Raw genomic sequence first — 115343 nt, forward strand, 5'->3', positions numbered from 1 at the left:
ACCCTATTGCGCCAAACAAAAAGGCATAAAATAATGGAGCTGTTACCCCATCACTCGTATTTTCTGAGACCGTTTCCACAACTCCACGAACTATCTCATCCTCGTCAAGCTTCTCCGTATCACGTCCGACAATCCAAGAAAGCTTCACACGAGCTTCAGCAAAATCCCCTTTGACGAGCGGTTCGAAGACAGCCATCGCCGCTTCCTTCAAGCTACGCTGAGCTAGTCCAATCCCAATTAGTAAGCCCTCCACCAATATGCCAAATAGTAGACTAACCTGATAACTTAGTAGCATAATGGCCGTCACAACAAACATCGTTGTGCCAACTACAGCGAGTGACATCACCATGCCTCGGAATTTTCTCATTCTTCCTTTATTCCATAATTCAGTTTGAGATTGAATGAGCTTCCCAATCCAGCGTACTGGATGAGGCATTTTAGGAGGATCACCAACTATTAAATCAAAAACAAGCCCAATGATACAGGCAATCACCAGTGCCATCATAAAGGATTCTCCTCTTTGTCTTTTTTATATTTTTGAATGGCCTCACGCATCGTTTCATAAACACCATGGCCAATGACTTTTCCTAGCATCGTAATCGGTCCAGCATATTGATGGTAGTCACCTTCCTCTGTTGAAGCAATTAACAAACTATCCGTTGAGGTACCCGTAGCTTGTGTACCCGTTGTTGGATCTGTTATACCCTCATCAATAAGTGCCTTGACCTTAGCCTCTGTCGTAGAAATCATTGCCTGAAATAATGCTTCATCCGACAATCTTCCATTTATCAGTACCCACGTATTAATAGTCCCAGCATGATACTTCTCCTGACGATGAAAGGCACGCGTAATATCGACGGCATTACCAAGACCAGCCGTAATCATTATGACAAGATGAATTCCTTCATATGTAAACTCACGAATTGTTGCATATCGGGCATAAACAGCCGTCATCATCGCAACTGTATTGTCAATCGGAAAGCCCTCAGACTGTAAAAACCGTTGTAATTCTAACTGTGGTTTGCGTTCATCATATGTATAAGGTACTGAACGATTCATCAAATGTGTATAAAAGCCAAAGCCTGGATTATGTACTGCCGAGGAAACGACCTTCATTGGTGAATCTGTTTGGACGGCAACATAATGGTCGGAAATATGAATATCGTCCTTGCGTAGTACTGGCATTATCTCGCCTCCTATTCAGAAAATAAAAAAACAAATTCTTACAAAGAAGAATTTGTACTGTTCATTCTTAAATTAATAATCTACCTCAAATATAAACCTTTTGAATTATCGTACAGCATCACAACTTCATAATACTCAAATTATTTATTTTTTTGAAATTGTATCACAAATTCGCATCTTATCACAATTCAATTTTGAGATATTCCGTTATTGCCTTTGTTTTAAAGTTTTAAAACGAATAATAGACCCCGCAATGATAAACACCCAGCCAATACCGATATAGACAATTTTCATCGTTTTCGTCGATGACGGTAAAATATCCATGATCGTTAAACAAACAAATAGTATGCCAATCATTGATAGAAACATACCAATCGATAATTTTTTCAACAGAAAGACCTCCAATCAATGTACGCCCTTGATTTTACCGTATTCCCGTCAAAAAGAAAACACTAATCCAGTTCAAGGATTAGCGTTTACACCACATTAATGGGCAGTAATTGATCTGTACCTAAAACAAAGCGTCAGGAAAAAGACTCCCACCTCGAAATTTAGCAGAAACAAAGAAGTTAGGTAGAACATTATCTGCCCGTTTAGTGGGGATTAGGTATCCCACTAACTGAATCAATTATGCCTCGGCATAATTGCGTCCGGAATCGGCTTTGTGCAAGCACAAAGAACTCCTTTCCGATTTCCGTGACATCCGCCGGAGGCTGCTTTAACTTCTTTCAGCGGATGTTTAGGCACCCGCTAAAAACGCATTCATCTCACCACTTATAGTGGTAGGAGACTTCTGTAACTGCCGTTCCACTTACGTTACAAAAGAAATTTGCTGAAAGAAGTTAAAAGCTCACTATAATTACTTACACTCTTGCATGTGCAAAAAATTCCTCATACAATGCTTGTAAAATTTGGTTTTCATATTCTTGTAGTACACCGAATACTAAACTAACTTCGGATGAACCTTGATTAATCATCTCTATATTTGCACCAGTTTTTGAAATTGCAGTTGCAGCACGTGCCGCTAGTCCTGTGTTATTACGCATACCTTCGCCTACTATAACAATCATAGAAAACCCATGACGCATTTGTACATCATCTGCATTTAGCTCATTTTTCACTCGAGAAAGAATTCGTTCTTCATTTTCAAGTGTTATTTGATTTGATCGCATAATGACAGAAATATCGTCTAATCCAGACGGTGTGTGTTCATATGAAATATTTTCATCTTCCAAAATTTGTAGAAGCTTACGGCCGAAGCCTACTTCTCTATTCATCAAATATTTTGACACATACAAAGTTGAAAAGCCGCTGTCTGCCGAGATACCTGTAACCGGACGTCCTGTTACAGAGCGTCTTGGTACAATACGAGTACCCGGGGCTGATGGATTATTTGTATTTTTTATGTTAACTGGCACCCCAATCTTATAGACAGGCATTAACGCTTCATCATGGAAAACTGAAAAGCCTGCATAGGATAATTCGCGCATTTCGCGATACGTAATTTCTTTAATTTCCACTGGATCATTCACAACTTTCGGATTTGCAGAGAACACACAGTCCACATCCGTAAAGTTTTCATAAAGCTCTGCTTCAACAGCAGCTGCTAAAATAGAGCCTGTAATATCAGAGCCACCACGGTCGAATGTACGCAGTATGCCCGCTTTAGTGTAACCGAAGAAACCTGGGAAAACAATGATTTCTTTGGTGCTTTTTAGAGGTGCTAAATTCGCATAAGCCTCTGGTAATGCATATGTGCGTTCAGGTAAATCATTGACGACCAAACCATCTTTTGGACTTACGTAGCGTGCCGGCATACCGATTGAATTGAAATAAGCAGCGATTAGCTTCGCGTTATTGTCTTCCCCTGCCGCTTTGATGCTATCGATAAATAATTCCTCATTCGATTTATCACCTTGTACACGTTCATGTAAATCTTCAGCGATCACGTCACAAATTGTATGATCTAACTCCAAACCATCCGCAATCGCCATAAAGCGATTGACAACGATTTGCAATTCTTCTTCAATTTCTTCATTTTTTAATGCTGCCATTGCCAAGTTAATTAATAAGTCAGTTACCTTTATATCGTCACCAGAGCGCTTCCCAGGTGCAGAAACGGCTACGATTTTACGTGCCGGATTAGATTTTACAATGTTTGCTACTTTTTGAATTTGTTCTGCACTTGCTACAGATGTTCCACCAAATTTACATACGATCATAACCATCAAATCCTAACTTTTTAAATTAAATGTATTCCTCCAAAAAACAATTGAATGTACACAGTGTACAAATTATAGTTCCCCACGTCAATACAATTTAAAAAATTCACGCAATTAATCGACGGAAAATGGACAATTTTCACACTGTTTGATTTATTATACGGATTTCGAATGAAATAGTTAAGGTTTTTGCAAATTTTTTTCATAGAATTCCTATAATCGTACAAATATTTGTCTGAACTAGCTGAAATCATCTAATTTACAGAATTTTTTAATGCTAGATCTGACATGATAAACAAAATCACGTCTTTATGAATATAAATGTGGATATCAATATAAACAATTTTGCTTGTATAAAGGTAAGATGTATCACTTCAACAGCAGAATGTGGGTTTTTTATTACAACATCTACAAGCTGAAACCCTTAGGACATGACTATCCCAAGAAAATTAGCCATCAAGGTTTCATGCCCTTCCCTCTTAGTGTCGTAATAAAACCAAGTAACGAAAAGTACACCATGCAAGGACCTTTTGTACATACTTAAATTAGCAAGTGTTTTTCAGCAACCTTGAATCAATTATGCCTCGGCATAATTTGCGTCCGGAATCTGCTTTGTGCTCAGGACTGTAGATGTTTTTTGTGCGAAAGCGTAGTGCTAACGTAGCGACAGCAACACGAGGGCCGACACGATGTCGGTCATTTCGGTAATGCCACAGGACGTGGCGTTTTTACCGTCGCAGGTCAGTTAGCTGTTATCCCATGGATGCGATGATTTTAGGCTAACATCCTTTGTGGAGTCCTTTCCGATTCCATGACATCCACCGGAGGCTTTAACTTCTTTCTGCGACACCCGATGAAAAGTGACTTAAACCACATTCATCTCACAGCTATAGAAGTGGGAGATGAATGCTGAAAGAAGTTAAATTGTAGTGCCTTTCTTCTATATTAATTGAAGAAAACGCTTTCTCCATTATGATATGCAGAAAAACTTGTGATGTTTGTGCTATTTCGAGCAATGTCAAGCTATTCTTTTTTTGATTTTTTATCTGTTTTAGGCGAGTATTACTTTGATTTGCGTATGTTTCCGCTTTTATTCTGTGGAGGGTTGTATTTGTAGGGACTGAGGGGTATTTTGGGGGACCGGATCAGTTATTCGGGGTAGCCTGAGCGATTTCCTCTTGGACCTGAGCAGTTCTTTGGGGCACCTGATCACTTTCCTTTTGGACCGGATCAGTTCTTTGAAGGACCCGATCACTTTCCTCATGGACCTGAGCAGTTCATTGGGGGACCCGATCACTTTCCTCTTAGACCTGAGCAGTTCTTTGGGGCACCCGATCTCTTTCCTCTTAGACCTGAGCAGTTCTTTGGAGGACCCGATCACTTTCCTCTTAGACCTGAGCAGTTCTTTGGAGGACCCGATCACTTTCCTCTTGGACCTGAGCAGTTCTTTGGAGGACCCGATCACTTTCCTCTTAGACCTGAGCAGTTCTTTGGGGGACCCGATCACTTTTTATTATAGTACGATTTGCAAAACAGTTAATTTTATAGCGAAATGGCCCAAATATATTGTTAACGGGTTGGTTGAAGGATGAAAATTATAAATAACAATTTAATTGGGAGTTCCATTCGCATACGAATTGGACTCATCTCATTTGTTACTATATAATGATTTTCGTATTTTTAACAAGCTGATTAGCATTGAAACTAACAAATCAATTAGCAACAATCTCTTGGTCAACAGACAACCTTCTCAAAATAAATGACATTATCTATATGCAGTAGCTGAAGAGTCTACTCTTAACAGTTACTTTGGCTAAAACTTGTTAAACGGGATGAACAATTATTTGAAAAAGTTTCGAGGAAAAAAGCGTTATTTCCATAACTTATGGCGGGAGACAAAAGCCGAGCAGTATGATTTAAACTTCGGCAAAGAGGGTTGGTTTGATTTATGGCACACCCATCTTGATTTTTACGGGTTTGGGAATAATCGTTTAAAAATAAGAAGAGAACATATAAAAGCATATATAGCTTTGTTTTACGGTTTATTAGAAGAGCTTCAAACACTCGGAAAACCATATCAATCGTGGATTGAAATAGTTGACGAAGATGCTGGTTTAGATGCCATCTATATTCATACTACTAATCCAAATGAGGACAATTTTCCACTTAGGTTAGAAAATTTAAACTGGAATTGCACTATCCCAAAATATTTGAAGGATATAGTTGACCTAAATAATTTTAATGTAGGACACTATAAGTGGGAATCATATAACAGCTACATAATTCAGTCCAAAAATAAAGGACTTGAATTGTAAATTAACAGTATTTTAATACACGAATAAGATAAAACAGCAGCCGATTTCTCGGCTGCTGTTTCAGTTCCCGTTAACATATTGTATTTAAATCACGCCAATTACATTTAAAAATACGATAATAATTGCAATTGGTGCTATATAGCGAAGTAAGAATAACCATAACACAAATAATTTATAGCCTTTATTTTTACTTACACCCAGTTCACTCATTAATACATCTTTCTTCATTCTAAATGGTACGAAGATCGCTACTAATAATACACCGAGTGGCATAAGAATATTACTTACTGTATAGTCTGCTAAATCAAAGATTGTTTTCCCGAATAATGTAAAATCACTTAATACGCCATATGATAAAGCCGATGGAATCCCTACAACAAAGATTAGTAGTCCGACAATCAATGCCATTTTTTCGCGTTTCCCTTTACCTTTTGTCGTTAAAGAGGCGACGCTAATTTCCAACATGGAAATTGCTGATGTTATTGTTGCAAAGAAAAATAGTAACAAGAAAATAATGAAGAACAATTTACCGAATGCCATTTTACTGAATATCGCTGGCAAGACAATAAATAATAGACCTGGCCCTTGAGATGGTTCCATTCCAAATGCGAATACTACTGGGAAAATAGCAAGCCCTGCAAGTAATGTAATTACAAGCGTTAAACCAACAATAGAAAATGCAGAACGTGGTAAGCTTTCTTCTTTCGGTAAGTATGAGCTATACGTTACCATAACCCCTACTCCGACAGATAATGAGAAGAACGATTGCCCCATCGCATATAAAATAATTTCAGATGTCACATTTGAGAAATCAGGCTGTAAGAAGAAACGAACCCCTTCTCCAGCTCCATCTAATGTAAGAGCACGAATAATTAAGACAAAGAATAAAACAAATAGTGCTGGCATGAAATATTTATTTACTTTTTCAACACCGTTTTGTACACCTTTACTTACGATAAAAATAGTCATAAGAATAAATAATAGTTGTGATCCAACAGCTAAAAATGGATTGGAAATGATTTCACCAAAAGTGGCTTCGTACGAACCATTTCCTTCCCATAGTCTACCTGTAATTGCATTCCATAAATATAATAAAATCCATCCTCCAACAACACTGTAGAATGAAAGCAATATGAAACAAGTGGCAATCCCTAATTTTCCGACCCACGGCCATAGCGTCTTAGGAGCAATAGTTCTATATGCTTCAACAGCCTCTTTTTGTGTACTTCTCCCAATGACAAATTCCGCCAATAATAACGGTAAACCAATTAATAACGTAAAACCGATGAAAATAAGGAAGAAAGCACCGCCACCTCCTATACCGGCCATATACGGGAACTTCCAAATTGCTCCAAGACCTATTGCTGAACCTGCTGCGGCTAAAATGAAGCCTAATTTCGATGTCCATTGCTGTGAATTCATCTCTTTATCTCCTCTCTTTTTCTATTTCTTTGTTTATTACAATTCGGTCTTTATTCATATTGGTCTATCGTACTCCTTTCTTATACAACCACTGCTTTTCAAATAAAAATCGTCCCTACGAAAACGTAGGGACGATTATATATCGCGGTACCACCCTAGTTATGAAGATATAACAAGAATAAAACCTTAATAAAAAAACGTCCCTACGAAATACGTAGGGACGATTATATATCGCGGTACCACCCTAGTTATGAAGATATAACAAGAATAAAACCTTAATAAAAAAACGTCCCTACGAAATACGTAGGGACGATTATATATCGCGGTACCACCCTAGTTATGAAAATACAACAAGAGTAAAACCTTAATAAAAAACGTCCCTACGTAAATAACGTAGGGACGATATATATCGCGGTACCACCCTAGTTGTGAAAAAATTCTTCACCACTTTATTTGATAACGGTATTCACTACCGTCTTCCACTTCCTCACAACGTGTGATTTATGAAAGAAGCTCCAGGTCGAAATTCATGATAATCTATATACTGATTCGCACCAACCATCAGTTCTCTGAAATAGGGAGATTTTCACTACTTAATCCTATCATTGCCCAAATATTAATTTTCCGAATTGATATTATCATTTTTATCACACATTAAATACTAGCGTCAACATTTTTTTTGATTTTTCATGTATTATCTTCTTTTTTTCGTTCGTGATTGTTTTTATATTTCCGTATGCATTCTAATAATTAACAAAAAAACTAGGCTCACATTCTATGTGAAACCTAGTTTTTAAGCTTAATTGCTCTTTATTAAATAGCTGTCCAACCGCCATCAATAACTAATTCTGCTCCTGTCATAAAGCGTGATTCGTCAGATGCTAAAAATACAACGCCATAGGCAACATCCTCTGGTTCACCAAAGTATGGAAGCTGCGTATATGTTTTATAGAAAGGAAGTGCTCCTCCTTCTTCCATCGTTGGTGCTGTCATTGGTGTCACGACGATACCTGGATGTACGGAATTTACACGAATTTTATCTTTTCCGTATTCAACTGCAGCTGATTTTGATAGTACTCGAAGTGCTCCTTTAGCTGCTGTGTACGGACTTGTACCTGCCATACCAACAATACCGCCAATTGAAGAAATATTGATAATAGAGCCCCCGCCTGCTTTTTGCATTTCAGGAATCACATATTTCATACCAATAATGCAGCCATTTAAGTTAATGTCCATTATTTTATTCCATTCGTCCATTTCCATGTTGGCAATCGTTTTTGGTGAAGAAACGCCCGCATTATTAACGAGTACATCGACTTTACCATATGCCTTCACTGCTTCGGCAATGACGGACTTCCAAGCATCTTCAGATGTCACATCATGCTGAATCCCTATAGCATCCCCACCACTTTCTTTAATTTCTTTTACCAATTGGTTCAATGCTTCGATTTGAACGTCTGTTGCAATAACTTTTGCTCCTTCTTGGGCAAATAATTTTGCTTCAGAAGCACCCATCCCCATTGCTGCTCCTGTAATAATAGCTACTTTTCCATTTAAACGACCCATATTAAAACTTCCTTTCTAAGTTAGATATCTATTCCAATCAAAATGACTAATTCATGAACATATTAACAACTAGTTGTATTATCGACACCGTGTCGTTAATATAAGTATATCAATACTCTTAAAAAGGGCAAACAACACATTTCATGAATTCGATGCTTTATCAACGAACTAATCGCCAGTGTTGTAAAAATAGAAAAAATAAAACAAGGAGCTTAAAAATGTCGAATAAAAAACAGAAAATGGACCCTCGGGTTATGAGGACGCGCCAACTACTAAGAGACGCACTTGTGGAATTAATTGAGGAAAGAGGCTATGAAAAGATTACGGTACAAGATATTACAGAGCGAGCGACTTTAAATCGCGCTACCTTTTATTTACATTATAGCGATAAGCTTGATCTTCTCTATCAAAGCACAAAGGAAATATTGAATGATTTAGTGAGCAGTCTTAATGTTCATTTTGATGACAAGATAGAAATTGATTTTTTGAAAGATGAAGATGAGCCACAGGATACATTTATGCATTTATTCGAGCAAATTTCTTTAAATAGCAAATTATATAAAGTATTTTTAACTGAAAAAGACATTCCTTATTTCTCTTCAGGTTTGAAGGAAATCATCATCGATTTTGTCTCAAATGGGATAAACTCTATGCAGCCCGATGATAAAAAGCTTACAGTTCCACGTGAAATGGCTATCAGATATTTTGCCGCCGCCTTTCTTGAGGTGATTGTTTGGTGGTTAGAAAACGATATGCTTTATTCACCAAAATTTATGGCAACTCAGCTATTGAGAATTACAGTGAAGGGTCCTTATATTGACCTTCCTTTTGGAAAATAAAATTATTTTTCAGCCTAACAACTTCTTAAGAATAAACATCCATTAGTATCACAAAGCTAAGTAACTATATAAATAAAAAAAGAGAGAATTTCAAATAAAATTGAAATTCTCTCTTAAACAAGATTTGATATATTGTTCGTGATGTGCGGCAATTGTTTAACATCTTACATATTTACGTTTGAAACCAATTCTCCCTTTATCTACGTCCTTTTGAATACTTTCGTAAGCGTTCAGGACACTGCTTTTTTTCTTATCTCGTTTAACTTCTACTGGACCTATTTCCTTTGCAATTTCGACAGCCTTTTCATGGAGTGGTAAATATGAAAGCCCAACAGTGTATAGAAAATTATTCATAGCAGATTTCGTTCGTTCTGGCGAATCGTGAATCGTATTTTTCACTGTTTCAATCATGTTGGCAATTTTGCTCTCGGAAAATTCATTGTCTAAGCGATTCCCTAAAAGCCAACAGTAGCAACTCCAGCCCGCTGACATTCTCAGCTCTTCACCGCTTGCGATCCATTTATCTGCAACTTCTTGAGCAATATCTGCTTCAGCTAAAGTTACAGCTACTACAAAATCCGACAGCATATAAAAATATGCCGAATCCATCCAACGATCAAAATCTGACACAGTCATCGCTTTTGGATCTGCAATAATGCCTGCAAAGTACATTGCGTCGTAATTCCCTGTAGCATAAAGCTCTTCAGCTAACGGTTGATTTACTTTTATTTTCTTAGCGATTGGCTTCATTGCACCTGTTGCCACGCCAAAAAGTGGTTCATGCGCACCATTGGATATATAGATTTTTTTAGTTCGTTCCTTGCCTAGAGACTCAAGCTCCTTCATCACCATTTCTAAATTCAATTTTCGCACTTCCTTTTTGGAGTATTTACTCAAATATTTTGCCATTAATATAACCATTATCCTATAGACAATTAAATATTGAAAACTAAAATGATTTATTTCTTTTTTACAATTTGTGTTAATCTTTCAATAAGAAGGGGTGATACTTTGTTATACTTTTTTAACAAATATTCAAAGTATGTAGTGTTACTCATTTTTATATTTGAAATAATTTATTTTGGTATTCCGGATTATGTACAGCCTGTTTTTGTTTATGAGTATCTTCTATTTTTCGGTTCGGCTTATTTATTTGCTGTTATTCAAGATTTTTTTAATCCAAGTAAAAAAACAGATATATTATTACGTGTTGTTATTATCATTAGTACTCTTGTCATATTGATAACATCAATCTACTATAAATCCACGTTCTCACTTATTTTTTCTGTGATAATGTTTATGGCGATTAGTTTCTCATTATATTTAGCAATCAAGCAAAATAAAACGAACAGGCAACAGGATTAATACCTATCGCTTGTTTGGCTTGATGATTGTTGTAATGTACAATTTAAGGAATAATACACTTCTTTGCCATTCGTCTTCAAAGGCAGCAAGCAACTTTCAAAAACGTGATAGTAATTTTTCAAAAGCCAACTAACTTTTCACAATTGTTCTTTGAGCTTTTTTAATGATTCTCTCAGTTGCCTTAGTCGGAGATTCTTTTTGCCATTCATCACATAGGTTTACTACCCACTCTGATTGAGTTTTACTAGCATCATTTAACCAGTTGCCGACAGAATCTTGAACATACTTTGACGGATCTGATTTTAGTAAATTTAAAATAGGAAGTACGATTTGCGGTTCTTCCTTTAAAACCTCAATATGCTTTGTCCATACTCCGCGAGGACGAATTGATTCTAAACTGAACCTACGAATGTTTTCATCTTCACTTTTCGCCCACTCCGTTAACAAATCTACACTTATTTCAATATTCGCTGCAAGGTCCTCCCTTATTGACATCCAAGCAATTTCCCGAACACCAAAATGTTGATCTGCTGCGAAAGGTCGGATATACAACAGCTTCTCTTCTAAAGAATAATCATTGTTGTTATTCATAAATGCTGCCCAACATCGGACACTATCAGATACGTGATGAGCGCATATATTGATTAACTCCTCTTTTTTTATATCACTCTCATCCATCAAGACTTTATCTAATAAAGATCCTATTAAACGTATAGCCTTCATTCCCGTTTCAACTTTTTGCTTCTCAACCTCTGTCAGTATAAATTCTAACTTTTCTTCTAGTCCAATCAATGGGAGAACATTTTTTAATAAAGTACTATGATGAACTGCTTGCCACTCTGTTAAATTAACACTCTCTATTTTTCCTTGATTCAGCAATGTTAAAACTTCGGTTGGGATATCGCTAGCCTTTCTAGCTCCCTTTCTATGTAAAATATCTTCTTTTACAACCATTTAACACCCTCCTGTTATTGTGGGACATAAAATCCGACCTGTTGAAATGAATAGACGTCTATCTTTATATTATTTCTCTTTACAGATTTTTTCCACTATTCCCTCAACTCGATTAAAATCAACATAATTGTGAATCGATATTGATATCGAGTGGCTTGATAGAGACGCCTATGATACGATTACACAATAAGTAACTTCATTTGTTTTTTATGAACGTTAGTAAAATCAAGTGAACAACAATATAAAAGGACGGTAATCAATTGAGCAACGAACAAAATAAAAGTAAATTTATATACACATATGTACATCATGTTGACGAGTACGATCTTTGTAGAATGGAGATGCGTTCATTTTTTAGTCTTGATTCCCAATCAAACTATATAATAAGCAATATTAAAATTGATCCAAGCCGTAGCCCTTTTATACAAGAGAGACTTGAAGTGCTATATGAAGAAAATAGCGTAGAGAACATCAAGACATTGGTGAAGGATTTAAACATAAATGAAGTAACTTTCAAAGTTGTTTGTTTAAATAGTATGGATATAGGTGAAACGAAGAAAGTCCCTCATTCAGAGCGTCGTTTGATCGAACGTGAGATAGGATTATGTATTGATGGAGAACCAGACCTAAATCATCCTGAAATTGTATTTGGTCTTATTTTAATAGATGGAATATGGTATTTTGGAAAGTATATGAAGAGTGAATCCATTTGGCTTAAACATTTACACAAACCAAACAGTTATTCAACGGCACTTAGTACTAGAGTTGCTCGCGCTGTTGCGAATATCGCAGTTCCCCATCCTCAAAATATTCGCGCGATCGACCCTTGTTGTGGTATAGGGACTGTAGTAATTGAAGCCCTTTCGATGGGAATTAATATTGAAGGGCGAGATCTATATTACAATGTTTGCAAAGGTGCCCGAGAAAACATCACTTATTTTGGATTAACAGGAAAAATTACTGTAGGTCCAATCGCAGAAGTAACAGAACACTATGATGTTGCAATAATTGATTTACCCTATAACTTATTTACCCATTCATCACCAGAAGATCAATTTGATATTATAAAACATGCTCGTCGGATTGCTGATAAGGTTATTGTCGTTACAATTGAAACAATTGATGACATGATAGAAGATGCAGGTTTTATAATAAAAGATCGATGCGTTACTAAAAAGCAATCGTTTTTACGTCAAATTCTATTATGTGAATAACTTTATCAATCACTAGCTGATTATCATTTCTAAAAGGGCTACATAAAACAGAGACCTTGACAACTATCAAGGTCTCTTTCTTTTGGTCTGAAATAAAGTTTGAATAAAAATACTTCGCTACATTGAAACCCGAAAGATCCTAAGCTTCTTTGGATCCATTTCTAGCTTTGTTCAGCAGTTTATGGCCTGTAACCCAAACCGCAACCCCAGTCCCCCACAATATCAAGGCTGAGCTAAAACCAACAGATGTCCACCATAGCATAATTTGATGATTCCCCCAGGTAATTTTTATAGGTAAAGTAACCAGTGTGATTGCAGAAATCAAACAAAGAAGAGAACCCGAAATATAATAGATCTTGACCTGGAAAAGGTGGGCTAGGGGAAAGAAATGAGCACCGACAATAAGAGCCATAACAGGGACAAACAAATCCAAATGATTGGTAGATACACAAATTTCGGCAGCGATGGCTATCAACACGCCTTCTAAACCGAAAATAATACCGAACCACATATTCTTTCGTTTCCAACGCTGGGAATCCCCTTGCATCATCTTGTTTGATAAGCTGTTTGAGTTCATTATCAATACGATGCCTCCAATAAGCAATATTGCACCTATTAATAGGGATAAGATCAACAGCCAGAGAAATCCCCAGCCCTGCAGTCCTCTAATTCCAATTCCCGCCCACAGAGTACCGAAAAATGCCATGAAGATAACACCAGAAGCTGTCCCGCGTACAGCAGCTCTAGGAATGGTGCTTTGTGACATAACATGAACCCTCCTCTTTCAATTTCATTCTAAAAGGCTAAAGGATGCTGACTCACTATTCCTGAGAATTTTGCAAAGTAAAGATAATAATAATATTCCTTATTTCTGAAATTAATTCTCTGCACATTCCATACGTTTGTAGTTATACGAGATACCATTTTCTGTTGAAAAATCAAAAACTCTCTGTCAGCATGGTCTATCGCGACTCTAATAGAAATTCCTCTTCAAAAAACCCTTGGTGTTGCTTTGTAATAAAGATGATCAAAAACCCTTTACAAGCCAGCATTTTTCAATAAAAAAGAATCCACTTTGAAAAAAGATAGTTCAAAATGGATTCTTCTTCAGCAGATTTAAGTTTGATTTTTGTAATAAAAATGACGCTCGACAGTTCATGAATCAAGAAAATTTTTTAAGACAACTAAGAAGTCCGATAAAATTAGTATCATGCACAAAGTGTCCCGCATCCTCTATCGTCACGAATTCGCAATTTGGAATAAGCTCAGCATCTTCCTGTAGTTTGTTTTGTAGAATATGACTGAACCTACCTCCTATAATAAAAGTCGGCATGATTATGTCAGTAAGTCGCGCCCACCATTCTGGATTAGGTTTATTGAGTTGCGGTAGAATCGAACTTAAATACATGTTATATATATACAATCGTTCTCCCCAAAAAATGTTTAATTTTTTATACAGCGATAATGGTATACTATATAAACTCTATCCCCTTACTAAAAGACTCATTGTCTGCGTTCAAATATAAGATTTGCAGCAAGACAAGTCAAAACAGTTGCCATTAACCAACGTTGGACTTTTAACCTTCACAACCTACATTACAAGTAAGCTCTCCCACTCGGCAGCTGAACTCCTTTGAACTCATCTCTTAAGAGGAAACATCTTTAGTATGCAATGATTGTTCTCCGTTAAATATGTCACTGCTTTTATAAATAAGTAAAGAAACGATATAAAGTATAGCAGTAAAGAGAGAAACCCCTTTAAACCCTGATATATGACTAAAAAGAACACCACCAATGACTCCACCAAGTGTTGTACCACCATACATAGTAGCGTTGGCCAAGGCGGAAACCGTACCACGAGCTGTTGTTGTTAAGCTCTGCAAGGTACTCATAAAAACAGGAAATATAAACCCACCGATCAAAAATATAAAAAAGAAACTTATTTCAGCTACATATAGATTTGGAGAGAAAGGAAGGCCTATGTAAAAAAGGATTAAGATTACTAATGATAATAATAAGGACTTAGGTTCTCCTAACCTTTGTACAATTCTACTTCCAAAAAAGGAGCCAATAACATTTCCGAGCCCTAAACTTATCATTGCTATTCCAATTGCAGAAACACTTAATGAAAAACTCTCCGAAAACCAAGAACCAATAAAAGAAAATGCGGCAAAATTACCTATTTGAAAAATAAAATAAGCTAAGAAATATTTAATTGCTCTTGGTGTTTTAAATATGTGCTGGTATTTTCCCAATATTGATTGCTTCTCAATATTTTTTGTTGCTTCAATAGAGGGAAAAAACATTGTAATAACAAATACCAAGAAAATCGATAATATTGAAATTATATAAAAGGGTGTATGCCAAGTGAAAGCCGCTAATAAACTTCCAATGGGTATTCCTATCAATTGAGAAACAGCCAAACCACCCGTTGCATATCCCATTATTTTTATTATATCATCGGGCTTTACTAATATTGGAATAGAGGCCCAAACTTGTGGTGTTACAAAAGCAGCACTTACACCAGCTAGTAGTCTAAATACAATCATTTCCCAAAAGTTTGAAGCAATTCCACATAAAAAAGTTGAGATCGCAAATCCCACTAAACCTAAAATCATTATCCTCTTACGATTCATTCCATCAGAAATAGGTCCTGCAATTAAAGCAAATAAAGCATATCCCAAAGCATAAGTGCTAACCATCCACCCAGACCATTCTGTTGGTATATCATAAGCCGCCTGTAAAGTTGGTAGTAATGGTGATATTAAAAAGGTATCTGTCCCAATAACAAACATTATTAAGAAAAAAATAATTGAAACTTTTCTATTCAATGCTAACACTCCAAACGTTTCATAGTTTAAAAACTATCGAACTAAAAATTAAAATTTTTCCTAGATTTACAAAGAATCTAGGAAACCGGGCAAATATTTCTCAAATGTATCCAGTCTTAATTTAACGTATTTGTTGCGAGTTTCTTTACGAGTTGAAGTTAATCCTGCCTCCCTCAAAGTTTTAAAATGGTAAGAAGCTGTTGATTTTGAAATATTAATACGTTCACCTACCTCCCCACAGCTTAATTCTCCCTTTTGATCTCTAAGAATCCGAATAATTTCTAACCGGGATTCATCAGCTAATGCCTTAAAAATTTGTACTTTAATTTGGTCTTCATTTCGTTGTTCGATAATCATAAAACTATAATACATCATTCTTTTAAAAATAACAATTGTATTAATGCTTCTTTCATTAATCGGCTTTGTTAGTTAAAGAAGAAAAAGATGGGATCTCTGTGGAATACCATCTTTAAGTAAAGCACCCGTTAGCCATCCATGTAGCGCAAAACCAGAGCTACACCACAGAATATGAAAGATGATTAAGTTAAATTTCTGTTCCATTTGAGAGTCTCTTTTTAATAACAAAATAAGTTACTACTCCTAAGCTAATATAGATTATTAACATACTACTACCCAATATCGCAGAGTATTTATATACATCATAAAGACTGTATATACTTAGTAAAATATAGATTGTTAAAAACACAAACCCTTTCTTTCTGCTTTTCACAAAGACTGAGGAAAAAATAGCCAAAACTATACTAACGACTACCAACTGAAATAAAATGAGTATTGTGAACATCAAAATATTATTATCCATTACACCAATCCCCCTACATGACTTCTACAAATGAAAGCAATTTCCTTGTTCCGCTAAACTTGCTCCGTTAGTTCAATAAAGAAAAAAGAGCTGCCTATGCAATTCAATGATCTTCAAGTAAAGCATCCCGTTAGCCATCCATGTAGCGCAAAAACCAGCGCCACACCACAGAAAATGAAAGATGATTAAGTTCTTTCATGGGAGTTGAAATGCGATTCTTCACAAATTCCTAGATATTCGCAATTAAAAGCGGATCACACCATATTTATTAATTTTTTCAAATTGTTCAGTTAAAGATTTCAATTTCGCTTGCATCTACATAAAATGAAACTTTAATAACTCTCTTTCGTAAATACCTACATAACCAATTCAATGGAGGTGCCTAAATGAAAGATATTTTTAAAGGGATTCTAGCAGTAATCTTAGCCTTAGCTATATGGGATGGAATTAAATACATATGGAATCTTTTTATTTAAACACCAGAAAACAGCCAATCTTTGGTTGTTTTTTCTGTTTGAACAAATGTTTTCAATCTTCTGCTGAACAATTTCTTTCAGATATTCATTCAATATAGTGATGGAGTTTAAAATTACGCATTGGTATATCTGTTTAAAGTAACCTTCTTCTTCAACTAAACTTCCCCGTTAGCCATCCATGTCGCTTAAAATCAACACTACACCACAGAAAATGAAAGATAATTACGTTCTTTCATGGGAGTTGAACAACGTATATAGTTTTATTAAATTAACGGTTTAAAAGTGATGAAAAATCATAAAAAGCATTTAATACATCATCACCTAATGGATGAGCAAATTCTTGAGTTTTTAAAGGTAATATTCCTTCCTTTTCAAGTTGTTGCAGATATTTTTGGAATTCTGTATCAATAGCTTCGATATACTCTTTCAGCTTAAATTGATATTTAAATTTACCATCTGGATAATGGCTTATATGTTCAATAACAAGGTTTGTACCATCAATGGAAAATATATAGTAATCAAAGTTTCCGTGACAATCCAATTTCGCCTCACTGATTTCTCCCTTATATAAAGAGGAAAGAGTTGAGAAAAAATGTGGAATTGCTACAAAACCTATACCTGATTTAAAACTAAATAACTGTGTGTCACTCGAAACGTCAAATTGAATATCTCCACCACTGAAACGGATATCAATAAAACATTTATAATTAGAATTCATAAAATTCACCCCCCATTAATACTTTTTCCCAAACGCCTTCTCCGTTAGTAAAAAAGCGACTGCTCTATTGAACAATCGCCCACCGTTAGTTGAGTAAGAAGTTTAGTTTCTAAATAAAGCGATATTTACGTGAAAATTGCGTGATAATCAAAATACTCGTTAACCCAACAACGAGATACCATATTATATTAAAAGGAACTATGTACATTAATACACCAAATAAAATAGCTGTTAAAAAGCTAACTGTAATTGATTGTACATTCGTAATTTTATCTTGAATTAAATAATATAAAGAGAATGGTAGTGCTAAAGTAAATAACGGAATATAAATTGTTACAATAGATATTTCAATGAGGGATATTGAAAGTACGGCCATTATGAAACCTATTGACGTAGTAAGCGTTCTTCCTACAAACACTTTACCAGTAAAATAGCCGTATAGCAGAATAAACATAATCGTTAAACTGGAACAAATTCCCGTTATTAAAACAAATGAATGGCCTATGAAGAAAGCTGCTATTGAGAAACAAACTAAAGAAACGAATGGCAACAACAATATTGAAGGATTTTGCACTTTTTCTATATTCATTACATTTGTAAAACCTACAAGAAATAATAAAGTAAATGGAATCGCCAAATATCCTAATTCGAGATGATCATTTATAAAAATATGACTAACCTCGAGTTTGCCGACCATTATTATTACAAGTGACGCACTGATTTGACCAAGCAGCCCCAAAATGCTTGATAATTTAAAAGCTTGAGTAAGCTTATCCGTAATTACAATTGAAACGACACCAATAAATAAAGCTAAATATAACAAATTTCCCCCTCCTAAAATAATTCTTTAGAAATACTCAAAATTAAATATTCTAATTCCAAATTATACAGTATTTGTGAAAAAACCGCACAAATACTATGGTAATGCTTTTTGAACTAAACTCCTCCGTTAGTTCAATAAGAAAAAAAGAGCTGCATATGCAACTCAATGTTCTTCAAGAAAAGCACCCGTTAATTTAATAAGATTTTCTTACTTACATTAAAAATCGTGTTAGCTAAATAGTCCATTCTATAAGTAATCCTGCCTGTGCTAAGCCACCATCGAAACCATATAATAAAATCGTATTTCCATTTTTTATTTTACCTTCCCGTACTGCTATATCAAAAGATAAAGCCATTGAAGCTGCTGATGTATTTCCGTAATTAACTAAGCTATATAAAGTTCGCTCTATTGGAAAACCACTTTTTTCGCATATCGACTTAATCATCCTTAAATTTGCACTGTGAGGAACAAACCAATCGACACTTTTCAACTCAATTGAAGTGTTTTTCATAACGGATTGTATTCCTTTTGGCACAGTTGTAACCGCCAACTTATAAACCTCCCGCCCATTTTGAACAATGCAACCATTTTCGACCAAATCTTTTCCATTCATTGTGTTAGATAAATTGGTACTATATAAACTATTTCCTTTCTCCTTTCTCGCCTTCTGAATCTATATGTGATGAAATAAAACTCGGTTGTTTTTCATCATATTCAACAAGAACTACCCTCCACCACCTCCAAAAAGGATGCAGGTTGTTAATCTTTGTTACTGAAAGAAATCCACATCGTATGAGTATTACGCAAATGAGGTATATCATTAAACGAATCTCCAGTCGTGCTAGAATTAATAAAGATATATACCCCCATCAATTAAGACATAGTTACGCTACACACCTATTAGAAATAAATTGATTCAGTTAATTTTAAATATGTTAGAAGACAAAAATGAGAATGATCTTATGCTGTTGTTGTATGTTTCGAATGAGATTTTTAGTACTTATAAATAAAAATGAACTTAATAACATTAAAAAAATACCTCAACGAAAAAAGCTTGAAAGAACCCTTTTAATAGGCTCTTCAAGCTTTTCTAGTTGATTTTTTTATTCCCAATCCAAATTTACAGGTGATGTTAAAACGCTGTTATATCAAGAGATTCAAACCAAGTTCAGCCCGATCCTACTTTATCCAGTTATATTTCCCAATATAGATTTGGATTTGGATTTATATTTATAGCATGGGAGCAAAAAATTAGACGCTGATCTGTTAATTACAAACTGCCTCCATCAAATTGGGTTGCACTGCACTGTACATATTTGCCAAACCTGATCGTATCGGAAGTTCACCTTCATTCATCTCTACATCATGGAAATATATTTTTTCAAATGTAGACTTAAATTCATTCAAATCATAAGTTACTTGTTATGCTTTGGATGGAATACTGCAGCACAGTTTGGACAATTTAAAAGCTTTAACTATCGCTTCATCGCTCCTATTGCTAAATTAGTCTGGTAATAATTACTCTTTTTCCAATTCTCCTCATAATTCTTTTAGTTAGTTGCTTAAAAGAGCATCTTCATTGTTTAAGAAACTTAATACATGGCCTGGTGGGAAATTAATATCTTCGAATCTAAGAAAATATCCACTCCAATAACGCTCTAAACCATGTGTATACATTTCCAGTGACCAATCTTCGAACACAGAAATATTTAGTTTTAAGCCTGCCCAATTTTTTTGCTTTTAATTAAATATTCACATACATAATAGCTTCTACATGAACCTTTACAACAGAAACGTACTTCCTATTTAATCGAAAGACATTGCGCCTTCTTATCATGCACCAACATAACTGCATGAATCATCCCAGGAATATAAAAAAAGAGTGTTAGAAAAAAGTTTATTATCGCTTGAAATGGTTTCCCACAAAACAATACGGCAAGTGGTGGGCATATGACTGCCAATAAATACATTATGTAAATCACCTACTTTCAAAATATTTTATTATAAATACATGTATATACAAAAAAATAATATTTATTATGTTCATTAGATTCCATAGATTTTTCAAATTCTGCTGCAAAGTTTTTTAAATCCGTAAGAGCATAGTTGAAAAACTTTGCAACAGCCCCCCCAGATTAGCTTTGAATTTCTGTTTATATAGAACACTTATATAAAAAAGTAAGATATCTATTCAACAATGCCGCCTGTCGCCCTATCAAGCGTTGAAATTACATTTAATAATGTTGTTTTACCAGAACCAGAAGGTCCCATAATTCCAACAAATTCACCTTCTTGAATTGAGAATGAAACACCTTTTAATGCGTGTGATTGATTCTCACCTTTTTTACCGTACACTTTTTGAACGTTTTTCACATCTACAACTGCTTTCATCATATATATCCTCCTACGCTTGTTTTTCCATTACCTATTTTGCGCCTTTTAGGGGTAGAAGGAGCATCTGTGCCATGAAGTGCAAAGCAGATTCCAAATAAAGGATAAAACATTATAATTGTTAGTACGGGATCATCCGGTATCGGTAAATATACATTTATTACAATGATTACTGGTTTTTACTTTGCATCTATGACAGCAACCCTGGCACTACCCAGATTAAGTGACAATATAGGTTATTGCCGTTTCTGTTCTGTTACTACACAAACCCCGTCTACAGCAAGAACCTTGTGACTAAGGCTTATTAGGAAATTTGTCTATTATGGGTTAAACCCTGTAAAAAAAACAGTGTTCTTAGCAATGGTTTTTTCTTCTTTCCATCAAGATAGTAGTACTAATTATAAAGAATAATTATTAATAAAAACTTAGTTATTTTCTTAAGATTTAATGAAATTAAAGGGAGGTAATTTATGACAGTAATAATGAGGAGGAATTGATATGAAAGACCACACATTGAAAATACAAAAACATCTACCGAAGTAAGTGTTTTTGATAATTTTTATCTTTTCTAAACTCAACCCATGTAATCTTAATTCTTAATTTGAATAGATACCACTCTTACGCTGCGGTTCATCGAAACTAATATTAAATTGTATTACTTCTTTTCTTTGATCATCTATCTTTATTGTTTAATGATAAAACAAACACCTTATTCAACTAACCTCCCCCGTTAGCTCAATAAGAAAAACATACTAAGATTAGTAGTGCAGACCAAGGCATTGGTTCGTACTACTATTTTTTTATATAGTAGAGGTGAAGAATAGGTCGGGCAGCTCTTTGGATCTTGAATCCGTAAAAAAAACTGACCTACTTCACAACCTTATTTGAATCAGGTTTAAGTATGTTGGATCCTTTGAGATCGTGTATAAGAAATGGGAATCAATAAGGCTAATGTGAAGACTTCAAAACACATAGGGAGGGAGAACATGAAACATGTCATCGCCTTTGATATTAGTATGGGAAAGAGTTATATGGTTGTCTATAACGCGCGCTGAAAAAATGTCAGTTGGAAAAGGAAATTGCGCACAATCGTCCGGGATTTATGGACCTTAAAAAGTTAATTGATGACTTAATTGAAGGATATGATGAGCAACCTCATATCGTATTTGAATCTACAGGAGTCTATTCAAGAACATTGGAACGTTTCATGCAAGAGAACAACTATAGTTATTGCCTATTAAATCCCTTGGAAGCAAAACTCCAATGTGATTCCTTACGGATTCACAAAACGGACCGAAGTGATGCACATCAATTGGCACTCACACACTTTACGCACGAAAGACGGATTGAAACAGATTCCAATGATGTTTACCGTCAGTTAAAACGATTATCGAGACACTACAGCGAATTGGATGATGAATTGAGCGTCACCCGCAGTCGATTGCATAAGGTCGTCCAGGAAACATTTCCTGAACTCGAGAATATTTTCACGACCAAGTCTGAACTGTTCCTAAACGTAGTACAATTATACCCTCATCCAGATCTAGTCTTGAATCATTCAAAAACAATCATTAAAAATCGAATACTCGCAAACACAAATAAACGAATGGCAGTAAACAAAGCAGAAGAAAAAGCTGTTGAATTAATAGAGGCCGCAAAGCAATCTTACCCCGCCGCGTCTTCAACAGATGTGGTTTGTGATCAAGTTCGTGTATATGCTAAACGGTTTCAAGAGCTTCTCCTTCAGAAAGAACAATGTATCAGTAAAATGGAGTCGATAGCCGAAAGGCTTGAAGAGTATAGCATAATACGTAGTATTCCGGCTATTGGAGCTAACTCAGCTGTCAGAATCATAGCAGAAATTGGGAACATTCAGAGGTTTGACAACAACAGACAGTTGAATGCCTATACAGGTATTGATATTAGGCGGTATCAATCCGGGAAGTTTATAGCTAAAGACAAGATTAATAAACGCGGCAATAAACACCTACGTAAAATAATGTATCTAACCGTTCAGAACATGATTAGACAGCGACGATTTGGTGGAAATCACATCGTTGAGTACTACGATAAATTAAAAACGCAACCCTATAACAAATGTCATAAGGTTGCCTCCATCGCATGTGTAAACAAGTTATTGAAAACGATCTTCTTTCTTGTCACACATAATCAAAACTACGACTACAGGTTGGCTCCCTAGTACAGTCGTAGCATCAGTTTAACATACTAAAGCCTTATGAAAAATCGAAAAATCACTAGGCTTATTCGGCATGGCCCAATTTATCAAAATAATATCAGAGAGTTAAGAAAGTTATTATAGATACTTGACTAATCGTAAGAAAAGAGCTGCCTATGCAACTCAACGATCTACAAGTATAGCCCCCGTTTGTTTAAGTACTATTCTTCACAAACTAACTATTAGATGGTTTAGTTGGGTTGTATTATTTATAAATGGGGACTGATAAAAATTCAACATTCTCGTTAAGATTCTCATTGCATTCGTTAAGAATATATTTATTGATTCCTTCTTCAGTCTCAACTATTATTTTTTTGCAGCTATATTCTTCAATAAAATCCCCATCAACACTATGAGAAATATTAATTTGTTCTCCATCAAATGCTAAAGTACTAACCCCTCTTTGTCCCTCTATCCCATACTGTACATAGTTAATTTCAGCTTTTTTTTGATTTTTTATATTCTCAACAAATTTATCTAAACTCTCTAAATTTTGAATATCACCGTGCTCATTTATCACTTCTTCAATATTATTTGATTGACATCCTACCATTAATAGCAAAAGCAATCCAACAATAACAAACCTCATTTTCTCCCTCCTTCTACGTGTAAATATTACACTAAAAAGTTCTATAACCTTCTTCCACTATCCTGCCCCGTTAGCCATCCATGTAGCGCAAAACCAGAGCTACACCACAGAATATGAAAGATGATTTAGTTCTTTCATGGGAGTTGAATAAAGAAAAAGGCTATGTTAAAAGAAAAGGTTGATTTATAACGTTAAGAAATCCGCTGTATATGCAAGTTTTTATTCAAAATATGATTCAGTGCAATTTCTTTTGAACAGCATCGAAAGCTTTGGTGTATCTAAGTTCAAACGATAGTGCATAAAAAGGTATATATGAATGAAATAAAGAAAAACACTTAATACATTGGTATGACGACGTTTTAAGTGTTTTATTTCGTCCCAAAACTTTCATTTGGGAACTTTATTTAATCGTAATTTGTATATTTCATAACCTTTGTCGCAATATTTTAATTTGAAAATTTTTCTATGTATTTGAGAATATCAATGTTTGTTGCTCTATAAACACCAGATGGGATTACATCATTCGCTAATAATGATACAAGTTGTTCCCCAGTGTTCTCTTCTATAAAAATAGTTACTACGTCCTTATCTCCTTGAACAACGATTTGGTGATAATTCTTCGGAAAAGGGTGATCTTCAGGTAACGGTTCTTTAATTAAAGTCGTTTCTTTCAAAACCTTTAAAAATTGCTCAAAAGAATCTCCGTAAAGGACTTGTTCAATAATTTCTTCATTATCTTTGAGTTCAGTGATATAAATCGAATGGTACGAACCATCTATAGCATTTGCGAGATGAATATTTTCATCTTTTATATTTGTATTTTGTTCTTCATTCGGCGATACATTTTCTTGTTTAGATGAACAGGCAGTTATTAAACATAACATTAACCCTAACCCTAACCCTAAAATGTATATTTTCTTCACAATTTCTCCCCCTGAAAATATATTTAATAATGCTTTACTATTTATGACTGATTTCCCTCATAGTTAAGCTGTCCTGATTAGTTAATACGTTCATATATAATCAAAAGTTTCAAAAAATATTCCAAAAGCGTCGTTTGGTATTCTTTCATAAAAAGTTGTTATTGCACAATCTGGCCCGATTGTTGAACAACAAGTTAAAAAACACTCTTCAACTAAACTGCTCCGTTAGTTGAATAGCAACAATTTTTTCGAAAACAGCCTTACTATTTTATGTACTCGCTATTTAAAACAATAATTATAAGAGTAATTATCAGAATTATATATCCCAAAGTACCTAATTTATTATCATTATGTTTATTTTTCTTTTCAATAATTTTTTCAATAATTACAAAGAAAATAGATAGAAAAACAAAAGCTCCAATATACAAATAATCAGAGAATAATAGGATTAATAATAATGCGCAAAATACTAAATATCTAAAAAGTATACTTTTAAGCATAAATTCTCCTTCAAATAGTTTATAGTTTTAATTTACATTTAGCTGTTTTAGCATATATTTTTTAATTCCTTTGTGAACTAAACTGACCCGTTAGCCATCCATGTAGCGCAAAACCAGAGCTACACCACAGAATATGAAAGATGATTAAGTTCTTTCATGGGAGTTCAATAAAGAAAGAAGAGCTGCCTATACAACTCAATGATCTTCAAGTAAAGCACCTGTTAGCTTAAGAAGTATTTTTTCCTTCTTTCTTCTGTTTCCTCCTGTAAAAAAAACGCCATATATAAAAGATAGTCCAAAACACAAATAAAGGAATAAACTGATAGTTTTGTTCACCATAATATATAATGATGATTCCTATAATAAGAGTTGGTACAGCCAAATAAAACCACACTCTTACTTCCTTGTTTTTAAAACTTAATTCAAATCGTTCACTCATATACTCCACCCCGTTTATAACTTTCTTTTACTAACCTTCCCTTTACTACGTTTGAAACAAATCGAGATTCCAGTTTTTTGTAATTTTTATTAAGCGAAATCCTTTTCTTGTTCAACTAAACTGCCTCATTAGTTTAAGTATAATTGTTCACAATCTCATATCGATTTTAACATGAATATCCAGCTTTGTTTGGAAGTCTTATTCCACAATCTGGTCAGAATGTCGAACATTAGTTAGATAACACTATTCAACTAACCTGCCTCGTTAGCCATTCATGTCGCTTAAAATCAACACTACACCAAAGAAAATGAAAGATAATTACGTTCTTTCATGGGAGTTTAATAAGAACAGCGACGCTTCTTCCACAATCGCGCCCGATCGTATTATAAGGTCAGCCAGAAAATATTTCTGGTTGACCATTTTTTATATCGATATATGATAACGGTAGCCGGGGTAGAACGTTCGCGCCCGTGGGGCTAAGACCCCGTCCGCAAAACAGTTCGCCCCCTACTTGTAGAAACATGTTTGAGGCTGGTTGGGACAATGATCTCGTATAACAAGCGAAGCTATGACACTACAAAGAAGATTTAGGGGTTACCGGCAATTATCATTTTGAAGGACGAATTATAATGAATCCAGTCATCGGTCTGGATGTAGCAAAAGGTGAAAGTCAGGTTCAAGCTTACTTGGAAAGAAAGAAGCCCTACAAGAAAAGTTTGAAAGTAAAACATGATCTTGATGGGTTAGCTAGTTTATTAGATTTTATTAAAGAATTAGAAGATATTTCAGGAGAGCTTCCCCCTCTTGTTATGGAATCAACAGGCCATTATCACACACCAATTGTTCAATATTTTGAGGACAAAGGCTATTTAATAATTATCGTAAACCCACTCATCTCTTATAAAGCAAAAAGTTCTAGTTTACGAAAGGTAAAAACAGATATCATTGATGCTAATCATCTCTGCAAGCTGTATTATAAGGAGGATTTAGAGCCTTATAAAAAGCGTGGTATCCAACTTGCGAACTTACGTCATCTTACGAGACAGCACGATAATATTACAGGCATGTTTGTACAAACTAAACTACAATTCCAGGCAGTTTTAGATCAAATTTCCCCTGAATATAGTAATGTTTTTGGAGACTTATATTCGGATGTTTCTTTGAAAATTCTACATGCATTTCCTACTTCAGAGGATATATTGAAAGCCAATAATGAAGTTTTAGCAACTAAAATAAAAGAATTCTGTAATTCCCGTTCTTTACAATGGGCAAACAAACAAGCGGAAAAGCTAATGACTGCAGCAGCTCAAAATCCTTTTCAGAAGGCTTTATATTCTGGTCTTGCCCTAAGCTTAGATATGTATATTAATATGCTCTTTGAATATAAAAAAACATCTATCCATGCTTGAAAATGAGATAGATGCTTTATCAAAAAGTATTGAAGAGTCTAAGATTATCCGATCAATTCCCGGTATCGGAGAAAAAATCGCTGCCAAGATTGTATCTGAAATTGGGGAAATTGAAAGGTTTAATCATCCTAAGAAATTAGTCGCATTTGCCGGTCTTGATCCAAGTGTCTTTGAATCTGGTACATTCAAAGGTACTTACAACCGAATAACCAAAAGAGGCTCTAGCAGACTACGGCAAGCTTTGTATATGGCTGTTAAATGTGCTATTCGTGACTGTCGAAAACAGAAAACAACGGATGAAATCCTTCCTCGTAATAAGAAATTACGGGCGTTTTATGATAAAAAACGGGAAGAAGGAAAACCATTTAGAGTAGCTGTAATAGCTTGTGCAAACAAACTCTTACATTGGATTTATGCACTTTTAAAAAGCAAAACTTCTTTCCAAGACTTAGCTTGATATAACAATTTAACTAAGTAGACCTGAACTTTCCAAATCAAGTATTTGGACGGTTATTTGGTATAACATGATATTTTTATTATTTTTAATGGAAATTATTGACAACCATTAGCTGGTTTTGTTGAATAACATAAAATGGTTCAAACAATTAATCTTTAGTTTTGTGATAAAGCCCGCTTGTCTTTTGCTTAATTACTCACACAGAAACAAGCATGAGCTATCGAATCTTTCAAGATCATCTGATACGAAGTACCAATGATTATCAATTTTCTTATAATCCATATAATAATCAAATTCTTTGGCAGTCGGAAATTCGCCTGTAGACGAATAAATAAATCCCTCAGTTAAACCACGCATTTCCAGAAACGGTTGTTCAGCTGATTGAAAAAAGACAAAGAATTTATTTTTCGAATGCATACCTGTTCTGATTGTCGTGGATTTAACAGCATTCATATATTGTGGAGGTGTGTAGTAAAAGGAAAACCCTTTATTGGGGCTTGCTTCTTTTTTAATTTCCCCATCGACCAGCATTCGAATGATTTCTTCCCGATCCTCTTTATAATGGTAAAAATTCACCTCTGTTCTAATCAATGGCGGCAATATAAATACTATCAATAGTGTTATTAGTTGAATGGTGATTGGAACCCATTTATTTTGAAATAAATAAATGATGGAGTAAAGAAAGATGAACAAAAATAACCCATATGATAATAACGCGAATTTAAAAGAACCATTATCGAAAAGCTTAAATCCAGTATAAAACAATAGCAAAATGCTACTACCTATTGCAAAGAAGATTATATATTTCTTCATAATTGTTACCCTCCTAAGATGTTATGAAATATAAATACTATGTAAAAACACCAATAATTTATAATCATTGATTAGATTCCATTTTTATTTTAGCATTCCTCTTTGATATTCCCATACCTCGTTATTATACAGAACTATCTCCAAGAAAATCTTCCTCCATAAATTTACCGATTCACCAGCAGCCAGAGATTTTAAATAATTTCATGCCTTGGTCGAAAAAAATCGAAGCCACATGTACAAACTAGCCATCTATCCGAAAAAAATTAGGATAGATGGCCATTCGTCGTGTGTAACGAAAAGGTGCGCTTTTTTTTATATTTTGGGCTTACTCTATATCGGAGAAATTGTAGCGCAAACAATTGATTCTACACAAGATACGTCATTCGTTTTGGATACTTTATATCAATTCTACCGCAAGGCTGCATTTTGAAGTGATCAAGGTTCTGTGTACACATCATATGCGTATCAAAAATCAGTCAAAGAAAAAGGAATTACCCTAAGCATGTCCCGCAAAGGCACGCCCACTGATAATTCCCCAATTGAAACGTTCTATCTCGACGGAATCTACCGCACGACAAATGCGCATATGATTCAAATCGTCGAAGACTAAATTACCTATAATAACAATATCCGTATTCAAACAAAATTTAACAGCCAGTCCCCCATACCTGAATGAAAACACTGCTATCATTCAAAAAATAACGTTACATCTGCCAGTTTACTTAAGCTAAAATGCTCTCTGACTGTATAATAGTTGGTTTATAGGAATTTCGCAACTTCATGTACATACAATAATTTAGATTACAATTATGTTTATATAGTAACTAATTCAGCTTTCTTTTTCTTAAGTGGTGCAAGCTCTGGTAGACGTACCCAACTTAAACCAAGCGTTCCTTCACCTGCATGAACCGCTACACAAGCACTTAGTGGTAATACGGAGAAGTTTATGAGCGGATATTCGTTCTCTAAAGCTTTTTTCCAAGCGGTTGCGCCTTCATCATCATTACAGTGAATAATTGCAACTTCAGGGATAATACTTTTTTCTAGATCTGTATTTAAAACATTTTGTACATATGTTTTAGCTCTAGTCGTAGCGCGTACTTTTTCTTTCATAACGGGCTTCCCATCTTCAAATGATATGACAACTTTAATATTCAACAAGTTACTTAAAAATGCTTGAGTCCCTGAAACTCGACCACTTTTATGTAATTGTGATAAGTTAGCCGGAATAAATGAAAGCTCACTGTTATCTGCCATCTCATTGATTCTTTCAACAATATAGCCAGGTTCAAAACCTTCACGCTCTAACTGCTGACCGAGTTCAATCATTTTCATCATCGGAAATGACCCAATTTTTGAATCCACTGGATATACTTCAAATTCAGCTTGACCAGCTGCTGTGAAAGTGCTTTGATAAGTGCCCGAAAGATGTTGAGAGGTATGAATTGCAATTGCACATGTATACCCTTGTTCTTTTAATGATTTATATAAGTCTACAACTTCACCAATAGCAGGTTGTGATGTCTTTGGATTTTTTTTAGCATTTCGTAGCTTTTCGTAAAACTGATCATGTGTCATATCAACAGTTTCGCGTAAAGCCCCTTCTTCGAACACTATATTAAGTGGTAATACGTGAATTTGATTGTCCTGTATGAACTTTTCATCTAACAATGCTGCTGTATCTGTAACCCATGCAATTTTCTTTCCCATTTAAAAGTAATCCCCTTCATCTATCGTAGAATATTATTCATTTTATCTTATGCAACTATACACAGATAAGATCATCATGAGTAGTGATATTTATAATACTGTATTTATTTTTTACAATCTTCGACATTATTTCGACAATAATTGCGATAAAAATAGCATTTTATAAGCATACGGTAAGCTATCTAATATTTCATTCGCTAATTGTTGGGCGCATATACGACGTTATTGGCTGAAAGCCGATAGCAAAAATGGGAAAATCGGCTTGGATTACTTTGATCAACTGTATCGCTTAGAACGGCAATATAAGCATCTCTCACCAGGAAAGCGTCGTAAAGCGCAGCAAAAGCAATCAAAACCGATTGTCGAAAAGTTTCAGGAATGGGTAGATAAATCGCCATTCTTCGAAAAAAACACCTTGGATAAAGTTTCCAAAAACACATTAAATCGTGTACATGGGTTAAAAGTTTCTCTGTTCGATGGTCGGATTGGAATTGATAATAATCCAGCTGAAAATCCGATTCGTCCTAATGTGATTGACCGAAAGAACTGGCGTTTTTCTGTGAGTGAAGCTGGTGCTAAGCGAATGCACTGCTTGAGTCTGGCTGAAACAGCAAAAGCGAATGGTATCGATTTCTATCAATATTTAGTTAAGCTAAGGATGGAGCTGCCGAATTTACCGATCCATCAGCAACCCCAAATTTTAAATAAATACATGCCTTGGTCGAAAAATATCCAAGCCACATGTGCAAAATAGCCATCTATTCGAAAAAAATTTCAGATAGATGGACATTCGTAGTGCGGTCCGGAAAGGTGCGCATATTTTTTATATTTCGGGCTTACACTGTAGCTAACAAATTTCTTATTACATCAATAACAACTTGTGGTTGATCAATATGTATCGCATGTCCAGCATCTTCAACGGTAATATGTTGTTTATTCGATGACAAGTTAGCAAGCTCTCTCTGAAATCTAATCCAAGCAGCCATAGATTCCTCTGTATGGAAAGGCTGCAGTCCGCCTGTAACGACTACCAATGGAATACTTCCAAAGGAATTAGAATTACGAACTTGTTCTAGACTTTCTTCAACCTCATTAAGAGAGCCTTCTAAAGTAAATTGATTATAAAACGATTCCTGAACTTCTTTTGAAAATAAAGGAGGTAATATTTTATTTTGATCCTCGTGAGTTGAATCCAAAAGAACTACTCCCGCAACTTCCTCTGGATATGTACTAGCAAATAATCTTATATTTAATCCTCCGAATGAGTGACCCACCAATACATATGGAGGTTTTATACCTGCTTTTTTTAGTAATATATGTAAATTTTCAACACTTTGTTTACTGTGTCGGGGTCTATCATCTATATCGCTTTTTCCAATACCAGCTCTATCATAAATGAACATTTTTGAAAAATTTGATATTTCATCTTTAATCGGATTCCAATTATCTAAAGTTACTCCATATCCTGAATCGAAAACTAAAGTAGGACCTTCATGCTGCCTCCCTAACAATTCATAATATAATTCAATTCCACCTATATCTAGTTTTTGTTCAACTTTGTTCTCAATAAATTCACTCATATTCAATCCCCCATCTTCTTCCTCTGTTTAATCTAACCCATAAGTTCAATTTAATTGAACTTATCGTAGCATGTAATAATTGTCTTTTCAAGGCAAAGTTTAATATAATTGAACTTATATTTTAAAATTACAAAGGATGTTGAAAATGAATGAGTTAGGGAAACGAATAAAAAAATTAAGATTAGAAAAAGGAATGACAATTCTGCAACTAGCCGATAATAAAATGTCAAAAGGAATGTTAAGTATGATTGAAAATGGGCGTGCAAACCCTTCTATGGAGAGCTTAAAATTTATTGCACGTCAGTTAGGCTGTGATCCTCAGTATTTGTTAGGGAACCCTACTCCTAATGAGCTAAAGTATTTACTTAAGAGATTAGAGGAAGCTTTTGATAAAAACAACGATGAGCAGATAATTAATCTAACCCAAAATATATTTGAACAACAGTTTCCTATTTCGTTGGAATCCGCCAGAATATTAGACATTTCTGGAAGGATAATAATAAAGACAGATCAAAATCGAGGAAAAAATTTGATAGATCAGGCAATAACAATCTATGAACGATTATCACTTTATAGCCATTGCTTGGCTGCTAAAGTATATGAAGTGGAATACCTTGCAAAAAACGGCAAGTATCACGCAGCTCTAAAAATGTTACGAAGTGTAAAAAAAGAATATGAGGAAAAAGCAATAGTAATTGAATTGTTTGTTGATATACAAGCGAATTTTGTTGAAATGGTCTTACTCTTCGGAATTGGTGAATATAAATTTGGCAAGGATAAACTTAATCAATTAATAGAAATATCAAAAAGAAAAATGGTCTTTTATAAAATGGATAATATTTTCCGGATTGCAGCATTCCAAGCACTTCTTCATAACAATGAAAATGATTTTTCCTATTTTATAAAGAAATCCGAGCAGTTTGCTGTGTGTAGTGAGAATGATAGGTCCTTAGCATTTACACTATTACTTCAAGCTCATTATTATAATCAAATACCAAAAGATTATGAACAAGCTCTTTTTTATTTAAATAAGTACGCTACCTTAATGAAGGGTAATCTTGACAATGATTTTTATTATCTTGAAAAAGGTAAAGCTTTGTTAGGTAAAAAACAGATAAAAGAAGCGCTGAAAGATTTCGAAAAATTTGAGATGCCAAATACAAATAGTTACCCGCTTGAATTATGTATTCTCTACACAGCAGATGCATATAGGGCTTTTTGTCTTTTCCAGCTAGGAAAAGTAGAAGAAGCATTTATTTATGCAAAGAGAGCATCTAATAATATAGATTCGCTACCCGAAACACCTTATCATGATTATATTAAAGATACCTTAGAGTTAATAAGTAAAAATTTATAATTTTATTGCCAAAAAAGGCTTAGGAATATCTCCTAAGTCTTTCAATTTTCTATTGTTGTGTAACGCTTATTTTGAAATAGTCTAAAGATGGTAAAGTAGTTATCAATCCTTATTCCAATTTATCAAAGTTTTAGAATAATGATTGGTAAATGATTGATCAGATATCTTTTTAACATAGTATGAGATTTTTATAATAAATTTTGATTATTTTTGTACTCCTTACTTCACTAAAGCCCACGTTAGTTTAAGTGCGATTCATCACAAATTCTTACTTAGCTTTTTACGTTTTTTAACTCATTTGTTAAATTAACAATTGCTATTTCAATATTTTTCATACTTTTGTCCAACTTTACTAACAAAATGCAGCAACCACCACCGGAAAGCCTAATTCTATTATCGATTTGTAAAAATCAACATATTTCATTCTTCCGACCTTCATCGAGAACGTATGTTCTTATTTTATTGATCTTATTATACTATATACTTATACCTTAATACAATAATTAACAAAGGGATGATATTGTGGAAGGACTCTTTGCGCTTTCAGTAATCTACTCTTTTTTTCTGACAATGCCAATATTAGTAAGATTAGTTTTGTTTAATTTTTTCTACAAAGATAAAAAACGCCCTTTATCTATGTTGATGGATGCCATAGTTTTTATATCAACAGCACTTTGGCTAATAGGTATTAGAGATGTAGCTTTTCCATTGCCGTCATTAACTTCTAAGTTCGCATTTTTTATATTTATCCTTACTGCCGCTGACTTTTACTACAACTTTATTAGATTTAAAAAAGGCGCTTAATAAATAAGCGCCCAAATAACCTTCCGTGTAACAAATCTTATTAAACTAAACTGCCCGTTAGCCATCCATGTAGCGAAAAATCAACACTACACCACAGAAAATGAAAGATTTTTACGTTCTTTCATGGGAGTTCAATAAGAAAAAAAGAGCTGCCTATGCAACTCAATGATCTTCAAATAAAGTACCCAGTTAGTTTAATAAGAATATATTTAATCAATCAAATAGAACTTTGCGGTTTTCTTTTCTTAATTGAATCTGTAATTAATATTAACGCTAAGATTATAAGGCATATTCCCAGTAAAATTGCACCTAGCATACTTACTCCCATTCCTTCAAATCCCCTAATTAACTTCAAGCCAACAAAATGCGTTATGATACTTAGATTTACAAGAATCAACAGAGGAACATATACCTTTCTCTTGTTCTTGATTGCCCAAAACAACCCCAAAATACTTAGTAATGAAATGGAAATAGGCAGATAGATAAATAGAACTGAAGCAAACAAAGCTAACCACCCCGATATTTATGATTTATCTTATTATACGTACCTTAACATAAATTCCCTTAATTTAACTATCCTGTACCGTTAGTTCAATAAGAAAAAAAGAGCTACCTATGCAACTCAATGTTCTCTAATTAACGCACTCCGTTAGTTTAACAAGAAAATAACTTAATTCTTTATCTTTCTTCCCAATATTCTTATATGAATTCAAACGCAAACATTAAACCTAAAGGGATAGTTAACCAAAGCAGAGAATTACTTAATATTATTTTAAAATGAGAAGCATTTTCTAATTTGTCTTTGGAAACGAATCTCCACATCAGTAGTACTCCAAAAGCCCATATCGGTATGACTAAAAAGAATTCTGGTGTCAAAGTATCAGATTCACCTAATGCCCCTTCTGCAAAAAACCAAGAAATAAATAATGCAACAAAACCAGTAAATATAACATTACCTATAACTAAAACTTTTTTATCATTCAACAAAATCCCTCCGATTACTCGAATAACGAAACATCATTTCACTTTTTTACGAAATTTAAAATCCACCTTATAACTCCAATCACCAGAATGAGAATACCATTAGCTATTGTTATAAATCCTAAAAATGCCCCACCATAGCCTGCACCTTCTCCTGTTCCCCCAGAACTCCAATCGTAAAAATGAAGAAGTAAAGCGCCACTTGAAAAACCAATCACTGGAGCAAGTACCATCATAATGATGCCCGATACCATAAGATTTAATATTCCTTTTCTAAACAACGTAAAGAAAACAACGTTAAGTGATACTAAGATCAAGACATATAATATCAAAATTTAATTTTCCACAATCCCCCCCTCGCTTCACTTTACCACAATTAACCATAATATTCATTTAACTATTCTGACTATTAATTGAATAACAACAATTCTTTCGAAATCAGCCTAAGAAAAAATGGGATCTCTGTGGAATCCCATCTTGAAGTAAAGCACCCCGTTAGCCATCCATGTCGCTTAAAATCAACACTACACCACAGAAAATGAAAGATAATTACGTTCTTTCATGGGAGTTCAATAAAAAAAGAGCTGCACATGCAACTCAATGTTCTTCGAGTAAAGCACCCCGTTAGCCATCCATGTAGCGCAAAATCAACACTACACCACAGAAAATGAAAGATTTTTACGTTCTTTCATGGGAGTAAAGCACCCCGTTAGTGGAAAAGACTTACTTAACTTCAATTACAAAGTCATAACTCGAACTTCCTTTTTCCCAATGTGCAGAAACACTATAAATATAAACCCCTTTTTCTTTTGGCACTAATAGAACATTGTCATTTAATCGGATATTCTCCATTTCGTTTTTATTAAACCACATAGATGCGCTCAACGTATTTTCTAGTGGTTTACGATTAAATTCTATTTTTAATTCAGCTCCAGGTGATACAACAACAGGTTTAAGTTTTTGATGTTTAATAATATCCGGCGGGGAAATCTTATCAACACATTGAACGTTAATAAGCCCACCCCAACAATAAGAACCTTGTGCCACTTCTACAGTATTATTTTCAATAGTTATAGTTGGTTTAGGTGGTTTAAGGTTAAATACAAAATAAATCACACCTACTAATACAACTACAGCTAACAAAGAAATTAATACCTTTTTCATACGCTTCCCCCCTATTGTTTCAAACGACACCTTATTCCACTAAAACGCACCGTTAGTTCAATAAGAAATAAGAGCTGTCTAAGCAGCTCAATGGTCTTCAAGTTAAGCACCCCGTTGCATAAGTACAATATTTCACATGATTTCTACTGTTCTTTATTCCGAAACTCGAAAGTTAAAAGAATTGCCAACTTCCGAAGAACACTCACTTAAATAATATTCAACTCCATTCTCTGTATTTCTTGATTCTATATTAGAACAAGACGTACTTTCTATTCCTTTTCCAGTACCTGCATATCCATCCTGTGAATTATCATAAGTATATTGAATTTTGTTACCATTATAATTTAAATTATAGAAAATAGGGTCTCCTTCAATAGTGTACATTGTGATACGAATTTCATCTTTAGCACCCTTCTCAACATTTTCTATAAAACTCTCAAATCTATCTAAGTTACTAATTTCTCCATGAAGATTGACTACATCTCCATTCTCTATTGCCTCCTCAGAAGAATAAGATTTCTTTGGATTGTTAATTTCACTTTCTTGTTGGCAACCAAGTAACACTATTGATAAAAGTATTAAAGACAAAATTAAACTAATTTTTTTCAAATTAATCACACCCCTATATAAAGTTAGTCGTTTTTCTTTTACTTTCGTTTCAAAATTCAAAAAATTATGCATCACTTCAATTAACCTGTCAGTTAGCAGAATAAGAAAAAAACTGTCAATCTATTTTGACATTCAACTCTTGTACCAAATTGTTGAATTACTTCTTAAATAAACGAATTAGTTCAATACAAAAACTATAATCGAAATCGGTAAAGTATATAAAAAACTGATTGGTGTAGCAAGTACTAATATAAAATAATAATACCTGTAATTACTAAACTCATAGCCATAAAACCTCACCTCTTTTATTGTTGGTTTTACCATAAAAATACAATCATCCTTGTTAAACATTACTGCTCCGTTAATACAATCAGAAGCGTTTACAGCTACTGGCACTACAGGGAATGTAATTCAAAAATTTGAAGCAGATAATGGAGGTTTAAAAGAGATTCTAAAACAAGAGATGGCTAAAGCTTTAGTTACAGCAATATTAGAACGCCCTGCATTACCAATCGCCTATTAAACCTCAACCTAGTTACTCTCTCGTTATACCATATTTTAAGAAAAACTCCTTTTTCAAAAAGCCCCCCTCATTGGACAATAATTTTGAATCACGGTGCACTATATCAGCAAACATACCTGATGGGTTAATAGACGCAAAAACGTCAACAAAAAAAGCGTCAATCCTTGTTGGATCAACGCCCCGATTTATTTTAAATCCTTTTATTCCTGATCAAACCATAGTAGCTCTTTGTCATCAACATCGCCGTTATAATTGATTAAAATTTCATCTCCTGCTTTTATATCCGTATAAGCAAAGAAGTCAAATGTGCGATTTTTAAAATTAATCTCATATATTGCATTAGGTTCATAAGAATGGTTAAACAACATTCCATAACCAAGAAGGATAGCTGTTTGACCTATCCCATACTCAAAAGCATAATCAGCGAGTAAAGTTTGCTCAATGTATTGATGCTGTTCGTTTGGATAAGAAATGACAGGTGCTTCGTGTAAAAGCTCTCCTTTTTTGATATCACATGTTGCAAATACCCCTCTATTGAATTCTCCATCACTTAATGGAGATGTTTTTATCTCAATCATATTTGGTCTCCTACTCACTTTTAAAATATTCTTTCTAGCTTTAACATAATTTTAACATTGAGGTCTTTTTAAATCTGCGTCGTTTGCCTAAGTATGTTACTTCAAAATCTTTTCAGAGTAAGAGGTAATTTTATTCAAACTAGCATAAATTGTCTGATCAAAAACGTCAATATAAAAATAACGCCATCTACTCTTTAAAAACTTCGTTGATCATTTATACGTTTAGCGTGACTCTTTTGGTGGTTGGCAGACGTCACATTTACGTTGATGTTTATTTTTAAATTTAGTAAATGTTTTTTCAAATTTGCTTCCACATGCACATTTAAATAGTAACTTTTGAGAAAAACCGTGATATTCTGTCGTTAGTAACTTACTTTCCGAATTATTCTCAACAAATTCTTTAATTTTATCAATCGTCCATTTTTTATTCAATCTCTTACACCTCTATATTTTATCTCAATGCGAAGTCTTTCTAAGCATCCGTTCAATTATAAGGAACGTCTTAATACCTTAAGCTACTTATTATAACATGAACTGGTACATAATTAAACAGATTCAAGATATCGTTATCTAACATCTCACTACAAATATTGATGCGTCAACGATTTCCATTCCCCAAAAGTCGGCATTTCTAATGTTAAAAGTTCCACCTTCCCGAAATTCGGAAAGACTTTAGAAAGATCTATTATGCGGGTCCTCCAACCATAATTGCATACATCAAATTCCAATCATTTGTTTTAGTTGTTCAAAAGGTACATATCCAACAATGGGTTCATATGATTTATTGTGAATAATCAAACGGGAATGAGGAATTCCCATTACCTTAAATTCTGCTGCAATATCTGGGCTTTTTTCAACATTCACTTTGATAATTTTTATCTTACCATTGAATTCTTCACTGAGTTGATTAAGAACTCCTGCAAGCATTTTACATGGGCCACACCACTCGGCCCAGAAATTTAATAACACCATTTTTTTAGTTTTCAAGTGCTCACTTAACTCTTTCTTTGTTGTTACATGAACTATCGACATAATTCTTTTCCCCCTTTGTGGAAATACAAATCTTGAAGTTATAATATGCTAATAATTATTATTAGACCCTACTCTCTCTCTTTATCCCACATTAAAGATCTTTAATATCCATAATTAAGCGAAAGATTTTTTAAATAATACTGTCGAAAACAACTGCCATCGCGGCTTTATATCCCTCAGCCGCCGCAACAATTAATGAAGACTGGCCTAAATTTGCTGTTTCCCCCGCTGCATAAACATTTTCCTGTGACGTACGCCCTGCTGCATCCACAACAATGCTACCATTTTCATTTAAATGACAACCAAGCTGCTCTGCAAAACGGTTTGGACGCACAAAGTTTGGCACTATAAAACCTCCAACTCTTTCTATTTCAAAACCTGAACTAAACACTATTTTGTTTAAGTAACCGTCTACACCATGAAGATTCTGAATAGGTTCAGTAATGACCGTTATGTCTTTTCTTTCAAGTGCATTCAATGCCGGAGCAGAAAGTTCATGACCATTTGTGGCTATCACTAAATCCTCTGACCAGTTATAAACAAGCTTCCCTTTAAAAAGGGTCTGTTCTTCATTTTCAGAAATAATAATGAGAGGTTGATCTCTTAATTCCCACCCATCACAAGTTGGACAGCTGAATAAACTTTTCCCATAATACTTTCGAATATCCGGAATTGACGGGAATTCCTCTTGAATACCTGTCGCCAATATAATTCTCTCAGCAACATACTCAACTTCTTCTAAAGTCTCAATTTTAAACAAGCCATTTGGTTGTTTCGTAATATTTATAACTGTGTTTTGAAAATAATGAACTGACGGGTATTTTTCCACATCATTCAAAGCTACTTCTTTAAACTTAGCTGGTTTAATACCATCCCGTGTAAGAAATCCATGTGATTCCTGAGTCACACGATTCCGATTTGTTCCATTATCAAATAACGCGACTTTTTTCCGAGATCTTCCTAAAATCAAACTAGCGTTTAGCCCAGCGCCACCTGCACCTATAATTGCACAATCAAATAATTCCATCATATAACTCTCCTTCATAAGTTGTTTAGAGTACCTGTTGTTTCGGCTCTAATTGAAGTTTTAAAATAGAATGATTCTAAGCATAACCACCTGAAAGTTGGTAGAAGTAAGACATTAGATAGATGTCGTTAGCTTTAATCAAAGACTTAAAAGACTCTTCATATCCACAATTATTAAAAAAAATAATGGTGGACTATTCATCCACTACTATTTTTTCACAAGATCCGATATTTTTCTATTTCTTAACTCATTCTCCAGTGTTTCCTCTGCAGATAGCATTACTTCTTTTATTACACACTTAGGATCGTTATATAAACAACAATCAAACAATGACGATTTGCCTTCAATTGCATGTATTATATCTAGAAATGAAATATCTTCCCAATTCCGACTAAGTGTATAACCACCATTGGCACCCGATACAGAATTAATCATTCCCTCTTTTACTAACTTAGTTAAGATCTTAGACAAATACGTAGGAGAAACATCTTGCATCTCAGCTAATTGTTGGACACCTACTGGTTTATTTGTTGCTTCCTTGGCAAGAAAAAGCATTGTATGTAGTGCATAATTTGTAGCTTTAGAATATTTCATAATCTTTATCCACCTCAATTAGAGACTTTACATATCTATAATAGCATTGAATTTTAGTTACTTCAATATTCATGTCTTTTGAGGTGAAAATCAACCATCTTTGAAAGATAGCGGCTAACTTTGTCTTTTTAAAATGGCAAGCATCTGAAAAATCGGTCCTCTATGATGTGACTCATGTTCAAGGAGATGATAAATAACCCACTCAGGTGTGACATCGTAATGTGGAAGACTTCTAGATGTACGCCAATCCTCTATGTCCATTGAGCGAAAATGGAAAAGCAGTTCATCACGGACACATTGTAGACGATATAAATGTTCATCTAAAGTTTGACCCTCTATATGGCTCAATGTGTCATCCTCATTACGGTCTTCATGAGAAAATAAGGAACGAATCTTTGTATCCCATTTACCGCCTAGAACCTCTTCATAGAGCCAGTCGGCTTCAATTAGAGCTATATGATATAACAACGATCCAATGGAGTGATCGTTTAGTTTGGCATCGAGCTGTTGCTGACTTATTCCTGAAATTTTTTCTAAAAGCGTACGCCGAACATCTTCTAAACACCATATCCAGCGACCTATCTCTGTTTCAAAATCTGACACGGGAACGACAACCAAATTTTTTCTCTCCATCTTATTTCTCCTCCGTATTCCTCAAATTTGCCCATTTGCTCTGTGATCAAAAACCCCACTTAAAATAGCCGTTCGTTGATCAACTGCCGCTCCTCTCGCTCAACTAACACTAAACCATATATTGTTTTGCATGAATAACGTTTGTATCTTCCTTTCCATACAATACGTTCTTTGGATTAATAATGATGATTAAAACGGCTACAATGAAGTAAAAAATGGCGTTATACATGAGTAAATCAATTAATTTACCGTTTATTAAGCCCAGAAAAAAATTAAAGAATTGGTGGATAATGATTGGGACGATTAAATTTTGATTTAAATTATGAAATGCTGTCATGACGATTTTAGTAGACATGATTGCAATCATAAAGAGTAGAATATATTTGATTAAATCAATGCCCACATACCCTGTAGTAAACCATAAGGGTAGATGCCACATCCCCCACCAAAACCCTATTATTATCGAAGCTTTTAATGGCGAATGCTTTTTTTTGAGCTCCATTTGAGCGAAACCTCTCCACCCTAATTCTTCTCCTAGTGGCCCAGAAAGAAGGTGATTAAAAAAGTAATAGATTAACATTCCCCATGAAGAAACAGTAAAAATAGAGTCTACTTCACTAGTATTAGATACAATATACAAAATCATCAAAAATATGAAAGCTTGAATCATAATTGCAATGAAAATCACAGAAAACTTAAGTTTATTCTTGAATTTATCTTTTACAAATTGCATAAAACTTTGCCCAGGATAAATTTTTTTAAATAATATTGCAAAAGCAAAGGTTGAGGACCAAGCTGATATACAGAGCATTACATTAAAAATCCATTTAGGAAATCCTAACACGCTTGTGGCACCTACAAGACAAAAAAGTGGCAAAAAAATGATATTGGTCAGTAAAATAAAGCTTGCTACTGGTTTTTTTAGTTTCTTTTCTCTATTCATGTATTTTCCCCGCTTCAAACTAAGTATTTCATAAAAATAATATGACTTATATTTATGAATACCTTTACCTTAAACCTAGGAGTTACTCACAGGTCAATACTTTTACTACCTCAAAATTCACGAATGAAAAAATAAAAAATACCCTTCAAAAACTTAAAGGGTAATTAAATATATTCTTTCTATTCATCGAAATATGTAGTTTTAATATTTTTCTCATCTAAAAATTTTTCGATTTTTTGTTGCTGCCTTCCGTTTGCTTTAGTAAAATGCTCGGAAGCAAAATTTGATATATCTGTAAAATTACCACTTTCGACCATTCCAACAATTTCATCTTCAATTTGTATGAAAGTTGCTCTGATGGATGAAACAAATTCATAGATTGTCTTTGAAGGTTCTTTATAATCATCAGGGATATTATTATTACTAATAAAATCATTGAAATTCGTATCATTCTTTTCCCCTTCGGCTATTAATGTATTTAATTTTTCCTGATCGGATTTAGTAGCATCCTCATAAAGATAAATAATATTTTCCATTTCTTTATCTATTACATGACTATAATCCATATACTTTTTTATACTTGCTTTCATTTCATCTTCACTAATAGTTTCATTCTTTTTATTAGAAACAAATATATCGTCAGGAATTTTAACAAGTACATTGTTAACAGATTTCCCATTACTTTCTTTATTACTTTCTTCGTTAGGTGTTGTATCGTGTGAACAAGCACACATCAATACAATTGTGAAAACCATTAGTAGATATAAAATAATTTTTTTCATACTAATCTCCTTTTCAATCCATTTTGTCATTAATTTCACGCTTTCTTCTCGAATCCTCTCTACTTCCTCATGTGCAGTGAACGAACCATTTTGCAATAAATAATTTAATCTAAAATAGGCTCTCCCTCATACCCCTCGAGTCATAGTGTACTAGTCAAATAGTACACTATGACTCCTAAGTTCGCAAGCATTATATCCAAATAAAAGGAAGAACACCTAAATAAAGGGCTCTTCCTTGGTGAAATTAAGTTGAATAAAGTATGCCTCCTAAGCAAGGCGATGATAAAATAAATTCACTTTATAGGTGCATAAATCTCTAAAAATACACGTTCAAGTCCATCTTCATAAGTGGTCAGTAATAGATTTATATAAACTTGCCCCGAAAGATCATATCCTTTTTCTATTGCTACGTTTCTTATACTCGCTTCCACTTTATGATCAATATTTTTTCCACCAGTTGACCATCTCCCATCTTCCATAATTGTATATATACATTTTGGATGGGATAGAATTTCACCTTCTATTTCTTCATCAGGGTCTTTCACTTTTCTTACAATTATAAATTTATCTTCTATCATACCTTCTTCATTGAAGCTGACGACTCTTCTTAAAGATGTAAGAGTAACTGCTTTTTTTAAGCTGTCTGCATTCTTTTTTAGAGTGTCATATTCATCATAGGCCGTAAAATGTTCTATTTCCCCCTTTATTTCTAAAGGTTTCATTTCCTTAACTATGTATTGTCCTAAAAATTGTTTAATTTTCTCACAATCTTCTTTTACTATTTGAAGCTTCTTTAAAAGAAGCTTTTTATACTCTATTTCCTGTAAAACCTCTTGTTCTTTCTCTTCTAATATTGAATGTATTCCCTCAATACTCTTACTTTTTCTTAATTCCTGGATTTTTTTAATTTCAATATCAATCTCTCTATAGAAATTTACAGTTGTTATATCATAAATATCAAAATGACTATATTTTCTATACCCATTCTCCATATTTTGCTTTGGTTTTACTAATTCCTTTTCCTCGTAAAATTTCAAGGTGTCTCTAGATACACCTAAAAAATTAGCTACCTGCCCAATTGTGTACATATTACTCTCCTTATCGCTGTTGCAAATTCTTTATATTATCTTATTTTATCTATTCCACCATATAACACCATATTTTTTCATTAAATAAAAATTCGGAAAATACTTTTCTCTTGTAAAGTGGACATTTTAATCATGTTCTGAGAAACAAAAAAGAGGTTGTCTAATTAGTCTTTTCTGACTTTTAGAACCTCTTTTAATTATGTCTGTTATTTTAAATTAGTATCGCCAATGTGGAGAGTTTTTGGTGGATTGTAAGTTTTAATTTGAGTCTAGTTTAAACAAGTATTATCTTAAAAAAACTGAACTCCCAAAATACTTTATTCTTCAAATGAGAGATTTGTCGGTTCCTCTAAAAGATGGTTTTCAAAACTAATGTGGGTTGTAGGGATATCTTTATCAACTACTTCAAAACTAAGCCCATCCAGCCAAACTTCCCCTTTTCCTGTAAGTAAAATACCGAACGATATTATTGCACTGTTTTCTGGAACATCAAGAACTATAGAATATCGATTCCAGTTATTTGTACCAATTATTGGCCTATCACTCATATTATCGAACTGCAGGATATCCTCCGATGCACTATCTACTCGCATCCAAAGTCCTGAGAATTGTTTTACATTATTAGTTTTAATAAACCCAGAGAGTTTAATTCTCTTACCTCTAAATTCATCAGCCTTGAATTGTTGCATCATTGTTGCAAATTCATCTGGAGCGTGAACAGTTTTTGATTTTAAATATCCCGATGCTTTTCCTTGATGTACATTTTTCTCATCTATTCCTATTTCATAATTATAAGGATGACTCCCACTAATAAACCAGCCTTTAATTTTCTCTTCCACTATGGATTCCTCCCTATTTCTTCTCATAGTTCTCATTACTTTTCTGTATTGCCCTGGTGGCAAATAGTACAATTTTTTGAATGCACGTGTAAAGGTTTCTTGTGACTCAAATTGATAATAGAATGCGATATCTATAATTCTTTCATCAGTATTAAGAAGTATACTTGCAGCATTTGCAAGCCGCCTCATTCGGATATATTCTGTGACAGACACTCCAACAGAGGTTTGAAAAACTCTGTGAAAATGATATCTTGAAAATCCTGTCACTGCATCAATATCATTGGCGGAAATTTGCTCATGTAAATGAGATTCAATCCAGTTTATTGTTTTTTGAATTGTCCATTCATATTTCAACGGTATTTCACCTCCCCTTCACTTATAATCATAACAAATTCAAATTTATGATTTTTGACTTTTTTTGCGATGTTTTCATAATAAGATATATTTTAACAAAACACCTCTATTCAATTGATTTTTTTCTATACTAATGTAAAAGTCTATTACTGGTATCTAAGTGGATATTTGCCCCTTTTACTATTCCACCTTTCAGCATAGCCTGTTCACCTAAAAAAGTTACATGCTTATACTTGCTTAAAGATCTCATATTGCCTTACCATAGTTAAGCAATGATATGTGACAGTATCCATTACTCTTACACAATCTTGAAAATATCTTTACTTAAGGAGTGGTAGAATTGGCACGTGTTTTATTTATTAACGGTGGATCAGAAGGACATATCAATCCAACTATTGGCGTTGTGCAGGAGCTAATTTTGCGAGGAGAAGAGGTCGTATTCTTTACAATAGAAGCTTTTCGAGAGCGTATTGAGAAGACGGGAGCGACTGTGCGCACATTTGACGGTCAAAAATTTATAAAAGCCTTTATCTCAGGTGGAAGAAATCATTTACTTGAAAGAGTCAACGGACTTTTACTTACTGCAGATATCGTCATACCTAGCGTTCTTGAACAGATTAAAGGAGAGCATTTTGATTACATCATCCACGATTCAATGTTTGGATGTGGCCATTTACTTGCCAAAATCCTTAAGCTTCCTGCAATCAATTCATGTACATCTTTTGCTGAGACTAAACAATCATTTGATAGAACATTAGAACATCTTTCAAAAAATGTCCCAACCGAAGTTTTAAAAAAGATAAATGATGAATTTCAACACCTAACAGCAAAAATTATAGAAACATATGGTGTTGAAATCAATTCTCCTTATGAAGTTTTTTGTAATCCCGCACCGCTTACAATCGTTTATACAACTAGGGAATTTCAACCTTTTGGAGAAGCATTTGACCAATCATATAAATTTGTAGGTCCATCCATCTCTTCACGATTAACGCAAGAAGACTTCGACCTTACTACAATCAAAGGAAAAAGCCCCATTTACATTTCACTCGGTACAGTCTTAAATCAAGCCATTGATTTCTATAAGCTTTGTTTTAAAGCATTCGGGAATACTGAGCATACCGTCGTCATGTCTATCGGAGGACAAACTCAACTTGATGAATTGGGAGAGATTCCCGAAAACTTCATTGTAAAAACTTATGTTCCACAAACTGAATTACTTAAATACACAAAATTATTTATCACACATGGTGGCATGAACAGTACTAATGAAGCTCTCTTTAACGGGGTTCCGCTAATCGTAATTCCACTAAGTGCAGATCAACCGATAATTGCTGAGCAAGTTACCAATATCGGAGCAGGTATTCAATTACAAATGCAAACCTTGACGGCAAATCAATTAAATGAAGCTGCCGATCAAGTGTTAAACAACCCTTCCATCCATAAGGCTGTTGCAAATATTAAAGTCAAAAAATCAGGTGGATATCAAAAAGCTGTTGATGAGATTTTTAAATTTAAAAGTCAATACGGTATTTAAAAGCTACCATTATTGGTGGCTTTTTTGGTAGGAAAAATTACCACCTTAACTAAATTTTAATACTATAAAAAGTTGGGTAAAGATTTCTCTCATACCCAGCTTTTTTACACCAAACATTAATGTAATCGATCATCAAACATTAATTGTATTTGAATACCAAACGGATCTTCAATAATACCGTATGCTTTACTAAAAACATTATTTGATAACGGAACAATAATTCTCACTCTCTTATCTGTCGTTAAGCTCTTGTAAAAATGTTCGATTTCTTCTAAGTCAGAACTTTGAATACACAGTGAGGTATTGTTCCCTACTATATATTTTTCAGTGACATCCATTGTATCTTCTGCCAGCATGATCTTTGTTTTACCTATTGCTAAGACGGAGTGAGTTATAAAATGTTTATTCTCTTCAGTAAGCTGCAGCGAGCTGTCACGTCTTGCCATATCTTCATAAGTAACGAGTAACAATTCCTCTGCGTTAAAGTGTTTTTTGTAAAAATCGATGGCCTCCTTTGCTTTTCCTTTCATAGATAAGAATATAGCGACTTCTAGTGTTGAACTCATGGTATCAATCTCCTTTAATAAAATGACTAAGGTAAATATCTTTTCAATTGATATTGCCTTGACCTTATTTTAAGATGTAATGGTATCAAAACATGACACCTTTATCTTCATTTAGCAGAAGCCCTCTACCTCTGAAGGTGTTGAGATGAATGAGGGTGTGGTTCCTTTGCAAACACCTACTGAAATAGAAAAACTCAGTCTAAGAACGCCAAGCCCTGTGGCAATGACTGAGTGACCAACGTCATACAACAATTACGCCAAGGCGAAATTGATAAGGAGATTTCTATGAAAAAATCAGAAAGATTAAATGACATGATTAGATACTTAAACAGTCGAGAGTACTTTAATTTAAATGACCTAATGGCTAAATACAATATTTCCAAAAGTACCGCTCTGCGTGATATAAGTTCATTAGAACAATTAGGAATGCCTATTTTTTCGGAGCACGGCAGACACGGGCGTTATGGTATCTTAAAAAACAGATTATTATCCCCTATTATTTTTACAATTGATGAAGTGTATGCTCTGTATTTTGCAATGCTGACGCTAGAATCTTATCAATCCACCCCATTCCATTTAAGTGTTCATAAACTAAATGAGAAGTTTGAAAACTGTCTGTCTAACAATCAAATGCTGCAGATTCACAAAATGAAAAAAGTCTTGCAGTTTGAAGTAAATCAACATAATAATGTTAGTCGTTTTTTAGATAAAATTTTAAAAAGCATTCTTAATGAAAGCACCTGTAAAATTCATTATTTTAAAAATGATGAGCAAAAAAGCTACCATGTTCAATTTTTCAAAATTTCCGCTAGATTTGGTCAATGGTATGCGACTGGAATAGAGTTCAATACGCATAAATATAAAGTTTTTAGATGTGATAGAATAACCTTTATCGAAGAGGAAGAACATACTCCTCACTTTTCTATAGATGAACTTATTAGTCGTTCATTAGAAATTTACCAATCCGAGAAGAGGATTAACTTTGAGGTAGAGATATTAGCTCAAGCAAAAGATTTATTTTATAAAGAACAATATCCCTCAATGAAATTAGACATTGGTAATAAAACAGTCATAAATGGATTTTATAATCCTGGAGAAGAAGAATTTATCGCTAACTATTTTATGAGGTTTGGACATAGTGTTATATCCGTTCAACCTGAATCATTAATACAAATTATTCAGGATAAAGTAGAGAGCCTATTCAATCACTATCAAGAATTATAATTAAACATGTAGTTCAACAATATAATTTGAGGGGTTATCCAGCTGAGTAACTGCTGTGCATAAGCCATCAATTTTCAGACAAAGAAAAGGAGAAAAACGAAGTCGCTTTTCTCCTCTTTTTTATATAAAACTCGGCTAAGTCTTACTATCGTCAGTCATTAACCAATTGACAATTGCTACTACTGTAAATGTAGTGATTGCCGTTAAAATGGCTATTACAGGTGCAATACTAATTGTTTTTGCAACAAATATCAGATACATAATTGGCGCAAGTAATAGAATACTTGGGATTGTCCAACCTGCAACTGTAATATTTCGATACCCACCCTTCAAGTTCTAACCATCTGAATCAAAAAAGGTAGCGATGATGTCTACCTGCTCGTTGAATTCTGTTCGATTCATTCAAAAAACACAACAAATATCAAAACACTTTTTAATTCTTCACTATCATTAAAAACAGGAGTGATACATGATGAACAACATGATTCAAGATATGATTGATTGGATTGAAGAGCATCTATTTGAAGGGTTTTCGCTGACGAAACTAAGTGAAGCAATGGGCTATTCTTCTTACTATTGTTCCTTTAAATTTCATCAAATAACGGGCATAAGCCTCAAACGATATATGACCCTTAGAAAAACCTATCTTTCTTCAATCAGTCTTAGTGAAACTGACGAAAGGATCATTGAAATAGCGATCAAACATGGCTACTCGTCCCAAGAAGCATTTTCCCGAGCTTTCAAGGAGATCTTTGGAGTTAGTCCCAATGCCTTTCGTTCATGTCCTGAGCCATTGCAATCATATGTAAAACTCACTATGAATGAAGCGAGGGGTTATTATATGGACATTTCAAAAAAATTTAGAATTGAAGATTTACAAAAGCATGTGGATGAACATTTTGATCACGAAGTATTGAATATTTTAAATGGACAAATGATGTTTGAAGAATTCAGTTCTCAACAATTAATGGGAAAAAGTGATTACGCACCTTTTAATGAAGCGATGTGTGTACACGACACCGTTGAAACCATTTTTAGCGAATCATTCAAACAGGTTCGAGCGACAGGACATCAAGTCTCACTAGCTGAATATGAATCAATTACAGTTGCACCACTTGAAAAGACCTTATTTTCAAAAAAATATCAATGTATCGTTCTCTGGTTTGGTGAAGATATGTTCTGTCAGATGAATTTAATAACGATATTAGCTTATTTAGAACAAATATCATTTAAAGGAACTATTTATTATCATGCTGTGAGAGAGCAAACATATGATGTGAAAGAAACTGAAATAACATTAGGCAGCTATTATGATATATATGAAGCAGTGTTATTAGACCACCGTATGCCAGATGTAGAATTGATGCCTGTTATGTATCAAGGAATCAAATTGTATTTAGAACTTCTTCAAAATGACAATGAAATTACTAAATATATTCAAGCACATCAACATCTATCTCAAAATGAAATCGTAGGAAACCTACTACATCTCTTCCCTCAATACGGTTTAGGGGATTCTCAATATTTTGCATTAATTCAGGCAACAATTAAATGAGTGAAAAAGTGTGGTAAAAAGTTGCAACATAACTTTTTACCACTTCTTATTATCCTTCTAGAAATAAAGCGTTCCTGCAAATTCTGTAGACCTGAAATAGCAATTCCACTACAATATTAATTTGTAATTTTTCTCATAACCCATTCAATGGGTCCCCTTTTATATTTTTTGCACCACAAAACAGAAAATAAAATACTCGCTACGAAAAACAATGTTGTAAATAATAATGAAAATGCTAACGTTTGGTTTTCTAACCTATTTAATAAAGCCAATATGCCAACACCTATGAATACATGGCTTACATAGTGCGTTAATGTTAATTGTCCTGTTTTAATAAGTGATTTTGTCAACCAATGACTAGGAAAATTTTCTATAATATAAATAGAAGCAACGATGACAATTATCGCTGAGGCGGAATTTGATAACATATAAAATATGTTTGGTGGAATTGGTCCAGTTTGAAACAAGAATTCGGCACTGTTACCATCTAATACCGACAGAGATAGTCGCATCAATACTTTTGAAAGTACCTCTATCGTTATGAGTAAAAATAAAGAAAAATACAACATTTTGTTTCTTACAGCTTTCTTCGATAAGTCAAGTCTGCCAAGGATCATTCCAAGTAAAAAGAAACATATCCAAGGGAAAACTGGGTGATACCCATTAAACAAAAGATTTCTGATAAAACCTTCTATTGTCCAAAAATCAAGATATTCCATAAATGGTTGTTTAGGGTGCCACCCTTTCAAATAATTCATTGTCACTTGTAAGATTTGCGATGTTATTAAAAAAAGACTAGATATGATGATCATGAACTTTGTAGAAACTATGATAAGAAATGATGCAATCAGCATATAAACTCCATAATAATGGAGAATATCCCCAGTCCAATCTGCCACATATAAACATAATCCTAGTACAAAAAGAAAAGCGGAACGTTTCCATAATTTCACCTTATTTTCTTTAATAGTAGAAAGGTCACCGCCATTTCTAGCTTTTCTTGTCATCAAAGCAACTCCGATACCTGCAAGCGTAACAAAAGTGGCAGACGCTCTTCCTTCAAAAATGCCAGTAAACCATATAAGCCACTCTGGCCCATTTCCTACCGCTCCCATAATAATTTTAAAGTTTACTATCAGCATTCCAAACATAGCCAAGGCTCTGGCAAAATCTAACCCTTCAATACGTTTAGATTGTAACTGTTTGATCATAAATGTTCCTCCTTAAGTACACGATTAATGACCTTCTTTCAATATTCTTATTTCCGCATTCATCTCACCACCTTTAGAGGTGGGAGGCTTCTGTAACTGACGTTTCACTTACGTTACAAAAAACATTTTGCTAAAGAAGTTAAAATAATAGTTGTTAACGGTCGGTTATTCTTTTGATCAATAGTCATATTGGGACATTCTTTTATAGATATTGCAGACTTTTTATATCTACTAAAATATTGATGAAACCATTATTTATCAGAAACCTATGCATTTTGGGGGCGCCCTGCTTAATACATCCTAACTATAAACTATAGGGTTGACCTAATGTCAAACCAACTTTTTTTGTGTACTCCTCTCAATTCATTTGCCCAATTATTCATTGGTAGAATGATGCTAAAACCCACACGCCGAAAATCCGTTATCTTTATCACATTGAATTTATACTTACAACTTCTTATAACCATTCTTTCATTATCAGTGATACCTGTTTAAAGATTTTATCTTATGTTTATTGTTTGACATTAGGCTAGCCCTAGAGTTTATATTTATGCTAGAGAAGAGGGATATTATGGATGAAACAATTACAATAAATCAATTAGCTAAAATATTTGATATTAGTCATCATCAAATACGATATTACGAAGAAAAAGGGCTCTTATTTCCATCCTACACGGATAATAATAGATATCGAAAATATTCTCTTAAGGAAATTTATCAACTTGCTCAAATTTTAATGTTGAGAGACCTAAATCTTTCAATCGCACAAATTAAAGATGTTGTAACGACATATAAAGAAAATGATTATTTGAGTTTATTAGGCGAAAAATCAAAAGAACTTTCAGACGAAATAAACAAACTACAAAAAATTAAAAAGGCAATTGATAACCATTATGTAAATATTACAAACAAAAAAGTAAGTTCAACAAAATACTTTAAAAAAAATCATTTAGAAAAAATTATTACTTTAAAAACTAATGAAACCTTATCCGCCAAGGATTTTTTAAAATTACAATTATCAACGCAATTTTTTTATAATGATATTATTTATGTTTTTGAAGAAGATGAATATCATATGTGTATAAAAACAGAACATAAAGCTGATTTCATCATGAATGAAGGTAAATATAGTTCTATATTTATTATTAGTGAAAATGATGATGAATTTGAGGAACAAATATTATCCATTATCGACAAGGAAAAAGCCCCTATCTATATAATGGAGCTCTCAAGCGGCATTTTTACTAATAGTAATATTCTTGAGTTAGAAATTCTAATTCCCGAAAAAAGCAATAAAAATTAAAGCTAATCGGGATCAATTATGCTGAAAGAAGTTAAATTTATTAGAGTATAAATCACATGCTAGAGAATGCTAAATTACAGACATTTCTGTTAGTCCGGAACATAGAAGCAAAGGAGTTGGAAAGCTGTTATTGCAGTGGGCAAAGAATTTTGCTCGAACTCATTTACAATCAAATGAGTTGAGTTTGCACGTCGCAAGTAGTAATCCTCGTCAATTTTACGAGCTCATATCATTCCGTGCTGCAGCTTTTATTCAATGAATCGAAATTTTATTATTAATTATAATGATAGAAATAATTGTGAAATAAGCACCATTTTAAACGGCTCACATTTTGAACAGACTTGTTCATAATGCGAGCCGTTTTTTATACTGAATTATACATTCATGTCTGTAATGGCAGGAATATTTATTTCCTTTACACATGAAACTGGTGATAGATTAATAATACATTGGACAAGGGCTACAATATCTTGTACAGGAATACGTGTACCTTCATACAGCTTAATTGCCTTTTCAGCCCCTTCTTCAAAAGGTACTTCAGCAGCAAGTTCTCCTGGATTAATACACGTTACCGAGATCTTATCTTTTCTCACATGCTCACGCAAAGCATTTGTAATGCCTCGTAAGCCAAATTTAGATGTAACAAACGAAACTTGCGCATTATTCGAATGATCTAAACCAGCAGTTGAACCAATTAAAACAATTTTTCCGCTTTTCGCCTGTCTTAAGTTAGGTAACAGCGCCTGGATATATGTAATTGTCGAAGTTAAATTAATATTAATTAAATTTGCAATATCCCCAACTTCATCGTTATCAAACGTATAGTCATCTTCAAAACCACGTTTTTCCCATACTCCAACATTGTAAATTAATACATCAATAACAACGTCTTTTAAAGCTTCTTTTAGAGCAGGAATATGTTGTTGACTAGATAAATCAATTGTCAGCCATTTCCGAATGACGCCATCATGTAAATCTAAACTACTTGGTCGTGTGCGCGATACCACCCATACTGTGTCCCCTTCTGTTGGTAATCCCTTTACAAATGCATCACCTAATCCTTGGCTTGCTCCAAATATAATAAAGTTCTTACTCATCCAATCACCCTTTCTATATAACTACAACATAAGTATAGTTAATAGAAAAATTAGTAACAACTAAAGTGATTTCTGGGAACACTTGGGTAATAAAATTTGTCTATACTCGTACATTTTAAACCTCTTTTACCCAATAAGTTGTACAATCGTCACTTCGATCTAGGAAACCATATTCTATTAGATATCTTCTAATTGATACATAATCGCTATAAATAGGCTTCAAAATCTCATTTATTTCTTTTTCATTATATTTACGCCCTACCTCAAACTTCGTTACAATGTGTTGCAGTAAAATAATTTTTCGTTTTTCCTTACTTGGAAAACTTTCAATAGGACCATCTAGGCCATTTTTAAAATACGTCGCTAGTACTTTTTCTTTCTCGTCTACTGTAATCGCATAACGCTCATCCACCTGTGTTGCCCCCTTATGAATTGGTTCGTATACTTTTGTTGTTTCTAAAGCCTGCATAATTGCCAGAAAAACTTTTGCTTGTTTTTCTTTCTCTTTCAATTTAAATCGATGTTGTCGAATTGTTGATATGCTATTTGCAGAAGTGTTATTAATAATTTCCTTATCTGGCGCACCTGTTGCAAACAGCATCAGCAATTCGGTTTGGATATCTGATAGCCCTGTATACTTCTTATCTAATTGAAGTAACCCTTCAAACACAGAGTTATGTTCATTCTCGATATGGAGTTGTATAGCTTTTTTAGCCGTAATAAATCGATTATCTATTTTGAACACTTCTTCGGTATCAAATATTTCTTTACAAAAAATACATTCATATGTATCACCTGTGTTTACGTATCCCCTCGATATTTCCTCTATTGTCAAATCACCCATATTCATAAACAAAACCCCACTTCGTTCATCATTTAATAAACAATATATAATAAATCCATTCATTTGTAAACAAAAACTCATTTTGTTTATCCTACAAAGCAAAAAGAAGAATCCATTTTGACAATAATTAATCAAAATAGATTCCTCTCAGTAAAGAGTATCAGCTTCTTCAAATTTAGCACCTATTTATTGAATAAAGCATTTATTTAACCCCTCTCACAATTAGGTCTGCTCTCTCAAATGGTTTATGCTCCTCAACATACATATCTTCCGAAACCATCCAATTACTTTCCCACATTTCACGTGCTTCTTCTCCGTCTCTTTCTAAGCCTCTTGAAAGACGAATGTCTCTTGGGCAATCAACCCATATTTTCAAATCATATTTGTCAGCCAGTTCTTTTCGAATGGTATACACACCTTCGATTATTACAATGCCACCTATTGGAACAGTATGCCATTCAGCTAAGCTATCCGTTTCCCAATCATATCTTTGGTAATATCCCACTTTTTCTTGGCTTAGAGGTTCTAACACCTGATTCAATAATCGTATCCAATCAAAATCAGCACCTATAGGCTTATTAGTAGGTTCTATTTTCATAATCAAAGAGGAGGGAAGATAAAAATCATCCATATGAACAACTGTTACATCTAAAAAATCCTCTTTTATTTTATCGGCAAATGTACTTTTTCCAGAGCCTCCGCAACCATCTATTCCAATCAAGAAAGTGGATTGCTTTTTAGAATTACCTTTAATCATCTCGCCAAACAGTTGTCTTAAAGAACTATATTCTTCGTTTCTCATTTTGCTATCCTCTCCTTGCATTCCACTTAAAAGTGTTCTCTCCCAGTTACTTCTTAAACAAAACAAATACATTAGATGAAGAAGTAAATTGTTTATTAATCGAACTTAGATAACCTAACACCATTATAGATTTCCATATTTTTCATTAAATCCCTTTTAGTTATCAAGTTTTCTCTTAAAACGATCCATCTAATAAAATTTCTTTCGTCTCATTGACAGAAAATTCAGGCTTAATATATAATTTTGGTATTACCACTGTCTTTGATTTGTATTACCACAAAATAAAGGGGACGAGGATTTGAAAGAAAAAGAACGCTCCTCAGATAAAATTGAGAATGAATTAATTAGATCCATATTGGCTGGTGTTTATTCTGTAGGAAATACTTTACCGCCGGAAAGAGAGCTTGCAAAGGAATTTGGTGTTGGCCGTCCAACTATTCGAGAGGCGCTTCAACGTTTAGGAAGGGGTGGATGGATTACAGGAAGAAAAGGAATGCCTGCGATTGTTAATGATTATTGGCGCAGTGGGAATCTAACAACACTTGTTAATATTGTTGAGAATCATCATATCATAACAGATGAATTTATCATGTACTTATTAGAATTAAGAAGTTCTTTGACGCCGGCTTATATTCGTGATGCTGTTACGTTTAATCAACCTAAAGTAGTTGCTCTCCTTGCCAATCTAGAGCAGCTTGAAGATAGTGCAGAAAGCTATGCAGAATTTGATTGGGATTTGCAAAAAAGGTGTGCCGGCCTTGCCATCAATCCAATCTTTCTACTCATTTTAAATAGCTTCGATTCTATTTATTTAGATATGGCGAAAAGATATTTTTCTATAAAAGATCATCGTGAGTTGTCCTTCAACTATTACCACGACTTATTAAAAGCTGCATTAAAGGGAGATGCAAAGGAAGCGGAAAGGTTGTCTACGGAAACAATGGCGAAAAGCTTGGCTCTCTGGAAAGATAGAAAAAAATAAAAAATACTGGAGGCGTGATAAATGAGATTGAAATATTTTAAAGAATATTTTTCCTACCCTGATATATTAATCATGACCTGTCTATTCCTCATTAGCTTTGGATATATGATTCTACATTTAACCTCTATCGGAGTTTTGGGTGCTTTTATTCTGGGAATGATTATGTATTCCTTAGCTGAGTATGTTACACATAGGTTTCTTTTTCATCTGAAACCACCAAAGAATGCATTCTTGTTAAAAATGCTTAAACGCTTACATTATGACCACCATGCAAATCCGAATGAATTACATTTATTATTTTTACCCTTATGGTACAGTGTGCCAAACATTGCAATTGTAGCAGCTATTTTCTATATTCTTTCATCTAGCTTTGTAATTACAAACGCGTTTATTGCAGGTATCATGGTCTTTTTATTATTTTATGAGTGGAAGCATTATATCGCCCATCGCCCCCTTCAGCCAATATCTCCATGGGGGCGTTGGATGAAAAAGGTTCATTTATGGCATCATTTCAAAAATGAAAATTACTGGTATGGTGTTACGAACCCAGCCTATGATTTTCTCATGGGTACCTTTAAAAATCAAAAGGATGTTGGCCAAAGTAAAACTGCTAAAAATCTAGAGAAACGTGGCGAGTAGAAAATAGAATTATAAAAGATATGCCTTCTGCAATATTCGGTCCTATTTTGTCTTTATGATAAAAATCCAATCATCTTTATTTGATGATTGGATTTTGGTCCTTTTTAAAACTACACTTACTTATGATACGTTCTTCGTAAAATCTACTAGTCTACTAACATTTCAATCATTTTTGTATAGCCCATCTCCTTGGCATAATCAAGTGCTGTCTTACCTGAATTGTCACGAAGTTCTTTATTCGCATTGTATGCTAATAATTCTTGTACAATTTGCTGATACACCACTGAACCGTCAGTTAATGCTACCGCTTCAATTAATGCTGTATAGCCAAAATTATTTTGATGATCGATATCCGCTTTCCCATCGAGTAAAAGTAGCTTCACATTGTTTAAATGTCCTTTTTCTGCTGCAGGTATTAAGGCATTGCCCCCATAGCGATTAACAATATTTTGATTTGGCTCCGCATGCTCAATCATATACTTTAAAATCTCTGTTTTTCCTTGGGCACCTGCATACAGATAGGCGCTATCCTGAATATTATCTTGTTGATTAATATCGGCTCCCGCTTCAATTAAAAGTTTTGCCACCTCAATATAGTTTTCATGAGTAGCAATTAATAAAGGTGTTTCCCCTTTATCATTTGTTTCATTAATTGGATATGATGGATCCTGCAAAATTTCTTGTACTTTTTCTAAATCATTGTTTTCAACTGCTTGAATAAGATTATCTGATTGTGGCTTCATATTCTCTTCCTCCCCCTTATCATTACACCCGGTCAATATGAATAATGTGCTTACTACAATGCTAATAAAATATTTCATATAATACCCTCCTTTCACAAGGAGATTTTTCAGCTATTAAAGCGATATCCACTGCCCCAAATTGTCTCAATTGGCAGTTCTGATAGTTTTCCCTTTTTTAATTTATCTCGAATGCGACCTACATGAACAACAACTGTAAAAACATCTCCATCTAAATCATCCAAATACCATAATTGACGGAAAAGCTGCTCCTTTGTCCAAACACGATTCGGATGCTCCATAAAGAACACGAGTAAATCAAATTCCTTCGTTGTAAAAATAACTTCCTGACCTAAAACGAATACTTTTCGTGCAGCCTTATCAACTATAATATTTTTCATCTCTAAATAATCCTGTGTTTGTCCAGTACCTGTTAGTTGCCTATAACGCTTACTATGAGCTTGTACACGTGCGACGAACTCACTCGGACTAAATGGTTTCGTTATATAATCATCCGCACCTAAGCCAAGCCCTCTTATCTTATCAATATCTTCTTTTTTTGCAGATACAATTATAAGGGGAATATTTTTCTTTTCACGAATGCGTCGGCAAATTTCAAAACCGTTCATTGAAGGGAGCATTAAATCAACAACAATTAAATCAAAAGGCTCATTTAATGCTCGATTCAACCCTTCAAAACCGTCCGTTACAATTTCCGCCTCTATTTCATGAATTTCTAAATAATCTCTCTGTAATTCTGCAATGCTAATATCATCTTCAATGATTAATATTCGTGTTGGCACCAGTCATTGACACTTCCTTTAAGCCTTACCCAAGATTATTGTCACCGTTGTACCATAATGTAGCTTACTTTGAATTTTCACGTGACCATTATGCTTTTCAACGATTTGTTTCACAATTGCAAGTCCCAAGCCACTACCGCCTGTCGTCGAGGTACGCGCTTCTTCCCCACGATAAAAATGATCGAATACATATGGGAGTTGGAGCTCCGAAATTCCTTGCCCGTTATCCTTTATGACGATTTCAACTAAATCATCGACTACTACTACTTCTAATATCATACATAAAGGTTCAGTTGGCTTTTTAAACTTCATACTATTTTCAATTAAATTAGTGATTGCCCGATTCATCTGCATACGATCAATATGAACATACACATCCTCCACTACATTCAACTCTAATTGAACTTCTCGATTGTATAACTGAAACTCCTCCACTATATGTGTAAGAAATTTTGCAAGCTGTATTCGTTCAAAATGAAAATGAACTGCCTCAGCATCAAACTTAGAGTAAAGGAAGAGTTCTTCAATTAATCTGTTTAATGCAAGTGATTTAGAATGAATGGTCTTTAAATACTTTTCTCGCTTTTCAGGTGTTTCGGCAACTCCCTCCTGTAATCCTTCAACATACCCAATAATAGTTGTAATCGGAGTTTTTAAATCATGAGAAATACTTGCTATTAGATCTTTACGATTTTTTTCAAGATTTCGCTGCTCCTGGATTGAAACCAAAAGCGCTGATCGCATACTCTCAAAATTAGCTGTCAGTTCATGTACTTCCCTTGCTGTATTAGCAGGCATAGTGGGTGCCTTGATCATTAAATCTCCCTCTCGTATTTCAGACATGATCTGTCCTAAATTTTCTAAAGGATTAATAATCGTCTTGTGTAAAAGTTGATTTAAAAAGAGCATAGCTGCAATGGATACAAGAAGGATGAAGAAAATAATAATAATTCCCCATTTTGTAAGGAACTCTAAAAAGCTGTTTTCTTTTTTCAGCACTAAGACGCTACCCTTCGACTTGTCGCTATAATAGAAATCAAACTTAATATAACGATAGAGTCCCCCTGCATTATCTATTGTGCCCTTCGTTTCAATATTATTCGTGTCAAACATTGGGAAATGAACGACTAGTGACTTTTCTACTAGCCCCTCCGAATAATATACAATTTCCTCTTCATGGCGAATGACAACCTCAAGTGACTTCTCCTCAATCTGTTGCATTTTTTTTTGCATGTCTTGCACTAAAAGCTTGTCTGGATCATGCTTGGCAATATTACGTAGCTCTACATAAGCAAGCTCCTCTTCCGGGCTCAAGGAACGTTGCTTCGTAAAAGTTTTATACAATATTTTTGGTGTCGGAACGGACCCTGTTGTCACATAAAAAACAATGCATAAGATTGAGAGAATAGAGACACTCGCAATAATAATACCGCCAATATAAGAAGTTAAAAATCTATTCTTGATTGTCATATTAATCTCCTTTCCTCAATTTATAAAGGAGATTCCTTACTTTTTCAAGTAATGGACTTTACTGTAATTTAAAAACTAAATGTTGGCTTCAAATCTCCCTTATATGGCTCATGCTCTACAATGATTGTGATATCATTGCCATCTGCATCCTTACCTACACGCTTATAAGTAAACTTGTCATCGTTTAATTCAGTAAGTTCCAACGCTGCATCGTATTTATTATCACCTATCGATACATGTGCGCGAATTTTATTGTCATGAATGACATCAAAGTAACCGTAATCTCCACGACTTTCTCCTGTTTCGGTATTAAAGAATTCGTATTTATTCGTGTCCTCTTCAAATTTTGCGACACTCAAAAAATTCGCATTATACTGCGTGACATCATTACCTTTTTCATCCAGTACTTTTGTTCCGTGCCATAATGTTTTACCAAGAATTTCATCTCCATCTACACGCGTATTAATATCTCCTGTAGAAGTAGTTAACTTTTGAGTTTGTGTAGTGAAGGCTAAATCATTTTCATATGGTATATGCTCCACAAACACTTCTATGTCATTACCATTCCTATCTTTCCCCATACGCTTGTAAGTGAAAATTTCTTCATCTAAAGCAATAATATCGACAACGGCTTGATATTTCATCGTATCGGAAATTAAAATGCGCTTCTTACCATCATTCGTCATAAAGAATGTACCCTCATCGCCACGTGTCTTACCTGTTTTCGCATCAAAAAATTCATATCGACCTGTCTCAAAATCGTATTTTGCTAAACCGATAAATCCAGCATTCTCCTTAGTTAAATCATTGTTATCTTTGTCGTAAACACGTGTACCTTGCCAATTTGTACTGCTTAATATTTTCGCCATTGTTTGGCCATTTGTAAGTTGTTGCTCAGCTTTATTGGTTTCCGCCTGTTCATTTTGCACGACTGAATTGTCGGTCTCATTTTTCACTATATCAGTGCATGCCGTTAATATTGTGACTGAACTAAAAATAGCGAGTGTTGCGAATTTAAATTTGTTATTCATAAAATATTCTCTCCCTTATCATTTGCTTATACTTAATTATGAGGCCCAGTTCTAAACTGCATATATCGCAAATATAAACAAAATATAAATTCGAGAAAAAACGCATAATGCGCTAAACATTATGCGTTCGTATAGGTGAAATTTAACGATAAATAAGAAGGCGTATTTTAGGGTGCTTCTCAAAAATCAGCTTATAGAAAGGCAAAACTCGCCACTATAATTGGCGAGTTTTTTTGTTATTTATCCAGTTTTTCATAACGAAGCATAGCGAGTTGACCTAACTTTTCAACTTTGGTTAACCTATATTTTTGAGTAATATCATCCCCATTATAAAGGGAGATTCCAGTCCCCAAAATAATAGGTGCAATGGCTAGTTGGAATTCATCAATTAAATTTTCCTTAAAAAACTCGCGGGCTAAGTTTCCTCCACCAATTAACCATATATCTTTACCAGGCTGTTGTTTTAAATTGTTAATGAAAGTTTCGACATCTTCATTAATAAATGAAGCATATTCATCTGAACCACTGACAGATTTAGAAAACACATAGTTTGTATAATCACTATAAGGATAATCCATTTCAAATCCACGAATGATATCATATGTTCCTTTTCCCATAACAACAGTATCAATTCTTTTTAGAAGGGAATTGTAACCGGAATCGCCTTCAACTTCCGTAGACTCTAACCACTCTAATGTTCCATCATCTTTTGCAATATAGCCATCTATCGAAGTACCTATATATAAAATAACGTTACGTCTTTTTTCCATATAAATCCCTATTCCTTTGTTTCAGTAGATAAAATTAAGTATACCTGTTATTCATTAAGACTACACTACTCTTTTAAAAAAACGCACTTACTTTTGATACAGTTCTCCATATTGAATCTAAGTGCGGTTTTCATTACCTTTTATCTTCTTATAAACATTCGTTACAATTAACTAAAATACTTAAAGTGATAGGTGCAATGTACATGAACTTAGAAATTGGTTACTTACCTAAAAAATACTTCAATAGGCTTCCATCAGATGGTGGCTATCCATTTTATGTTTCGAAAAATGTTAAATATGCTTTAAATATTGGACCTATGTACTATCCTGATATACCTGACGAACAACTGGTATTATTTAAAGAAAGTCTTTCAAGCTATCCATTCTATTATTTTTTTGAGCTAGGTCATGAAGATGAAATCTATCCAGAAATACATCAAAACTTGATTGCAACTGAAATTGTTTTAGAAAAGGTTCGTCAATGTCCAACAAATGATTTTTTTCTAGTGACAATTAATAATCGAGAACAATTACTTCAATTCTTGCCTTGTATGTTTTGGCAACATAATTTTAATATGAGTACGCTCTGGTCAAATAATAAACATGCGTTCATATTTGAAGAAAAAACATGGGAATATAATGAGATTAGAGATACGGTCTGCTTAAAATTTGATCAACCGACCTCTATCTTTTGGTTAGGTCATGATTTTATGGGGACAGATATTTTTTCGAATGAAGAAAAGTTTTCGAGCATTGAGCAAACAATCCATCTTTTCCCGGATTTTATTACCATAGAAATCGTCGAATTTGAATGATTACTATCCCTCCTAAACTGTTGAAACTACAACAATTTAGGGTGTCAAATTATTCTTTAATCTTTATTCTAAAAATTTAATAGGCGAAATATCATATAGCAAGACAATAGTAAAGGGGGGGACACGTTTGAAAAATTTTTTTCGCGCGGTACCATTATCTTTACAGCATTTGTTAGCAATGTTTGGTGCAACAGTTTTGGTTCCAGCACTAACCGGTCTTGATCCAGGAAGTGCACTTATTGCCAGCGGTTTAGGAACCTTGATTTTCCATCTTATTACACGTGGAAAGGTTCCTACGTATCTAGGTTCATCCTTCGCTTTTATTGCTCCGCTAGCATTATATGTGGGGGAGTTAAAGTCACCAGGTCAAGCAGTTGCAGGTCTTATCAGCGTTTCCATTGTTTATGCCATTGTATCTATTATCATTTCAGCTGTCGGTTTTGAAAAAGTCCGAAAAGTAATTCCTGCAGTTGTCGTAGGACCGGTTGTAAGTATAATCGGTCTTTCGCTGGCAACCACTGCGGTGACCAACATGGCTTCTACCCAATGGGATGTCGCTATCGTCAGCCTTCTTGCGGCGATCATTGCTACGCTTGCAGGAACTAGGATGATCCGCCTCTTCCCGCTCTTAATTGGTCTTGCAATAGGGTATGCTTATGCTGCGATGCGTGGATTTGTTGATTTTGATACCATCGCCAGCGCACCTGCCTTTGCTCTTCCACATTTCGTCATGCCGGAATTCACATGGGTTGTGATCCTCGGAATGGCGCCGATTGCCTTAGTTACCATCATCGAAGACCTTGGACATATGTTTGTACTAAATGAGATTACTGGAAAAGACGTGACTAAGGATCCTGGATTTTCAAGAATCCTATGGGGGAATGGCCTTGCAACATTAATCTCCGGCTTCATCGGTGGACCTGCACAAACTACTTACGCGGAAAATCTCGGGGTTCTAGCCATCACACGCCAGTTTTCAAGTAGGATTATTCAGGGTGCTGCTGTTCTTGCGATTCTTCTTGGTTTGTTCGGTAAAGTTGGAGCTGTTATCCAATCCATTCCAGTTGCAGTGATGGGCGGCATATGTATCTTGTTGTTTGGTATGATCGCAGGAATGGGGATCCGTCACATCATTGAAGAAAATGTTAGTCTGGCTAATATGAAAAATTTAGTCATCGTCGCAATTATCTTTATCATCGGAGTTGGTTATGCCCACGGTATCGCCTACGCCACAATTGCCGGATTGCTCATCCATTGGTTCGTACCTAATTTTACGACAAAGAACGAAAATTAGAATAAAAAGGCCATTCCAGAGCACTTTTAGCGGAATGGCTTTTTATAAGGCAACAACTCGGTAACCGCACTTACTTACGATACGGTTCACCGTAACATGTGTAAGTGCGGTTTTTAATCTCTAATTCTATGCTAATTTTAAATTATATCTTTTCGCTCTTATAATTAAAAATGAAGGTCGACGAAATTCTCTATTAAGACTTGATAAATTACACACTGCTTCTTTAGTTGGTATTGGCTCAATTAAGTCGCCGCTGCTGAGGAAGCAGCAGCGTGGTCAGCCTTTACACAATCAATTGCGACAACGAGCGCAATGATGATAGCTTCCATCTCTTCATTCAATATTTGTACCTTGTAGCTATCGCCCCAAGTGAACCACTCCTTGTTCACTTTACCGACGACTTCACCATGCTGTAAGATTTGAAAATCCATATCCCACCAGTTACCTTCTACCTCAATGCCTGCCGCATCAATTGTATAGCGTGCTTTAAAGAAAGAAAACTCCTTCTTAATCGTTAACACCTCTTGACCGTTTACATCAACAAAAAAAATCGGTAAAAAGCTGAACACCTTTTTCGTAATAAGCGCGACCTCATCTCTTGCTGCATTCATAATGGAGAACGTTTTTGGAATTTGCATAAAACTGCCCTCCACGTAATAAACATCCTTCTCCTGCTGATCCTTTACCGTAAATTTTCCACTTAAACTGAATACCTTCTGCTTTATATAAAATTGCTTCATACTACGCCTCCTTTTTAATAGCATATTACTAAAACCGTTTTTATCATAGACAATAATTACAGAAGTGGGTTTTATATGTATAATTTTCAATGAAATTTGCCTAGGAGAAAATATATATATTCACCATATAAATAACTCTTTTACTTGTAACATGGAAATAAAGCCTATTCAAGACTGCTATATCTTAAATAGGCTGGCTTATTGTTTTTTTACAGAGAAAACGTACTTACTTATGATACGGTTCCCCGTAATGTATCTAAATAAGGTTCGGTACATTTTCTTTTAAAACCAATTCGCTGATTAACTCGCTGGGATGTAAAAACTATAGGCTCTGTTAAACACAATGGTTGATTTTATTAGAATCCATTGAAAAGCTAGTTTCGTCTCTTCTTTTAAAATCAACACAAGCTCCAAGATAATGATAAACAATCAAATACACAGAGTATTATAATATTAAAAAAGTATAAGTTAAATAGTAAGTAAAGAATTTATTGAATTTAATCCATCAAGTACTTGTTTAACTTCAATATTTTTCGACCAATCTTCATCTTCGATTTCTACACCATTATTAACTACAAGCCATAAGTTAAGCTATGGCTGTGCAGCCGCTCTACTAAAACCTATTAACTCTTACTCCTCAAGGTGAATCATATTTACCATTCCTACAAATTGAACCTTCTTTGGCTTTCTAATATGGGCTTCCTTTACTGCTGGTTAAACAAAGTACTATCCCGGCTGGCGGTGTTTGGGGAGATGCTGGACAGCTTGTTTCTTTCACTCCACTTATCTGGTTTTCAAATACTACAACAGTAGATGACTTTTTTGATAGCGTACAATGGTACGAATCCTTACAAAACTGGACAGGACAAGTTCGAAGTGGTTTCTTCATTCAGATACAACCTGAATACAAATATACTTGTGATAAATAAGCAACGAAAAAAAGGAAACTTTGAGAAATGAAGTTCAAAGTCTCCTTAGAATATCAGCATGCTATCTAGTTCTTATTGAAAAGTAGCCAAAGGTTTGTCCTCTATGCTTATTTCAATTTAACCCCTTAACCCCTGTAGAAATCTCTTACTTTACTAGACCGTGTGGGTCGATGACGAATTTTCTGGCAGCCCCTTTATCAAAATCTTGATATGCCTTTGGAGCTTCTTCTAATGATATTACTGTAGCATTAACAGCTTTCGCAATTTGAGCTCTTCCACTCAAAATTGCCGCCATTAAATCGCGATGATATTTCATAACAGGTGTTTGACCAGTTACAAAAGTATGTGCTTTAGCCCATCCTAAGCCAAGACGAATTTTTAACGTACCAAATTTTGCATCCTCATCAATTCCACCTGGGTCCCCGGTTACGTAAAGACCCGGTATACCTAAACGTCCTCCAGCACGTGTTATTTGCATAATAGAATTTAAAACAGTAGCAGGTGCTTCAACTGCATTAGCACCATGTGCAGATGCTTCAAATCCTACACAATCTACAGCACAATCTACTTCAGGTGCTCCAAGTATTTGGTCGATTTGCTCTCCTAGGTTTGAATGATTTCGTAAATTGACTGTTTCGCAACCAAAGCTTCTAGCTTGAGCTAACCTTTCTTCATTTAAATCTCCTACAATTACTACAGCGGCTCCTAGTAACTGAGCTGAATGAGCAGCAGCGAGACCAACTGGACCTGCACCTGCGATATACACAGTTGATCCCGGTTTCACACCTGCACTTACGGCACCATGATATCCAGTTGGAAATATATCTGAAAGCATTGTTAAATCTCTAATTTTCTCCATTGCTTGGTCTTTATCAGGAAATTTTAATAATTGGAAGTCGGCATATGGCACCATTACATACTCAGATTGTCCTCCAACCCATCCTCCCATATCGACATAACCATATGCTGAACCAGGACGATCTGGATTTACATTCTCACAAATATGAGTATCCCGCTCCTTACAGCTACGGCACCGACCGCAAGCTATATTAAATGGAACAGAAACTAAATCACCTTTTTTAATAAATTCAACATCTCGGCCTACTTCAATCACTTCTCCTGTAATCTCGTGGCCTAGAACTAATCCTGTCGGAGCTGTAGTTCTCCCCCTCACCATATGCTGATCGCTTCCACAAATATTAGTTGTTACTACCTTTAAAATAACACCATGATCACATTTGCGTCCTACATTAAGTGGATTTACCCCTGGTCCATCTCGTAAAACCAAATCAGGAAAACCAATATCTTGCACTTCTACTTTTCCGGAGCCCATATAGGCCACAGCTCTATTTCCAAACACTTGCAATTCCTCCCCTATATCATAAATTCATTCAATCTATATATATGGCCACTTTGTCCTAATCATTACTATGAAAAATAATATTCGTTCGTTCAAATTATTCATTTCTTGTTTAACGAAATGGCTCTATCTCTCACGTCTATTTCTCTACTTTACAATTGAATTCACCCATTTCAATTAAGTAGAGATTTTTTTCCTTGCAAACTGCATATGAACTAAAAGAAGAGAGTTAGTCCATAAAGAACTGACTCTCTTCTTTTAGTTCATACTATTAGGTCTATTTTTTCTATTTAATCAACGCTCCATTAAATGAATAGAATCTCACTTACTTTTATCATAAAATCCACAATTAGTTTAAAATCTTCAAATCAGTATTAATATCGAACCCAAGCCTGAACCGCTGCCTAATGAAACAACTATGTCTAACAATAAAATGTGTATCTTTTTATGTCTCTTTTATATTTTCCACTTGTACTTTAAAGGAATCTGCATAAAGCCCATTGTTTTTTTATAGTTTAAGTCGATAAGTATTACTTACATTTAGCAATATCAATTTATATTTCCTTAGTTTCTTCTTTAAGCCATACTCTCTCTTCTTCATTTAAATAAGGACCTAGTTTTGTGTATACCTCTTGATGATAATTGTTTAACCATTGCTTTTCACTTTCTGTTAACATCTCTTTATTTATACCGGCTAAATCAATAGGGCAATACGTGATTGCTTCAAACTTCATAAATTGACCAAACTCTGTTTTCTCGTCTTCAACTACTAACATCATATTTTCAATTCTAATTCCATATTTACCCTCGAGGTATATTCCTGGTTCATTTGTAATAATCATGCCTTTTTCTAAAATAACATTATTATTATCATTCCTTATGCTTTGTGGTCCTTCATGAACATTTAAGAAAAAACCTACCCCATGTCCAGTCCCGCATTTATAGTCCAAACCATACTGCCAAATTGGTTGTCTTGCTAAAACATCTAGGTTTGAGCCTGTTGCTCCGTATAAATATTTTACTGAGCTTAAAGCAATAAACCCTTTTAACACTAAAGTAAAATCTCTTTTTTGTTCATCGCTAAGTCTTCCTAAAACAATCGTTCTTGTAATATCTGTTGTTCCATCATAATACTGTCCACCTGAATCAATTAAAAAAAGACCTTCATTCTTGAGCGTATATTGGGTTTCTTTATTAGCTTTATAATGCATCATCGCAGCATGTTCTTTATAACCTGCTATCGTATCAAAGCTAGGTCCAACAAATCCTTCCTGCTCCCTTCTGAAATCTTCTAATCTTTCTTCTGCAATAATCTCTGAAATTTCTGTTTTATCTACAGAGTTTTTTAGCCATTTAATAAATTTCACCATGGCTAAACCATCTTTTATTTCACACCATTTTAAATTTTTTATCTCAACTTCATTTTTAATAGCTTTCAAATTAGTTGTGATGTTAGGGCTTTCAATTTTCTTTGTACTGCTGTTAATGGCATTATATAATCTGATATTTGTTTTATTTGTATCTAGAATAACAGCATCTCCGTTTGAAAGATTTCCTAATAATGTTTGTATTTCAGCGCTCGCTTTTAACTCAATTCCCTCAGCTTCCAGTTCTAATTTAATCATAGGGGAAACCTTGCAAGAATCAATAAATAAGTAACATTTATGTTCTGCTATGATTACATTAGCTGTTGCAATTGGATTGTTAGGCACATCCGCCCCTCTTATATTCAAAAGCCATGCAATGTCATCAAGAGAAGTTAAAATATAATAATTTGCTCCTTTATTTTTCATTTCTTCTCTTACTTCATTTAATTTTTCTACTCGTGATTTGCCTGCATATTTTACGTCATGCGTAAAAATTGGTCCTTTAGGAATCTCCGGTCTATCTTCCCACAGATCACCTATTAAATCTTTATTCATTTTTAATTCGATTCCCTTTGCTTTTAAATCCTTTTCCATCTTTTTAACCATATCAATCGAAAAAACGTTTCCATCAAAGCCCACATTGCTTCCTTCTTTAAGAACATCTGCCAGCCATTCTGTATAAGATGGTACCCCTGGGTCCATCATTCTAAATAATCTGATCCCTGAGCTCTCAAGCTGCTTTTCAGCTTGAATATAGTATCTGCCATCTGTCCATAAACCAGCATCCTCTAATGTAATAACTACAGTACCTGCAGACCCTGTAAATCCTGATATCCATTGTCTACATTTCCAATGTTCTGCTACATATTCACCCTGATGTGCATCAAAGCTGGGAATTATATAAGCATCCATTTGATTTTCTTTCATTAGCTGTCTTAACTTTTCGACCCTGATATTCATTACTAATACCTCCATTTTCTTTAAGACTAAATTCTTTACTTTCACGCTCATACAGCCATACAGCTAATACTATACTAATTATTCCGGCCGTAAGCTTCGATATTATAAATGCGCCTATCATTTCTGGTGCTACTCCTGACACAAAACCAAGTTGACCACCAAATACAAAAGCTCCACTTACTCCAAAGGCAGTACATACCACTTTTCCTTTAGGATTCATTTCCTTAAATGTTCCAAATATCAACAAATTACTAGCTAAGCTTCCTAGTATGCCTGCTACTGAGGCTGAATTAATTCCAAACTTCTCCCCTATTTTTTCAAAAATATTTTTAAAAATTCGATTAATAAGTGCTAGCATGGGATATGCTCCACCTAAAACAAGTGCAACCTTGACTACTATAACAGTAGATTCAGAAAGTGGTGCTAATCCTGAGACAAGCCTTACACCAAATATCACATTTATACCTTGTAAAAGTAATCCAACAGTACTCAAACTCACTATGAGCTTTCCAAATACATTAAAAACTTTTATAAAAACATGAGGAACTTTTAATAATCCTGCCCCTAAAATAATGGAGAAAAAAAATATCGGGACCAGATTCAAAGCTAATATATTGATATTTATTTTTTGCCATAATCCTGCTGCCAGACATCCTATTGGTATAGTAATAATTCCAACCAATACACCTTTAGAAAAATATTTTTCATCCTCTTTAGAAAGCATCCCTAATGCGACAGGTATTGAAAAACTGATTGTGGCTCCTAAAGTAGATGCAATGATAATTCCTGAAAATGCCCCCATTTCTTCAGACAATGCTAGCTTATTAGCCATTTGGTAGCCACCCATATCTACAGCTAAAAATGCTGCCGGAACTATAGAGGGATCTAGATGAAAAACTCTACAGATTGGAATAATCGCAGCAGATAAAAAATTTGTAAATATGGGAACTAAAGAAATTATTCCTATCATACCAAGCCCTAAAGTCCCCATGGTCTTTATGCCTTCCTCAAATTTCCCACCCAGCTTCAAATGATTTCCGGTAATATAATCAATAGCTCCAATTACAAAAAAAGAACCAATTAGATATAGTATCAATTTATCCATTGTTTTTATCACTTTCTAATTACTTTGTATAATGTCTTCACTAGTCAGCATCTGTATTATCAAATCCTCTATTGTACATATAATTAGGCGTATTAACAGCTATAAGCTTGACCTTTTTATTAGTGTAATTTGCCCAATTATGTGCAATACTTGATTCCATATGAACGCTGTCACCAGGATATACTTCATACCTCTTATCATTTATGTAAATTGTTAATATACCCTCTAAAACATAAATGAACTCTTCTCCCTCATGTTTATAGGATAATATTTCTTCATCTTTCTTTTGAGGAAGAATTTCTATAAGCCTTGGAACAAGTTGTTTATTTTCCAGATCTGTACTTAAACTATACTTAATAAAACCTCCTTCTACTGAATCCATTAGTTCTTGTTCAAAACTTTTCAGAATCATATCTTTCCTTTTACGTGGGTAATCGAAAAAATGTGTTAAATGCACCCCCAAAGCTTCAGCTAGTTTTTCAAGTGAATCAACTGCTATGGTAGTAAGTCCCCTTTCTAATTGGGAAATAAAACCAACAGATAGTTCACTTTTTTCACTTAACTCTTTCAAAGTAATACCTTTTTCAGTCCTCAATTTCTTTATTTCCATTCCAATATTCATCACTTCACCTCCAATTTCATTATTATGAAAAATATAATACATATTATAGCAATAAACAATATTTGATGAAAAAAAATTCATATTAATGAAAATATTTTTAACATTATCTTATATTCTCTCAAGGAAAGTCCGCATAATTACACCCTATATCACAAAAAAGACGCATGATCTATTAGATCTATGCGCCTACATTGATAAATAAAAAATATGTAAAAGTATTATCTTATTGTACCTCGCTCAACTAAAGTACCCATAGCTCGCTGGAAAGTAAAGTTTCAGTCTGCCTACAATTTGATCAACTGACCTCCATCTTCTGATTAGGTTATGATTTTTTCGAGGTATATCTTTTAAACGAGGCAAAAATTTTAAAAATCAAAACCATTTTCTAAATTTAATTTACTCAAATAAAAATTATTTGAATATGATTCCTTTTAAAAATAACCTCACTTACTTGTGATAAGGTTCATCGTAATGTATCTAAATGAGATTTGCATTGAATATTGCTTTAATTGTAATGCTCATTTCCACCTCTCTAATTTGTGAAAGTTTTTTACAAACATTACTGCAAAAAACTTAAAGTCTTTACGATGAAGGCTGAAGATAGTTTGTATTGATATAATTGAAAGTCCGAACTAACATCTTTTCATCTGAATCTTCATCAGCATTTTTATAAAGTTTCACACCTTCTCGTTCTCCATTGAAGTTTCTGAATCCCTCAACATAAGCTACATTGCCATCTTTAGAGTTTTCTATCGTCATATTCTTATTAGTAAAGGCAAACATCTGGAAATCCTTCATCCCAAAAAAGAATACTGGATAATCAACTTTCTCATAAAAATCGACATATTTAACGTCATCAGCTTCAACAAAGGCTTCCCTTGTAACGATTAATGCATCAAATTTTTTATTATCTTTACTGATTTTTCCCAACTCTACATACTCATATTGAACATTACCTACATCAGGCAAAAGAGAACTCCCTACTACACCGATTTTTAAAATTTCTCCTTGGTATTCATCTTCTATTAAATTTTCATCTCTATCATTAGAAATATTATTGCATCCGCATAATAAAATAATAATAGTTAAAAGTAATATGCCCTTTTTCAATGTAATTCTCCTAATGTTTTATAAATCTTTTTGACTCTTTTTAATTGTGGTGCTGTTAGGTATTTTTCTCTTTTTCGTAACACATTCAATAATTCCTCTTTATTTTCATCTGTTACGGCTAAAAGCGTACTTTCCGAGTGCTGTGGAATTTCCTTTGGTCTGCAATTCTCAAGGTGATGGAGTAACATTGGAAAAATCACATCATTGTTTTCCTTACTGACAGCTGCTAGCTTCGCAAGAGTTAGGACACCTTTATCAATTGTAATAACTGAACCAACTTTCATAGCACTTTTTAATATGTCAAGATGAGCCATAATGGTTTCTGATGCTCCCTCGGCAATCGTTGCTAATGCCGTCATTCCGCCCCAGACCATACGATTATTACGGCTTTTTAGCAACTCTATAAAAGTCAGGACATACTTACTTATGAGTTCTGGTTTAACTTGCCCAATTTCGTACGCTACTTTAATACAATCGTATTGAATCTTTTTATCTTTGCAAGTCAGGTTTTCAATTATTTCTTCTATGCCCGTATAATTTTCTTCATTAGCTAATTTATGTGCCAGCTCAATATTTGGCTCTTCATCATTTCGACTTAGTTGAGAAGCAAACAGGTTCACAACTGACATGATTATCCCTCATTTATTTAATTTATTTTATGTATATACATTATCACATTTAACCCTTAACAAATCTGTTAACGAAATAAATTTAACCTCTTCATTTTTACAAATACTAATTATGTTACTTATTCTATTTGAATGGTTTGCTTCTGTTGATAAAACTAGACTTTTCACTGTCTTTTTTCCATTAAACCTAAGAACATACTTTAGATAAGGTATCTTCATCTAGGAGATAGTATCGTTTAATATTAGCAATATTATTGCAATATAATTGACATAGCCGTAAACGAATTAACATCTCCTTGTTCTTTTTCTCAGAAAAATCTATGTTACGATTATTTTAAATTAGCAACCAAGAACATGGAGGATAAAAAAATGCTTAAAAAAATTATATCAATTGTACCAGTTGCAATGCTCTCGGTAACTTTTAGTGCTAATGCTCAAGCTGCTACGATTACCGTACAAAAAGGAGATACCCTTTGGGATCTATCACGTGCAAATAATACATCTGTAGAAAATATCCAAACGTTGAATCATCTTACTACCGACCTTATTCACCCCGGGGATGTCCTAACCATTGCACAGCAAAAACAATATACCGTTAAACAAGGTGATACATTATGGGACATAGCCCTAGATCATCAAGTAACAGTTTCGCAAATTAAAGAATGGAACCAATTACAGACTGATTTCATTCATCCAGGTTTAAAATTATTCATCTTTGATGGTTTGAAAACTAGTAATACGGCTGTAACTGAAAAACCAATAATGCCTGCAGCAAATGAATCAAAGGGAACTACAACTTCAGCTGCCGCACCATCAACAAATAAAACAGCTTCAAAGGATCATACACCTGAAGCAACTGCTCCATCAACAAGTAAGACTGCTGCAAAGGTTCATACACCTGAAGCAACTGCTCCATCGACAAGTAATACCGCTTCAAAGGTTCATACACCTGAAGCAACCGCTCCATCAACAAGTAAGACTGCTGCAAAGGTTCATACACCTGAAGCAACCGCTCCATCAACAAGTAAGACTGCTGCAAAGGAGATTACAGTGGAAGCTTCAGCCTATACGGCTTCATGTGAGGGATGTACCGGTATTACCGCTACTGGAATCAACCTTAAAACAAACCCAAATGCAAAGGTCATCTCAGTTGACCCAGCTATCATTCCACTTGGTAGTAAAGTTTATGTAGAAGGCTATGGTGAAGCGATCGCAGGAGATACTGGCGGAGCCATTAAAGGGAATCGAATCGATGTCTTTATTCCTTCTCAACAGGATGCAATCAATTTTGGAGTAAAAAAATTAAAGGTCACAATATTAAACTAATATATCTATTTCAGCCTATCCTTAGGATTTCTATACATGTACAAAAAGATGACTTAAAACCTTATAATAAGCAAAAAAAAGAACCAGATTGGGTTCTTTTTTGCTTATTTTTTCAGCCTTTCCAATCTAACGAGCCAAGGAAACTCCTTGCAGCATAGTAGATTCTGCTCCATTGTGGAACATAACTCAACCTCTGTCTCTTGCCCTCTGTGTATCTCTTATATTCTTTTGAACCGTTATAGCTGCAAATAAACTAAGGACAAATGCCATACTAAAAAATCCTTTTTCGCTTAAAATAATACTTCCTGCATTGTATAAACCGATGGCCATTAATGCAATAGATACAATAAGTGCGAACCAACTAATGCCATAATAAATATTAGTAACAGGTATTCCCTCATCTTTATCTCTAACTGCCTTTTGTAAAGATATCGCCGAATAAAGTCCGAATACTAAAACTGCAAAGTAAAATCCTTTTTCGTTCAATTGCATAGTTGCGTTAAACAAACCTATAAGATAAGACGCAACACCTACTAATAGAGCTGCCCACGAAGCCCCTTTGAAGGCTGAAGTCGGTTCTCCTTCTTTCCTTTCTTCTTTCCTGTCTACTTTCCTTTCTTCTTTCACTTTTAAATCATTTCGTTTTTCTTCATCCAATAAAACTTCATTATCATTGGACATTCAATTTTTCGCCTCCAACTTTTAATCTAATAAAAATGGAGCACCAGAGTCACTATAGTGCACCTTCTTTGCAAAACTAACCTGTCAATAAGTTGAACGATAAATAAAGATCTTCGTTATTAAAGTATATGCTCATTAGCATGAATAACATAACTTCACAACCATTAGGTTTCCGCGGTCTATTATGCCTCGTCCGGAATCGTCTTTGCGCTTAGGCCTGCATGAGATATGAGTGTAAATCTTAAATAAGTTGTACTAACTCTGGATTTAATACAACTTTATGATACCTCCAACAATCAGAGTATTCTGTACCAATTTCGTGGTCATTCAAGCAAACCCTGTTCATTCCATCACAGCCGTCAAGACCACAACAACCATTTAACCTACTGCTATCTGAATGCCGGTTTGAATTAATTAAATCCTTGATGTTGATAATGATAGAACTTTTTAATAATTCGTAAGCTGTTTCCTGTTGAATTAAATAAAAGCCTCTAGGAATATAATCTTGACCATCGTTTTCATTAATCAAATTCAGGTCTTTTAATTCCGCCAATGGTTCAGAAATTTCTAAATTACATGCTTTACAAATCAGTTTCAACTTATCATTTCCTCCTTTTATATGAATATGTGTTCCAGTCAATGCTAAAATCGGTTTCACCTTAACCATCCATGTGAATAGCAAAACTAGCGCTACACAACAGACAATAAAAGATTATTACGTTCTTTCATGAGAGAAAAAGAGCTGACTATGCAACTCAATGATCTTTAATCAACGCACCCTTTAGTTGGACATGTAATCTATCTATAATCTTTTAGTCCACTTTCAAAAGCCTGTCTATCGTCATTCTCAATCCCGTGCAAGGTTTCTTGTAAAGCAAATGTACTTTTATAAAAATTAACTCGTTCAGATATTTCATTACCGTTAGGATATAGGTTAATACACATTTCAAAAAATTCTTCACCATAGCTAGAGAGTATGCCAGCAAAGTCATATGCTGGATCTCCTAAACCAGAACCACCGAAATCTATTATCCCTGAAATCATACTTGTTTCTGGATTCCACAAAATGTTAGATGCTCCGAAATCTCCGTGTATAAGTGTTATATCTAAATTTGAGAATGCTTTCCCTTTTAAGAACGTTTCAAAGGATTGTGATATTTCCTTTTGAGCGTCTTTTCTGATAAAAGGAAATAATGTATTTTGAATCTTATCATACAGGTTATACATCTCTTCACTAGGATTACGTACCTTTAGTTTCAAATCTCGACTTGCTTTTTCTCCTGAAATTGAATGGAGTTCTACAAGAAAAGAAACAAGTTGATTTGCCAACCTCTTCACCAATTCAACACTCTTAACATTGGTTAAACTTTCCTTCCACAAAGGAACACCATCTATAAGTTTATAGCCAGTGAAGACCTTACCTGGTTCTACCTCTTCAAAAGACTGATAAATCGGATTCGGAATAGGAGTGGAAACGATCCCTTTAATATATTTCAAAATTTCCGTCTCTCTTCTTAATTGAATGATGCCATTTTTATATTTTGGAAATCTAAAAACCAAAGATTTGTTAACAATTAACACATCATTATTCTGTCCAATTTCATTAAGATAAAAGTCTTCAATGGAAAGGTCAGAATAACAGGATTGAATGTTTTCAATAAAGTTATTATTCATTTAGAAATACCCCTTTGGTCTCTTTCAATTGTTTTGATTCCTAAACTCTTGTTGAACTATCCTGCGCAGTTAGTTTAACTACATTTCTTCACAAAATTCAAATTCATTTTAACATAAATATCCAATAAAAAAATCACCTCTAAGGAACGAGGTGATTTTTATCAATCTTACTTATTTAAGAAGCTACACACTGCCCTAGTAGCCAAAAGCAAATAATGGTATTCAATTTTAAGAAGCATCTTCAAACTGACTATTATATAGATCCGCATAGAATCCTTTTTCTGCAATCAGTTCTTCATGATTACCACTTTCAATGATGTCTCCGTCTTTCATAACTAAAATCAAATCGGCGTTTTTAATTGTTGAAAGTCTATGCGCAATAACAAATGATGTTCTACCCACCATCAATTTATCCATTGCTTTTTGTATAAGCGCTTCAGTACGCGTATCAACGGAACTAGTAGCTTCATCTAAGATAAGCAATGGAGCTTTTTTAACCATTGCCCTTGCAATCGTAATAAGCTGTTTTTGTCCTACAGATAAACTTGTATTATCATTTAAAACTGTATCATAACCTTTTGGTAATGTTTTTATAAAGTGATGCAAACCGACCGCCTTACAAGCTGCTACTACTTCTTCATCGGTTACATGATCCTTGTTATAAATGATGTTTTCCTTAATGGTACCTTCGAATAGCCAAGTATCTTGCAGCACCATGCAAAATAAGTCGTGAACATTTTTACGAGTAATGGACTTAGTTGATACGTCCTCAATCATGATTTCCCCGCTATCTACTTCATAAAAACGCATTAGAAGATTAACAAGCGTTGTTTTCCCTGCCCCAGTAGGCCCAACAATTGCCACTTTTTGACCGGCTTTAATATGAGCAGAAAAATCTTTAATAATAATTTTCTCTTTCGTATATCCGAACTTAACGTTTTTAAATTCTACATTACCGTTTACATTTTTAGCATCTAAAGTGACTTTCTTATCACTTTCATCTTTAAGCTCCTCTTCTTGTAAGAACTCAAATACACGTTCGCTTGCTGCGGCAGTTGACTGCAAGCTTGTAGCTGCCTGTGCTAACTGAGACAACGGCTGCGTAAATAAGCGGATATACACCATAAATGAAACAATAACACCAAATGTAATAGAACCTTTCACCGCTAGAGCAGCACCTACTACACAAACAACAACATAACCTAAATTTCCAATAAAAATCATGAGAGGCATCATCATCCCTGACATAAACTGTGCTCGCCAAGCGCTATTAAATAGACTTTCATTGATTTCATTAAATTCTTGCGTTGCCGCTTTTTCACCGTTATAAACCTTCATGACATTATGTCCTGAATAGATTTCTTCAATATGGCCATTTATTCTACCAAGGTCTTGCTGCTGGCGTACGAAGTACTTTCTAGATTTGGATATAATAAAGGTCATAAATACAAATCCAATGAAAGTTGCAGCAATGGCAGAAAGAGCCATCGTAACATTAATATAGAACATCATAATCAAAGATCCAAAGAACATAACTCCCGCTGACACTAACGAACCAATACTTTGGTTTAGAGACTGTCCAATCATATCCACATCATTCGTCACACGGCTTAACACATCGCCGTAGGTTGTAGAGTCGAAGTATTTCAATGGTAATCTATCGATTTTGTTCGAAATATCTGTCCGTAACCTTTTGGAAACTCGCTGCGTAATAGTTGCCATAATAAACGCCTGAATATAATTGAAGATAAAACTCAACCCGTACAAAATAGCAAGTAACAGACCGATTTTTCCTATTGCAGTAATATCAATCTCACCAGTCATGCCATCCATTATTAAATCGGTAATCTCACTCAGCTTATTGGGTCCAATGATCGTGAAAATTGTTCCTACAACTGCCAATACAATTGCAAAGATGATCGCTGGTAAATAAGGTTTACAATAAGCAATCAACTTTCCCATAGGCTTTTTAAAATTCTTTGGCTTTTCTCCAGGAGCCATCATATGACCTGGACCACCGGGACCTTTTCGAGGCTTATTTTGTGTATTACTCATTTTCCAACTCCTCCTTCGATAACTGCGAATAGGCGATTTCCTGATAAGTGTTGCAAGTTTTCAATAATTCACTATGTTTCCCCATACCAACAATTTTACCTTCATCAAGAACAATGATTTTATCAGCATCTTTAATCGTTCCAATTCGCTGCGCCACAATCAAAGAAGTTGCACCTTTCGTTTCTTTTTTCAAAGTAGAACGAAGTTGACGGTCAGTTTTATAATCTAGAGCAGAGAAAGAGTCATCAAAAATAAAGATTTCTGGATTTTTATTCACAGCTCTTGCAATAGAAAGACGTTGTTTTTGTCCCCCTGAAAGATTTGTACCACCTTGTGCAACAGTCGCATCATATTCGCCATCCATTTTCTCCACAAACTCTTGCCCTTGGGCAATTTCTACCGCTTTTTTGATCTCCTCATCTGTGGATGAAGTCTGGCCGTTATCACCGTAGGCAACATTAGATTTTACCGTACCTGAAAATAATACGGCTTTCTGAGAAACGTAGCCAAGCTTATTATAAAGAGCTTCTTGTGCATATTCTTTCACATTTATGCCGTCGACTAATACCTCTCCCTCAGTCACATCGTAAAATCTTGGGATTAAATTAATTAGCGTACTCTTACCACTACCCGTAGAACCGATAAAAGCAACAGTTTCGCCTTTATGTGCTGTAAAGCTAATATCCTTTAAAACATAGTCTTCTGCATCAGGATATTTAAAACTAACATTACGCAGTTCGATTTCACCTTCGATTCCCTTAGGCGACGATTTTATTTCTCCATCAATAATTGTCTGAGGTGTATTTAGTACTTCATTAATACGTGCTGCAGATACTGCTGCTCTCGGTAGCAAAATGAATGTCATTGATAATAGCATAAATGCCATAACTACCTGCATTGCATAAGATGAAAATACGACCATATCACTAAACTTACCAATTCTATCCATACTGGCTGCATTATTAATTACATGCGCTCCAATCCAATAGATTGAAAGAGTTAAACCTGACATAATCAGACCCATCCCTGGCTGCATAAGGGCCATAAGGCGGTTCACAAAAAGATTTGTATCAGTTAAATTGTTATTTACTTTTTCAAATTTTTCTTCCTGATACCCTTGTGCGTTATAAGCATGAACAACACGAATACCAGTTAAACCTTCTCTTGTTACTCGGTTAAGATTATCTGTCAGTTTTTGAACAACTTTAAATTTCGGTAGCACAAAGATGATTAGGTTACCTATCAAAATAAGTAAGACAATGACAGCTACTCCTGTTGCCGCTGACCACTCCCAACTTTTCCCCATGATCTTCAAAATAGCCCATGTTGCAAGGATAGGAGCCTTGATCATAACTTGAAGACCCATTGCAACAGTTTGCTGTATTTGCGTTATATCATTAGTAGAACGAGTAATTAGGCTTGCGATTGAAAAACCATTAATCTCCTCCATAGAGAAAGATAGAGTTTTGTTAAATACTCCTTTTCGCAATTCCTTTGAAAGAGACGTTGCTACCCTTGCTGCAAAATAGCCCACAATGATTGCCAAAATCATACTGCCAAGGGCACATAAAAGCATCTTCCCTCCAGCTGTCCATATCTCGCTCGTTTTACTGCCCTCTGTTTGTACAAGGGTCGTAATTTTAGCCATATAATCCGGCAACTTCAAATCCAGCCAAACTTGCCCTACAATGAACACAATACTGACTACGATAAGCGTCCATTCTTTTGGTTTTAAGTATTTAAATATTTTCAACATGTTTGCAGTCCTCCTCATTTAGTTAGCATGCTAACTATTTATTAACAAAAAAATTCCAAATAGCATCTTCTTCAAGATTCAATATTCTCTTTCATAGCATCCATCACTTCAAAAAAAACTTCAAGTTTCTCTTCCGGAATACCTGTTAATAATTTTTGTTCAAGCTTTGCTCTACGAGTCATAATACTGTCGTGTATTTTCAGCGCATCTTCGGTTAAGACAATTTTTTTGAGTCTTGTATCGTATGGAACAGTTTGCCTTGTGATTAACCCATTATTTTCCATAGATTTCAGTATTCTAGATGCTGTTGATTTACGAATAGAAAATTCTCGTTCAAAATCTTTTTGAAACACATCTTTATCTTGGTTTTTGTAAAGATAACTAATCGTCCAACCGTGCATTGCAGTAAGGTTATCTCTTTCCGTTAGCGTAGTCCATGTGGTTTGATCCAATTGTCTTCTCATTAAAAGCGACAATGTACGCAACTCTAACCCAACTGATCTCCTTTTGCTCAATCTTCTACCTCCAATCCAAAATGTTAGCCTACTAACTTTAGTATTTAAATACTATTATATTGTCCCAAGTGGAGCAAGGCGTACTTAACAATTTATTCGTAAGATGCTTATGCCACTAGGTGAAAGATGGATCATGTTCAGATTTATCTTCGTATTCAGTTTGCCATATTAACTGCAAAAAATTCAACAAAAAAGCAAAACCACTTTTTAGTTATATAAATAAGTGGTTTTGCTTCCAAATTCAAGAAACTGTACACGGTGCAAAAAAACCGAAATTTCTTGTTGCTTTGAAATAAAGTATGCCTTTACTTGTCAAAATACAATGCACATTTTCGCTATTCTAAGCCTGAGTACGTGAATATATTACAGCTTTGTATTAGGAAGAAACAATTGTTTTTACTGTTAGTTAGGCATTAAACACACTACTGATCCTAAAACTGGTGAGCCGATCGTGATGACAAAGGAATCTTTAATTAACCGTTGATAAAGAACAAGGATTGTTTGAGGTAGCCCACAAAATCAAATAAAGGACAAATTACTAAAAGGAACATGTACTCGAAAAATTTGAGATCGAACGAGAATATTGGCAACAGAAGGGTATCAATTTTTTATTTTACATATCTAAATAAAAATAAGAAATAATATAAAGGAGTTCCAAAACCGTACCAGTGCTCAATATTCAATTTAGGAGGATAAGTATGTCCACATTTAATTTAGGTGACAAAGTACCCGATTTTACTCTTCCAGCAGTTAATGGAGAAGAATTCTCTTTTGTATCACATCAAAACCAACATAAAAGTTGGCATCTCATTATCTTTTTCAGAGGATCATGGTGCCCTGTTTGTCTTCATGACTTAAAAGAGCTTGAAGAAAACAAAAGTTATTTTAAAGACAAGAATGTACATCTAATTACAATCTCAACGGATCAATTGGAAAATTTAAAGAAAATGGTTGATGAGCACAATCTTACCTTTACTGTCTTAGCAGATGAAGAGTTAAAAACATTAAAAGCATATGATGTGTTTTATCACGGAGAAGAAGCACCCTATGAGGATCATGGTACGCATGGAGAGCCAGCTTATTTCCTAGTTGATGAAAATGGACAACTACTATATCAACAAAAACAAACAAGTCCATTTGGACGCCCATCATCTACTGAACTTCGCAAGATTGTCCAATATATTGGAAAGAATTTAAAGACAAATCAATAAATAAAAATATTTGATTGTGCGCAATTGTAGAGCAACATAAGTAGAAAATGATTAATCTCGAATGGATTTTTTTATTATTGTAAAAATTTGAATTCAAGTTGTATTTTTGATCAAACTTTATTTGCTATTATACGATTGACCTAAAATCTTAAAATGCGTAAAAATAAAAGGTAATCCCATCTTAGACATGACTAAGATGAGATTACCTTTTTTCTGTATGTGGAATCAATTTCGTCAGTTATAACGTGAATAGTGTAGGCAAAAAACAAATCTATTTCCATTCGTAGCTACTAACGTGAATTCGAATTTCGTAAGTTATTAATTAGATTATATTTTCATGTTTAATTCTCTATTGGGATTATAGTAATATGTAACCATTAATCAGCTTCACTAACCATCCACGTTCCAAATTCATTTAAAAACGATCACAATAGCTTTGCATCTATTATGGGTTTTATGGCATATTCAAAAGCTTATTTCGTGTCATTCGATTACCTGGATGATTTTTTATCGTTTGCCAATAGTCTGCTGCTTTTGTTCTCTTGTAAAACTTATAAAAAGGTTCTTTTTGGTGAGCAAGTTCTTTATAGATCCTAATTATTTCCTGCAAAAGATTTTCGATATCCTGAACAGGCACTTTCTTCACAAATAGCTCCCCTGCCTGTGCATTTTTCCCCATCGGAACAGCCCCTAAATACACATCAAAGCTATCTTTCTGATATACAAGCCCCATATCATCATAAACGGCATTATAGCAAGCTGATGCACAGCCATTCATATTAATGCGAATCCTGCTTGGTACTTCCAAGCCTTCAAGCTGCTGATACAGCTCCTCTGTAATCTGAGCTGCCTCCATTTTATCGCCATCACAAAAATCACAAGCCTTCATAGCTACAATCTGACCTTGCTTTGCAATATATAAGCCCGCCTTTTCCAACTTCCTTTTGGCCGTCGTTAATTCTATCGTCGGTACGGATAGTAGCATACTGTAGGACGCAGAGTATTTAATAGCGCCACTCACTCCGACTACCTCCGCAATTGTTTGAAATTGTGCTGGTGTATAATGTTTATTGATAATGCCAGGACTCACAGCAAGACGTGTATATTCACCTTCTTTGTTTAACTTAGCAAATGTTTTTTCAGGAATGTTATGGCTGAAAGCATTTATAGTCATTTTTACCCTCCTCCTATGAAAAAAGCTAGCACATGGCTAGCTCCGCTTCTTTAATGAAAGTTATCTGGATAAAATCCTTGTGCCAAAATTCGAATTGCATCAGCCGCACGAACACCTTCAGACGCTGCTGATAGTGGTAAAATAACGAAACGTCTTTTTAATACCGCTTCCGTTTCTTTTAGTGCTGGATCATTTTTTAGGAACCTAATTTTTTCAACATCAGTAGTTGAACCATAGTTAATTATAACGATAACTTCAGGGTTGCGCTCAACTACATCTTCTTTTGAAACGGTTGCCCAGCCAGACTCAACATCACCGAAAATATTTTTTCCACCTGCTATTGTCACAAGTTCATTCATAAAGTTTTGTCCAGCAGTGAAAACTTCTTTCTCACCACTATCAAATACAAGAACACGTAAATTACCCTCCTCTTGCGGAAGTTTCGTACGAATGTCCTCTACATCTTTTGTCATTTGCTCAATTAACTTTTCTCCACGCTCTTCCACGTGGAATATTTTAGCAATGTTACGGATATCGCCGAAAATATCCTCTAACTTAGGATTATTAATGCTTGAAGATGTATGTAAATAAGTGTGGATGCCAAGTGCTTCTAGTTCTTCTGGTGTTCCGACACCCTTCTCACTAAACCCGCTTTTCCAGCCTGCATATAAAAAATCTGCTCCTGCATCAATTACTTGTTCCTTTGTTGGATATTGCTCAGCTAATACCGGAACTTTTTCATACGCTGCCTGTAACGGTGGATAAATTGCATCATCTAAATATGCTGTTCCGACCATTGAATCCTCTAAGCCTAACGCTAGCATAATCTCTGTCACATGCTGATTTAAGCTAATTGCTTTTTTAGGTGCTTCCGCATAGACTTGTGTCGTATCGTTATTGTCAATCGTTACTTCCGTCGCTCCTGCTTTTGCTGGCTCGACTTGTTCAGTTTGCGATGCTGAATTCTGTTTTTCATCGCTACCACAAGCCGCTAAAACACTTAGCATTGCGATTGCAAGAACAAGCCATACGCATTTTAATATCTTCATGTCTACTTCTCCTTTTTTTGTAAAAAAATATATAGAAAGAAATCTATGACTTCTTAACTAACTATAAAAATTGCTCAGATATATAAAAAATCTGCGGCTTTTTCGTGACAGGATGTACACTAACTTCAGCATGTACACCAAACACCTTTTGTAGCAATGTTGGTGTTAATACATCAAACGGAGTTCCATACGCCGCAATTTCTCCGTCCTTTAAAACATATATTTTATCGCAATAAGTTGCCGCAATATTTAAATCATGCAAGGCCGTAATGACTGTGATCGGCAAACTCTGAATTAAATCCATGAGTTGGAGTTGATGCTGAATATCTAAATGATTCGTTGGCTCATCTAATACCATGACCTTAGCCTGTTGCGCTAATGCCCTTGCAACAATGACTCGTTTTTTCTCACCACCCGATAATGAACTAAAAGTACGTTCACTTAAATGCAGTACGCCTGCTTGCTTCATCGATTCCTCGACAATAATTAGGTCTTCTTTTGTATCCACTTCCATAAGCCTTTTATGCGGTGTACGTCCCATTGCAACAAGATCCTTAACAGTGAACTCAAATAGCACTGGTGTTTCCTGCCCTACGACGGCTAGTTGCTTTGCTATCACCTTAGAAGATTGCTTATAAATATTTTCATTAAATAAAAATACTTCTCCCTCTTGAGGTTGTAGTATACGGTACATATTTTTTAATAGGGTCGATTTCCCACTGCCATTAGGGCCAATTATGCCCACAAACTCACGTTCTTGAATATGTATAGAAACATTGTTTAATATTTTCACCTGCTGCACGGCAAAAGTAAGGTTTTTTGCTACGTATACCATCTAATTCTCCTCCCCGAAAGAATACATTTGCTTACGCAACATCCATATAAAGAATGGGCATCCGCATAAAGCAGTAATAATTCCAATCGGCATCTCCTCAGGTGCAATCACTATGCGCGCAACTGCATCAGCCCATATTAAAAATATCGCACCAATTAATGCACTGACTGGCAGTACAAACTTATAATTTGAGCCGACAATCATGCGGACGATATGTGGAATAATTAGGCCTATAAAGCCAATTGCACCACTTACAGCAACAAGGACACCTGTTAATAGGGAAATTAATAAAATTAGTAGCAATCGAAATTTCTCTATATTAACCCCCAGCGTAACAGCAGATTCTTCACCTAGTAAAAGTAAATTCAAATGGCGTGCATGGAGACGTAAAATTGTGTAGACGACCGTTAAAACTACGAACGGAATCATTATATTCACCCATTTCGCTCCAGCTAGACTTCCCATCATCCAATATATCACTGCCTTTATGCCACCCTCTTCCTTCGTCATCATCAGCATAAAATTCGTCATTGCTGACAAAACTAGTGACACGGCAATTCCGGCTAATAATAATCGAACAACTGAAATTCGCCCCTCAACTCGTGCTAAGAAAAACACGATTAGTACTGCAATAGTCGCACCTAGAAAAGCAGCAAATGATAGCGCATACATACCTAAAAATGAAAAAGTACCAAGTAAAATAACAGATGTAGCCCCGACAGATGCACCGGAAGATACTCCCAAAATATAGGGGTCCGCGATTGAATTGCGAACTAAAGCTTGTATAGCAGCTCCCGAAATTGCAAGACCCGCTCCGACTAGTATGGCAAGTACTACGCGGGGAGTACGAATTTGCCATATGATGATTTCCTGCGAACGACTCCAATCTGATGTAATGCCAAGTGGATTGAACGGGATATGCGATAAAATAATGCGCCATACAATAGTAGGTGTAATAGACACAGAGCCTACCATTATCGCTAACGTCAAGGATATTAGAACGACACCAGTCAATACTAACAAGAGTAGGTTGATTTTTCTTGTTGTTGGATTCTTCAAAACGCTCTCCTCTCTTAAAGCAAAGGGCAAAAAAAAAATCCCCTTGTTTACAAGAGGATGTCATAGTTAAATAAAGGGCGTCTCTTCCCAGTCACTACAACCATCCTCGTGGTTCAATGTAAGTTTGTACTTATATTGGCAGGTCTCCTGGCTTAGGTTCATCATCTATACGCCTTCCCATAGCTCGCTACAGTGACATATTGTATAGACTCTCCATTACAGTTGCGGGACAGCATCGGATTTGCACCGATTTCCCTTTTAAGCAAACGAACAATGTCATTCACACCAACAAAATTATATTTTATTAAGTTATAAGAGGAACAATATCAGAGTGTTTTCCAGATAGCAAGTATATTATATATTACACTGAAGTAAAAATATCAATAAACGAGCATTTAATAGACGTAAAGCAGAACTATTAAGTATTATTAGAAAAATAAATAAATTTAGACAGTGATTTATCTTACCTTACTATACAATTTCCTCAAAGTACTCTTCAAAAAGATTCAAATATGCTTAATTTTAATCCTTATTTTTCAAATTCCATTTTCCAGCTAAAATATTCGTTGTCTGTATTTTTTTCATATTTTAATTGAGCATCGAATTAAGTACCTTTTTTACTTGTTAAGCCTTTTACCAATACCGTTCCATCGGCCAGCAATTTCTTCACCATAGTTTTGGTAGGCTTCTTCTTCATCGTGGCTAAAAATTTATCGTTTTTCCAGATGACAAATTTTCAGCCCTTTTTCCAGTTACTGCAGCCGAAGCCTTTTTGTCCTTCGATCACGCTATGACCACATAATGGACATTTCCCCACTATTTCAAATTTCTTTTTCGCTCGTGTTACTTTGCTGAGTGTCACATCTTCACTATTTTTAATCGTTTGAACGGCATTGACGGTAAAAAAATCTCTTCCGCTATTACTTTTCATTAAACTCAAATTCAATTTTTCCTTCTACCAAGCGAAGTGTCGCATTAAATTGTTTACCATTCTTTGATTTAAACCCTTTAACCATGGCTGTTTTACCGATCTTACATAAATCATTAATGTTCTTTTCAGTTAGTTTTTTTCCTAATAGCCTTCCTGGGAACGTTTGCTTACAACCATTTTTATAATTCGAGCAACCGTAAAAGCTTTTACGCAAACCTATTTTTCCTACTTTACATGTCGGACACGTCACAATATCTCTCACAGCAGCTGGTTTAAACTGCTCAGCGTCAATTGTAAGTGACTCTAACCGTTTAGGTACCTCGGCTATTAATTGATTAACAAACTTACCTATGCTTTCAATAAAATGTTTTGCAGAGCCTTCTCCACGACCAATTTTATTTAAGTAAATTTCCCATTTTGCAGTCATCGATGGGCTTGAAAGTAATGTCCCTTCAATTGACCGACATAAAAGCTCCCCTTTAGGCATAATACTCACAATGTTTTTTCGCACTTCAATAAATCCATGTTTTTTAATCGTCTCTATAATGCCACTCCGAGTTGCTTCTGTGCCAATACCTTCAATCGATTTCAGCATTTCGATTTCCTCTTCATCCTCAACTGATTTACCGCATGTTTTCATCATCGTAATGAGTTGCCCTTCTGTATAAGGCTTAGGAGGCGTGGTCGTGCCTTCTAAAATAGAAATCTTACTTTTTACCATCTCATCTTGGAAAACGACAGGTAACGACTCTTCACGCTCCTTTAACTCTTTTTCGCTTGAAAACAACTCTTTCCAACCTTTTACAAGTTCTGTTTTCCCTACCGTTTTAAACTCTATATTTTTGACATTCGTTAAAATCGTTTTTTCATCGTATTCATAATCTTGATGAAACATGGCGAGTGTCGTATTAACTATTTCGAAATAAATATTTCGTTCATCAGCATTCATTGATTGTAATGCTTTTTCTGTCGGCACTTTTTTCGTTGGAATAATAGCATAGTGCTCCCCAACATTGGCACTGTCGACGTAGCGTTTGTTATTCCCTCGATTTATCGCATTAAATGATTTTCCCACGAGCTGCTGATATTTTGCCAATGATTCATTTAAATAGGCAAACTCATTATGTGTAATGAGCTGTGAATCGGTACGTGGGTAAGAAACGAGCTTTTTCTCATAAAGTGATTGCGTAAGTTTCAACACATGCGACGGACTGTATTTCCATCTTCTATTGGCGGCGGCTTGTAATGTTGATAACGCATGTAGTTTGGGTGGTGCAATACGCTTCGTTTTGTTCGTCACACTCGTAATTAAACCTGTATCCATCGGTTCAACCCCATGTTGTTGCAATAATTGCATAGCCTCTGCACGCTCTTTTGTTTTTAACTTTGCCTTCCCTTTATATACACCATTTTGTGCTTTAAAAACCCCTTCAATTTCATAAAATTTTTCAGGCTTGAAATGTTCGATTTCCTGTTGTCTTTTATAAATTAAATATACGGTTGGCGATTGCACTCGACCGATAGAGATACTACCCTTAAAGCCCTTTTTTTGTAAAAGTAGCGTATATAGGCGACTACAGTTCATGCCTACTAACCAATCGCTAATTTGACGTGTTTTTGCTTCTTGGTACATGAGCAAATCACGCTCATTACTTTGCATATTATTAAAACCTTTTCGAATTTCCTCAACCTCTAATGAATTGATCCATAATCGTTTAACAGGCTTATTTACTTTCGTCATTTTTAATAGTGAGTAGAAGATATTGGAACCCTCACGTTCACTATCGCAGCAGTTATAAATCATTGCTACTTGCGGATCACTAAAGATTTTTTTTACAGCATTAAATTGTGTATACATTTTAGAGACAACTTTATCTTCAAACTTTTGAGGAATGATCGGTAATGATCCAAGCGACCATTTCTCCCATTCCTTTTGATATTCTTTTGGTTCCTTTAATTCAACAAGATGACCAACTGCCCAGGTAATTACTGCACCCTCAGGAAAAGTTGAACAAGGTTCCAATTCTATAAATACTTTCTCTTTTTGTTTAATTTTAAATGCGTCTGCATAAGCTCTTGCTTGAGATGGTTTCTCTGCCAATATGGCGATTTTCCCCATTAATCATCACATCTTCTTTAAAATATTTTAGTAGCTTTTTATATAAAAATATAAAACTCAACTAATCAGATTAGTTGAGTTTATTGTGAAATACCTTACTACTATTTTACTTTAAACAATTTAAAATATCACTTACTAAAATCTTTGTTCCAGGATCACACTTATAGCATGATCCTAATTAAAATTCGTTAATGGTAAAAAGCTGTGGTAATTTCAAGTGCTTTAAGTGGCTCTTTGATTGAATCAAGCATATAGACAAGTTTTTCGTCCTGCCAAACAATCAAACTCCCTGATTTATAAACATCTAAGCGTGCAAAACCATTTTGTTTTGGAATTGGTAGCATATGCGTTTCTAGAAATTGGACTGCCTGTTTTGCAAGCTTCACACCTGCTTCTGGATTGTCTGTTCGTGTATGTGTTTCAATTGCCCATCTACCCTCATTCCAACCAGTCCATAAAGAACCAGCTCCTGCATCCTGATAACCTTTAATGTTATAGCCAAGATCAACCTCTTGACCACCATTTTGACTAAAGTTCACAAAAGCAATTTGCTCATTTGCTTCTTTAGCATTCTTATATTGCTTTACTACTAGTCTTGCAATAACAGTAGCTGTCTTTGAATTTTTAAGCTTCGGATCATTGATTGGCAAATACTTATTACTTTCAAAAAATAGTATTTCAACTTGGTTAACTTCCGCTTTCGTTGTTGCAGTTAAAAGTGTACCATCTGATATTGGAAGCCCTTTTGGTAAAGTTATAGGTAAATTAGTATTAAGCTGGCTCTTAATATTTTTTAGTACACTAGCCTGTGTCAAAGATGCTACTGTGTTGCCCTTATTTGCTTTGGTCGGTTCCTGTTGATTTTCATGTGATTGATGCGCTTCTTGTGACTTGTTTGGCTCGTTAGTTTTTTGTTCCTCTTGTGACTTGCTCGGCACTTTAGATTCTTGTTCCTCTTGTGGCTTGTTCGGCACGTTAGGTGTTTCTTCTTTATCAGAGCATGCACTTATTATACTGAAACTTAAAAGCATGGAGATAAAAAGTATTTTTTTCATGGCATTTGCCCCTTAATTTCTTGTCCTTAATCAACTGAAACTTTTTATTATTAGAGCTCATTATTTTGTTTCGTCAAATCATTAAACTTTTGACTGGTGTAGCGTATCCCTATTCTTTGCTGTACTAAACTTATCAAGTATCTCTTGTCTTTCATTTTCAAGCTTAAACGAAGAACAGCTTTGTCATCAACTAAACCACAAAATACTGACGTTGTTCCTATTACTAATGGAATTAGAGTTCTTTAATGTGAAAGCTCACTTGTTTCTTCTCAGGTTTATCTATCACTTCTTTTAGGGTCACTTTAATACGAGGATAATAAATACTTGTAACACCTTCAAAAGCGGAATCTGTGCCAATAAATAACCACAGTTCTCCATTCTTGTCAGTTTCAACAACAAACGGGCGTTGTTTATTATTAAAAGGTTTTAACTCATACTTCTCACTAGCTATTGTCGTTTTTTGCAAGTCCCCAATAATAAATGCATCTTTACCTTCTACTCCCTGATTCCCTTTATCAATATTCATTAAATAAAATCCTGTTTTATCAATAACCGGGGTCGGTTCCGTATTGGTTGCACCAATTTTCACAAATACACTTTTACCAGGAGATCCACCTACCCCTACTTCATCTCTAGCATTTGTGGCTATATCGAAATCAAATGTCACACTATATTTTGTATTCGGTTTTAATCGATCATTTGTATCCAATTTCTTCTTAACAAACATAAATAAATCGTCACTTCCATTATATCCACTTAAGTATAGACCTTTTCGTTTATTGTTTATCTCTTTAGGTAGTGACTTAAGAGAAAATCGGAGCTTATAATGAACTTTATTTTTATATGGATAGTCTGAAAATCCACCGATCCATCCATTTTTATCCTTGCTAAAAGTTGATTCAACAATGATATCATCGTAATTTGTTACTATCTGGTCTAATTCAATACGTGTGACAAACGAAGTTTTGTTTAACAATAAAATCTGTTCTTTGGTTAAATCTCCAGCAAAACCATTCATAACGGTATCATAAGTATATTTTCTTGAAAATTCGCCAATTTCCTTTTCAAGTTTCGCATAGTCTTCTTTGTTGAATGTTTTATTAAAACTAACAATTACTGAGAATACATCCGATGGCGAAGCTCCCTCAATCTTTCGAGTTAGTTCTTCTGATATTTTATAAGGGCGAATATTTACATCGTGTACATTACTGTCTGCTGCTAATGCCGGTTTAGTCAAATTTAATCCTAAAACTGCTCCGCAAAATACCAACGTCGTCGCTACTACAAATGGAATTTTTTTACTAATCATATTTTCACCTCCTAAAATTTGATTCAGTTAATAAACGAGAATAACATTGATTATTTTTCAAAATAATCCAATCCAAGAGTATCATCGCTACCATAAAGTTATAGAACTCCTTATTATAACGCCCACTTATTTCTTCCCAGTTTTTTGAACTAGTAAGATGAACTTCTATTGAACCCTGCTTATTTGCGCTAAGAATATAGTGGTGAAAAATTTAGTAAACCTAACTAAATTAGTTAGGTTGTATTTGGTTAAAACTCACTTCATTATCTTTAATCAAAGGGGTAATACGGTACAATTTTTGGCAAAAGGTTGAAAGTTTATAAATTTTTAACCATTTTGTACAATGATAACTTTGGTTTATTGATTTCACCTGTAATCTGGTAGCCTATCCTCTGATACAATTTAATGGCAAGATGGTTCTCTTTCTTTACCGTCAGAGAGCATTTGGCAAAGCCTTGCAGGCAGGCCTGTTCCTCGGCAAACTCAAGCAGCCTGGTACCTACTCCCAGTCCACGGCTTTCGGGCAATAAGGCGATTGTTCCGATGTGAAACTCGTCATCTTCTCCCTCTTTCATGGTGATCATGGAATAAAGCATTTTGATATTCAGAATGTTATAAATAACAAGGCCCAGCTTTCGGAGTGAAAGCAACTGTTTAAAAGTTGGCCAAGGAAGACGATTTAAAACGGGTATGGGATAACAAGTAACCATCCCTAAAGTTTTCCCATCCATTTGAGCTTCATAAGCGTATTGATGACTAAAACGATTGTTCTCCTGCTGCCATAGGGTACTAAATGTTCCTTCGACTTTGTTCTTCTCCTCTGATCCTGCAAGTGGAAACGCCATGTATTCCAATGCCATTATATTTAGCTTGGCGCCGACCATGGATCGATGATCAGCCTTTACAATAGAGATTTGATTCATTTCCTAGCACTCCTTTTTTCTTTCTATATTATTGATGTTAATTATCACCCTTAGCTTTGAAACCATGATAAAACGTATTTAAAAAAAGCTCTGCAGCCGATTTTTTAGGCACATTACCTTCATGTACCTGTTCCCATGTATGGAAAAGCAGGGCATAAAGCGTATTCAAAATCCATTCGCTGCTAACCGTTTGCTGAAAGTAACCTCTTTGTTGTAACAGCTCAATAACGCGTCGTATTGGTTCCCTCAGCTTCTCTTCGGCTTCACCTAATTCTTTGTGGTTAAATACAGATGCATCATGACCTAGAAAATAGATTTTGTCACCTAACGGGATTAACGCTTCAATGAGTTCCGGGATATATTTTTCGCTTCTTTCCTCATCCAGTGGAATCTGGTTTACGGTATCACTTACCAATTGTATAGCCCGATGGCCCAAGAACAGCATTAATTTCTCTCTGCTTTCGACGTAGCGATGAAGTGTAGCAATGCCAATTCCCGCATATTCCGCAATTTCATTCATCGAAGCAGTAGGATTTTCAACAAGCAATATAGTAGCCGAGTCAAGAATTGCATTAAATCTCGCTTCCTTCAACGTTGTCATGTCTTTCTTCATCGTAAATCTCTCCCTTTTCCTGTATAAAGTCGTCATTTTTTGATAGATAAATATATCATTTGAAATTAGCATAAATCATTTAAAACAATGTGTCCATCTATTGAATGTAGCTTTTCAAAAAGAATTATACTACTGAAAAGGATAGTACTTTGAATGTTCCATTTTTAGCATTTCATTATTCAAGTGACGATGAAGAAATTAAATTCTTTGGTGGAATTACTACAAAGGTTAAAAGAATTGGTTAAGTCGTTATCTCAATAGAGAAAATGATGACATTACTTGGGTTTTTTAAGCTATTTCTCACGATGAACTCCCTTATTTTTTTAATGAAGTTGGTTTCTGCATAAGGTTATCGGTTTACTGTAAAATTCACTTCCGGGTATTTGGTCTTCAGCCTTTTAAGGGTTGAGCCGTCATCCTTCTGTTTTACATACTGGTCAAAAAATGCCAGGCTGAATTCGTTGATAATGCGATGAACTTCCTTTGGTTTTTCCCCTGGGCTCTGCAACAGAGGGGAGAACAAATGTAAATCAGTGAAGCTAGTATGATCCGTATGAGGAATGACCATTGACATACCACCGCCAGCTAACCCACGTCCATATCGCTCCCTCACTATATAGGGATCTGCTTCATCAGGCTCTTCTGCACTCATGAGCAGAAATGGTTTTCCAATCCCACTTTCAGGTAAAGTTTCCCCATACAATGTGCCATCCATATCGATGGCTGCTTTGACACGAGAATCTTTTGCAAGTATTTGTGCTGCGGTAGCTCCACCGTAAGAGTGCCCAAACATTCCAATTCGCGAGGTATCAAGCCTTCCGGTAAAGAAGCCAGTCTCATCGTTTTGGTTAAGTTTCTCGATCTGATTCAGCACAAAGGTAACATCTTCCTCCCATAATTTTATGTGTCTATCTCCTTCGTCATCCGTTAAATTGACGGGCTGTACGTAAGCAGTTCGACCATCTGGAAAGACAGTAGCTGCAGCATCAAAGGTATGATCGATACTTAGAACAATATATCCTTGACTAGCCAACTCCTCAACTTCAAACGTGTTTTGATTACGAAAGCCATTAAAACCATGAGAGAAAAGTAATATGGGATAATGATTCTCTGAGTCTGAGAGTTGTAAATCCATAAACGAATGAGATTTCACCAAATCCATGTGGCTGAATGCAAATGCAGGAATGGACAATGTTTTTTCCAATCCCTTGGAGAGCTCATTTATGTTACGAATATAAGGTTCTCGATCCCCCTTGCTTTTTTCATCTGCAGGATACCAAATTTGCACCATCAGTTCGCGTCTATCGGCTGGATTTTTCGAATATGGTTCATTTCTCTCATGATCAACCCAATGATATAGCTTCGTACCGACCCTATGTGGGCCAGTTGGTTCTTCTAATGAAAATACTGGCATAAGTAAGGGTAGCGCAACTGCTACAGTCAAATAGATGGACAACAATAAAGTTTTAACTATGAACATACCCCAGCTTCTAAAGCCCTTTTTCTGCCCAGCTAAAAAATAGCATAAAATCAAGATAACTGGGGATACATAGGCCGGAATCATCTGCCATCTAAAACCTTCTGCCAATAACTGAACTGTAACCATTACAACGGCAACCAAAGTAGCTAATTTAGACCACTTTTTCGTTTCCCTGCCTACTAACAATATCCAACTCAATAGACTAAAATTTACAACTATCAATACAACTTCCCAGAAATTCATTGGCCTTTCTCCTTTGAACGCATTTTACTTCTAATTAAAGAGGTAGTTTTCAGTCTAAGCAAAAGCAGATGAAACACTAAATACCATCGTAAGTATAATTGTTCCAATAAAGCATAGGTATCGTTTCATCTGCTCAGCTCCTTTCTTTCCATCAAGTATTTAAAATGCCCAGCTACCTTTGCGGAAAATTGGCTCTACAGTTCCATCTGGTAGAATACCGTCGATGTCCATCTCACTGCTACCAATCATAAAGTCCTCATGTGTTACTGAAATATTTGCACCTAACGCTTCAAGCTGATCGTCTTCTAAATCTCTTCCACCCTCTAAGCAAGTTGGATAAGCTTTACCAATCGCTAAATGGTTCGATGCATTCTCATCAAACAATGTATTAAAATATAAAATCCCCGATGCAGAAATTGGTGATTCATGTGGTACAAGTGCTACCTCACCTAAATAGCAAGAGCCTTCGTCCACATTCATAAGCTCCTGTAAAAAATCATGTCCTATCTGTGCTTCAGCTTTAACAATTTTTCCTTCTTCAAATGTCAGTTTAAAGCCGTCGATAATATTCCCTTGATAAACTAATGGTTTTGTATTGCTTACATAGCCATTTACACCTTGTTTCATCGGTAACGTATAAACCTCTTCTGTCGGCATATTAGCCATAAAGATAGTATCATCTGGCGTTTTACCACCCCCAGTAATCCATTTATGCTGTGGTGCTAATGCAATTGTTAAATCAGTACCTGGCGCTGTATAGTGAAGCTTCGCATATTTTTTATTGTTCAGTAGGGCCGCACGAGATTCTAAATTTGTTACTTGTTCACGCCATTTTTCAACAGTATCTCCTTCACCGATACGAACAGTCTTAAAAATGGCCTCCCATAATGCTGGTACTTGATCCTCAGTTGCTAAGTTCGGGAACACCTTCGATGCCCACTTTGGTGAAGGAACTGCTACCATCGACCAAGCTATTAAATCCTTCATTACTGCGTTGCGAATGTTTTCCAGGGCAGCTCCTGATACCTTTTGATATGTAGCTAGACGATCGGCTGAAATACCTGTAAATTTATCAGGGTCTGCAGCATCTATCATTAATAGTGCTCCTTTACGTTCGATCAGCTCATCATTCATTTTGACTATCCATTCTGGAAAACGATTAAATTCTTCATCTGAGGCATGCTCAAAGTAAGCACGATCCATTTCCTCATCTGATAAATTAACATGAACACGTCCCGCCCCAGCCTTATAAGCCTCTTTAACAACTAAACGGGCGAAATCCAATGCATCCACAGATGTATTGACTAATAAGTATTGCCCTGGTTGAATATTGACACCAACTTTCACCAAAAGTTCTGCATATGCTTGTAATTTTTCTTCAAATTTCATATTATTTACCTCGCTTCTGTCCAATTGTTTTTTACTCTCCGCTACCTTGTCTTCATACCATACTTTCTGTACAGATTTCCCAGTAATTTCTCTTGACCACTTTTCATACGCTTTTTCCTCACTATATGATAAAAAAAATGGGGTTTTTTATCACTCATATATTTACCTCCTAAACTTTGATTCCGTTAATCCGTTTTTCTTCACCGTTCACTCCCTTCTTTCAAAAAGTTATCATTTTTGATAGATAAACATATCATTTGATATCAATATAAATCATTTTAAATGAATTATCAAGCCTTTTAAACTCATTTTTTCAAAAGTTTGGTAAAAACTGTGTAAATCTAGGCTCTAGAGTAAATAAAAAAAACAATTTTTACTAGAGATTAATCAAAATGGTTTGTAGCGCCTTCACCGATAAGAACAGCTTTAAAAATAGCCTCCCATAATGCTGGTACTTGTTCCTCAGCTACTAAGTTCAGGAACACCTTCGATGACCCACTTTGATGAAGGAACTGCTACCATCTACCAAGCTATTAATTCCTTCATTACGGCGTTGCGATTGTTTCTCAGAACAGCTCCTGATACCTTTTGATAGGTAGCTAGACGATCGGCTGAAATACCTGTTGATTTATCAGGGTCTGCAGCATCTATCTTTAATAGTGCTCCTTTACGTTCGATCAGCTCATCATTCATTTTGAACTATTTATTCTCTATTCTTACTCATTTGTAAGAATAGATAGATTTTTATAATTCACTACCAATCTTAAAACATAGAAAAAAAGACTAGCTTGGCTAGTCTTCTTTTATTATGCGGCTATAGGATTGGCAACACACGCAAGTTTACTGTCAATCCTTCTATATTATTTTACAGGTAGCTGTCGCAACTTAACCATAATAAATCTCCACAATTTTATTCAAATACCTTTGACTTATACTATATAAAAGTCAAACAAACCTAACTCACTTACACCTTTGTTTATCAAGGTTTGTAAGGATATTAGAAGTATATTTATTATTGCTTGACCAACCTTATCTATATAACAAAATGGCGATTTTCCCCATTAATCATCACATCTTCTTTAAAATATTTTAGTAGCTATATATATAAACATAAAACTCAACTAATCAGATTAGTTGAGTTTAGTGTAAAATACCTTACTACTATCTTACTTTAAACAATCTAAAATATCACTTACTAAAATCTTTGTACCTGGAGGGTAATACGTGTCCTTATTATCATCCCATTCATCAGGGGACAATTCTTTGATTGTATTGAAAAATGCACAAAAAATCGCTATGTACCTATTGGAACATAGCGATTTTCGTACGAGGGGAACATTTCATCAGCTAATGAAAGTGTAGTTTTTTCTAAAGTAAATGTTTCTCCATTGGGGGAGTATATATGAACCTCTATAAAGAGGAGTGTTTAGAAAGCTCAAGTACAAATATTACTGTATTTTATTTAAATTTGTTTTTTTTACTGCTTATTCTGATCTGCTTCAAATTGGCTTATTGCTCCTGAATGTACCTATTTGAGCTAGTTAAATAGCTTATACCTTCTCTTTAAATACCGCTGGTTTGCTTACTGAATTACTCACTATATTTTTATCACTTAATTCCAAGAGCTTCTTCAAGTTGTTTTATTGCTTCCTCTATCGTTAATGTACCTGCCTCTACTTGGTTGAAAATTTCTTGTACTTTGTTTTTAAAAATCTCATCTAAGTTCGCTGGTTTACTTACTAGTTGTTTATCTCCCTTCATTCCAAGTGCTTCATCAAGTTGTTTTGTTGCTTCTACTTTCGTTAATGTACCTTCCTCTGCTTGGTAGAAAACTACTTGTACTTTTTCTTTAGAAATCTCATCTAAGTTCGCTGGTTTACTTACTAGTTGTTTATCTCCCTTCATTCCAAGTGCTTCATCAAGTTGTTTTGTTGCTTCTTCTTTCGTTAATGTACCTNATATATCATTTGAAATTAGCATAAATCATTTAAAACAATGTGTCCATCTATTGAATGTAGCTTTTCAAAAAGAATTATACTACTGAAAAGGATAGTACTTTGAATGTTCCATTTTTAGCATTTCATTATTCAAGTGACGATGAAGAAATTAAATTCTTTGGTGGAATTACTACAAAGGTTAAAAGAATTGGTTAAGTCGTTATCTCAATAGAGAAAATGATGACATTACTTGGGTTTTTTAAGCTATTTCTCACGATGAACTCCCTTATTTTTTTAATGAAGTTGGTTTCTGCATAAGGTTATCGGTTTACTGTAAAATTCACTTCCGGGTATTTGGTCTTCAGCCTTTTAAGGGTTGAGCCGTCATCCTTCTGTTTTACATACTGGTCAAAAAATGCCAGGCTGAATTCGTTGATAATGCGATGAACTTCCTTTGGTTTTTCCCCTGGGCTCTGCAACAGAGGGGAGAACAAATGTAAATCAGTGAAGCTAGTATGATCCGTATGAGGAATGACCATTGACATACCACCGCCAGCTAACCCACGTCCATATCGCTCCCTCACTATATAGGGATCTGCTTCATCAGGCTCTTCTGCACTCATGAGCAGAAATGGTTTTCCAATCCCACTTTCAGGTAAAGTTTCCCCATACAATGTGCCATCCATATCGATGGCTGCTTTGACACGAGAATCTTTTGCAAGTATTTGTGCTGCGGTAGCTCCACCGTAAGAGTGCCCAAACATTCCAATTCGCGAGGTATCAAGCCTTCCGGTAAAGAAGCCAGTCTCATCGTTTTGGTTAAGTTTCTCGATCTGATTCAGCACAAAGGTAACATCTTCCTCCCATAATTTTATGTGTCTATCTCCTTCGTCATCCGTTAAATTGACGGGCTGTACGTAAGCAGTTCGACCATCTGGAAAGACAGTAGCTGCAGCATCAAAGGTATGATCGATACTTAGAACAATATATCCTTGACTAGCCAACTCCTCAACTTCAAACGTGTTTTGATTACGAAAGCCATTAAAACCATGAGAGAAAAGTAATATGGGATAATGATTCTCTGAGTCTGAGAGTTGTAAATCCATAAACGAATGAGATTTCACCAAATCCATGTGGCTGAATGCAAATGCAGGAATGGACAATGTTTTTTCCAATCCCTTGGAGAGCTCATTTATGTTACGAATATAAGGTTCTCGATCCCCCTTGCTTTTTTCATCTGCAGGATACCAAATTTGCACCATCAGTTCGCGTCTATCGGCTGGATTTTTCGAATATGGTTCATTTCTCTCATGATCAACCCAATGATATAGCTTCGTACCGACCCTATGTGGGCCAGTTGGTTCTTCTAATGAAAATACTGGCATAAGTAAGGGTAGCGCAACTGCTACAGTCAAATAGATGGACAACAATAAAGTTTTAACTATGAACATACCCCAGCTTCTAAAGCCCTTTTTCTGCCCAGCTAAAAAATAGCATAAAATCAAGATAACTGGGGATACATAGGCCGGAATCATCTGCCATCTAAAACCTTCTGCCAATAACTGAACTGTAACCATTACAACGGCAACCAAAGTAGCTAATTTAGACCACTTTTTCGTTTCCCTGCCTACTAACAATATCCAACTCAATAGACTAAAATTTACAACTATCAATACAACTTCCCAGAAATTCATTGGCCTTTCTCCTTTGAACGCATTTTACTTCTAATTAAAGAGGTAGTTTTCAGTCTAAGCAAAAGCAGATGAAACACTAAATACCATCGTAAGTATAATTGTTCCAATAAAGCATAGGTATCGTTTCATCTGCTCAGCTCCTTTCTTTCCATCAAGTATTTAAAATGCCCAGCTACCTTTGCGGAAAATTGGCTCTACAGTTCCATCTGGTAGAATACCGTCGATGTCCATCTCACTGCTACCAATCATAAAGTCCTCATGTGTTACTGAAATATTTGCACCTAACGCTTCAAGCTGATCGTCTTCTAAATCTCTTCCACCCTCTAAGCAAGTTGGATAAGCTTTACCAATCGCTAAATGGTTCGATGCATTCTCATCAAACAATGTATTAAAATATAAAATCCCCGATGCAGAAATTGGTGATTCATGTGGTACAAGTGCTACCTCACCTAAATAGCAAGAGCCTTCGTCCACATTCATAAGCTCCTGTAAAAAATCATGTCCTATCTGTGCTTCAGCTTTAACAATTTTTCCTTCTTCAAATGTCAGTTTAAAGCCGTCGATAATATTCCCTTGATAAACTAATGGTTTTGTATTGCTTACATAGCCATTTACACCTTGTTTCATCGGTAACGTATAAACCTCTTCTGTCGGCATATTAGCCATAAAGATAGTATCATCTGGCGTTTTACCACCCCCAGTAATCCATTTATGCTGTGGTGCTAATGCAATTGTTAAATCAGTACCTGGCGCTGTATAGTGAAGCTTCGCATATTTTTTATTGTTCAGTAGGGCCGCACGAGATTCTAAATTTGTTACTTGTTCACGCCATTTTTCAACAGTATCTCCTTCACCGATACGAACAGTCTTAAAAATGGCCTCCCATAATGCTGGTACTTGATCCTCAGTTGCTAAGTTCGGGAACACCTTCGATGCCCACTTTGGTGAAGGAACTGCTACCATCGACCAAGCTATTAAATCCTTCATTACTGCGTTGCGAATGTTTTCCAGGGCAGCTCCTGATACCTTTTGATATGTAGCTAGACGATCGGCTGAAATACCTGTAAATTTATCAGGGTCTGCAGCATCTATCATTAATAGTGCTCCTTTACGTTCGATCAGCTCATCATTCATTTTGACTATCCATTCTGGAAAACGATTAAATTCTTCATCTGAGGCATGCTCAAAGTAAGCACGATCCATTTCCTCATCTGATAAATTAACATGAACACGTCCCGCCCCAGCCTTATAAGCCTCTTTAACAACTAAACGGGCGAAATCCAATGCATCCACAGATGTATTGACTAATAAGTATTGCCCTGGTTGAATATTGACACCAACTTTCACCAAAAGTTCTGCATATGCTTGTAATTTTTCTTCAAATTTCATATTATTTACCTCGCTTCTGTCCAATTGTTTTTTACTCTCCGCTACCTTGTCTTCATACCATACTTTCTGTACAGATTTCCCAGTAATTTCTCTTGACCACTTTTCATACGCTTTTTCCTCACTATATGATAAAAAAAATGGGGTTTTTTATCACTCATATATTTACCTCCTAAACTTTGATTCCGTTAATCCGTTTTTCTTCACCGTTCACTCCCTTCTTTCAAAAAGTTATCATTTTTGATAGATAAACATATCATTTGATATCAATATAAATCATTTTAAATGAATTATCAAGCCTTTTAAACTCATTTTTTCAAAAGTTTGGTAAAAACTGTGTAAATCTAGGCTCTAGAGTAAATAAAAAAAACAATTTTTACTAGAGATTAATCAAAATGGTTTGTAGCGCCTTCACCGATAAGAACAGCTTTAAAAATAGCCTCCCATAATGCTGGTACTTGTTCCTCAGCTACTAAGTTCAGGAACACCTTCGATGACCCACTTTGATGAAGGAACTGCTACCATCTACCAAGCTATTAATTCCTTCATTACGGCGTTGCGATTGTTTCTCAGAACAGCTCCTGATACCTTTTGATAGGTAGCTAGACGATCGGCTGAAATACCTGTTGATTTATCAGGGTCTGCAGCATCTATCTTTAATAGTGCTCCTTTACGTTCGATCAGCTCATCATTCATTTTGAACTATTTATTCTCTATTCTTACTCATTTGTAAGAATAGATAGATTTTTATAATTCACTACCAATCTTAAAACATAGAAAAAAAGACTAGCTTGGCTAGTCTTCTTTTATTATGCGGCTATAGGATTGGCAACACACGCAAGTTTACTGTCAATCCTTCTATATTATTTTACAGGTAGCTGTCGCAACTTAACCATAATAAATCTCCACAATTTTATTCAAATACCTTTGACTTATACTATATAAAAGTCAAACAAACCTAACTCACTTACACCTTTGTTTATCAAGGTTTGTAAGGATATTAGAAGTATATTTATTATTGCTTGACCAACCTTATCTATATAACAAAATGGCGATTTTCCCCATTAATCATCACATCTTCTTTAAAATATTTTAGTAGCTATATATATAAACATAAAACTCAACTAATCAGATTAGTTGAGTTTAGTGTAAAATACCTTACTACTATCTTACTTTAAACAATCTAAAATATCACTTACTAAAATCTTTGTACCTGGAGGGTAATACGTGTCCTTATTATCATCCCATTCATCAGGGGACAATTCTTTGATTGTATTGAAAAATGCACAAAAAATCGCTATGTACCTATTGGAACATAGCGATTTTCGTACGAGGGGAACATTTCATCAGCTAATGAAAGTGTAGTTTTTTCTAAAGTAAATGTTTCTCCATTGGGGGAGTATATATGAACCTCTATAAAGAGGAGTGTTTAGAAAGCTCAAGTACAAATATTACTGTATTTTATTTAAATTTGTTTTTTTTACTGCTTATTCTGATCTGCTTCAAATTGGCTTATTGCTCCTGAATGTACCTATTTGAGCTAGTTAAATAGCTTATACCTTCTCTTTAAATACCGCTGGTTTGCTTACTGAATTACTCACTATATTTTTATCACTTAATTCCAAGAGCTTCTTCAAGTTGTTTTATTGCTTCCTCTATCGTTAATGTACCTGCCTCTACTTGGTTGAAAATTTCTTGTACTTTGTTTTTAAAAATCTCATCTAAGTTCGCTGGTTTACTTACTAGTTGTTTATCTCCCTTCATTCCAAGTGCTTCATCAAGTTGTTTTGTTGCTTCTACTTTCGTTAATGTACCTTCCTCTGCTTGGTAGAAAACTACTTGTACTTTTTCTTTAGAAATCTCATCTAAGTTCGCTGGTTTACTTACTAGTTGTTTATCTCCCTTCATTCCAAGTGCTTCATCAAGTTGTTATGTTGCTTATTCTTTCGTTAATGTACCTGCCTCTGCTTGGTTGAAGATTTCTTGTACTTTTTCTTTAGACATCTCATCTAAGTTTACTGGTTTACTTACTAGTTGTTTATCTCCCTTCATTCCAAGTGCTTCATCAAGTTGTTTTGTTGCTTCTTCTTTCGTTAATGTACCTGCCTCTGCTTGGTTGAAAATTTCTTGTACTTTTTCTTTAGAAATCTCATCTAAGTTTACTGTTTTACTTACTAGTTGTTTTTCTCCCTTCATTTCAAGAGCTTCATCAAGTTGTTTTGTTGCTTCTTCTTTCGTTAATGTACCTGCCTCTGCTTGGTTGAAAATTTCTTGTACTTTTTCTTTAGAAATCTCATCTAAGTTTACTGTTTTACTTACTAGTTGTTTTTCTCCCTTCATTTCAAGAGCTTCAACAAGTTGATTTATTGCTTCCTCTTTCGTTAATGTACCTGCTTTTACTTGGTTAAAAATTTCTCGTACTTTTTCTTTAGAAATCTCATCAAAGTTAGCTGGTTTACTAACTTGCCCTTTCACAATTTCACTACTTCCAATAATTTCGGTTGGGACTTCGGCAGCAAACGCAGCTCCAAAAGTCGAAAGTGCAAATACAGCACCTAAAGTTGTAGCAGCCAATTTCTTTCTCTTTTTCATAGTTTTTAATCTCCTTTTAAAGTAATTTGTCTTACAGTCTTGATTGTATAGGCGCTATCTGTAGTTACTGTGAAGACTATCTGAATATTACATGGAGATTTTGGGGCATCTGGAGTATTTTTCTGAAAATATTTTATCTCTGATTTGAGTTCTAGCATTAAGATTAGGCTCTATGAAAGAGAACTCATTATTTCTCTCGTCCCTAAAATAACGTCCTAGCCATCTAGATCATTTCTGCTGCTGCCAACTTACACAATGTTTGCTTTAACCTATTAAAATAAGCTGACGTCCGGAATGAACTGGACCGTCAGCTTATTTATCTACGAAAGCGAGCATTTATCTATTACATAATCTATTCTTGTGATTTATGCATATGTTTTAAACAGCCTTATATTTGCACCAACTGCAACGACTTCTTAACCTCCTGAACATCTTTTGCTAATACGCTCTTCACATTGGCTCCAAACCATTCCAATGACGCATCTACCTCCACGTTCGAATCTACTTCTGCTAGGAATTCACCATAATCAACTGCACCTTCAAACAATGGAACCATCCCTTCTCTAGATCCTGCTGCAGCATAAACATTGTTAGGAGCAAAAACACCAAGTTGTTCACGTGAGGCAATATTTTTAAAGTGAAAATGTGAGATATATGGACGAAGTTGCTTCATGGCGACAATAGGGTCCATCCCAGATTCCCATATATGTAAAACGTCAAAGTTCACTCGTAGGCTTGAGTGATTCGTTTCTTCGAGTAACTGCATTGTTGAAGGTAGATTATCTGTCAATGTGTTCGGATGAGTTTCAACAAGCAAATATTGTCCTTTTGACTCAAGATAATCACAGAGCATTCTAAGTCTAAAAATAAGTTCTTCCCTTTCTTTTGTACTCGTGTCTGAGCTGCCCTTCTTTCCTACAAATGTACGAATCTTATTTGTTCCCCAGCGCCTTGCAAGGGAAGATAACCTCTCTGTTTCAGCCATCATCACAGAAACTGGTGCTTCTATTGGCAAATAATCACTAAGCATGCTCGTTTCCAAACCGTAGGAGCTTAGCCAATCTGCTCCATAATGAAGTTCATCTTCCAAGTTCTTTGCATGAACACCCCAAAGCTCGATTCCTTGAAAACCTTGCGTTTTTGCAAATTGGGCTAATTGGTCAATCGAGTGGAGATGGTGCCGAAACGAGATTGTACAGATAGATAGTTTCATATAATAACCTCTTTCTTGTGCTGTATTGTTAACCATGCTTGAAAGCATTCTTGTAATCCTTGCTTAATCTTGAACTCAAGGAGATTTTGTTCTTCTAACTTCACAAAAATATCTTCAGCTACTAACATATCTTGCGTCATCGCAAGTTTCATCGCTCGATACTGAATCGTTGTATAGCCATTCACTAGACGCTCAATTTCATCACACCATGTGTCAAAGCCTTCCTCTTCGTAGCCAAGTGCTTCCCAAAAAAATGCAAATGCATGCTCATATGCATACTTTCTAATCGCTATAACTGGCAATTGTTTTAATGCAGTCGGAAGTTTTGACAAACTTTCTTTTTCTTTTCCTTCGATATACTCTTTAATAATTTCGGTAATTGCATCTGTCAACGGATTACAATGAAGCTTTATGCATGTATTAAAATAGGCTTCCACCGTCTCTGTAGTTGGAGGAATGATCGTCTTTGCATCAAAGTAATAACCACCTTCGACAGTTGGCTCTTGAATTGCAGCTAAAATTCTCTCCTTCGGTAAAATCCCTTCCCAGCGAAAATCAGGGTCATACATAAACCATTCTTCTTCATTTTCTGTCGATTCTAGCATTACATAATGAGGGAATGGACGTTGATGAAATTTATTCTCTCGCTCTGGAAGCATCGATAAATCCAGCATCACCATCACATATTGATGTGGAGATTTATTCTCTAATAATCCTAGCAGTTTGTTTATATTTTCTTGTTTTGATTGCTTTTCGTCATACCATTTGTAAAGCTTGATTCCATAGAGCATTTCATACCACATTTGAAAGAAATGATGATCAATTTGATCAGAGTGGTATGCTAGCACTCCGTTATCAAGCACATCAAAATCTGCGTCCCATACTCCAAAATAGTAGGGCCTATGATCGACGCCTTTCGTTTTCTTAATAACTTCACAAACACAGCTTACAAAGCAATGAACTTTTATCATTTTTTCCCTCCGACTATTCTACTTTTTGCTGTTTTTCTAAAAAGCTTGCTAGTGTTCCTACTGTTTTAAAATCTTTAGGAACGAGAACCTCATCGGGAATGGAAATGCCAAGATCCAACTCTATATGAAGAATCAGTTGAAGGACCATAATTGAATCCATATACAAATCCTCATTTAATCGTGCATCTTCATTAAAAGAAGATAGTGTCTGCAACTCTAATGAATTTTCCATAATATCATAAATGCTCTTGATCAATTGTTGTCTCGTCATACTAGTATGTCTCCAAGTTTTTTTCTACTTACTTTTCCATTAGGCAGCTTTTCAATTTCATGAACAAACACAAACTCCACCGGAATTTGATGTGGAGCGAGATATTTCCGGCACCATTCTCTAAGCTCCATATTATCGATCGGTTCAGTAGACACGTATAGTGCGCATACTCGCTCGCCTGATAGGTTGTCTTGTTTCTTATATACGACTGCTTCGACTATTCTTGGGTCATCCATTAACACGGTTTCAACATCTTGCGGATACACATTCAAGCCTGCTACATTAATCATGTCATCCATTCTCGCAAGAAAAGAAAGAACATTATCTTCTATATAGCCAAGATCTTTTGTATAAATCGTTTGTGTAGACAATTCAATGATAATTTCGCTCGGTGTTTGTTTGTCACCAGCTGTCACCTTCACATGAGGAAGTGCGTAGCCCATTTGTTTTGGATCTTCCACATTAGGGTGAATCGCAACACACCCGGATTCAGAGCATCCATACTGCTGTAATACTTGGCGAGATTTCTCTCTTAATGATGTCAACCAGCTATGCGGCATCATTGTTCCAGACGTCATCACACGATCAAATTGTTGATCAATAGGTAATAATCGACTTAATGTATAAAGTAACGCTGGAGCCGCATAGAGTATGTGCTTAGGATATTCTTTTAGCTTTTTCAAAATATATTTAGGATTACTGTTCGTAATAATAACTGGCTTTGCTCCCCTTCTTATGCAAGCCAGGACACCACAAATGAATCCATAAGAATGAGTAACCGGACAAGCGACAACAGAATTTGTCAAGGAGTCGACAGGTAATGTCTTCACATAACTTTCAATCTCTTCTTCCACTGAACTCCACGTTCGTTCAATACATTTCGGAGCTCCTGTTGTACCTGAGCTCATTTGAACTAATACTCCCTCTCGGTCATTGGAATAATTTGATAGTTCAATGAAAGAATCGATCGATTGGAACAACAAAAGATGACTACCTGCTGAAGAAGCAAGCCGAACAGCCCCCTCATTTGGCGTCGCTGGATGGATTGGGACGACTGATCCACCTTTTTGGCGAATATATAAACAAAGAGCTATATATTGGAAAATATCATCCGTACAAATAGCTAGCCTGCGATTGTTACACCCCCTTAGATGAGATAAGCTTTCATATATTTCATATTGCTTCTCGATATCTTCTACTGTATAAAATTGATCATTGACATAAAACATCATCATTTCCCCTTTTTATCCACTTACGCCAACGTATTGCTGACGATATGTCGAAAATTACCTTCTTCTTGATTTTGAAGTTTCTTTGTTAGCAAAGATTCAACATAAATATGTGTGCTAGTATGCTGAAGCTGTTCATTCCTTGAGCATAATGATGGAAAACGTTCAAAGTGCATCTGTATTCCTTCCCTAACTAGATTCCAAAAACGTGTTTCTGCAAATCCACAATGCTCTTCTAGCAAATAAGATAGTTCACTTAAATGAAACACAAATAATGTATCCATAACTAACTCTCGTAAAGCTTCTACAGATGACATCCAATAATAATGATCGACAGGTGCATCTTTAAAACGATCGTGTATCGTTTCAAAGTCTGGAACGAGGCTACTGTCCGCAATAAATTCTTCCATATATTCGATACTGTCATGGAAATCTCTCAGTACAACCCGTGTCGGCCACCCATTTTGATGTAATAAGATCATATTTTGCGCATGGGCCTCAATAGCAATACCATGAGCAACAAGCAAGTGCCACACAGGAATAACACTCACTTCGATCAAGCGTTTTACCCACTCCTCCGTTCCATATCGGCAAAGCCAATCATCAATAAATGGACGCCCATCTCTCTCCATCATCATTAGCACCGTAAACGGTACCGCTTCCTCATCATCCTTCATATACGAGCGCACACTTTCTCGCCATATTGAGCCAAGCTGACCTTCTAGTTTTCTACTATGCTTTTTTGTATTCGGTTCAAAAATAATTCCTGCATATTCTTCCAGTACAATAAGAGACGCTTCCTTTTGTAAATAAGAGTCTAATTGAATCACCTGTTTAAGCCATGAAGAAATATGAGGAGCGGCACAAACAGCATGAGAATGTAGCTTTCGTAATGAAGAGGTATTCACCATATTCATCGAGCATTTTAATTGCGCCTTCTCAGGATTTGAAAAGTTCCATAATGTTCGCACCGATTGAGTTGCCCGATAGTCATCTCCTTTCACATTTAGAGGTATTAGATCTTTTTGCTCCATTAATCCAGCTAGTACTTGCTTCATGTTATGCCACTGCCATGGATGAACTGGTAAAAACGTATATTCTTCATATGTTCCATCGAATACTGCAAGCTTTGCAAGAAGGTCTTCCCACAGCAACTGCCCTAGCTCTCTTTTCCAAAAGTTCTCTTCCTCTTCAAGAACAGAAATTCGTACGTAGCTTCTTCTCACTGCAACCCATTGTAGGGTAAAAGATTGCTTTGCCTCAGGGCCATAGTCTTTATGGTCGTCGATCGTAAAACCGGTTCTGGATTTAAAACAAGGGTGATATGGATGTCCTTCAATGATTTCTGATTCTAATTCTTCATAGCTCGAATTTCTTCTCGACTTTGGCATTTGAAGATGACGATCATTCCATTCACAAAGCTTACTCGTTAAATGAAGTTCATTCAGTAATCTAGCTTTATCACTATGAGTAGAAAGTAATTCATCTACTAGATTCTCAAGCGTTGCCTCTAATATCGTTTCATCTTTTTCTACTTGAAAAATACTATCTCCCTTTATTCGGATGCGATCAAATGCCATTCTTCTTCCTTCACAACGATAGGTGCACTTCTGACCAACAAGAGTAAAAATTGAAGTCCATTTATCTAAACGTGTTTCTTCATATTTGATTAGTCCTTCAAAAATCATGGCCTCTACAAGTTGCCGCCTTACACGTAGTTCTCCTTGTTTAGAAGCTAAAGGCTGTAGCTGCTGCATATTCTGCCTCCTCATGCTGAAGAACAAACGGATTTGGAATTTTCGTGTATACCGCTTGTTCAAGTTCGGCTTCTAGTTCATCTACATCATGAAACCTTGTTAATAAATTTGCTTTGAACGCAAGCTCTTCTTGTTTTAGAATGTTACGAACAAATGCCTTCCCGAAACCTGTAAATTCTTTTTCTAATAAGTGCAGTTGATCGATAGACCACTTCAAAAGAATTTTTTCATCGATTAGCTGATCTGCTCCAAATCGAGATATAACGGGAAACAGTTGATTCATAAACAAATAATATGTAAATCTATCATGAATAAGGGCATCTTCGTAAAATAGCTCAGCTGTTTCATGTAAAGAAGGCTCTATTGAAAGAAGTTCTTCTTTATATGTTTTTGATAAGTAATATCCTTGGTTATCACGATAATAATAAGTAGTTGGATAACCTGAAGAAATGTTTAACACGCTATTTTGCTGATGTGCTTCGAGAGCTATCCCATACTCATCGTATAACCTTAATAATGGTTCAATAGCACATTTCCAGTAGACTTTAAACCAATCTAAACTTATGCTCTCTAATGAGCGGAATTCTGATTGAGAGATTTCCATAATGAGCTGATATAGTCTCGATTTTTCTTTTGGCAGAGGTTCTTGCACAAGAGCGGCGATCATGCATATTCCTTCATCGTGTCCTTTAGGAAATACGTTTGAGCGAAAAATAACCTCAAACCCTGACTCCGTCTGATTTGGGAACTCTACAGTCATATAGGCTGGGTCATCAATCATCCGGAAAGATGGATGGTTCTGTAAGAAATCAATCTTATTCATTAACCGAGCCATAACAATTCCAGCTTTTAGTTCATGAGTTCTATTTACCCTCAATGAATTCGTTATTTTTACAGGAATTGAAAACTTATACATCATTTCTTCATTTGAGCTATATACCGTTCTTATCGAAGAGGTTGCTGTATAAAATGCTCCAAGCGCACCCTCGTATTTTATCAACCCTTCAGCAATCGCTTCTTTTACATACTGTTGCTGTAAAAGCCACTGTGCTTGAAGCGGGTGCATCGGAATGAGGCTATGCTTCTCTGACATAACAAAATCAGGTTGTGATTTTGTTAAAGACTGATAAATGAGTTCACTTGCACTTTTTTCTAATACAGAAGACTCTTTCACAATTTTGCGGTCGACACGAAAATAGTGAAGTTGGAAAGTACCTTGTAGCTCTGGCGCATAACTCGTTTGTTGCCAATTTGCCATCCCTTGTCTGCTTTTAGGTGTCGGATGAAGCCAATGACCAAATAAGAGAGACTGCTCAGCTTCAATAAATGTAGCGTTTACTCCATTTTGTTTCTTATCTTCCAAACTATTTTCAATATAATTTGCCATCGTTTGATAGCTCTCAATTATGCGAAGAATGAGTTCATCAAAACGGGAAGAAAGTCCAGGACATCCATCCACCTTACCCATTAAATGTAGCTCTTGAATGAGCGTGATGAGTATCGTTAATTTATCTTCGAGAAGCCATTGTTTTTGTTTCGTACAATACTTCAACGAGACACCAAATATATGTCTTCCAACAAGAGATTTGTATTCCACATCAAATGCAATACGGGTGTTTTGGATAGGCAACTCAAGCTCTAACATATGTCCCTCTGTAATCAAGATAGTTAGTCGCTGTTCTGTTATCCACTCCTCCTTTTTGACCCAATGTCCACAACTCACTTCTCGTATATAACAATTTATAAACGCCTGAAACGTTGCATTTTCTGCAATCTGTTTAGCTATCTGTTGCATATAATTAATCATCCTTTCACAAAGCCTTCTCCCTACCAAATGATAATGATTATCACTCACTGATAAAAAAATTAGTCTCCCTAATTAGAAAGACTGATGATAAGAAGCGAATAGAAACAAATGTGGTGCTGATAACAATTGATAATGATTATCACTTTCAATTACATGTTATAGGAAAGACGGAAATGACTCAACTGCCTAAAGTCCTATATGGCAATATAAACCATCGAAATAAGTAAAAGTGCATAAGAATATGTCGTTTTTTGTATCACGTGTGCAAGATTATTGATATATAGTACAGTGTGACAACAAAATATTAGAAAGAACTAAAAAAATCGTACGATTTGGAAAAGGTCTTTATGTTATTAATGTTCATAGTTATTGATGTGATAATTTTATGCCGTTACTTCGTTTTCATCTTTACTTCGATAACAATTAAGATTTATGTCCATAATCTTTTACGCGTAAATGAACATATATATAAAAACCCTTTGTTATCAACGAAAGGGTTAAAATTATAAATATGTACATATATATTTATAGAGATAATTCAAAGTCAAACACATTAATGACCATTTGATCATCTTGTTACTTCAATAAGCTATTAATGATTCTCAACTGTTTTCTTGCTCCAAAATCTTCTTTCCCTCTTTTTTAGGATCCGCCTCACCTTGTAACGAAAATTCACGGGGGTAAATAGAAAGTTCTCCATATGCCACTTTTCCATCTTATCTAAACCCCTAGCGTCAAAAAGCTGCAAAAGAAGGCCAAAAGCCCTTGCTGTATCTTTGCCTTTATTATGAAATCGTCTTCGTACATTTCCACTATTATTTTCCTATGAAATGTAAAACATCTTTATTTTCACATGTCTCCGCTAAATCTAAAGCTGTTTTTCCTTCGTGATCTTTAGCATAAATGTCCGCTCCATATTTTAGTAGCATTTCAACAGCAGCAGTATTTCTAGCCTTAATTGCCCTGTGCAGCGCTGTTTGTTTATACTGATTCCTGCATTCAATATTAGCTCCACGATCCAGAAGGAATTTAATTCCGATAACGTTATTAGTATCCGCAAAGTTGTGCAGTGGAGGGAATGGCTTTCTTTCCTGGTCCATGTCGCAGCCTAATTTTAAAATGTCCTCTAGTAGAACTACATCTTGACAATGAAGAGCGATCTTAAAACCTTTCTTTTTTACCTCCTTCTCATAAATAAAAGTTCATTTTTCTCCTCCTAACCTTGTTATAGGTGACCATATTTGCAATTAACTCGAAAAAGAAAAAAAGATGCATCTCCATTAAAAAGGAGAGCATCTAAGGAAAACAGAAAAAGGCTCAAAAACACAGTTTGCCTGTCCATCTATTTGCCATAATTTCTCCTAGCTTCCGTAGAGAGTTAATACGATGGAATAAAGGTAGGTCTCCTGGCTCGTGTATCCTATTCAGAACCTTCCCATCTAATTCTTACTTCTTTACAGTCACACTACTATCTTGAAAAAACTTTTCCATGTCGGCATCTGTAAATATAGCTAATGTTTTATAGATATACTGTGGATTTCGATCCTTATCAATAACGACAGAGCGTACACCTTCAAAGAAATCTTCATGTTTTAAAAAGTTTTTAGCCAAGATTAAATCTGTCGCAAAGCATTCCTCTAATGTTTTATCTTGCGCATCTTTAAGCTGCATTAATGTAATTTTTAATGATGATGGAGATTTAGACAGAAGCAAATGCTTTGTCTCTTGTGCAAATTTGCTTGGATCATTGTCTAAGGATTCTACTATCTCTTCCATTGTATTTTTTGAGAAATGTTGATCTATTTCATTTTGAAGGCAAGCAAGTTCACTGTTTCCTGATGGAATACTTGAATATTCAACTATTAATTGGTTTAAAGCCATAGTTGTATCCAGTGAATGCCAGTCAGTCTGTTCAACGCGTTCAAAGAATTCATGAAGATTATCGCTCTTTATAAAGCTATCTGCTGCATTGGCAAAGAGAACGTCCACAGCTTGTATGACAGATGCGGTTAATGCTAAGTAGTATCCTACATAGCCTGGTGCTTTATTTAAGAAATAGGCAGCTCCAACATCTGGAAAGAAACCAATATTCATTTCTGGCATAGCCCATTTAGTTCGTTCAGTAACGATTCGGTGGCTAGCCCCATAAGTTAAACCGACCCCACCTCCCATGACAATGCCGTCAAGGCAGGCAATAATTGGTTTAGGATAGTGATAGATCGCCATATCTACTAGATATTCTTCTTCAAAAAAGACTTCGGCATTTTTGAAAGCTTCCTGACTGGAGCGAGCTTTATAAAGTGTTTTAATATCACCACCAGCACAAAATCCCTTCTCACCAGCACCTCTTAGGATGATAAGATGAATTTGATCATTTGCTTGCCATACCTTCAGTTTCTCTCCAATGGTCTTTAGCATTTCAGTGGAAAGTGAGTTTAAAGCTTTAGGACGATTCAACGTTATGGTTGCTGCTCCACCGTCACTTACCGCAAATATTACTTCGTTCTCCATATTGGATTCCTCCCTTACGAATGTTTAAAGTTTGTCTGTCTTTTTTCAATAAATGCCTGAACGCCTTCTTTAGCATCCTCTGTTAAAAATAGCTCAGCAAAACGTGTTCGTTCTAGTTCCAGTCCTTTCTGAAGATGATCTTTCCCTCCTTGAATTATACATTCAATTGTACGGGATACACTTGTCATACTTTTACCGTCAACAAAGGACTGAGCAACAGCTTTTGCAGTTGGCAGAAGTTCCTCAGGTTCCGTCACCAGTTGAATAATATCTAGCTGTTGAGCTTCATCAGCACTTAATTGTTTACTAGTCAAAATTAATTGTAGTGCCTTTGCTTGACCCATTATTCTGCTAAGTCGTTGTGTACCGCCGAATGTTGGAAGTAGCCCAAGTTTTAATTCTGGTAAGCCAAGAATGGCAGTACTTGAAGCGATTCTGAAATGGCAGCCTAACGCTAGCTCTAGCCCACCTCCGAGAGCTGGACCATTAATGGCAGCAATAACAGGTTTTTTCATAGTTTCAATCTCATCACATAGAGCTTGTCCTGCCTCGGCCATTTGCAATGCTTTTTCCTGTTGCCCAAAGGCAGCAACAAATTCCTTAATATCCGCACCAGCGGCAAAAAATCGGCCGGAGCCTGTAATAATGATAGCGTTCGTTTCTTTGTCCTCTGCTAGCTCTTTGAAAATGAGACGAAGATTTTCAATAGATGCTGATGACAAAGTATTTGCTGGTGGATTATCTAAATGAATAATCGTGATGGTACCTTCTTTGCTTACATTGGCAAATGTATCGATCATTATCATTTCCCTCCTATTTATAAGAATTAACTAATAGATTTTGGATTGTTGATGATGCTTCTCGCAACCTCTCTTTTCTTCACAAAGAGATTCTGATGTAGCGGGATATTTAAGTGTTGAATATCATCTAGCCATGTTTTTCGTATTTGCTCATTTGTTTCTGCAGCAGAAATAATGTCAATTGTACTTTTTTCTATTTTACGGTAGCCCTCCTGACACAGGATATCTGTCATTAAGGGTTTCGTTTTTTCATATGCAGCCTTTTCCGTTCTAAGCAATGAAGATTCCATGACATAAATATCCTTAGCTATATCTGCCAACAGACGCATGTATTCCTGTTCTTGTTCCAGATTAATCTGTGTATCTACAATGACAAAAATGGCTATTTGCATTAAATACTTGGAAAGCCGGATATATTGATGATTATTTTCTGAAGGTTGATATGCTATTGGAGCATTATTGGTAAAAGTTGTTTGCGCATACTTCTTATACAACATTTTTGCGATTGTTAAACGATTGATTTCATTCGTTCCTTCAAAAATACGACTAATTCTCGCATCACGATACAACCGTTCTACCTCGTAATCCTGCATATAGCCATATCCGCCATGTATTTGTAAAGCTTCATCTACAATTTTTCCAAGTGCTTCTGAGCAATTGACTTTATTGATTGCGCATTCCATAGCGAAATCGGCTATTTGATGAACCATTGACTCTTTACTAGCTAGCTCAATAACATTATCCATTTCTCCAGCCGTTCGGTATGCAGCACTTTCTGCGCCATAAATTAAGGTCGCCATGTCAGCAATTTTTTCCTGTATCATTGTAAAATCAATGATTGGCTTTTGAAATTGTTTCCGTTCCTTACCGTAATTCACAGCTAACTGAAGTGCCTGTTTGGAAGTTCCTATGTTTGAAAAAGCTAGCTTTAGACGCGCCATATTCAAAATATTCATAGCAACTTTATGGCCTTTTCCAACTTCGCCAAGTATATTGTCACTTGGTATTGCAACATCCTCTAAAATAAGCGTAGCCGTCGAAGATCCTTTAATGCCCATCTTCTCTTCTTCTTGCCCTACAGATACCCCTGTAAAGGTACGTTCTACAATGAAAGCAGTCATTCCATCATTTGTCTTTGCAAAAACAACGAAGATATCTGCTAGCTGAG

General features: G+C 35.1%; 101 protein-coding genes, 11 pseudogenes, 1 riboswitch and 1 other annotated feature (2 of these 114 only partly in view). Of the genes and pseudogenes, 24 read left to right on the forward strand and 88 right to left on the reverse strand.

Annotated elements, in window-relative coordinates:
* The 4 genes from cbiB to ACZ11_RS10440 form a co-directional block, all read right to left on the reverse strand.
* A protein-coding gene (cbiB, locus tag ACZ11_RS10425) for an adenosylcobinamide-phosphate synthase CbiB (protein ID WP_049665857.1) crosses the window boundary here: on the reverse strand, positions 1-505 show its 5' portion. 452 nt of this gene lie to the left of the window's left edge; only the first 505 of its 957 coding nucleotides appear in the window; its start codon is at positions 503-505; its stop codon lies off the left edge, out of view.
* Positions 502-1185 carry an adenosylcobinamide amidohydrolase gene (locus ACZ11_RS10430; protein ID WP_049665858.1) on the reverse strand — a complete coding sequence of 228 codons (684 nt, stop codon included), beginning with the start codon at positions 1183-1185 and terminating at the stop codon, positions 502-504. Before ACZ11_RS10430 ends, cbiB begins: the two co-directional genes overlap by 4 nt.
* A 207-nt stretch (positions 1186-1392) precedes the next feature.
* Positions 1393-1575, reverse strand: coding sequence for a hypothetical protein (locus ACZ11_RS10435; RefSeq protein WP_049665861.1), 183 nt, complete (start codon positions 1573-1575; stop codon positions 1393-1395).
* Between the two features lie 473 nt (positions 1576-2048).
* Positions 2049-3407 (reverse strand): aspartate kinase, encoded by a 1359-nt coding sequence (locus tag ACZ11_RS10440; RefSeq protein ID WP_049667148.1) that lies wholly within the window; start codon positions 3405-3407, stop codon positions 2049-2051.
* A 1844-nt stretch (positions 3408-5251) separates the two neighbouring features.
* On the opposite strand from ACZ11_RS10440, the gene ACZ11_RS10445 reads away from it, so the two are divergent.
* Positions 5252-5722 (forward strand): hypothetical protein, encoded by a 471-nt coding sequence (locus ACZ11_RS10445; RefSeq protein WP_049665863.1) that lies wholly within the window; start codon positions 5252-5254, stop codon positions 5720-5722.
* An 84-nt stretch (positions 5723-5806) separates the two neighbouring features.
* Here ACZ11_RS10445 and ACZ11_RS10450 read toward each other — a convergent pair whose 3' ends face one another.
* Complete coding sequence (locus ACZ11_RS10450; protein ID WP_049665864.1) at positions 5807-7144, reverse strand: sodium-dependent transporter; 1338 nt, start codon at positions 7142-7144, stop codon at positions 5807-5809.
* A 392-nt stretch (positions 7145-7536) separates the two neighbouring features.
* Positions 7537-7759 (reverse strand) — a binding site (T-box leader).
* 198 nt (positions 7760-7957) lie between these two features.
* The gene (locus ACZ11_RS10455) at positions 7958-8710 is read right to left on the reverse strand and encodes a glucose 1-dehydrogenase (RefSeq protein ID WP_049665866.1); all 753 of its coding nucleotides are present in this window, start codon (positions 8708-8710) and stop codon (positions 7958-7960) included.
* Positions 8711-8928: 218 nt separating this feature from the next.
* Here ACZ11_RS10455 and ACZ11_RS10460 point away from each other — a divergent pair, with 218 nt between their 5' ends.
* A complete protein-coding gene (locus ACZ11_RS10460; RefSeq protein WP_049665868.1) occupies positions 8929-9549 on the forward strand; it encodes a TetR/AcrR family transcriptional regulator in 621 nt (206 codons plus the stop codon).
* 156 nt (positions 9550-9705) lie between these two features.
* Here ACZ11_RS10460 and ACZ11_RS10465 read toward each other — a convergent pair whose 3' ends face one another.
* Positions 9706-10413, reverse strand: a complete 708-nt coding sequence (locus tag ACZ11_RS10465; RefSeq protein ID WP_049665870.1) for a DNA alkylation repair protein — start codon at positions 10411-10413, stop codon at positions 9706-9708.
* Between the two features lie 147 nt (positions 10414-10560).
* Between ACZ11_RS10465 and ACZ11_RS10470 the strand changes: the two genes are divergently transcribed.
* A complete protein-coding gene (locus ACZ11_RS10470; RefSeq protein ID WP_049665872.1) occupies positions 10561-10914 on the forward strand; it encodes a hypothetical protein in 354 nt (117 codons plus the stop codon).
* Positions 10915-11043: 129 nt separating this feature from the next.
* On the opposite strand, the gene ACZ11_RS10475 is transcribed toward ACZ11_RS10470, so the two are convergent.
* Positions 11044-11868, reverse strand: a complete 825-nt coding sequence (locus tag ACZ11_RS10475) for a DNA alkylation repair protein (RefSeq protein ID WP_049665873.1) — start codon at positions 11866-11868, stop codon at positions 11044-11046.
* A 260-nt stretch (positions 11869-12128) separates the two neighbouring features.
* On the opposite strand from ACZ11_RS10475, the gene ACZ11_RS10480 reads away from it, so the two are divergent.
* A complete protein-coding gene (locus ACZ11_RS10480; protein WP_049665874.1) occupies positions 12129-13082 on the forward strand; it encodes a TRM11 family SAM-dependent methyltransferase in 954 nt (317 codons plus the stop codon).
* 139 nt (positions 13083-13221) lie between these two features.
* Here the strand turns inward: ACZ11_RS10480 and ACZ11_RS10485 are convergent, their stop codons facing one another.
* From ACZ11_RS10485 to ACZ11_RS27530, 6 genes and pseudogenes are all read right to left on the reverse strand, one after another.
* A complete protein-coding gene (locus ACZ11_RS10485) occupies positions 13222-13848 on the reverse strand; it encodes a DUF7010 family protein (protein WP_049665876.1) in 627 nt (208 codons plus the stop codon).
* An 880-nt stretch (positions 13849-14728) separates the two neighbouring features.
* On the reverse strand, positions 14729-15877 hold the full coding sequence (locus tag ACZ11_RS10495) for an MFS transporter (protein ID WP_134008618.1): 1149 nt from the start codon (positions 15875-15877) through the stop codon (positions 14729-14731).
* A gap of 102 nt (positions 15878-15979) precedes the next feature.
* Positions 15980-16285 (reverse strand): ArsR/SmtB family transcription factor, encoded by a 306-nt coding sequence (locus ACZ11_RS10500; RefSeq protein ID WP_049667149.1) that lies wholly within the window; start codon positions 16283-16285, stop codon positions 15980-15982.
* A gap of 1192 nt (positions 16286-17477) precedes the next feature.
* Positions 17478-17927, reverse strand: coding sequence for a hypothetical protein (locus ACZ11_RS10510; RefSeq protein WP_049665882.1), 450 nt, complete (start codon positions 17925-17927; stop codon positions 17478-17480).
* 109 nt (positions 17928-18036) lie between these two features.
* Complete coding sequence (locus ACZ11_RS10515) at positions 18037-18750, reverse strand: MraY family glycosyltransferase (RefSeq protein WP_049665884.1); 714 nt, start codon at positions 18748-18750, stop codon at positions 18037-18039.
* A 232-nt stretch (positions 18751-18982) separates the two neighbouring features.
* A pseudogene (locus tag ACZ11_RS27530) lies at positions 18983-19510 on the reverse strand (3-oxoacyl-[acyl-carrier-protein] synthase III C-terminal domain-containing protein); the annotation flags it as partial.
* 2 nt (positions 19511-19512) lie between these two features.
* Here ACZ11_RS27530 and ACZ11_RS25775 point away from each other — a divergent pair.
* Positions 19513-19653 (forward strand): annotated as a pseudogene (locus ACZ11_RS25775) (tyrosine-type recombinase/integrase); the annotation flags it as partial.
* An 899-nt stretch (positions 19654-20552) separates the two neighbouring features.
* On the opposite strand, the gene ACZ11_RS10525 reads toward ACZ11_RS25775, so the two are convergent.
* On the reverse strand, positions 20553-20723 hold the full coding sequence (locus ACZ11_RS10525; RefSeq protein WP_049667150.1) for a YqaE/Pmp3 family membrane protein: 171 nt from the start codon (positions 20721-20723) through the stop codon (positions 20553-20555).
* 217 nt (positions 20724-20940) lie between these two features.
* A pseudogene (locus tag ACZ11_RS10530) lies at positions 20941-21144 on the reverse strand (ATP-binding cassette domain-containing protein); the annotation flags it as partial.
* A 983-nt stretch (positions 21145-22127) separates the two neighbouring features.
* Here ACZ11_RS10530 and ACZ11_RS10535 point away from each other — a divergent pair.
* Positions 22128-23341: pseudogene (locus ACZ11_RS10535) on the forward strand (IS110 family RNA-guided transposase).
* 241 nt (positions 23342-23582) lie between these two features.
* On the opposite strand, the gene ACZ11_RS10540 reads toward ACZ11_RS10535, so the two are convergent.
* The 3 genes from ACZ11_RS10540 to ACZ11_RS10555 form a co-directional block, all read right to left on the reverse strand.
* Positions 23583-23966, reverse strand: coding sequence for a DUF4362 domain-containing protein (locus ACZ11_RS10540; protein ID WP_049665889.1), 384 nt, complete (start codon positions 23964-23966; stop codon positions 23583-23585).
* A gap of 446 nt (positions 23967-24412) precedes the next feature.
* On the reverse strand, positions 24413-24889 hold the full coding sequence (locus tag ACZ11_RS10545; RefSeq protein WP_049665892.1) for a hypothetical protein: 477 nt from the start codon (positions 24887-24889) through the stop codon (positions 24413-24415).
* 726 nt (positions 24890-25615) lie between these two features.
* Positions 25616-25828, reverse strand: a complete 213-nt coding sequence (locus ACZ11_RS10555; protein WP_049665897.1) for a hypothetical protein — start codon at positions 25826-25828, stop codon at positions 25616-25618.
* 629 nt (positions 25829-26457) lie between these two features.
* On the opposite strand from ACZ11_RS10555, the pseudogene ACZ11_RS25185 reads away from it, so the two are divergent.
* Positions 26458-27694 (forward strand): annotated as a pseudogene (locus ACZ11_RS25185) (IS110 family RNA-guided transposase).
* Between the two features lie 192 nt (positions 27695-27886).
* Here the strand turns inward: ACZ11_RS25185 and ACZ11_RS10570 are convergent.
* On the reverse strand, positions 27887-28507 hold the full coding sequence (locus ACZ11_RS10570) for a hypothetical protein (protein WP_049665903.1): 621 nt from the start codon (positions 28505-28507) through the stop codon (positions 27887-27889).
* A gap of 328 nt (positions 28508-28835) precedes the next feature.
* Between ACZ11_RS10570 and ACZ11_RS26995 the strand changes: the two are divergent.
* Positions 28836-29114 (forward strand): annotated as a pseudogene (locus ACZ11_RS26995) (IS3 family transposase); the annotation flags it as partial.
* A 206-nt stretch (positions 29115-29320) separates the two neighbouring features.
* On the opposite strand, the gene ACZ11_RS10575 reads toward ACZ11_RS26995, so the two are convergent.
* A complete protein-coding gene (locus ACZ11_RS10575; protein ID WP_049665905.1) occupies positions 29321-30217 on the reverse strand; it encodes a DegV family protein in 897 nt (298 codons plus the stop codon).
* Positions 30218-30383: 166 nt separating this feature from the next.
* Here ACZ11_RS10575 and ACZ11_RS10580 point away from each other — a divergent pair.
* Positions 30384-30971: pseudogene (locus ACZ11_RS10580) on the forward strand (IS66 family transposase); the annotation flags it as partial.
* An 82-nt stretch (positions 30972-31053) separates the two neighbouring features.
* Here the strand turns inward: ACZ11_RS10580 and ACZ11_RS10585 are convergent.
* Positions 31054-31797 carry an alpha/beta fold hydrolase gene (locus ACZ11_RS10585; protein ID WP_049665906.1) on the reverse strand — a complete coding sequence of 248 codons (744 nt, stop codon included), beginning with the start codon at positions 31795-31797 and terminating at the stop codon, positions 31054-31056.
* 145 nt (positions 31798-31942) lie between these two features.
* Here ACZ11_RS10585 and ACZ11_RS10590 point away from each other — a divergent pair, with 145 nt between their 5' ends.
* Both ACZ11_RS10590 and ACZ11_RS10595 read left to right on the forward strand, forming a co-directional pair.
* Positions 31943-33154: a helix-turn-helix domain-containing protein gene (locus tag ACZ11_RS10590; protein WP_236690834.1), complete on the forward strand. Its 1212-nt coding sequence runs from the start codon at positions 31943-31945 to the stop codon at positions 33152-33154.
* 522 nt (positions 33155-33676) lie between these two features.
* Positions 33677-33958, forward strand: a complete 282-nt coding sequence (locus ACZ11_RS10595; RefSeq protein ID WP_049665911.1) for a hypothetical protein — start codon at positions 33677-33679, stop codon at positions 33956-33958.
* A 699-nt stretch (positions 33959-34657) separates the two neighbouring features.
* Here ACZ11_RS10595 and ACZ11_RS10605 read toward each other — a convergent pair.
* The 4 genes from ACZ11_RS10605 to ACZ11_RS10620 form a co-directional block, all read right to left on the reverse strand.
* Positions 34658-34942: a hypothetical protein gene (locus ACZ11_RS10605; protein WP_049665915.1), complete on the reverse strand. Its 285-nt coding sequence runs from the start codon at positions 34940-34942 to the stop codon at positions 34658-34660.
* Between the two features lie 38 nt (positions 34943-34980).
* Entirely contained in the window at positions 34981-35271 is a 291-nt protein-coding gene (locus ACZ11_RS10610; protein ID WP_236690835.1) for an inner-membrane translocator, read from the reverse strand.
* Positions 35272-35662: 391 nt separating this feature from the next.
* Complete coding sequence (locus ACZ11_RS10615) at positions 35663-36103, reverse strand: hypothetical protein (protein WP_049665917.1); 441 nt, start codon at positions 36101-36103, stop codon at positions 35663-35665.
* Positions 36104-36256: 153 nt separating this feature from the next.
* On the reverse strand, positions 36257-36712 hold the full coding sequence (locus ACZ11_RS10620; protein WP_236690836.1) for a DUF4362 domain-containing protein: 456 nt from the start codon (positions 36710-36712) through the stop codon (positions 36257-36259).
* A 340-nt stretch (positions 36713-37052) separates the two neighbouring features.
* Between ACZ11_RS10620 and ACZ11_RS10625 the strand changes: the two genes are divergently transcribed.
* On the forward strand, positions 37053-37235 hold the full coding sequence (locus ACZ11_RS10625; protein ID WP_049665919.1) for a hypothetical protein: 183 nt from the start codon (positions 37053-37055) through the stop codon (positions 37233-37235).
* A gap of 200 nt (positions 37236-37435) precedes the next feature.
* On the opposite strand, the gene ACZ11_RS10630 is transcribed toward ACZ11_RS10625, so the two are convergent.
* From ACZ11_RS10630 to ACZ11_RS10675, 10 genes are all read right to left on the reverse strand, one after another.
* The gene (locus ACZ11_RS10630) at positions 37436-37813 is read right to left on the reverse strand and encodes an SET domain-containing protein (protein WP_049665920.1); all 378 of its coding nucleotides are present in this window, start codon (positions 37811-37813) and stop codon (positions 37436-37438) included.
* Positions 37814-38035: 222 nt separating this feature from the next.
* Positions 38036-38245 (reverse strand): hypothetical protein, encoded by a 210-nt coding sequence (locus ACZ11_RS10635; protein ID WP_049665921.1) that lies wholly within the window; start codon positions 38243-38245, stop codon positions 38036-38038.
* A gap of 285 nt (positions 38246-38530) precedes the next feature.
* Positions 38531-38845 (reverse strand): thioredoxin family protein, encoded by a 315-nt coding sequence (locus tag ACZ11_RS10640; protein ID WP_049665923.1) that lies wholly within the window; start codon positions 38843-38845, stop codon positions 38531-38533.
* 130 nt (positions 38846-38975) lie between these two features.
* Positions 38976-39872 (reverse strand): NAD(P)/FAD-dependent oxidoreductase, encoded by an 897-nt coding sequence (locus ACZ11_RS10645; protein WP_049665925.1) that lies wholly within the window; start codon positions 39870-39872, stop codon positions 38976-38978.
* Between the two features lie 207 nt (positions 39873-40079).
* On the reverse strand, positions 40080-40466 hold the full coding sequence (locus ACZ11_RS10650; RefSeq protein ID WP_049665926.1) for an Rrf2 family transcriptional regulator: 387 nt from the start codon (positions 40464-40466) through the stop codon (positions 40080-40082).
* Between the two features lie 114 nt (positions 40467-40580).
* Positions 40581-41099, reverse strand: a complete 519-nt coding sequence (locus ACZ11_RS10655; protein ID WP_049665928.1) for a DinB family protein — start codon at positions 41097-41099, stop codon at positions 40581-40583.
* 109 nt (positions 41100-41208) lie between these two features.
* The gene (locus ACZ11_RS10660; protein WP_049665929.1) at positions 41209-42042 is read right to left on the reverse strand and encodes a CPBP family intramembrane glutamic endopeptidase; all 834 of its coding nucleotides are present in this window, start codon (positions 42040-42042) and stop codon (positions 41209-41211) included.
* Positions 42043-42221: 179 nt separating this feature from the next.
* The gene (locus ACZ11_RS10665) at positions 42222-42824 is read right to left on the reverse strand and encodes an NDxxF motif lipoprotein (RefSeq protein WP_049667153.1); all 603 of its coding nucleotides are present in this window, start codon (positions 42822-42824) and stop codon (positions 42222-42224) included.
* Positions 42825-43117: 293 nt separating this feature from the next.
* Complete coding sequence (locus tag ACZ11_RS10670; protein WP_049665931.1) at positions 43118-43912, reverse strand: MerR family transcriptional regulator; 795 nt, start codon at positions 43910-43912, stop codon at positions 43118-43120.
* Positions 43913-44229: 317 nt separating this feature from the next.
* A complete protein-coding gene (locus tag ACZ11_RS10675) occupies positions 44230-45105 on the reverse strand; it encodes a helix-turn-helix domain-containing protein (RefSeq protein ID WP_049665933.1) in 876 nt (291 codons plus the stop codon).
* 340 nt (positions 45106-45445) lie between these two features.
* On the opposite strand from ACZ11_RS10675, the gene ACZ11_RS10680 reads away from it, so the two are divergent.
* Complete coding sequence (locus ACZ11_RS10680; protein ID WP_049665935.1) at positions 45446-46642, forward strand: macrolide family glycosyltransferase; 1197 nt, start codon at positions 45446-45448, stop codon at positions 46640-46642.
* A gap of 116 nt (positions 46643-46758) precedes the next feature.
* Here ACZ11_RS10680 and ACZ11_RS10685 read toward each other — a convergent pair whose 3' ends face one another.
* Positions 46759-47208, reverse strand: coding sequence for a VOC family protein (locus ACZ11_RS10685; protein ID WP_049665936.1), 450 nt, complete (start codon positions 47206-47208; stop codon positions 46759-46761).
* A gap of 285 nt (positions 47209-47493) precedes the next feature.
* On the opposite strand from ACZ11_RS10685, the gene ACZ11_RS10690 reads away from it, so the two are divergent.
* Complete coding sequence (locus ACZ11_RS10690) at positions 47494-48432, forward strand: helix-turn-helix transcriptional regulator (protein WP_049665937.1); 939 nt, start codon at positions 47494-47496, stop codon at positions 48430-48432.
* A gap of 135 nt (positions 48433-48567) precedes the next feature.
* Here ACZ11_RS10690 and ACZ11_RS10695 read toward each other — a convergent pair whose 3' ends face one another.
* Positions 48568-48765 carry a hypothetical protein gene (locus ACZ11_RS10695; protein WP_049665939.1) on the reverse strand — a complete coding sequence of 66 codons (198 nt, stop codon included), beginning with the start codon at positions 48763-48765 and terminating at the stop codon, positions 48568-48570.
* A gap of 139 nt (positions 48766-48904) precedes the next feature.
* On the opposite strand from ACZ11_RS10695, the gene ACZ11_RS10700 reads away from it, so the two are divergent.
* Positions 48905-49987, forward strand: a complete 1083-nt coding sequence (locus ACZ11_RS10700) for a helix-turn-helix transcriptional regulator (RefSeq protein WP_049665941.1) — start codon at positions 48905-48907, stop codon at positions 49985-49987.
* A 116-nt stretch (positions 49988-50103) separates the two neighbouring features.
* Here the strand turns inward: ACZ11_RS10700 and ACZ11_RS10705 are convergent, their stop codons facing one another.
* The gene (locus ACZ11_RS10705) at positions 50104-51198 is read right to left on the reverse strand and encodes a DUF418 domain-containing protein (RefSeq protein WP_049665943.1); all 1095 of its coding nucleotides are present in this window, start codon (positions 51196-51198) and stop codon (positions 50104-50106) included.
* 571 nt (positions 51199-51769) lie between these two features.
* On the opposite strand from ACZ11_RS10705, the gene ACZ11_RS10710 reads away from it, so the two are divergent.
* Both ACZ11_RS10710 and ACZ11_RS27535 read left to right on the forward strand, forming a co-directional pair.
* Positions 51770-52501 (forward strand): helix-turn-helix domain-containing protein, encoded by a 732-nt coding sequence (locus ACZ11_RS10710; protein ID WP_049665944.1) that lies wholly within the window; start codon positions 51770-51772, stop codon positions 52499-52501.
* A gap of 82 nt (positions 52502-52583) precedes the next feature.
* A complete protein-coding gene (locus ACZ11_RS27535; RefSeq protein ID WP_403089305.1) occupies positions 52584-52760 on the forward strand; it encodes a GNAT family N-acetyltransferase in 177 nt (58 codons plus the stop codon).
* 115 nt (positions 52761-52875) lie between these two features.
* On the opposite strand, the gene ACZ11_RS10715 is transcribed toward ACZ11_RS27535, so the two are convergent.
* From ACZ11_RS10715 to ACZ11_RS10725, 3 genes are all read right to left on the reverse strand, one after another.
* Complete coding sequence (locus ACZ11_RS10715; protein ID WP_049665946.1) at positions 52876-53598, reverse strand: SDR family NAD(P)-dependent oxidoreductase; 723 nt, start codon at positions 53596-53598, stop codon at positions 52876-52878.
* A 115-nt stretch (positions 53599-53713) separates the two neighbouring features.
* Entirely contained in the window at positions 53714-54448 is a 735-nt protein-coding gene (locus tag ACZ11_RS10720) for a DUF2087 domain-containing protein (RefSeq protein WP_049665948.1), read from the reverse strand.
* Between the two features lie 196 nt (positions 54449-54644).
* Entirely contained in the window at positions 54645-55199 is a 555-nt protein-coding gene (locus tag ACZ11_RS10725) for a uridine kinase family protein (RefSeq protein WP_049667154.1), read from the reverse strand.
* 343 nt (positions 55200-55542) lie between these two features.
* On the opposite strand from ACZ11_RS10725, the gene ACZ11_RS10730 reads away from it, so the two are divergent.
* Together ACZ11_RS10730 and ACZ11_RS10735 are read left to right on the forward strand one after the other, a co-directional pair.
* Complete coding sequence (locus ACZ11_RS10730) at positions 55543-56226, forward strand: GntR family transcriptional regulator (RefSeq protein ID WP_049665950.1); 684 nt, start codon at positions 55543-55545, stop codon at positions 56224-56226.
* Positions 56227-56247: 21 nt separating this feature from the next.
* Complete coding sequence (locus ACZ11_RS10735) at positions 56248-56865, forward strand: sterol desaturase family protein (RefSeq protein ID WP_049665951.1); 618 nt, start codon at positions 56248-56250, stop codon at positions 56863-56865.
* 146 nt (positions 56866-57011) lie between these two features.
* Here the strand turns inward: ACZ11_RS10735 and ACZ11_RS10740 are convergent, their stop codons facing one another.
* From ACZ11_RS10740 to ACZ11_RS10760, 5 genes are all read right to left on the reverse strand, one after another.
* Positions 57012-57686, reverse strand: coding sequence for an ankyrin repeat domain-containing protein (locus ACZ11_RS10740; protein ID WP_049665953.1), 675 nt, complete (start codon positions 57684-57686; stop codon positions 57012-57014).
* Positions 57687-57715: 29 nt separating this feature from the next.
* A complete protein-coding gene (locus tag ACZ11_RS10745) occupies positions 57716-58408 on the reverse strand; it encodes a response regulator transcription factor (protein ID WP_049665954.1) in 693 nt (230 codons plus the stop codon).
* Positions 58409-58426: 18 nt separating this feature from the next.
* On the reverse strand, positions 58427-59878 hold the full coding sequence (locus ACZ11_RS10750) for a sensor histidine kinase (RefSeq protein ID WP_049665956.1): 1452 nt from the start codon (positions 59876-59878) through the stop codon (positions 58427-58429).
* 68 nt (positions 59879-59946) lie between these two features.
* Entirely contained in the window at positions 59947-60909 is a 963-nt protein-coding gene (locus tag ACZ11_RS10755) for a DUF4822 domain-containing protein (protein WP_049665957.1), read from the reverse strand.
* 236 nt (positions 60910-61145) lie between these two features.
* A complete protein-coding gene (locus ACZ11_RS10760) occupies positions 61146-61679 on the reverse strand; it encodes a dihydrofolate reductase family protein (RefSeq protein WP_049665959.1) in 534 nt (177 codons plus the stop codon).
* A gap of 203 nt (positions 61680-61882) precedes the next feature.
* On the opposite strand from ACZ11_RS10760, the gene ACZ11_RS10765 reads away from it, so the two are divergent.
* Both ACZ11_RS10765 and ACZ11_RS10770 read left to right on the forward strand, forming a co-directional pair.
* Positions 61883-62494 (forward strand): hypothetical protein, encoded by a 612-nt coding sequence (locus ACZ11_RS10765; protein ID WP_049665961.1) that lies wholly within the window; start codon positions 61883-61885, stop codon positions 62492-62494.
* Between the two features lie 127 nt (positions 62495-62621).
* The gene (locus tag ACZ11_RS10770; protein WP_049665962.1) at positions 62622-63788 is read left to right on the forward strand and encodes a uracil-xanthine permease family protein; all 1167 of its coding nucleotides are present in this window, start codon (positions 62622-62624) and stop codon (positions 63786-63788) included.
* A 242-nt stretch (positions 63789-64030) separates the two neighbouring features.
* Here the strand turns inward: ACZ11_RS10770 and ACZ11_RS10775 are convergent, their stop codons facing one another.
* The 7 genes from ACZ11_RS10775 to ACZ11_RS10805 all read right to left on the reverse strand — a co-directional run bounded on the left by ACZ11_RS10775 (position 64031) and on the right by ACZ11_RS10805 (position 72610).
* Positions 64031-64528, reverse strand: a complete 498-nt coding sequence (locus ACZ11_RS10775; RefSeq protein WP_049665964.1) for an LURP-one-related/scramblase family protein — start codon at positions 64526-64528, stop codon at positions 64031-64033.
* A gap of 1074 nt (positions 64529-65602) precedes the next feature.
* Positions 65603-66817, reverse strand: coding sequence for a formaldehyde dehydrogenase, glutathione-independent (gene fdhA, locus ACZ11_RS10780; protein ID WP_049665968.1), 1215 nt, complete (start codon positions 66815-66817; stop codon positions 65603-65605).
* 554 nt (positions 66818-67371) lie between these two features.
* Entirely contained in the window at positions 67372-69144 is a 1773-nt protein-coding gene (locus tag ACZ11_RS10785; RefSeq protein ID WP_049665970.1) for an aminopeptidase P family protein, read from the reverse strand.
* Entirely contained in the window at positions 69068-70249 is a 1182-nt protein-coding gene (gene eutH / locus ACZ11_RS10790) for an ethanolamine utilization protein EutH (protein WP_236690837.1), read from the reverse strand. Before eutH ends, ACZ11_RS10785 begins: the two co-directional genes overlap by 77 nt.
* A gap of 40 nt (positions 70250-70289) precedes the next feature.
* Entirely contained in the window at positions 70290-70871 is a 582-nt protein-coding gene (locus ACZ11_RS10795) for a helix-turn-helix domain-containing protein (RefSeq protein WP_049665972.1), read from the reverse strand.
* A 582-nt stretch (positions 70872-71453) separates the two neighbouring features.
* Positions 71454-71981, reverse strand: coding sequence for a hypothetical protein (locus tag ACZ11_RS10800; protein WP_049665974.1), 528 nt, complete (start codon positions 71979-71981; stop codon positions 71454-71456).
* Positions 71978-72610, reverse strand: coding sequence for a hypothetical protein (locus ACZ11_RS10805; RefSeq protein ID WP_049665976.1), 633 nt, complete (start codon positions 72608-72610; stop codon positions 71978-71980). Before ACZ11_RS10805 ends, ACZ11_RS10800 begins: the two co-directional genes overlap by 4 nt.
* 369 nt (positions 72611-72979) lie before the next feature.
* Between ACZ11_RS10805 and ACZ11_RS10810 the strand changes: the two genes are divergently transcribed.
* A complete protein-coding gene (locus ACZ11_RS10810) occupies positions 72980-73936 on the forward strand; it encodes a LysM peptidoglycan-binding and 3D domain-containing protein (protein ID WP_049665978.1) in 957 nt (318 codons plus the stop codon).
* A 186-nt stretch (positions 73937-74122) separates the two neighbouring features.
* Here ACZ11_RS10810 and yiaA read toward each other — a convergent pair whose 3' ends face one another.
* From yiaA to ACZ11_RS10840, 6 genes are all read right to left on the reverse strand, one after another.
* Entirely contained in the window at positions 74123-74617 is a 495-nt protein-coding gene (yiaA, locus tag ACZ11_RS10815; RefSeq protein ID WP_049665980.1) for an inner membrane protein YiaA, read from the reverse strand.
* 241 nt (positions 74618-74858) lie between these two features.
* Positions 74859-75275 carry a hypothetical protein gene (locus tag ACZ11_RS10820; protein WP_236690838.1) on the reverse strand — a complete coding sequence of 139 codons (417 nt, stop codon included), beginning with the start codon at positions 75273-75275 and terminating at the stop codon, positions 74859-74861.
* Between the two features lie 140 nt (positions 75276-75415).
* Positions 75416-76291 carry a phosphotransferase family protein gene (locus ACZ11_RS10825; protein ID WP_049665983.1) on the reverse strand — a complete coding sequence of 292 codons (876 nt, stop codon included), beginning with the start codon at positions 76289-76291 and terminating at the stop codon, positions 75416-75418.
* Between the two features lie 228 nt (positions 76292-76519).
* Positions 76520-78346 (reverse strand): ABC transporter ATP-binding protein, encoded by a 1827-nt coding sequence (locus tag ACZ11_RS10830; RefSeq protein WP_049665984.1) that lies wholly within the window; start codon positions 78344-78346, stop codon positions 76520-76522.
* Entirely contained in the window at positions 78339-80102 is a 1764-nt protein-coding gene (locus ACZ11_RS10835) for an ABC transporter ATP-binding protein (protein WP_049665986.1), read from the reverse strand. The genes ACZ11_RS10830 and ACZ11_RS10835 overlap by 8 nt, the downstream gene beginning before the upstream one ends.
* 71 nt (positions 80103-80173) lie before the next feature.
* Entirely contained in the window at positions 80174-80617 is a 444-nt protein-coding gene (locus tag ACZ11_RS10840) for a MarR family winged helix-turn-helix transcriptional regulator (protein ID WP_082172747.1), read from the reverse strand.
* 412 nt (positions 80618-81029) lie between these two features.
* Here ACZ11_RS10840 and ACZ11_RS27370 point away from each other — a divergent pair.
* Together ACZ11_RS27370 and ACZ11_RS10845 are read left to right on the forward strand one after the other, a co-directional pair.
* Positions 81030-81225, forward strand: a pseudogene (locus tag ACZ11_RS27370) (TnsA endonuclease N-terminal domain-containing protein); the annotation flags it as partial.
* A 90-nt stretch (positions 81226-81315) separates the two neighbouring features.
* Positions 81316-81828, forward strand: coding sequence for a peroxiredoxin family protein (locus ACZ11_RS10845; RefSeq protein ID WP_049665988.1), 513 nt, complete (start codon positions 81316-81318; stop codon positions 81826-81828).
* 454 nt (positions 81829-82282) lie between these two features.
* On the opposite strand, the gene ACZ11_RS10850 is transcribed toward ACZ11_RS10845, so the two are convergent.
* From ACZ11_RS10850 to ACZ11_RS10975, 28 genes and pseudogenes are all read right to left on the reverse strand, one after another.
* Positions 82283-83002, reverse strand: coding sequence for a nitrite/sulfite reductase domain-containing protein (locus ACZ11_RS10850; protein WP_236690839.1), 720 nt, complete (start codon positions 83000-83002; stop codon positions 82283-82285).
* A gap of 50 nt (positions 83003-83052) precedes the next feature.
* On the reverse strand, positions 83053-84051 hold the full coding sequence (locus tag ACZ11_RS10855; RefSeq protein ID WP_049665991.1) for an ABC transporter substrate-binding protein: 999 nt from the start codon (positions 84049-84051) through the stop codon (positions 83053-83055).
* A gap of 61 nt (positions 84052-84112) precedes the next feature.
* Positions 84113-84886: an ABC transporter ATP-binding protein gene (locus ACZ11_RS10860; protein ID WP_049665994.1), complete on the reverse strand. Its 774-nt coding sequence runs from the start codon at positions 84884-84886 to the stop codon at positions 84113-84115.
* Positions 84887-85945, reverse strand: a complete 1059-nt coding sequence (locus ACZ11_RS10865; protein ID WP_049667158.1) for a FecCD family ABC transporter permease — start codon at positions 85943-85945, stop codon at positions 84887-84889. It abuts the gene before it with no gap.
* Positions 85946-86065: 120 nt separating this feature from the next.
* Positions 86066-86250, reverse strand: a riboswitch (cobalamin riboswitch).
* Between the two features lie 224 nt (positions 86251-86474).
* Positions 86475-86849: pseudogene (locus ACZ11_RS25790) on the reverse strand (topoisomerase C-terminal repeat-containing protein); the annotation flags it as partial.
* Between the two features lie 16 nt (positions 86850-86865).
* Complete coding sequence (gene topB, locus ACZ11_RS10875; RefSeq protein WP_049665999.1) at positions 86866-88995, reverse strand: type IA DNA topoisomerase; 2130 nt, start codon at positions 88993-88995, stop codon at positions 86866-86868.
* 188 nt (positions 88996-89183) lie between these two features.
* On the reverse strand, positions 89184-90050 hold the full coding sequence (locus ACZ11_RS10880) for a hypothetical protein (RefSeq protein WP_049666002.1): 867 nt from the start codon (positions 90048-90050) through the stop codon (positions 89184-89186).
* A gap of 232 nt (positions 90051-90282) precedes the next feature.
* On the reverse strand, positions 90283-91359 hold the full coding sequence (locus tag ACZ11_RS10885) for a protease inhibitor I9 family protein (RefSeq protein WP_049666005.1): 1077 nt from the start codon (positions 91357-91359) through the stop codon (positions 90283-90285).
* A 317-nt stretch (positions 91360-91676) separates the two neighbouring features.
* A complete protein-coding gene (locus tag ACZ11_RS10890) occupies positions 91677-92282 on the reverse strand; it encodes a GNAT family N-acetyltransferase (RefSeq protein WP_049666006.1) in 606 nt (201 codons plus the stop codon).
* 37 nt (positions 92283-92319) lie between these two features.
* A complete protein-coding gene (locus ACZ11_RS10895) occupies positions 92320-92895 on the reverse strand; it encodes a TetR/AcrR family transcriptional regulator (RefSeq protein WP_049666008.1) in 576 nt (191 codons plus the stop codon).
* A gap of 349 nt (positions 92896-93244) precedes the next feature.
* Complete coding sequence (locus ACZ11_RS10900; protein ID WP_049666010.1) at positions 93245-94618, reverse strand: alpha/beta hydrolase family protein; 1374 nt, start codon at positions 94616-94618, stop codon at positions 93245-93247.
* Between the two features lie 159 nt (positions 94619-94777).
* On the reverse strand, positions 94778-96007 hold the full coding sequence (locus tag ACZ11_RS10905; RefSeq protein WP_049666013.1) for an aminopeptidase: 1230 nt from the start codon (positions 96005-96007) through the stop codon (positions 94778-94780).
* Positions 96008-96405: 398 nt separating this feature from the next.
* Positions 96406-96703: pseudogene (locus tag ACZ11_RS25795) on the reverse strand (aminopeptidase); the annotation flags it as partial.
* Positions 96704-98264: 1561 nt separating this feature from the next.
* On the reverse strand, positions 98265-99638 hold the full coding sequence (locus ACZ11_RS10915; protein ID WP_049666010.1) for an alpha/beta hydrolase family protein: 1374 nt from the start codon (positions 99636-99638) through the stop codon (positions 98265-98267).
* A 159-nt stretch (positions 99639-99797) separates the two neighbouring features.
* Positions 99798-101027, reverse strand: a complete 1230-nt coding sequence (locus ACZ11_RS10920) for an aminopeptidase (protein ID WP_049666013.1) — start codon at positions 101025-101027, stop codon at positions 99798-99800.
* Positions 101028-101425: 398 nt separating this feature from the next.
* Positions 101426-101723, reverse strand: a pseudogene (locus tag ACZ11_RS25800) (aminopeptidase); the annotation flags it as partial.
* Positions 101724-102635: 912 nt separating this feature from the next.
* Positions 102636-102932, reverse strand: a complete 297-nt coding sequence (locus tag ACZ11_RS26810) for a hypothetical protein (protein WP_201778514.1) — start codon at positions 102930-102932, stop codon at positions 102636-102638.
* A 30-nt stretch (positions 102933-102962) separates the two neighbouring features.
* Positions 102963-103616 (reverse strand): hypothetical protein, encoded by a 654-nt coding sequence (locus ACZ11_RS10925; RefSeq protein WP_201778515.1) that lies wholly within the window; start codon positions 103614-103616, stop codon positions 102963-102965.
* Positions 103617-104004: 388 nt separating this feature from the next.
* Positions 104005-104829: a sugar phosphate isomerase/epimerase family protein gene (locus ACZ11_RS10930; RefSeq protein ID WP_049666015.1), complete on the reverse strand. Its 825-nt coding sequence runs from the start codon at positions 104827-104829 to the stop codon at positions 104005-104007.
* Positions 104826-105800, reverse strand: a complete 975-nt coding sequence (locus ACZ11_RS10935; RefSeq protein WP_049666016.1) for a DUF6005 family protein — start codon at positions 105798-105800, stop codon at positions 104826-104828. The genes ACZ11_RS10930 and ACZ11_RS10935 overlap by 4 nt, the downstream gene beginning before the upstream one ends.
* A 13-nt stretch (positions 105801-105813) precedes the next feature.
* The gene (asbD, locus tag ACZ11_RS10940; protein WP_049666019.1) at positions 105814-106071 is read right to left on the reverse strand and encodes a petrobactin biosynthesis protein AsbD; all 258 of its coding nucleotides are present in this window, start codon (positions 106069-106071) and stop codon (positions 105814-105816) included.
* A complete protein-coding gene (locus tag ACZ11_RS10945) occupies positions 106068-107300 on the reverse strand; it encodes an AMP-binding protein (RefSeq protein WP_049666020.1) in 1233 nt (410 codons plus the stop codon). The genes asbD and ACZ11_RS10945 overlap by 4 nt, the downstream gene beginning before the upstream one ends.
* Before the next feature lie 23 nt (positions 107301-107323).
* A complete protein-coding gene (locus ACZ11_RS10950; protein ID WP_049666023.1) occupies positions 107324-109057 on the reverse strand; it encodes an IucA/IucC family protein in 1734 nt (577 codons plus the stop codon).
* Positions 109029-110852, reverse strand: a complete 1824-nt coding sequence (locus tag ACZ11_RS10955) for an IucA/IucC family protein (RefSeq protein WP_049667159.1) — start codon at positions 110850-110852, stop codon at positions 109029-109031. Before ACZ11_RS10955 ends, ACZ11_RS10950 begins: the two co-directional genes overlap by 29 nt.
* A gap of 827 nt (positions 110853-111679) precedes the next feature.
* Positions 111680-112060: an ankyrin repeat domain-containing protein gene (locus ACZ11_RS10960; RefSeq protein WP_082172748.1), complete on the reverse strand. Its 381-nt coding sequence runs from the start codon at positions 112058-112060 to the stop codon at positions 111680-111682.
* A gap of 250 nt (positions 112061-112310) precedes the next feature.
* Positions 112311-113375 (reverse strand): enoyl-CoA hydratase/isomerase family protein, encoded by a 1065-nt coding sequence (locus ACZ11_RS10965; protein ID WP_049666025.1) that lies wholly within the window; start codon positions 113373-113375, stop codon positions 112311-112313.
* A 14-nt stretch (positions 113376-113389) separates the two neighbouring features.
* Positions 113390-114175 carry an enoyl-CoA hydratase-related protein gene (locus ACZ11_RS10970; protein ID WP_049666026.1) on the reverse strand — a complete coding sequence of 262 codons (786 nt, stop codon included), beginning with the start codon at positions 114173-114175 and terminating at the stop codon, positions 113390-113392.
* A 26-nt stretch (positions 114176-114201) separates the two neighbouring features.
* Positions 114202-115343 carry the 3' portion of an acyl-CoA dehydrogenase family protein gene (locus ACZ11_RS10975; protein ID WP_049667161.1) on the reverse strand. The gene runs 496 nt beyond the window's last position, so only the last 1142 of its 1638 coding nucleotides appear in the window; the start codon falls outside the window, past its right edge; its stop codon occupies positions 114202-114204.

The sequence above is a fragment of the Lysinibacillus xylanilyticus genome (assembly GCF_001183605.1).
Classification (GTDB): domain Bacteria; phylum Bacillota; class Bacilli; order Bacillales_A; family Planococcaceae; genus Lysinibacillus; species Lysinibacillus xylanilyticus.

Excerpts from the sequence above, each read along its gene's own strand:
- ACZ11_RS10690 (WP_049665937.1), top strand. The coding sequence starts at position 47,494 with ATGAAAAAATCAGAAAGATTAAATGACATGATTAGATACTTAAACAGT.
- ACZ11_RS10640 (WP_049665923.1), bottom strand. The coding sequence starts at position 38,845 with ATGTCGATAGTTCATGTAACAACAAAGAAAGAGTTAAGTGAGCACTTG.
- ACZ11_RS10970 (WP_049666026.1), bottom strand. The coding sequence starts at position 114,175 with ATGATCGATACATTTGCCAATGTAAGCAAAGAAGGTACCATCACGATT.
- ACZ11_RS10575 (WP_049665905.1), bottom strand. The coding sequence starts at position 30,217 with ATGGGAAAGAAAATTGCATGGGTTACAGATACAGCAGCATTGTTAGAT.
- ACZ11_RS10955 (WP_049667159.1), bottom strand. The coding sequence starts at position 110,852 with ATGCAACAGATAGCTAAACAGATTGCAGAAAATGCAACGTTTCAGGCG.
- ACZ11_RS10570 (WP_049665903.1), bottom strand. The coding sequence starts at position 28,507 with ATGAAGAAATATATAATCTTCTTTGCAATAGGTAGTAGCATTTTGCTA.
- ACZ11_RS10905 (WP_049666013.1), bottom strand. The coding sequence starts at position 96,007 with ATGAAATTTGAAGAAAAATTACAAGCATATGCAGAACTTTTGGTGAAA.
- ACZ11_RS10860 (WP_049665994.1), bottom strand. The coding sequence starts at position 84,886 with ATGGTATACGTAGCAAAAAACCTTACTTTTGCCGTGCAGCAGGTGAAA.
- ACZ11_RS10450 (WP_049665864.1), bottom strand. The coding sequence starts at position 7,144 with ATGAATTCACAGCAATGGACATCGAAATTAGGCTTCATTTTAGCCGCA.
- ACZ11_RS10735 (WP_049665951.1), top strand. The coding sequence starts at position 56,248 with ATGAGATTGAAATATTTTAAAGAATATTTTTCCTACCCTGATATATTA.
- ACZ11_RS10835 (WP_049665986.1), bottom strand. The coding sequence starts at position 80,102 with ATGTTGAAAATATTTAAATACTTAAAACCAAAAGAATGGACGCTTATC.
- asbD (WP_049666019.1), bottom strand. The coding sequence starts at position 106,071 with ATGACGAGACAACAATTGATCAAGAGCATTTATGATATTATGGAAAAT.
- topB (WP_049665999.1), bottom strand. The coding sequence starts at position 88,995 with ATGGGGAAAATCGCCATATTGGCAGAGAAACCATCTCAAGCAAGAGCT.
- ACZ11_RS10540 (WP_049665889.1), bottom strand. The coding sequence starts at position 23,966 with ATGAGGTTTGTTATTGTTGGATTGCTTTTGCTATTAATGGTAGGATGT.
- ACZ11_RS10710 (WP_049665944.1), top strand. The coding sequence starts at position 51,770 with ATGGATGAAACAATTACAATAAATCAATTAGCTAAAATATTTGATATT.
- ACZ11_RS10900 (WP_049666010.1), bottom strand. The coding sequence starts at position 94,618 with ATGAATTTCTGGGAAGTTGTATTGATAGTTGTAAATTTTAGTCTATTG.
- ACZ11_RS10785 (WP_049665970.1), bottom strand. The coding sequence starts at position 69,144 with ATGAATATCAGGGTCGAAAAGTTAAGACAGCTAATGAAAGAAAATCAA.
- ACZ11_RS10455 (WP_049665866.1), bottom strand. The coding sequence starts at position 8,710 with ATGGGTCGTTTAAATGGAAAAGTAGCTATTATTACAGGAGCAGCAATG.
- ACZ11_RS10795 (WP_049665972.1), bottom strand. The coding sequence starts at position 70,871 with ATGAATATTGGAATGGAAATAAAGAAATTGAGGACTGAAAAAGGTATT.
- ACZ11_RS10740 (WP_049665953.1), bottom strand. The coding sequence starts at position 57,686 with ATGAAATATTTTATTAGCATTGTAGTAAGCACATTATTCATATTGACC.
- ACZ11_RS10650 (WP_049665926.1), bottom strand. The coding sequence starts at position 40,466 with ATGAAATATTCTAAAGCTACAAATTATGCACTACATACAATGCTTTTT.
- ACZ11_RS10715 (WP_049665946.1), bottom strand. The coding sequence starts at position 53,598 with ATGAGTAAGAACTTTATTATATTTGGAGCAAGCCAAGGATTAGGTGAT.
- ACZ11_RS10725 (WP_049667154.1), bottom strand. The coding sequence starts at position 55,199 with ATGATTAAAGGTAATTCTAAAAAGCAATCCACTTTCTTGATTGGAATA.
- ACZ11_RS10440 (WP_049667148.1), bottom strand. The coding sequence starts at position 3,407 with ATGATCGTATGTAAATTTGGTGGAACATCTGTAGCAAGTGCAGAACAA.
- ACZ11_RS10845 (WP_049665988.1), top strand. The coding sequence starts at position 81,316 with ATGTCCACATTTAATTTAGGTGACAAAGTACCCGATTTTACTCTTCCA.
- ACZ11_RS10945 (WP_049666020.1), bottom strand. The coding sequence starts at position 107,300 with ATGTTTTATGTCAATGATCAATTTTATACAGTAGAAGATATCGAGAAG.
- ACZ11_RS10775 (WP_049665964.1), bottom strand. The coding sequence starts at position 64,528 with ATGAAGCAATTTTATATAAAGCAGAAGGTATTCAGTTTAAGTGGAAAA.
- ACZ11_RS10495 (WP_134008618.1), bottom strand. The coding sequence starts at position 15,877 with ATGTTTGTTATTGGGACAGATACCTTTTTAATATCACCATTACTACCA.
- ACZ11_RS10950 (WP_049666023.1), bottom strand. The coding sequence starts at position 109,057 with ATGCAGCAGCTACAGCCTTTAGCTTCTAAACAAGGAGAACTACGTGTA.
- ACZ11_RS10670 (WP_049665931.1), bottom strand. The coding sequence starts at position 43,912 with ATGTACACAATTGGGCAGGTAGCTAATTTTTTAGGTGTATCTAGAGAC.
- ACZ11_RS10755 (WP_049665957.1), bottom strand. The coding sequence starts at position 60,909 with ATGAATAACAAATTTAAATTCGCAACACTCGCTATTTTTAGTTCAGTC.
- ACZ11_RS10460 (WP_049665868.1), top strand. The coding sequence starts at position 8,929 with ATGTCGAATAAAAAACAGAAAATGGACCCTCGGGTTATGAGGACGCGC.
- ACZ11_RS10965 (WP_049666025.1), bottom strand. The coding sequence starts at position 113,375 with ATGGAGAACGAAGTAATATTTGCGGTAAGTGACGGTGGAGCAGCAACC.
- ACZ11_RS10765 (WP_049665961.1), top strand. The coding sequence starts at position 61,883 with ATGAACTTAGAAATTGGTTACTTACCTAAAAAATACTTCAATAGGCTT.
- ACZ11_RS10630 (WP_049665920.1), bottom strand. The coding sequence starts at position 37,813 with ATGATTGAGATAAAAACATCTCCATTAAGTGATGGAGAATTCAATAGA.
- ACZ11_RS10935 (WP_049666016.1), bottom strand. The coding sequence starts at position 105,800 with ATGATAAAAGTTCATTGCTTTGTAAGCTGTGTTTGTGAAGTTATTAAG.
- ACZ11_RS10705 (WP_049665943.1), bottom strand. The coding sequence starts at position 51,198 with ATGATCAAACAGTTACAATCTAAACGTATTGAAGGGTTAGATTTTGCC.
- ACZ11_RS10485 (WP_049665876.1), bottom strand. The coding sequence starts at position 13,848 with ATGTCACAAAGCACCATTCCTAGAGCTGCTGTACGCGGGACAGCTTCT.
- ACZ11_RS10585 (WP_049665906.1), bottom strand. The coding sequence starts at position 31,797 with ATGAGTGAATTTATTGAGAACAAAGTTGAACAAAAACTAGATATAGGT.
- ACZ11_RS10590 (WP_236690834.1), top strand. The coding sequence starts at position 31,943 with ATGAATGAGTTAGGGAAACGAATAAAAAAATTAAGATTAGAAAAAGGA.
- ACZ11_RS10645 (WP_049665925.1), bottom strand. The coding sequence starts at position 39,872 with ATGGAATTATTTGATTGTGCAATTATAGGTGCAGGTGGCGCTGGGCTA.
- ACZ11_RS10915 (WP_049666010.1), bottom strand. The coding sequence starts at position 99,638 with ATGAATTTCTGGGAAGTTGTATTGATAGTTGTAAATTTTAGTCTATTG.
- ACZ11_RS10750 (WP_049665956.1), bottom strand. The coding sequence starts at position 59,878 with ATGACAATCAAGAATAGATTTTTAACTTCTTATATTGGCGGTATTATT.
- ACZ11_RS10430 (WP_049665858.1), bottom strand. The coding sequence starts at position 1,185 with ATGCCAGTACTACGCAAGGACGATATTCATATTTCCGACCATTATGTT.
- ACZ11_RS10850 (WP_236690839.1), bottom strand. The coding sequence starts at position 83,002 with ATGACTATAAATGCTTTCAGCCATAACATTCCTGAAAAAACATTTGCT.
- ACZ11_RS10555 (WP_049665897.1), bottom strand. The coding sequence starts at position 25,828 with ATGAGTGAACGATTTGAATTAAGTTTTAAAAACAAGGAAGTAAGAGTG.
- ACZ11_RS10510 (WP_049665882.1), bottom strand. The coding sequence starts at position 17,927 with ATGAATTCTAATTATAAATGTTTTATTGATATCCGTTTCAGTGGTGGA.
- ACZ11_RS10805 (WP_049665976.1), bottom strand. The coding sequence starts at position 72,610 with ATGTCAGTTGTGAACCTGTTTGCTTCTCAACTAAGTCGAAATGATGAA.
- yiaA (WP_049665980.1), bottom strand. The coding sequence starts at position 74,617 with ATGTCCAATGATAATGAAGTTTTATTGGATGAAGAAAAACGAAATGAT.
- ACZ11_RS10830 (WP_049665984.1), bottom strand. The coding sequence starts at position 78,346 with ATGAGTAATACACAAAATAAGCCTCGAAAAGGTCCCGGTGGTCCAGGT.
- ACZ11_RS10760 (WP_049665959.1), bottom strand. The coding sequence starts at position 61,679 with ATGGAAAAAAGACGTAACGTTATTTTATATATAGGTACTTCGATAGAT.
- ACZ11_RS10920 (WP_049666013.1), bottom strand. The coding sequence starts at position 101,027 with ATGAAATTTGAAGAAAAATTACAAGCATATGCAGAACTTTTGGTGAAA.
- ACZ11_RS10930 (WP_049666015.1), bottom strand. The coding sequence starts at position 104,829 with ATGAAACTATCTATCTGTACAATCTCGTTTCGGCACCATCTCCACTCG.
- ACZ11_RS10825 (WP_049665983.1), bottom strand. The coding sequence starts at position 76,291 with ATGAATAATAACTTTATTGAAAACATTCAATCCTGTTATTCTGACCTT.
- ACZ11_RS10685 (WP_049665936.1), bottom strand. The coding sequence starts at position 47,208 with ATGAGTTCAACACTAGAAGTCGCTATATTCTTATCTATGAAAGGAAAA.
- ACZ11_RS10890 (WP_049666006.1), bottom strand. The coding sequence starts at position 92,282 with ATGAATCAAATCTCTATTGTAAAGGCTGATCATCGATCCATGGTCGGC.
- ACZ11_RS10665 (WP_049667153.1), bottom strand. The coding sequence starts at position 42,824 with ATGAAAAAAATTATTTTATATCTACTAATGGTTTTCACAATTGTATTG.
- ACZ11_RS10700 (WP_049665941.1), top strand. The coding sequence starts at position 48,905 with ATGAACAACATGATTCAAGATATGATTGATTGGATTGAAGAGCATCTA.
- ACZ11_RS10720 (WP_049665948.1), bottom strand. The coding sequence starts at position 54,448 with ATGAATATGGGTGATTTGACAATAGAGGAAATATCGAGGGGATACGTA.
- ACZ11_RS10925 (WP_201778515.1), bottom strand. The coding sequence starts at position 103,616 with ATGAAAAAGAGAAAGAAATTGGCTGCTACAACTTTAGGTGCTGTATTT.
- ACZ11_RS10475 (WP_049665873.1), bottom strand. The coding sequence starts at position 11,868 with ATGGTTGTAAAAGAAGATATTTTACATAGAAAGGGAGCTAGAAAGGCT.
- ACZ11_RS10895 (WP_049666008.1), bottom strand. The coding sequence starts at position 92,895 with ATGAAGAAAGACATGACAACGTTGAAGGAAGCGAGATTTAATGCAATT.
- ACZ11_RS10660 (WP_049665929.1), bottom strand. The coding sequence starts at position 42,042 with ATGAATAGAGAAAAGAAACTAAAAAAACCAGTAGCAAGCTTTATTTTA.
- ACZ11_RS10615 (WP_049665917.1), bottom strand. The coding sequence starts at position 36,103 with ATGAAAAAGGTATTAATTTCTTTGTTAGCTGTAGTTGTATTAGTAGGT.
- eutH (WP_236690837.1), bottom strand. The coding sequence starts at position 70,249 with ATGGATAAATTGATACTATATCTAATTGGTTCTTTTTTTGTAATTGGA.
- ACZ11_RS10855 (WP_049665991.1), bottom strand. The coding sequence starts at position 84,051 with ATGAAGATATTAAAATGCGTATGGCTTGTTCTTGCAATCGCAATGCTA.
- ACZ11_RS10880 (WP_049666002.1), bottom strand. The coding sequence starts at position 90,050 with ATGAAAAAAATACTTTTTATCTCCATGCTTTTAAGTTTCAGTATAATA.
- ACZ11_RS10885 (WP_049666005.1), bottom strand. The coding sequence starts at position 91,359 with ATGATTAGTAAAAAAATTCCATTTGTAGTAGCGACGACGTTGGTATTT.
- ACZ11_RS26810 (WP_201778514.1), bottom strand. The coding sequence starts at position 102,932 with ATGAAGGGAGATAAACAACTAGTAAGTAAACCAGCGAACTTAGATGAG.
- ACZ11_RS10500 (WP_049667149.1), bottom strand. The coding sequence starts at position 16,285 with ATGTATTATAGTTTTATGATTATCGAACAACGAAATGAAGACCAAATT.
- ACZ11_RS10655 (WP_049665928.1), bottom strand. The coding sequence starts at position 41,099 with ATGGAGAGAAAAAATTTGGTTGTCGTTCCCGTGTCAGATTTTGAAACA.
- ACZ11_RS10810 (WP_049665978.1), top strand. The coding sequence starts at position 72,980 with ATGCTTAAAAAAATTATATCAATTGTACCAGTTGCAATGCTCTCGGTA.